Source organism: Mycobacterium sp. FW102-FHT13B02, assembly GCF_058790275.1.
This window is the reverse complement of sequence record NZ_JBYTCM010000013.1, coordinates 57,672-163,177: the sequence shown is the minus strand read 5'-3', so window position 1 is coordinate 163,177 and position 105,506 is coordinate 57,672. Positions and strand designations below refer to the sequence as shown.

At 67.0% G+C, this 105,506-nt stretch carries 95 protein-coding genes, 1 other RNA gene and 1 pseudogene; 59 read left to right on the top strand and 38 right to left on the bottom strand.

All coding sequences use genetic code 11. The annotated features are described in order from the left end of the window. Nucleotides 1-260 precede the first annotated feature (260 nt). From AC3WTE_RS21405 to AC3WTE_RS21350, 12 genes are read left to right on the top strand one after another with little or no spacing between them, the layout of a single operon-like run. Nucleotides 261-1,034 carry an MlaE family ABC transporter permease gene (locus AC3WTE_RS21405; protein ID WP_492440705.1) on the top strand — a complete coding sequence of 258 codons (774 nt, stop codon included), beginning with the start codon at nt 261-263 and terminating at the stop codon, nt 1,032-1,034. 7 nt (nt 1,035-1,041) lie between these two features. Beyond that, nucleotides 1,042-1,896: an ABC transporter permease gene (locus tag AC3WTE_RS21400; RefSeq protein WP_492440703.1), complete on the top strand. Its 855-nt coding sequence runs from the start codon at nt 1,042-1,044 to the stop codon at nt 1,894-1,896. A 3-nt stretch (nt 1,897-1,899) separates the two neighbouring features. Further along, nucleotides 1,900-3,312: an MCE family protein gene (locus AC3WTE_RS21395; RefSeq protein WP_492440701.1), complete on the top strand. Its 1,413-nt coding sequence runs from the start codon at nt 1,900-1,902 to the stop codon at nt 3,310-3,312. A gap of 39 nt (nt 3,313-3,351) precedes the next feature. Next, on the top strand, nt 3,352-4,377 hold the full coding sequence (locus tag AC3WTE_RS21390; protein WP_492440699.1) for an MCE family protein: 1,026 nt from the start codon (nt 3,352-3,354) through the stop codon (nt 4,375-4,377). Next, nucleotides 4,374-5,720 (top strand): MCE family protein, encoded by a 1,347-nt coding sequence (locus tag AC3WTE_RS21385; RefSeq protein WP_492440697.1) that lies wholly within the window; start codon nt 4,374-4,376, stop codon nt 5,718-5,720. Before AC3WTE_RS21390 ends, AC3WTE_RS21385 begins: the two co-directional genes overlap by 4 nt. Continuing rightward, nucleotides 5,717-7,033 carry an MCE family protein gene (locus tag AC3WTE_RS21380; RefSeq protein ID WP_492440696.1) on the top strand — a complete coding sequence of 439 codons (1,317 nt, stop codon included), beginning with the start codon at nt 5,717-5,719 and terminating at the stop codon, nt 7,031-7,033. The genes AC3WTE_RS21385 and AC3WTE_RS21380 overlap by 4 nt, the downstream gene beginning before the upstream one ends. Further along, entirely contained in the window at nt 7,030-8,187 is a 1,158-nt protein-coding gene (locus AC3WTE_RS21375) for an MCE family protein (RefSeq protein ID WP_492440694.1), read from the top strand. Before AC3WTE_RS21380 ends, AC3WTE_RS21375 begins: the two co-directional genes overlap by 4 nt. Further along, entirely contained in the window at nt 8,188-9,639 is a 1,452-nt protein-coding gene (locus AC3WTE_RS21370) for an MCE family protein (protein WP_492440693.1), read from the top strand. It abuts the gene before it with no gap. Further along, on the top strand, nt 9,603-10,259 hold the full coding sequence (locus tag AC3WTE_RS21365) for an Rv1363c family protein (RefSeq protein WP_492440692.1): 657 nt from the start codon (nt 9,603-9,605) through the stop codon (nt 10,257-10,259). The genes AC3WTE_RS21370 and AC3WTE_RS21365 overlap by 37 nt, the downstream gene beginning before the upstream one ends. Beyond that, the gene (locus tag AC3WTE_RS21360) at nt 10,256-10,900 is read left to right on the top strand and encodes a hypothetical protein (protein WP_492440690.1); all 645 of its coding nucleotides are present in this window, start codon (nt 10,256-10,258) and stop codon (nt 10,898-10,900) included. The genes AC3WTE_RS21365 and AC3WTE_RS21360 overlap by 4 nt, the downstream gene beginning before the upstream one ends. Before the next feature lie 5 nt (nt 10,901-10,905). After that, nucleotides 10,906-11,271 carry a DUF732 domain-containing protein gene (locus AC3WTE_RS21355; RefSeq protein WP_492440689.1) on the top strand — a complete coding sequence of 122 codons (366 nt, stop codon included), beginning with the start codon at nt 10,906-10,908 and terminating at the stop codon, nt 11,269-11,271. A gap of 16 nt (nt 11,272-11,287) precedes the next feature. Next, a complete protein-coding gene (locus tag AC3WTE_RS21350) occupies nt 11,288-11,950 on the top strand; it encodes a CAP domain-containing protein (RefSeq protein ID WP_492440688.1) in 663 nt (220 codons plus the stop codon). Between the two features lie 6 nt (nt 11,951-11,956). Here AC3WTE_RS21350 and AC3WTE_RS21345 read toward each other — a convergent pair whose 3' ends face one another. Genes AC3WTE_RS21345 through AC3WTE_RS21335 form a run of 3 tightly spaced genes read right to left on the bottom strand, consistent with a single transcriptional unit; the run spans nt 11,957 to nt 14,892 of the window. Then, nucleotides 11,957-12,772 carry a carbohydrate ABC transporter permease gene (locus tag AC3WTE_RS21345; protein ID WP_492440686.1) on the bottom strand — a complete coding sequence of 272 codons (816 nt, stop codon included), beginning with the start codon at nt 12,770-12,772 and terminating at the stop codon, nt 11,957-11,959. Beyond that, nucleotides 12,769-13,653: a carbohydrate ABC transporter permease gene (locus tag AC3WTE_RS21340; RefSeq protein WP_492440685.1), complete on the bottom strand. Its 885-nt coding sequence runs from the start codon at nt 13,651-13,653 to the stop codon at nt 12,769-12,771. Before AC3WTE_RS21340 ends, AC3WTE_RS21345 begins: the two co-directional genes overlap by 4 nt. Further along, nucleotides 13,654-14,892, bottom strand: a complete 1,239-nt coding sequence (locus tag AC3WTE_RS21335; RefSeq protein WP_492440683.1) for an extracellular solute-binding protein — start codon at nt 14,890-14,892, stop codon at nt 13,654-13,656. It abuts the gene before it with no gap. A 466-nt stretch (nt 14,893-15,358) separates the two neighbouring features. Between AC3WTE_RS21335 and AC3WTE_RS21330 the strand changes: the two genes are divergently transcribed. Then, nucleotides 15,359-16,597 carry an HNH endonuclease gene (locus tag AC3WTE_RS21330; RefSeq protein WP_492440681.1) on the top strand — a complete coding sequence of 413 codons (1,239 nt, stop codon included), beginning with the start codon at nt 15,359-15,361 and terminating at the stop codon, nt 16,595-16,597. A gap of 147 nt (nt 16,598-16,744) precedes the next feature. On the opposite strand, the gene AC3WTE_RS21325 is transcribed toward AC3WTE_RS21330, so the two are convergent. Next, a complete protein-coding gene (locus tag AC3WTE_RS21325; protein WP_492440679.1) occupies nt 16,745-17,323 on the bottom strand; it encodes a helix-turn-helix domain-containing protein in 579 nt (192 codons plus the stop codon). A 47-nt stretch (nt 17,324-17,370) separates the two neighbouring features. Between AC3WTE_RS21325 and AC3WTE_RS21320 the strand changes: the two genes are divergently transcribed. The 4 genes from AC3WTE_RS21320 to rnpB all read left to right on the top strand — a co-directional run bounded on the left by AC3WTE_RS21320 (nt 17,371) and on the right by rnpB (nt 19,748). Next, the gene (locus tag AC3WTE_RS21320; protein ID WP_492440677.1) at nt 17,371-18,336 is read left to right on the top strand and encodes an NAD(P)/FAD-dependent oxidoreductase; all 966 of its coding nucleotides are present in this window, start codon (nt 17,371-17,373) and stop codon (nt 18,334-18,336) included. 1 nt (nt 18,337) lies between these two features. Beyond that, on the top strand, nt 18,338-18,967 hold the full coding sequence (locus tag AC3WTE_RS21315) for a class I SAM-dependent methyltransferase (protein WP_492440675.1): 630 nt from the start codon (nt 18,338-18,340) through the stop codon (nt 18,965-18,967). Nucleotides 18,968-18,984: 17 nt separating this feature from the next. Continuing rightward, entirely contained in the window at nt 18,985-19,332 is a 348-nt protein-coding gene (locus AC3WTE_RS21310; protein ID WP_492440673.1) for a hypothetical protein, read from the top strand. A 26-nt stretch (nt 19,333-19,358) separates the two neighbouring features. Then, nucleotides 19,359-19,748: RNase P RNA component class A (gene rnpB, locus AC3WTE_RS21305), an RNA gene on the top strand. A 5-nt stretch (nt 19,749-19,753) separates the two neighbouring features. Here the strand turns inward: rnpB and AC3WTE_RS21300 are convergent. Then, on the bottom strand, nt 19,754-21,247 hold the full coding sequence (locus tag AC3WTE_RS21300; RefSeq protein WP_492440671.1) for a CYTH and CHAD domain-containing protein: 1,494 nt from the start codon (nt 21,245-21,247) through the stop codon (nt 19,754-19,756). A gap of 97 nt (nt 21,248-21,344) precedes the next feature. Here AC3WTE_RS21300 and AC3WTE_RS21295 point away from each other — a divergent pair, with 97 nt between their 5' ends. Further along, nucleotides 21,345-22,124 (top strand): enoyl-CoA hydratase/isomerase family protein, encoded by a 780-nt coding sequence (locus tag AC3WTE_RS21295; RefSeq protein WP_492440669.1) that lies wholly within the window; start codon nt 21,345-21,347, stop codon nt 22,122-22,124. Between the two features lie 93 nt (nt 22,125-22,217). Here AC3WTE_RS21295 and panB read toward each other — a convergent pair whose 3' ends face one another. Then, nucleotides 22,218-23,063: a 3-methyl-2-oxobutanoate hydroxymethyltransferase gene (panB, locus tag AC3WTE_RS21290; RefSeq protein WP_492440667.1), complete on the bottom strand. Its 846-nt coding sequence runs from the start codon at nt 23,061-23,063 to the stop codon at nt 22,218-22,220. A 161-nt stretch (nt 23,064-23,224) separates the two neighbouring features. Here panB and AC3WTE_RS21285 point away from each other — a divergent pair, with 161 nt between their 5' ends. The 3 genes from AC3WTE_RS21285 (at nt 23,225) to AC3WTE_RS21275 (ending at nt 27,878) form a co-directional block, all read left to right on the top strand. After that, nucleotides 23,225-24,628, top strand: a complete 1,404-nt coding sequence (locus tag AC3WTE_RS21285) for a WS/DGAT/MGAT family O-acyltransferase (protein ID WP_492440665.1) — start codon at nt 23,225-23,227, stop codon at nt 24,626-24,628. 58 nt (nt 24,629-24,686) lie between these two features. After that, nucleotides 24,687-26,213: an alpha/beta hydrolase gene (locus tag AC3WTE_RS21280; protein WP_492440663.1), complete on the top strand. Its 1,527-nt coding sequence runs from the start codon at nt 24,687-24,689 to the stop codon at nt 26,211-26,213. Nucleotides 26,214-26,336: 123 nt separating this feature from the next. Next, nucleotides 26,337-27,878 carry an alpha/beta hydrolase gene (locus AC3WTE_RS21275; RefSeq protein ID WP_492440661.1) on the top strand — a complete coding sequence of 514 codons (1,542 nt, stop codon included), beginning with the start codon at nt 26,337-26,339 and terminating at the stop codon, nt 27,876-27,878. Between the two features lie 19 nt (nt 27,879-27,897). Here AC3WTE_RS21275 and hsaA read toward each other — a convergent pair whose 3' ends face one another. Next, nucleotides 27,898-29,094, bottom strand: coding sequence for a 3-hydroxy-9,10-secoandrosta-1,3,5(10)-triene-9,17-dione monooxygenase oxygenase subunit (gene hsaA / locus AC3WTE_RS21270; RefSeq protein ID WP_492440659.1), 1,197 nt, complete (start codon nt 29,092-29,094; stop codon nt 27,898-27,900). Further along, nucleotides 29,091-30,284, bottom strand: coding sequence for a 3-ketosteroid-9-alpha-monooxygenase, oxygenase component (locus tag AC3WTE_RS21265; RefSeq protein WP_492440657.1), 1,194 nt, complete (start codon nt 30,282-30,284; stop codon nt 29,091-29,093). The genes hsaA and AC3WTE_RS21265 overlap by 4 nt, the downstream gene beginning before the upstream one ends. A gap of 196 nt (nt 30,285-30,480) precedes the next feature. On the opposite strand from AC3WTE_RS21265, the gene AC3WTE_RS21260 reads away from it, so the two are divergent. The 5 genes from AC3WTE_RS21260 to AC3WTE_RS21240 all read left to right on the top strand — a co-directional run bounded on the left by AC3WTE_RS21260 (nt 30,481) and on the right by AC3WTE_RS21240 (nt 37,722). After that, a complete protein-coding gene (locus AC3WTE_RS21260) occupies nt 30,481-31,749 on the top strand; it encodes a cytochrome P450 (protein ID WP_492440723.1) in 1,269 nt (422 codons plus the stop codon). A 127-nt stretch (nt 31,750-31,876) separates the two neighbouring features. Continuing rightward, nucleotides 31,877-33,220, top strand: a complete 1,344-nt coding sequence (gene glnA / locus AC3WTE_RS21255) for a type I glutamate--ammonia ligase (RefSeq protein ID WP_459369318.1) — start codon at nt 31,877-31,879, stop codon at nt 33,218-33,220. A 28-nt stretch (nt 33,221-33,248) separates the two neighbouring features. Continuing rightward, a complete protein-coding gene (locus AC3WTE_RS21250; protein WP_492440655.1) occupies nt 33,249-36,215 on the top strand; it encodes a bifunctional [glutamine synthetase] adenylyltransferase/[glutamine synthetase]-adenylyl-L-tyrosine phosphorylase in 2,967 nt (988 codons plus the stop codon). A 5-nt stretch (nt 36,216-36,220) separates the two neighbouring features. Beyond that, nucleotides 36,221-36,865: a PaaI family thioesterase gene (locus AC3WTE_RS21245; protein ID WP_492440653.1), complete on the top strand. Its 645-nt coding sequence runs from the start codon at nt 36,221-36,223 to the stop codon at nt 36,863-36,865. Continuing rightward, nucleotides 36,862-37,722, top strand: a complete 861-nt coding sequence (locus AC3WTE_RS21240; RefSeq protein WP_492440651.1) for a TIGR03619 family F420-dependent LLM class oxidoreductase — start codon at nt 36,862-36,864, stop codon at nt 37,720-37,722. The genes AC3WTE_RS21245 and AC3WTE_RS21240 overlap by 4 nt, the downstream gene beginning before the upstream one ends. Here the strand turns inward: AC3WTE_RS21240 and AC3WTE_RS21235 are convergent, their stop codons facing one another. Both AC3WTE_RS21235 and AC3WTE_RS21230 read right to left on the bottom strand, forming a co-directional pair. Further along, nucleotides 37,723-38,139 (bottom strand): DoxX family protein, encoded by a 417-nt coding sequence (locus tag AC3WTE_RS21235; RefSeq protein WP_492440649.1) that lies wholly within the window; start codon nt 38,137-38,139, stop codon nt 37,723-37,725. Between the two features lie 528 nt (nt 38,140-38,667). Then, nucleotides 38,668-39,594, bottom strand: coding sequence for a trypsin-like peptidase domain-containing protein (locus AC3WTE_RS21230; RefSeq protein ID WP_492440647.1), 927 nt, complete (start codon nt 39,592-39,594; stop codon nt 38,668-38,670). Between the two features lie 506 nt (nt 39,595-40,100). Here AC3WTE_RS21230 and AC3WTE_RS21225 point away from each other — a divergent pair. The 7 genes from AC3WTE_RS21225 (at nt 40,101) to AC3WTE_RS21195 (ending at nt 49,403) form a co-directional block, all read left to right on the top strand. Then, a complete protein-coding gene (locus AC3WTE_RS21225) occupies nt 40,101-41,558 on the top strand; it encodes a type I restriction-modification system subunit M (protein ID WP_492440645.1) in 1,458 nt (485 codons plus the stop codon). After that, nucleotides 41,555-42,736, top strand: a complete 1,182-nt coding sequence (locus AC3WTE_RS21220; RefSeq protein ID WP_492440643.1) for a restriction endonuclease subunit S — start codon at nt 41,555-41,557, stop codon at nt 42,734-42,736. Before AC3WTE_RS21225 ends, AC3WTE_RS21220 begins: the two co-directional genes overlap by 4 nt. Then, nucleotides 42,736-43,647, top strand: a complete 912-nt coding sequence (locus AC3WTE_RS21215) for a restriction endonuclease (RefSeq protein WP_492440641.1) — start codon at nt 42,736-42,738, stop codon at nt 43,645-43,647. Before AC3WTE_RS21220 ends, AC3WTE_RS21215 begins: the two co-directional genes overlap by 1 nt. A 24-nt stretch (nt 43,648-43,671) precedes the next feature. Next, on the top strand, nt 43,672-47,082 hold the full coding sequence (locus AC3WTE_RS21210) for a DEAD/DEAH box helicase family protein (RefSeq protein WP_492440639.1): 3,411 nt from the start codon (nt 43,672-43,674) through the stop codon (nt 47,080-47,082). A gap of 508 nt (nt 47,083-47,590) precedes the next feature. Then, nucleotides 47,591-48,745: a restriction endonuclease gene (locus AC3WTE_RS21205; protein WP_492440721.1), complete on the top strand. Its 1,155-nt coding sequence runs from the start codon at nt 47,591-47,593 to the stop codon at nt 48,743-48,745. Nucleotides 48,746-48,806: 61 nt separating this feature from the next. Next, nucleotides 48,807-49,043 (top strand): hypothetical protein, encoded by a 237-nt coding sequence (locus AC3WTE_RS21200; RefSeq protein WP_492440637.1) that lies wholly within the window; start codon nt 48,807-48,809, stop codon nt 49,041-49,043. Between the two features lie 21 nt (nt 49,044-49,064). Next, nucleotides 49,065-49,403 carry a tyrosine-type recombinase/integrase gene (locus tag AC3WTE_RS21195; RefSeq protein ID WP_492440635.1) on the top strand — a complete coding sequence of 113 codons (339 nt, stop codon included), beginning with the start codon at nt 49,065-49,067 and terminating at the stop codon, nt 49,401-49,403. Between the two features lie 5 nt (nt 49,404-49,408). Here AC3WTE_RS21195 and glnA (AC3WTE_RS21190) read toward each other — a convergent pair whose 3' ends face one another. Continuing rightward, complete coding sequence (gene glnA / locus AC3WTE_RS21190; RefSeq protein WP_492440633.1) at nt 49,409-50,845, bottom strand: type I glutamate--ammonia ligase; 1,437 nt, start codon at nt 50,843-50,845, stop codon at nt 49,409-49,411. Between the two features lie 168 nt (nt 50,846-51,013). Here glnA (AC3WTE_RS21190) and AC3WTE_RS21185 point away from each other — a divergent pair, with 168 nt between their 5' ends. Further along, nucleotides 51,014-51,505, top strand: coding sequence for an RDD family protein (locus AC3WTE_RS21185; RefSeq protein ID WP_492440631.1), 492 nt, complete (start codon nt 51,014-51,016; stop codon nt 51,503-51,505). Nucleotides 51,506-51,559: 54 nt separating this feature from the next. On the opposite strand, the gene AC3WTE_RS21180 is transcribed toward AC3WTE_RS21185, so the two are convergent. The 5 genes from AC3WTE_RS21180 to sucB are packed head-to-tail and all read right to left on the bottom strand — an operon-like array spanning nt 51,560 to nt 56,693. Continuing rightward, nucleotides 51,560-52,318 (bottom strand): DUF4191 domain-containing protein, encoded by a 759-nt coding sequence (locus AC3WTE_RS21180; RefSeq protein WP_492440629.1) that lies wholly within the window; start codon nt 52,316-52,318, stop codon nt 51,560-51,562. 15 nt (nt 52,319-52,333) lie between these two features. Continuing rightward, a complete protein-coding gene (gene lipA / locus AC3WTE_RS21175; protein ID WP_492440627.1) occupies nt 52,334-53,266 on the bottom strand; it encodes a lipoyl synthase in 933 nt (310 codons plus the stop codon). Next, nucleotides 53,263-53,949, bottom strand: coding sequence for a lipoyl(octanoyl) transferase LipB (gene lipB, locus AC3WTE_RS21170; protein WP_492440625.1), 687 nt, complete (start codon nt 53,947-53,949; stop codon nt 53,263-53,265). Before lipB ends, lipA begins: the two co-directional genes overlap by 4 nt. 25 nt (nt 53,950-53,974) lie before the next feature. After that, complete coding sequence (locus AC3WTE_RS21165; protein WP_492440623.1) at nt 53,975-54,883, bottom strand: TIGR01777 family oxidoreductase; 909 nt, start codon at nt 54,881-54,883, stop codon at nt 53,975-53,977. 4 nt (nt 54,884-54,887) lie between these two features. After that, the gene (gene sucB / locus AC3WTE_RS21160; RefSeq protein ID WP_492440621.1) at nt 54,888-56,693 is read right to left on the bottom strand and encodes a 2-oxoglutarate dehydrogenase, E2 component, dihydrolipoamide succinyltransferase; all 1,806 of its coding nucleotides are present in this window, start codon (nt 56,691-56,693) and stop codon (nt 54,888-54,890) included. A gap of 192 nt (nt 56,694-56,885) precedes the next feature. On the opposite strand from sucB, the gene AC3WTE_RS21155 reads away from it, so the two are divergent. After that, entirely contained in the window at nt 56,886-57,821 is a 936-nt protein-coding gene (locus tag AC3WTE_RS21155; protein WP_492440619.1) for an alpha/beta fold hydrolase, read from the top strand. 67 nt (nt 57,822-57,888) lie between these two features. Here the strand turns inward: AC3WTE_RS21155 and AC3WTE_RS21150 are convergent, their stop codons facing one another. Both AC3WTE_RS21150 and AC3WTE_RS21145 read right to left on the bottom strand, forming a co-directional pair. Next, nucleotides 57,889-59,394: a leucyl aminopeptidase gene (locus AC3WTE_RS21150; RefSeq protein WP_492440617.1), complete on the bottom strand. Its 1,506-nt coding sequence runs from the start codon at nt 59,392-59,394 to the stop codon at nt 57,889-57,891. Between the two features lie 14 nt (nt 59,395-59,408). Beyond that, nucleotides 59,409-60,518 (bottom strand): adenylate/guanylate cyclase domain-containing protein, encoded by a 1,110-nt coding sequence (locus AC3WTE_RS21145; protein ID WP_492440615.1) that lies wholly within the window; start codon nt 60,516-60,518, stop codon nt 59,409-59,411. A 54-nt stretch (nt 60,519-60,572) separates the two neighbouring features. On the opposite strand from AC3WTE_RS21145, the gene gcvT reads away from it, so the two are divergent. Together gcvT and AC3WTE_RS21135 are read left to right on the top strand one after the other, a co-directional pair. Then, the gene (gene gcvT / locus AC3WTE_RS21140; RefSeq protein WP_459369332.1) at nt 60,573-61,667 is read left to right on the top strand and encodes a glycine cleavage system aminomethyltransferase GcvT; all 1,095 of its coding nucleotides are present in this window, start codon (nt 60,573-60,575) and stop codon (nt 61,665-61,667) included. A gap of 85 nt (nt 61,668-61,752) precedes the next feature. Beyond that, the gene (locus tag AC3WTE_RS21135) at nt 61,753-62,883 is read left to right on the top strand and encodes a branched-chain amino acid aminotransferase (RefSeq protein ID WP_492440613.1); all 1,131 of its coding nucleotides are present in this window, start codon (nt 61,753-61,755) and stop codon (nt 62,881-62,883) included. A 67-nt stretch (nt 62,884-62,950) separates the two neighbouring features. Here AC3WTE_RS21135 and AC3WTE_RS21130 read toward each other — a convergent pair whose 3' ends face one another. The 4 genes from AC3WTE_RS21130 to AC3WTE_RS21115 are packed head-to-tail and all read right to left on the bottom strand — an operon-like array spanning nt 62,951 to nt 65,953. Continuing rightward, nucleotides 62,951-63,673, bottom strand: a complete 723-nt coding sequence (locus tag AC3WTE_RS21130) for an adenosylcobinamide-GDP ribazoletransferase (RefSeq protein ID WP_492440611.1) — start codon at nt 63,671-63,673, stop codon at nt 62,951-62,953. Further along, nucleotides 63,670-64,737: a nicotinate-nucleotide--dimethylbenzimidazole phosphoribosyltransferase gene (cobT, locus tag AC3WTE_RS21125; RefSeq protein ID WP_492440609.1), complete on the bottom strand. Its 1,068-nt coding sequence runs from the start codon at nt 64,735-64,737 to the stop codon at nt 63,670-63,672. Before cobT ends, AC3WTE_RS21130 begins: the two co-directional genes overlap by 4 nt. Next, entirely contained in the window at nt 64,734-65,261 is a 528-nt protein-coding gene (locus AC3WTE_RS21120; protein ID WP_492440607.1) for a bifunctional adenosylcobinamide kinase/adenosylcobinamide-phosphate guanylyltransferase, read from the bottom strand. Before AC3WTE_RS21120 ends, cobT begins: the two co-directional genes overlap by 4 nt. Before the next feature lie 5 nt (nt 65,262-65,266). Continuing rightward, nucleotides 65,267-65,953, bottom strand: coding sequence for a DUF3043 domain-containing protein (locus AC3WTE_RS21115; protein ID WP_492440605.1), 687 nt, complete (start codon nt 65,951-65,953; stop codon nt 65,267-65,269). Between the two features lie 71 nt (nt 65,954-66,024). Between AC3WTE_RS21115 and AC3WTE_RS21110 the strand changes: the two genes are divergently transcribed. Together AC3WTE_RS21110 and AC3WTE_RS21105 are read left to right on the top strand one after the other, a co-directional pair. Then, nucleotides 66,025-67,125 (top strand): glycerate kinase family protein, encoded by a 1,101-nt coding sequence (locus AC3WTE_RS21110; RefSeq protein ID WP_492440603.1) that lies wholly within the window; start codon nt 66,025-66,027, stop codon nt 67,123-67,125. 71 nt (nt 67,126-67,196) lie between these two features. Next, on the top strand, nt 67,197-67,565 hold the full coding sequence (locus tag AC3WTE_RS21105) for a HesB/IscA family protein (protein ID WP_492440601.1): 369 nt from the start codon (nt 67,197-67,199) through the stop codon (nt 67,563-67,565). Between the two features lie 21 nt (nt 67,566-67,586). Here the strand turns inward: AC3WTE_RS21105 and AC3WTE_RS21100 are convergent, their stop codons facing one another. After that, complete coding sequence (locus AC3WTE_RS21100) at nt 67,587-68,228, bottom strand: Rv0361 family membrane protein (RefSeq protein WP_492440599.1); 642 nt, start codon at nt 68,226-68,228, stop codon at nt 67,587-67,589. 74 nt (nt 68,229-68,302) lie between these two features. On the opposite strand from AC3WTE_RS21100, the gene AC3WTE_RS21095 reads away from it, so the two are divergent. Beyond that, nucleotides 68,303-69,271: a carbohydrate kinase family protein gene (locus AC3WTE_RS21095; protein ID WP_492440597.1), complete on the top strand. Its 969-nt coding sequence runs from the start codon at nt 68,303-68,305 to the stop codon at nt 69,269-69,271. 73 nt (nt 69,272-69,344) lie between these two features. On the opposite strand, the gene asnB is transcribed toward AC3WTE_RS21095, so the two are convergent. Continuing rightward, nucleotides 69,345-71,318 (bottom strand): asparagine synthase (glutamine-hydrolyzing), encoded by a 1,974-nt coding sequence (gene asnB / locus AC3WTE_RS21090; protein ID WP_492440595.1) that lies wholly within the window; start codon nt 71,316-71,318, stop codon nt 69,345-69,347. A gap of 139 nt (nt 71,319-71,457) precedes the next feature. Here asnB and ctaC point away from each other — a divergent pair, with 139 nt between their 5' ends. The 4 genes from ctaC to AC3WTE_RS21070 all read left to right on the top strand — a co-directional run bounded on the left by ctaC (nt 71,458) and on the right by AC3WTE_RS21070 (nt 74,594). Further along, nucleotides 71,458-72,498 (top strand): aa3-type cytochrome oxidase subunit II, encoded by a 1,041-nt coding sequence (gene ctaC / locus AC3WTE_RS21085; protein ID WP_492440594.1) that lies wholly within the window; start codon nt 71,458-71,460, stop codon nt 72,496-72,498. A 10-nt stretch (nt 72,499-72,508) separates the two neighbouring features. Further along, a complete protein-coding gene (locus AC3WTE_RS21080) occupies nt 72,509-72,928 on the top strand; it encodes a cytochrome c oxidase subunit 4 (protein ID WP_492440592.1) in 420 nt (139 codons plus the stop codon). 170 nt (nt 72,929-73,098) lie between these two features. Beyond that, a complete protein-coding gene (locus tag AC3WTE_RS21075; protein ID WP_492440590.1) occupies nt 73,099-73,923 on the top strand; it encodes a hypothetical protein in 825 nt (274 codons plus the stop codon). Beyond that, nucleotides 73,923-74,594, top strand: a complete 672-nt coding sequence (locus AC3WTE_RS21070) for a DUF2561 family protein (RefSeq protein ID WP_492440588.1) — start codon at nt 73,923-73,925, stop codon at nt 74,592-74,594. The genes AC3WTE_RS21075 and AC3WTE_RS21070 overlap by 1 nt, the downstream gene beginning before the upstream one ends. A 503-nt stretch (nt 74,595-75,097) precedes the next feature. Here the strand turns inward: AC3WTE_RS21070 and qcrB are convergent. The 4 genes from qcrB to ctaE are packed head-to-tail and all read right to left on the bottom strand — an operon-like array spanning nt 75,098 to nt 79,357. Then, the gene (qcrB, locus tag AC3WTE_RS21065) at nt 75,098-76,726 is read right to left on the bottom strand and encodes a cytochrome bc1 complex cytochrome b subunit (protein WP_492440586.1); all 1,629 of its coding nucleotides are present in this window, start codon (nt 76,724-76,726) and stop codon (nt 75,098-75,100) included. Continuing rightward, nucleotides 76,723-77,886 carry a cytochrome bc1 complex Rieske iron-sulfur subunit gene (gene qcrA / locus AC3WTE_RS21060; protein ID WP_492440584.1) on the bottom strand — a complete coding sequence of 388 codons (1,164 nt, stop codon included), beginning with the start codon at nt 77,884-77,886 and terminating at the stop codon, nt 76,723-76,725. The genes qcrB and qcrA overlap by 4 nt, the downstream gene beginning before the upstream one ends. Beyond that, nucleotides 77,883-78,710, bottom strand: a complete 828-nt coding sequence (gene qcrC, locus AC3WTE_RS21055; RefSeq protein ID WP_492440719.1) for a cytochrome bc1 complex diheme cytochrome c subunit — start codon at nt 78,708-78,710, stop codon at nt 77,883-77,885. The genes qcrA and qcrC overlap by 4 nt, the downstream gene beginning before the upstream one ends. Nucleotides 78,711-78,745: 35 nt before the next feature. Then, entirely contained in the window at nt 78,746-79,357 is a 612-nt protein-coding gene (gene ctaE, locus AC3WTE_RS21050; protein ID WP_455983155.1) for an aa3-type cytochrome oxidase subunit III, read from the bottom strand. 51 nt (nt 79,358-79,408) lie between these two features. On the opposite strand from ctaE, the gene trpD reads away from it, so the two are divergent. After that, nucleotides 79,409-80,518 carry an anthranilate phosphoribosyltransferase gene (gene trpD, locus AC3WTE_RS21045; protein ID WP_492440717.1) on the top strand — a complete coding sequence of 370 codons (1,110 nt, stop codon included), beginning with the start codon at nt 79,409-79,411 and terminating at the stop codon, nt 80,516-80,518. Here trpD and AC3WTE_RS21040 read toward each other — a convergent pair. Next, nucleotides 80,456-82,270: pseudogene (locus AC3WTE_RS21040) on the bottom strand (DEDD exonuclease domain-containing protein); the annotation flags it as partial. The gene trpD and the pseudogene AC3WTE_RS21040 sit on opposite strands and share 63 nt — an antisense overlap. A 132-nt stretch (nt 82,271-82,402) precedes the next feature. Between AC3WTE_RS21040 and AC3WTE_RS21035 the strand changes: the two are divergent. The 4 genes from AC3WTE_RS21035 (at nt 82,403) to AC3WTE_RS21020 (ending at nt 86,028) form a co-directional block, all read left to right on the top strand. Further along, nucleotides 82,403-82,654, top strand: coding sequence for a hypothetical protein (locus AC3WTE_RS21035; protein WP_492440582.1), 252 nt, complete (start codon nt 82,403-82,405; stop codon nt 82,652-82,654). A gap of 153 nt (nt 82,655-82,807) precedes the next feature. After that, nucleotides 82,808-83,971 carry a peptidoglycan hydrolase RipC gene (gene ripC, locus AC3WTE_RS21030; RefSeq protein ID WP_492440580.1) on the top strand — a complete coding sequence of 388 codons (1,164 nt, stop codon included), beginning with the start codon at nt 82,808-82,810 and terminating at the stop codon, nt 83,969-83,971. A gap of 71 nt (nt 83,972-84,042) precedes the next feature. Then, a complete protein-coding gene (locus AC3WTE_RS21025; RefSeq protein ID WP_492440578.1) occupies nt 84,043-84,783 on the top strand; it encodes a peptidase in 741 nt (246 codons plus the stop codon). 18 nt (nt 84,784-84,801) lie between these two features. Then, nucleotides 84,802-86,028: a glycosyltransferase family 4 protein gene (locus tag AC3WTE_RS21020; protein WP_492440577.1), complete on the top strand. Its 1,227-nt coding sequence runs from the start codon at nt 84,802-84,804 to the stop codon at nt 86,026-86,028. A 15-nt stretch (nt 86,029-86,043) separates the two neighbouring features. On the opposite strand, the gene AC3WTE_RS21015 is transcribed toward AC3WTE_RS21020, so the two are convergent. Beyond that, nucleotides 86,044-87,834, bottom strand: coding sequence for an AMP-dependent synthetase/ligase (locus AC3WTE_RS21015; protein WP_492440575.1), 1,791 nt, complete (start codon nt 87,832-87,834; stop codon nt 86,044-86,046). 118 nt (nt 87,835-87,952) lie between these two features. Between AC3WTE_RS21015 and AC3WTE_RS21010 the strand changes: the two genes are divergently transcribed. From AC3WTE_RS21010 to AC3WTE_RS20990, 5 genes are all read left to right on the top strand, one after another. Beyond that, nucleotides 87,953-88,342, top strand: coding sequence for a polyketide cyclase / dehydrase and lipid transport (locus tag AC3WTE_RS21010; RefSeq protein ID WP_459370292.1), 390 nt, complete (start codon nt 87,953-87,955; stop codon nt 88,340-88,342). Between the two features lie 105 nt (nt 88,343-88,447). Next, complete coding sequence (locus tag AC3WTE_RS21005; RefSeq protein WP_492440573.1) at nt 88,448-88,885, top strand: SRPBCC family protein; 438 nt, start codon at nt 88,448-88,450, stop codon at nt 88,883-88,885. Further along, nucleotides 88,878-90,131: an ArsA family ATPase gene (locus AC3WTE_RS21000; RefSeq protein ID WP_492440715.1), complete on the top strand. Its 1,254-nt coding sequence runs from the start codon at nt 88,878-88,880 to the stop codon at nt 90,129-90,131. The genes AC3WTE_RS21005 and AC3WTE_RS21000 overlap by 8 nt, the downstream gene beginning before the upstream one ends. Continuing rightward, nucleotides 90,128-90,553 carry a hypothetical protein gene (locus tag AC3WTE_RS20995; protein WP_492440571.1) on the top strand — a complete coding sequence of 142 codons (426 nt, stop codon included), beginning with the start codon at nt 90,128-90,130 and terminating at the stop codon, nt 90,551-90,553. Before AC3WTE_RS21000 ends, AC3WTE_RS20995 begins: the two co-directional genes overlap by 4 nt. An 87-nt stretch (nt 90,554-90,640) precedes the next feature. Continuing rightward, nucleotides 90,641-91,342, top strand: a complete 702-nt coding sequence (locus AC3WTE_RS20990; RefSeq protein ID WP_492440569.1) for a lysophospholipid acyltransferase family protein — start codon at nt 90,641-90,643, stop codon at nt 91,340-91,342. 162 nt (nt 91,343-91,504) lie between these two features. Here the strand turns inward: AC3WTE_RS20990 and AC3WTE_RS20985 are convergent, their stop codons facing one another. After that, nucleotides 91,505-92,776 carry a glycosyltransferase 87 family protein gene (locus AC3WTE_RS20985; protein ID WP_492440567.1) on the bottom strand — a complete coding sequence of 424 codons (1,272 nt, stop codon included), beginning with the start codon at nt 92,774-92,776 and terminating at the stop codon, nt 91,505-91,507. A gap of 60 nt (nt 92,777-92,836) precedes the next feature. On the opposite strand from AC3WTE_RS20985, the gene AC3WTE_RS20980 reads away from it, so the two are divergent. Continuing rightward, on the top strand, nt 92,837-93,739 hold the full coding sequence (locus tag AC3WTE_RS20980; protein ID WP_492440565.1) for a hypothetical protein: 903 nt from the start codon (nt 92,837-92,839) through the stop codon (nt 93,737-93,739). Beyond that, the gene (locus AC3WTE_RS20975; RefSeq protein WP_492440563.1) at nt 93,740-94,234 is read left to right on the top strand and encodes a polyadenylate-specific 3'-exoribonuclease AS; all 495 of its coding nucleotides are present in this window, start codon (nt 93,740-93,742) and stop codon (nt 94,232-94,234) included. Between the two features lie 16 nt (nt 94,235-94,250). Here AC3WTE_RS20975 and AC3WTE_RS20970 read toward each other — a convergent pair whose 3' ends face one another. The 5 genes from AC3WTE_RS20970 to sigC all read right to left on the bottom strand — a co-directional run bounded on the left by AC3WTE_RS20970 (nt 94,251) and on the right by sigC (nt 98,109). Next, nucleotides 94,251-95,702, bottom strand: a complete 1,452-nt coding sequence (locus AC3WTE_RS20970) for a copper resistance CopC/CopD family protein (RefSeq protein WP_492440561.1) — start codon at nt 95,700-95,702, stop codon at nt 94,251-94,253. After that, complete coding sequence (locus tag AC3WTE_RS20965) at nt 95,699-96,415, bottom strand: YcnI family protein (RefSeq protein WP_492440559.1); 717 nt, start codon at nt 96,413-96,415, stop codon at nt 95,699-95,701. Before AC3WTE_RS20965 ends, AC3WTE_RS20970 begins: the two co-directional genes overlap by 4 nt. Before the next feature lie 19 nt (nt 96,416-96,434). Then, nucleotides 96,435-96,992 carry a DUF5134 domain-containing protein gene (locus AC3WTE_RS20960; RefSeq protein ID WP_492440557.1) on the bottom strand — a complete coding sequence of 186 codons (558 nt, stop codon included), beginning with the start codon at nt 96,990-96,992 and terminating at the stop codon, nt 96,435-96,437. A gap of 28 nt (nt 96,993-97,020) precedes the next feature. Further along, a complete protein-coding gene (locus AC3WTE_RS20955; protein ID WP_492440556.1) occupies nt 97,021-97,479 on the bottom strand; it encodes a hypothetical protein in 459 nt (152 codons plus the stop codon). Nucleotides 97,480-97,554: 75 nt separating this feature from the next. Beyond that, nucleotides 97,555-98,109: an RNA polymerase sigma factor SigC gene (sigC, locus tag AC3WTE_RS20950; protein ID WP_492440554.1), complete on the bottom strand. Its 555-nt coding sequence runs from the start codon at nt 98,107-98,109 to the stop codon at nt 97,555-97,557. 95 nt (nt 98,110-98,204) lie between these two features. Between sigC and AC3WTE_RS20945 the strand changes: the two genes are divergently transcribed. Further along, a complete protein-coding gene (locus tag AC3WTE_RS20945) occupies nt 98,205-100,475 on the top strand; it encodes a heavy metal translocating P-type ATPase (RefSeq protein WP_492440553.1) in 2,271 nt (756 codons plus the stop codon). 49 nt (nt 100,476-100,524) lie between these two features. Here the strand turns inward: AC3WTE_RS20945 and AC3WTE_RS20940 are convergent, their stop codons facing one another. Then, nucleotides 100,525-102,429 (bottom strand): cytochrome c oxidase assembly protein, encoded by a 1,905-nt coding sequence (locus AC3WTE_RS20940; RefSeq protein WP_492440551.1) that lies wholly within the window; start codon nt 102,427-102,429, stop codon nt 100,525-100,527. Nucleotides 102,430-102,680: 251 nt separating this feature from the next. On the opposite strand from AC3WTE_RS20940, the gene AC3WTE_RS20935 reads away from it, so the two are divergent. Together AC3WTE_RS20935 and AC3WTE_RS20930 are read left to right on the top strand one after the other, a co-directional pair. Then, the gene (locus AC3WTE_RS20935) at nt 102,681-104,054 is read left to right on the top strand and encodes a PepSY-associated TM helix domain-containing protein (RefSeq protein ID WP_492440550.1); all 1,374 of its coding nucleotides are present in this window, start codon (nt 102,681-102,683) and stop codon (nt 104,052-104,054) included. Further along, nucleotides 104,051-104,704 carry a DUF5134 domain-containing protein gene (locus tag AC3WTE_RS20930; protein WP_492440549.1) on the top strand — a complete coding sequence of 218 codons (654 nt, stop codon included), beginning with the start codon at nt 104,051-104,053 and terminating at the stop codon, nt 104,702-104,704. Before AC3WTE_RS20935 ends, AC3WTE_RS20930 begins: the two co-directional genes overlap by 4 nt. A 9-nt stretch (nt 104,705-104,713) precedes the next feature. Here the strand turns inward: AC3WTE_RS20930 and AC3WTE_RS20925 are convergent, their stop codons facing one another. After that, the gene (locus tag AC3WTE_RS20925) at nt 104,714-105,427 is read right to left on the bottom strand and encodes a zf-HC2 domain-containing protein (protein ID WP_492440548.1); all 714 of its coding nucleotides are present in this window, start codon (nt 105,425-105,427) and stop codon (nt 104,714-104,716) included. Nucleotides 105,428-105,506: the final 79 nt, after the last annotated feature.

Below are 105,506 nucleotides of genomic sequence, written 5' to 3'. Positions count from 1 at the left end.
ACAAGAAACCCGTTGCTTGGCAACAAAAATTCAGGCCAGCACCAAGTCCGAACAACTCTCACGAAAAATCGAGGCTAGGTGTGTGATGGAACACAGATATCCCTCCGATGGGGGGTACATCACAAGTGCAAATCCCTCCATCTGGCGGTGTTCGACAGATGACCTGCATTGATAGCGTCTCCACCCATGTTGGCCACAGCGATCGCTTATCGACCGTATGTAGTGGATTTGGCGCAATGGCTGGGAAGTACGGGCGACAAATGGTAGCGATTACGCGGACTGCAGCTAAGCCGGTTACCTCATTGGGCGGATTTTTCGCCATGACATTCGACACTTTCGTGCAGATGTTTCAGCGACCGTTCGCATGGCATGAATACGTCATGCAGACGTGGTTCGTCGCGCGCGTGTCGGTCCTGCCCGCATTGCTGCTCACGATGCCGTTCGCGGTGCTGCTGACATTCACCTTCAACATTCTGCTGACCGAATTCGGTGCAGCCGACTTCTCCGGCACCGGCGCCGCGATCGGCACGGTGAACCAGATCGGCCCCATCGTGACGGTGCTCGTGGTGTCGGGTGCGGGCGCGACGGCGATGTGCGCAGATCTCGGCGCGCGGACCATCCGCGAAGAACTCGACGCACTGCGCGTGATGGGCATCAACCCCATCCGCTCCCTGGTGGTGCCGCGGGTGCTGGCCGCGACCACGGTGGCGCTGGCCCTGTCTGCCACGGTGATTCTTGTCGGCCTGACGGGCGCGTTCCTCTTCTGCGTCACGGTGCAGCACGTCTCGCCGGGCGCGTTCGTCGGCGGTCTGAACCTGCTGACGGGTCCTGGCGACATCATCGTCGCGCTGATCAAGGCGACGCTGTTCGGCATGGCAGCCGGGCTGATCGCTTGTTACAAGGGCACTTCCGTGCGCGGCGGCCCCGCGGGCGTCGGCAACGCGGTCAACGAGACGGTGGTGTTCACGTTCATGGTGCTGTTCGCCATCAACGTCATCGTGACGGCCGTCGCGATCCAGTACACGGTGTCGTGAGGAAGAGATGACTGTCGATGTTCCGAGCCGCAGGTTCCCGCGGCTCGACAAACTGAGCAAGAGTTCGGTCGCCCGCTGGAACCGCATCGGTGAACAGGGCGCCTTCTACTCGCACACCATCGGGTCGATGCCGGATGCGGTGGTCAACTACCGCGCCGAACTGCTACGGCTCATCGCCGCAACGGGTTTGGGCACCGGAGCGCTCGTCGTGGTCGGCGGCACCGTGGCCATTGTCGGTTTCTTGACGATGACCACCGGTGCCCTGGTGGCGATCCAGGGCTACAACCAGTTCTCGTCCGTCGGCTTCGAGGCCCTGACCGGTTTCGCTTCGGCGTTCCTCAATGTCCGGATGATCGTGCCGGCGACGACCGCGGTGGCGCTGTCGGCCACCATCGGCGCCGGTGCCACCGCGCAGATCGGCGCCATGCGGATCAATGAGGAGATCGATGCTCTCGAGGTGATCGGCATTCGCAGCATCACCTACCTCGCCTCCACTCGGGTGCTGGCGGCGGTGGTCGTGGTGATCCCGCTGTACTGCGTGGCGGTGATGATGGCGTTCTTCGCCGCGCGCCTGGGCACCACGACGGTCTACGGGCAGGGCGCCGGTGTGTACGACCACTACTTCAACACCTTCCTCAACCCGACCGATCTGATCTGGTCGTTCGTGCAGTGCGTGGCCATCACCATCGTGATCATGTTGGTGCACACCTACTTTGGGTTCGCCGCCTCGGGCGGTCCGGCCGGGGTCGGTGAGGCGGTGGGCCGTGCGGTGCGCTTGTCGATGGTGATCGCGGCCGTCGAGATCGTGTTCATTTCGTTGGCTATTTATGGCCAGTCCGGCAACTTCAACATGGCGGGTTAGCCGATGGAGCCGCGTAAGGGGGATCGGCGGATCTCGAACGCATGGTGGGCACTGATCCTGATCACGGCTGTGGTGGTGTTCATGGTGGTGACCACGGTCATCTTCACCGGTGCCGCCAAATCCTATGTGCCCGTGACGGTTATGGCCGACCGTGCGGGCCTGGTGTTGGAGACCAACGCGAAGGTCAAGATGCGGGGCGTGCTGGTGGGCCGGGTCAGCCAGATCGATGTGAGCACATCGGGGGCGGCCCTGCAGCTCAAGCTCGACCCGGATCAGGTGAAGTACATTCCCGCCAATGTGGGTGCGCAGGTGAGTGTTACGACGGCGTTCGGCGCCAAGTTCGTCGACCTGGTGTATCCGCAGGCGCCCAGTAGCGCCCGCGTGGCCGCCGGCACGGTGCTGCATTCCGACCATACAACGACTGAGGTCGACACGGTCTTCGAGAACATCGTGAACCTGCTGGACATGGTGGATCCCGCGAAGCTGAACTCGGTGCTCAGTGCGGTCGCTGAGGGTGTCCGGGGCCAGGGCGAGCGGATGGGCCAGGCCACAACGGATCTCAATGAGGTGTTGACGGCGCTCAACTCGCGCTCGGACAAGATTCGTGACGACTGGCGGTCGTTCAAGGCCTTCAGCGACACCTACGGTGCGGCCGCCGACAACATCGTGAAGATCCTGAACGCGGCCAGTACCACCAGCGGCACGGTGACAAGCAAGGCCACAGCGCTCGACAGCCTGCTGATGAACGTCATCGGATTCTCCGAGGCGGGAACCGATCTGCTGGGGCCGAGCGGGGACAACCTGGTCGACGCCATCAACGGGCTGGAGCCCACGACGAGTCTGCTGCTCAAGTACAGCCCCGGGTACACGTGCTGGCTGGAGGGCACCAAGAAGTTCCTCGACACCGGCGCCTGGGGTGTGTTCGGTGGGGCCGACGGCCGTTCGCTGATCCTTGACGCGACGCTGCTGCCGGGCAAGAACCCGTACGTGTTCCCCGACAACCTGCCGATCGTCGCGGCCAAGGGTGGGCCGGGCGGGCGGCCGGGCTGTGGCTCGCTGCCCGATGTCGCCAAGAACTTCCCGGTGCGGCAACTGATCACCAACACCGGTTGGGGGACCGGGCTGGATATCCGGCCGAACCCGGGCATCGGCAGCCCGTGCTGGGGACAGTGGTTCCAGAGCACCCGCGCGGTGCCGGTGGCACCGAGTATCCGGCAGTGCCTGCCCGGGCCTGCTCCCGGTCCGATCCAGTACCCCGGGGCGCCGCCCTATGGCGCGGCGTTGTACGGGCCCGGCGGGGTGCCGCTGTGGCCGGGTGTGCCGCCCGCGCCGCCGAATCCCGCTGACGCTCAACCGCAATCGGCGCCGGCGCCGGCCGCGGCGCCCGCGTTGCCGGCCGAGGCGGGCGGCAACTGACCGTGATGACCAACCAACGATCGAGACAGGAGGGAAGCCGTGGAGAACCTTAGAGGCACACTGGTGCGCCTGGTTGTCTTCCTTGCGGTCTGTCTGCTGGGCACGGTCGCCCTCTGGGCGGTCTTCGCGGACCTGCGGTTCGACGAGGGCCACACCTACTTCGCCCGCTTCGTCAACGTCTCGAACATGAAGAAGGACAGTCACGTTCGCATCGCGGGTGTCGAGGTTGGCCAGGTGAAGAACGTGTCGATCAACCGCGACTCGACCGTGACGGTCGAATTCACCGCGGACAGTTCGGTCGTGCTGACCGAGGGCAGCCGCGCGGTGATCCGGTACGACAACGTCGTCGGCGATCGGTTCCTGGCGCTGGAGGAAGGCGCCGGCGGCACCAAAAAGCTCAATCCGGGCGGCACCATCCCGGTCGATCGGACGCAGCCCGCGCTGGATCTCGATGCCGTCATCGGCGGCTTCCGACCCTTGTTCTCCGCCCTCAGCCCCGACAAGATCAACGATCTGAGTGGTGAGTTGATCCAGGCGCTGCAGGGGCAGGGGCCCTCGATCGGGTCGTTCCTCGCGCAGGCCGCGGTGGTCACCAACACGCTGGCCGACCGCGATCAATTGATCGGGCAGGTCGTCACCAACCTGAACACGGTGCTGACCTCTTTCGGCGGCAAGAGCGACAAGCTCGACAAGGCGGTGGTGTCGCTGTCTGAGTTGGTTGACCGGCTGGCGCAACGCAAGACCGACATCTCGCAGGTGGTGGCCTACACCGACGCGGCCGCCAACTCGATCGCCGGTCTGCTGACCGAGGCCCGGCCGCGGCTGGCCAAGACGGTGCACGAGGTGGACCGGACCGCGGGATTGGTGCTGGCCGATCACGACTACTTCGACAACTTCCTCAACACGCTGCCCGACAAGTACAAGGCGCTGTCCCGGCAGGGAATCTACGGCGACTTCTTCAGCTTCTACCTCTGCGACGCGGTGCTCAAGCTCAACGGTAAAGGGGGACAACCGGTTTACGTCAAGGTGGCCGGGCAGACCTCAGGACGGTGCACCCCGAGATGAAACCTTTCACCGAACGAAGCCATTTCGCCCTCGGCGCCATCGGCATCAGCGCCGTGGTGATCGTCGCCACCGTGGCGCTGATGTTCCAGAAGATCCCGTTCGTCAGCGGGACGAGCACGTACTCCGGGTACTTCGAAGACGCCAGTGGGCTGCATACCGGTGCGCCCGTGGACATCTCAGGTTTTCCGGCCGGCCGGGTCGCCAGCATCGACCTCGACGGTCCCCGCGTACTGATCAAATTCACCGTCGACGACAACGTACATCTCGGCGAGCGCACCGAGGCCGCGATCAAGACCAAGGGCCTGCTGGGCAGCAAGATGCTCGAAGTCGTGCCGAAGGGTGACGGTGACCTCAAGGGCACCATCCCGCTCGAGCGGACCGTGTCGGCATACCAGCTACCGGACGCCCTCGGCGATGTGACGAACGCGATCAGTGGGCTGGACACCCATCAGCTGTCGGACTCGCTGGCCACGGTCTCGGAGGCTTTCGCGAACACCGCCCCGGATCTGCGGGACGCGGTGAACGGCATCGCGCGGTTCTCCAAGACGCTGGGTGATCGTGACGCGCAGCTGCGCAGCCTGCTGGACAACGCCTCGAAAGCGACGACGGTGCTGGCCAAGCGCAGCGACAAAGTGGTGAGCCTGGTGAAGGACACCAATGCCCTTCTGGTGCAACTGCGTTCGCAGAGCGCCGCGGTGAGCCGGCTGTGGAACAGCTTGTCGGCGGTCTCGCAGCAGCTGAAGGGGCTGATCGCCGAGAACCGGTCGCAGCTGCGGCCGGCGCTGGACAAGCTCAACGGTGTCGTGGCGATGCTCGACAACCGCAAGGAACGGCTGCAGCAGGCCGTCAAGGGGCTCAGCCGGTACGCGATGGCGCTGGGTGATGCGGTGAGTTCGGGTCCGTTCTTCAAGGCGTACATCGTCAATCTGTTGCCCGGTCAGTTCGTGCAGCCGTTCGTCGATGCCGCCTTCTCCGACCTCGGGGTCGATCCGAACACGAAGCTGCCGTCGCAGCTTCAGGATCCGCAGACCGGGCAGCAGGGGACGCCGCCGCTGCCGGTGCCGTTCCCGCGCACCGGCCAGGCCGGTGACCCACGGATGACCATTCCGGATGCGATCACCGGCAAGCCCGGCGATACCGCTTGTGGCCCACCGGGAATCCCGTTGCCCGGTCCCGGTTGCTACCCGGTCCGCGAACCGCAACCGGCGCCGCCACCCGGTGGGCCGCCGCCCGGTCCGCCGGCGCTCGCACCCGGCCAGACTGCCATGCCGGAACCGCCGAAGACCCCGCCACTGCATGTGTCGGACCCCGTTGAAGTACCGACGCCAGGAGGACAGCAATGAGCAAGCTGCCCGCACGCGTGCTCGTCGTGGCAGCCGTACTGGCCCTTGTTGTGGGGGGCGGTTACTTCGCGGTGCAGGCGTACCAGCGCGCGTCGCGCAACGAGGTGGTCGGCTACTTCCAGAACACCAATCAGTTGTTCAGCGGTGACGATGTGCTGATCCAGGGGGTGCCGGTCGGCAAGGTCGAGAAGATCGAACCGGGACCCGAGAAGGTCAAGGTCACCTTCTGGCTCGACGACAAGTACACGGTGCCGGCCGACGCCAAGGCCGTCATCCTGTCGCCACAGTTGGTGACGGGCAGGGCAATTCAGCTGATCCCGCCCTACCGGGGCGGGCCGACACTGAGCGGCGGCGCGGTGATCCCGCTGGATCGCACGGCGGTGCCGGTGGAGTGGGACCAGGTCCGCACGCAGCTGCAGCGGCTGGCGGATCTGCTCAAACCCGACCAGCCGGGCGGGGTCAGCACGCTCGGCGGTTTCATCAACACCGCGGCCGACAACCTGCGTGGACAGGGCGCCAGCATCAGGGAGTCGGTGATCCGGCTGTCGCAGGCGGTGTCGATCCTGGGGGACCACAGCAATGACCTGTTCTCGACGTTCAAGAACCTCTCGATCCTGGTGTCGGCGCTGCAGGACAGCACCGGACTGCTGGAACGGCTCAACACCAACCTGGCCGAGGTGACCGGACTGGTCACCGACGATCCGGGCAAGGTGGGTCAGGCGCTGCAGGACATGAGTGCGGTCGCTGATGACCTGCGCTCGTTCGTAGCGGACAACAAGGAGGCCGTCGGGACGGCGTCGGACAAACTGTCGTCGGTCAGCACCGCGATCGTGGACAGCATGGATGACATCAAACAGGTGCTGCACGTGGCGCCAACGGTGGTGGCCGACCTGAACAACATCTATGAGCCGGCGGTCGGATCGTTGACCGGTGTTCTGGCGGCCAACAACTTCGCCAACCCGGTCAGTTTCATCTGCGGTGCCATCCAGGCTGCGTCGCGCCTCGGTGCGGACCAGTCGTCGAAGCTGTGCGCGCAGTACCTGGCGCCGATCGTGAAGAACCGGCAATACAACTTCCCGCCGCTGGGCGAGAACCTGTTCGTCGGTGCCCAGGCTCGCCCGAATGAGGTGACCTACAGCGAGGATTGGATGCGGCCCGACTACGTGCCACCGTCCCGCCCGGCGGCACCGGCGGCACCGGTGGCGCAGCAGGCGGCCGCGGCGCCCGCGCAGCCGGCTCCTCAGACGGTGACCACGGACGCCAACGCCGGGCTGGCCGGGATGATGACGCCGCCGGCAGGGGGTGGGTCATGAACCGCCGCCTGCGTACGGCTGGGAGTTGCGTGTTCGCGGCGCTGTCGTTGCTGGCGTCGGCGGGCTGTTCGGATTGGCGTGGCGCCAACAGCCTGCCGCTGCCGGGCACCGAGGGCGGGGGGCCGGGGGCGTTCGACATCCAGGCGCAGATGACCGATGTCACCAACCTGCAGGAGAATTCGCGGGTCCGGGTCTCTGATGTCACCGTCGGCACGGTCACCAAGATCGAGCGGCAGGGCTGGCATGCGCTGGTCACCATGCGGCTCAACGGTGATGTGAACGTGCCGGCGAACTCGACGATCAAGCTGGGCCTGACCAGTCTGCTGGGCACCCTGCACATCGAGCTCGGAGCGCCTAAAGATGGCCGGCCACAAGGCAAGCTGCATCAGGGGTCGGTCATTCCGCTGGCCAGCAGTGGCAGTTTCCCGTCGGTCGAGCAGACGCTGTCGGCGGTGTCGATGGTGCTCAACGGTGGTGGTATCGGCAACGTCCAGGACATCACCGAGGCCTTCAGCACGGCGTTCCACGGGCGCGCCGAGGACCTGCGCAGCCTGATCAAGCAGCTCGACACGTTCACCGCGAACGTCAAAGACCAGACCCCCGACATCATCGCAGCGTCGGAGAGCCTGAACACCGTCGTCGGCAAGCTCGCCGCGAGCCAGCCCGTGCTCGACCGCGCCGTCGACACCATCCCGCAAGCGCTGGCCGTGCTCAACGGCGAGCGCGAGAACCTGGTCACGGCCGCCGACAAGCTGAGCAAGTTCGCCGCCCTCGCGACCGACACGGTGGACCGGTCAAAAGACAACGTGGTCAAGGAATTACGCGAACTCGGGCCGACCCTGGAACAGCTCGCCAATGCCGGGCCGGCGATGACGCGGGCGCTCAGTTTCATCCCGACGGTGCCGTTCCCGAGCGACACCATCGAGAAGTGGCAGCGCGGTGACTACGCGAACCTCACCGCGATCGTCGACCTCACCCTCAGCCGTATCGATCAGGCTTTCTTCACCGGCACCCGCTGGGAGTGCGACCTGACGGAGCTGGAGCTGCAGTGGGGCCGCACCATCGGCCAGTTCCCGAGCCCGTGCACCGCGGGCGGCCCGAACAATCCGGGCAATCCGCTGACCATTCCGTACCGCTGGGATCAGGGGCCGTAAATGCATCTGGACAAACGCGTGAGAATCCAGCTCGCGATCTTCGCCGTCATCGCCCTGACCGCGGTGACGATGATGGGCCTGATCTATATGCAGTTGCCCGCCAAGCTGTTCGGCATCGGGCGCTACGTGGTGACGATGGAGCTGCCCGAGACCGGTGGTCTGTACGCCACCGGCAATGTCACCTACCGCGGCACCGTGGTGGGGCGGGTGCAGTCCGTGGGGCTGACGCCGACCGGGGTGCAGGCCGAGTTGTCGCTCAACTCGGGTACCGACATTCCGTCCGATGTGCAGGCCGATGTGCACAGCCAGATGGCGATCGGCGAGCAGTTCGTGTCCCTGACGCCGCGCGGCGCGAATTCGCGGCCGCTCAAGGACGGCGACGTCATCCCGCTGGCGCACACCTCGGTGCCGCCGGACATCAACACCGTGATCGACTCGCTGACCAAGGGCCTGGCGGCAGTCCCCAAGGACAACCTCAAGACGGTGATCGACGAATCGGCCACGGCCGTCGGTGGTTTGGGGCCGGAGCTGTCGCACATCGTCAAGGGCGGCAGCCAGCTGGCCATCGACGCGCGCGCGAACCTCGACCCGCTGCTGAGTCTGATCGATCAGGTCAAGCCCGTCCTCGATTCGCAGTCGGGCACCTCGGGCGCGATTCAGGCGTGGGCGGCCAATCTCGCCACGGTCACCGGTGAACTGCAGGCGCAGGACAAAGCTGTGGGCACCGTCCTCGACAAGGGCGGCCCGGCGTTCGGCGAGATGGGGCAGTTGTTCAGCCGGCTCCGCCCGACCCTGCCGATCCTGCTGCAGAATCTGGTGTCCATCAACAAGGTGGCGATCACCTACCAGCCCAACCTCGAACAGCTCCTGGTGCTGCTGCCACGGACAACCGAAGCGGCACAAGGCGTTACGTTGGCGAACCGGGACACCAAGCAGGCCTACAAGGGTGCGTATCTGAGCTTCAACTTGAACCTCAACCTGCCGCCGCCGTGCACCACCGGCTATCTGCCGGCGCAGCAGATGCGCAACCCCGCGCTCGAGGACTACCCCGAACTCCCGGCGGGCGACCTGTACTGCCGGACCCCGCAGGACGGCATGTTCAACGTGCGGGGCGCCAAGAACCTGCCCTGCGAGACGGTGCCCGGCAAGCGCGCCGCCACCGTCAAACAGTGCGAGAGCAACGAACCATACGTCCCGCTCAACGATGGCTACAACTGGAAGGGCGATCCCAACGCCACCTGGACCGGGCAGGACGTGCCGCAGCTGCGGCCGGGTTCGGCCCCGGCTCCTGGTGCGCCGCCACCGACACCGGTTGCGGTGGCCGAGTACGACCCGGCCTCCGGGACGTATATCGGTCCCGACGGAAAGACCTATACCCAAGCCGATTTGGCGCACACCGCTCCGAAGGAGAAGACATGGCAAACCATGATGACGCCGCAGCCGGGGAGCTGACCGAGAGCGGCGGGGTCGCCGTACTCGACCCCGACGCGAGGGATGTCGAGGACATCGACGAGGCCGACGAGGCCGATGACGCCGATGCCGCCGGTGCCGAGGGCACGGATGCGCCTGTCGACGAGCCCGCGAAGCCGAAGTCGGTGCGCCGGCTTGCGGCGGTGATCGGGCTGATTCTGGTGCTCACGCTCAGCGCCCTGGTCGGCTGGCTCGCCGTGCGGGCGCACCGCGCGACCCAGGTCGACGAGCGGCAGAGCCAGATCGTCCAGGCCGCCCGGCAGGGCGCACTGAACCTGACGACCATCGACTGGCAGCGCGCCGACGCCGACGTCCAGCGGATTCTCGACAGCGCGACGGGGGAGTTCTACGACGACTTCGCCAAGCGCTCAGCACCTTTCATCAAGGTCGTCAAGGAAGCGAAGTCGACGTCCACGGGCTCGATAACCGAGGCCGGGCTGGAATCGGAGGCGGGCGACTCGGCCCAAGTGCTGGTCGCTGTCGCGGTCAAAACCTCGAATGTCGGTGCGCCGGCGCAGGAACCACGCGAGTGGCGGATGCGCATCGCGGTGCAGAAAGTCGGTGATGTGATGAAGGTTTCGAACGTGGAGTTTGTGCCGTGAAAATGATGACGAAGCCCCGCGGCGACCACTCCGCACCCGAAAAGTCCGACGAGACAACGCCTTCGACGGATGAACTCACAGCTGATGAGCTCGACGACGCGGTCGAGATCGACGCCGCACAGACCACCGACGCGGCGCCTGCCCACCCGCGGCGCCGCGTCGCGTGGGCGAGTATCGCCGTTTACGGCCTGCTGCCCACGCTCGTCCTGGCACTCGGCGGCGCCGCCGGATACCTGCAGTGGAAGGACGTATCCCTGAGCCAATCCGACACGGCCAAAACCGAATCCACCAAAGCCGCCACCGACGGCACCATCGCGCTGCTGTCCTACAAGCCCGAGACCGTCGACAAGGATCTGGAAGCCGCCAAGAAGTACATGACCGGCAACTTCCTGAACTCCTACACCTCGCTCACCCGCGACGTGGTGATCCCGGGCTCTAAGCAGAAGAAGATCTCCGCGGTCGCCACCGTGCCCGCAGCCGCGTGGACCACGGCGACCCCCGAGCATGCGGTGGTGATGCTGTTCGTGGACCAGACGATGATCATCGGCGACACCGCCCCGACCAGCACCGCCTCGAGCGTGCGCGTCACCCTCGACAAGGTCGAGGGGCGTTGGCTCATCTCGCAATTCGATCCGATGTGAGCAGCATGACCCGATTGCGGACTTGTGGGTTGCTCGCCGCGGCCGTGGTGGGTATCCCGGCGGTATGCGCGCCAGCGGCCGCCCATGCCGATGCGACGGCGTATCTGATCGGCGTGACCATGCGGCCCGGCTACAACTTTCCCAGTGCCGATGCGGCGCTGGGATATGGCTACGGCATCTGCGGCAAGGTGACGGCCGGCCGACCATTCGCTGACGTGATGGGCGACGTACGAGGCGATTTCAGCACCGACGACGACTACCAGGCGTCGTATCTCATTGCGCAGGCCGTCAACGAACTATGCCCCGCCCAGATCTGGCAGCTGAGAAACTCCGCCGCGCACTACCAGTCGCCGCCGGGCGTTCATCCCTGATGAGAAGGAGTCCAACATGAGATGTCGGCCACGGGTGCTGTCTGTGTTGGCTGTCGTGCCGCTGGGCGCCATCATCTGCGCGCCGGTTACGCACGCGGACAACGGCAACACCCTCATCCCGAACAACAAGCGGCTCAACGATTCTGTCATCTCGAACGTGTACACCGTGCAGCACCAGGGCGGGTGCACCAACGACATCGCCGTCAACCCACAGCTGCAACAGGCCGCCCAACGCCAGGCCAAAGACATGATGGCCAACCGAGACCTGGACGGGGACATCGGATCCGACGGATCCACACCGCAGATGCGCGCCGAGCAGGCGGGCTACCGCGGCGGACCGGTAGCGCAGACGGTCGCCACCAACCCGGCGCTGGCGATCAGCGGAGTCGAACTGATCAACCAGTGGTACTACGACCCCGCCATCAAGGCGATCATGTCCAACTGCGCCAACAACCAGATGGGCGTGTGGTCAGAGAACAGCCCCGACCGCACCGTCGTCGTCGCCGTCTACGGCCAGCTGCCCGAACCGCCGCACCGCGACGAGAAGCAAGGCGGCGGCAACAACGGCTTCGACCCCAGCCCCGACTACGACGGCAGCGACGAGATCGAGCACTTCTTCACCTGGTTCCCATGGATCCTGCGCGGCGTGCACCCGCCGCCGGCGTACCCCGCGAATTAGTTTGCGCTACTTGACCGAGCCCGCAGTCAGTCCGCTGACGACGCGTCCCTCGATCGCCGCGAACAACACGATGACAGGCACCGTCGCGATCACCGATCCGGCGAACAGGTGCCCCCAATCGATCGAGTACACCCCGATGTAGTTGTTGATTCCGACCGTCAACGGCTGCCTGTCCGCCGAAGCGCCGAGGGTCAGGGTCAGCGCCACGATGAACTCGTTCCAGGCGGCGATGAACGTGAAGATCGCGGCGGTGACGATTCCGGGCATCGCCAACCGGAGGCTGATGCGTACGAACGCGCCGAAACGGCTTGTGCCATCGAGCATTGCGGCTTGCTCGAGCTCGAAGGGGATGGTCGAGAAGTACGCGTTGAGGATCCAGATGGCGAACGCCAGGTTGAAGCCGGCATTGACGAGGATCAGTGAGATCAGTGGCGTCGCGAAGTCGAACTCGATGAACTCGCGCTGGATGCCGACGAGCATCGCCGCGGGCTGGAACATCTGGGTGGCGAGCACCAGCAACAGGAATGCCGTGCGACCGCGGAACTTTCGGCGTGCGGTGTAGTACGCCGCGGGCAGGGCGACCGCCAGCACGACGAGCGTTGCGCCGCCGGCGACGATCAGACTTGCCGAGAGGTTCCCACCGAGGCCCGTCGACCAGATGGTCGTGAAATTGTGGAAGTCGAAGCGGGACGGCAGATAGCCCGGCGAGAGGAGTTCGTCCGCCGGTCGTAGTGCGGTGACGACCATCTCGGCGTACGGCAGCAGGAAGAAAATGGCGATGGCGTAGGCCACCAGCGCCGCCGCGAGCCGTCGGGGGCTCACTGGACGTGGTCCTTCCATCGCGTGACGCGCAGGAAGACGAGCACCATGACGACCACCAGCGCGAAGTTCAACACGGACATCGCTGCGGACTCACCGATGTGGGCGGATTTCAGGATGAACATGAACGTCGTCGTCGTGCTGGTCTCGTACCCAGGTCCGCCGCGCGTCATCTCCCAGATGATCGGGAACGAGTTGAAGACGTTGATCACGTTGATCAGCGTCGCGACGATGATGGCCGGACGCAGCAGCGGCAACGTGATCGACAGGTAGCTGCGCCGGCGGGAGGCACCGTCGACCTTGGCCGCGCGGTAGAGGTCGTCCGGGATGGTCTGCAGGCCCGCAAGGATCGTGTACGTCGTGAAGGGGAGCGATACGAAAATCGCGACCAGCATCATGGCCACGAAAGCGGATATCGGCCGGCCCAGCCAGTCGGCTCTGGTCGACCCGAGGTCGACGAGGCCGAGGTCGTGCAGGAAGACGTTGATCACGCCGCTGCCCGCTTCGAGCGCCCAGCGGAAGATGAGGGCGGTCATCATCACTGACGCGGCCCAGGGCGCGATGAGTGCCCACCGCGCGAGCCTGCGGCCCGGGAACTGGGCGTTGAACAGCTGGGCGAGACCGAGCGACACCGCCATCGTGACGGCGACCACCACGACGACCCAGACCACGGTGCGCATGAGCACCCCGCTCAGCGCAGCTTCATCGGCGAGCGCTTGGAAGTTGCGGCCACCGGCAGAACCGAGGACGACGCCACTCGGGCTGACCTTTTGGAACGACGTCTGGACCATGACGACGACGGGCCAGAGCACCGTCAGCCCGATCAGCGCGCAGGCCGGCCCGATCCACGCCAGCGGCGCGAGCCGTCTCAGAGTGCGCCTCACTCAGCCGGCCTTGACCGCCGCCTGCTGCAGCGCTGTCAGAACATCCTTGGGGCTGTCAGTCATCGCCGTGCCGATCTCGTGCTGGATCTTGGACTTGACTTCGGCCCACGTGGTGTTGCTCGGATATTGCACCGCATTGGGAAGCGCTGTCATGAAAGGGCCGAACACCGGGTCGCCTGCCAGTGCTTTGGCGGCGCTCGTCGTGGCCGGAAGCAGGTGGTACATCCTGTCGAAGGCGACCTGGTACTCGTCCTGGTAGGCGAAGTCCAGGAACGCCTTGATCTGCGCCTGGTGACCATTGGCGTTGAACGCGGCGACGTTGTCGCACACACCAAGGGTGCTCGCCGGCGGGCCGGCCTTGCCCGCGATCGGCACCGACGCCCAGTCGGCGTCGGTGAGCTTGCCGCCTTCCTTGATGATCGGGATGAGGGCCGGTGAGCCGTTGATCATGCCGATCTCGCCCTGCGCGAACTGCTTCCACAGATCGGTGCGGTTCTTGGTACCCGGGTTGGGTTCGGTCAGGCCTTGCGCGGCAAGGTCTTTGGCATACGTCAGCGCCCCCACGTTTTGGGGGCTGTCGATCGTCCACTTGCCGTCGGCGTCCTGGTAATTGCCGCCGTTGCCCAGGAACCAGAGAAGAGCCTCTGCTTGCGCTTCCTCAGGCCCGAGCGGCAGACCGAACCCGATCTTGCCCAGCATCTTGATCTTCGCCGCGTCGGCTTTGATGTCGTCCCACGTGCCCGGTGCCGCCGGGATGCCGGCCTCGGCGAACAGCTTCTTGTTGTAGAACAGCGTGCGTGCGCTGGTGGTGAACGGCAGACCGTACTGCTTGCCGTTGTAGGTGCCCTGCTTGGCGAACACCGGCAGCAGATTGCCGGGATTGGTCAGTACCTCGTCGGCGGAGTAGAGCAGACCGTCCTGGGCGTAGTTGGAGAAGTAGTCGCCTTCGGTGATGTCCGGGAACTGGCGGTTCTGGACCATGGTCTGGACCTGGGTATCGAAGTCGTTCCAGCTGATGGCGGTGATGTCCACCGAGACCTTCGGGTTCTTGGCATGGAATGCGTCGACGATGCCCTGCCAGTAGTTCTTGCTGGCGTTCTGGGGCCCGGTGCCATAGTCCGCGACCACGAGCTTGAGCGTGACGTTGCCATCACTGTCCTTGGTGCTGCCGCCACATCCGGAGAGCGCCAGTGCGACGGCCGCCCCGGCTGCCGCCGCACGCAAAATCCTGCTCTTCATGTGGTCTCCCCGTCTTGTGTCAGGCGCCTCTTGGATGCTTTGGCGAATGTTAGCGGCCGGGCTGTGGGATGTATCCGGACATCGTGACAGTTGATTCGGGGTCTTGCTCGCTCGGGCGGCATTGCGAAACCGGCCGAGCGACAGCCAAGCGGCGCGAAAAGTGTTCTGGGCGTCGCATTGTGGCGCGCTCGGTGGCCATCTCAACGGTAGGTGGAGTCCGGCGGCATCGGCTGAATCCGAACGGTCCGATGCTGTCTTGCGTCAAGAATTTGGCAGGTTTTGCGGGTTGGGATGGTGTTGTAGATGGCCTTGAATCGGTGGGTTTTCATGTCGAGGGCGTCGCCGTCGTAGCCGGCCGGGATCCTGAACCTATCCACAGCGCGCGACCCATCCACAAGCGGCGCCTGCCAGAAAGTTTGAAGAAGCAACCCCTTGATGTTCGAAAGTATGTTCGATAAAATGTGGTATGGGAATCGCAGAGGATCTCACGACCAGCCTCGACATTGCCCGAGGTTTGGGCGTTCCGGATGACGTCACCGGAGACGATGCTCTCGAGTCGATGCGGGTGCTGGTGACGCTGCGCAATCTGATTGATCATCTGGCGGCGACGGTGACCGGGGTGCTGGATCGGTGCGCGGTGGCGGCTTCGCAGGGGCGGACGCTGCGGGAGTTGTTGATGTCGTTGGGGTTTGCACCGAGCGTGGCGGAGCGGATGGTGCGTATCGGTGGTGCGCTGCCGTCGTTGCCGACGCTGACCGTGCATGCCGCGGATGGGGCGATCTCGGGTGAGCATGTGGATGCGATCGTCAAGGGCATCAACCATATTCGGGCCCGCTCACCCGGACTGGTGGGCGAAGAAGCCCGATTCGGGCAGGTGACCGACCTGTTGGGGCAGTTCTTTTCCGGGGCCACCCCGGCGGAGATCGGGGACCGGGCCCGGCGGCTCGGCAACCGGGTCGCCGCGGCTGCGGGTGGTCTGCCCGCTGCGGAGGACCGGTCGATCAACACGGTCGATCATCGGGTGACCAGTGACGGGCGCCTGCAGGTGCGCGCGGACCTGGACGCCGAAGTGGGTGCCAAATGGGTGGCCGCCATGGAGGAACTGTCGGCGCCGCGGCCCGAACCCGACGGCACCGCTGATGCCCGTTCGGCGGGACGGCGCCGGGCCGACGCGCTTGAAGCGGTGTTGGATATCGCCGCCCGGGGTGGGGACGTCGCCAGCGCGCCGCGCACCCAGCTGCTGCTGACAGTGCCCGCCGACACCCCGGACCTGGCCCAGCTGGAGTTCATGGGATCGATCAGCATGGCGACGCTGGACCGGCTGACCTGCGACACCACCGTCACCACGGTGATCGTGGACGGCGAACAGGTACCACTGGACATGGGACGGGACAAACGGTTGTTCCCGGCACCGCTACGCAAAGCCTTGTATCTGCGCGATCAATGCTGCATCAAATGCGGCGCCCCGCCCGGACGTACCCATGCCCATCACATCGTGCACTGGACCCACCACGGCGAAACATCACTGAGCAACGGCTGCCTGTTGTGCCCGGGCTGTCATGCCAATGTCCATCACGACGGCTGGGACGTGGTCATGGGCCTGGACAAACACCCCTGGCTCATCCCACCGGCGACCGTCGACCCCCACCGGAACCCGATCCCGGCCTACAACCGCCGCACCATGCGACTGGACATGGCCGCATAGCCGCCCCACGCGCTATCCGAAACCTGCTGCGCACCTTGACAACTCAACAGTGATAGGCGGATCGCGGGCCTGCTGCTTCGGCGGCGGAGCCGAGCCAGCAGGCCCGTACGCCGCGGAGTGCGGACTGTCGCCGTCCTGTTGCTTGGCTCAGTTGCGGATGTGCAGGCGCTCGCCGTGAGGTCCGAAGATGGCGATCGCCTCCACGGGTCCGTCCACCGTGCCGAACCAGTGCGGCGTCCATGTCGAGAACTCAACGGCTTCACCGGGTTTGATGGTGAAGTCGCGGTCGCCGAGCAGCAGTCGGAGATTGCCCGACAGCACGTACAGCCACTCCTGGCCGTCGTGCACGGGAAGCTCGGCGGGTGGCGTTCGGCGCCGGGCACTCACGCGGATTTTGAACGTGTGCAGACCGCCGGCCGGCCCGCCGCGGGTCAACGGCCAGTAGGTGATCCCGTCGCGGCTGTGTGACGCGCCGCGGACCCGCGGGTCCTCGGCCTCGGGGACGCGCATCAGTTCGTCGGTGCTGATGGCCAGCGCGGCGGCGAGCCGGGGCAGGTGGTCGAGCGCGAAGCGGCGCTTGCCCGATTCCAGGCGGCTCAGCGTCGAGATGTCGATATCGGCCGCGCGCGCAACGTCTTCCAGCGTCATGCCGCGTTGCGTGCGCAGCTCGCGCAGCCGGCGTCGGACCCGCGCCTCGATGTCGTCGTTCTCCGAGTTTGCCTGCATGGCAAATTAGCTTGGCATTTTGCGCGCCGCGCGGCAAGGTCGGTGTCATGCAAAACGAATGGGAATGCGCCATCGTCGGTGGCGGGGCGGCGGGACTGAGCGCCGCACTGGTGCTGGGCCGTGCGCGACGACGAACGCTGGTCATCGACGCCGGAGAGCAGAGCAACCGCGCGGCCCACGGCATCGGGGGACTACTGGGGCACGACGGACGCCCACCTGCCGACCTGTACGCCGACGGGCGCCGTGAGCTGATGAAGTATCCGTCGGTGCAGTTCGTCGAGGGACAGGTCACCGGTGCGACGGCGCAGGACGGCCCCACGTTCCGGCTCGAACTCGCCGACGGAAGTGTGCACCGTGCCCAGCGGCTACTGCTGGCCGGCGGCATGGAGTACGAGTACCCCGACATCCCGGGACTGCACGACCACTGGGGCCGGTCCGCGTTCCACTGCCCGTTCTGCCATGGCTGGGAGGCCCGCGATCAGGCGCTGGCAGTCCTCGCCGACGGGGACCGGGCCGTGCACATGGCGCTGTTGCTGCGGGCCTGGACCGACGACATCGTCGTCCTGACCAACGGGCCGACCAGCCTGGACGACGACCAGAACCGCGCCCTGGCCGACGCGGGTGTGCGCGTGGACGAGCGCAAGATCGTCGAATTCGCCTCGCACAACGATGAGTTGGCCGCCGTGGTGTTCGCCGACGGCGACGAACTCAAGCGCGAAGGCGTCTTGATGGCCAGCGCGTTGCGGCAGCGAACCGACCTGGTGGCCCAGCTCGGGGTACGCACCGCAGAACCCGGGCCGGTTGTCGTCGACGCCGTTGTGGTCGACCAGATCAACCGCACCTCGGTGCCCGGCATCTTCGCCGCCGGCGATGTGTGCGCCCAGATGCCCCAGGTCGCCGCGGCGATTGCCAGTGGTTCCGCGGCCGCTGCGGCCATCGTGCAGAGTCTGGTGCACGACCAATTCGGCTTGCCCGTCATGCCCTGGCCCAACTTCGATCAGCAGGAGAACTGACATGTCCACGACTGAGACACCGCAGGAACACTGGGAAGGCCGCTATGCCGAGAAGCCCCAGATGTGGAGCGGTCGGGTCAACGCCCATCTAGCGACGGTTGCCGGCGAACTGACGCCGGGCCGCGCGCTGGATCTCGGTTGCGGCGAGGGAGCCGACGCGATCTGGCTGGCCACCCAGGGCTGGCAGGTGGTCGCGGTCGACATCGCCACCAATGCCCTCGATCGGGCTCGCAGTGCGGCACAGGCCAGGGGAGTGGCGGAGCGGATCGACTTCCAGCACCACGACCTGTCCCAGAGTTTCCCGGCGGGCAGCTTCGATCTGGTGTCGGCGCAGTTCCTGCACTCCACGGTTCATCTGGAGCGCCGGCAAATACTGAAGCAGGCGTCAGCGGCCGTCGCGCCGGGCGGCACGCTGCTGATCGTCGACCACGGTGAGGCGCCGCCCTGGGCCGCCAAGCACGTCCATGACCACCACTTTCAGTCCGCGGACGAGGTTGTCGCCGAGCTCGACCTACCGGAACAAAGCTGGCAGTCGCAGCACGTCGGTACGCTGGAACGCGAGGCAATCGGACCCACCGGCGAATCCGCCATTTTGCGGGACAACCTGATTGTCCTGCGCCGCACGCACTGATCGGAGGTCACCAAGCGGTGAAGCGCCGACTCGACATCCGCCTGGCTGCAGAGTCGCTGCTTCTGGTGACCGCGTGCCTGTGCCTTCTACTGGGTGGCCGCCAGGCGCTCGGTTTCGTGACCGATGCCATGGGCAACTCGTTGGCCACGTCCGGCGACTGGTCGCTGGGGCCGGCGGCCGCGTTGCTGGTGTACGGCCCGCGGCAGGTGTGGTCGTCCTGGACGATCACGGTGCCGGTGATCGTGGTACTCGGCATCGGCCTGGCGGCCGCTCGAACACGCTGGGACGGGCCGCGATGGCTGAAACAGGTGCTGCTGGCCTATGGTGCGGTCGTCGTGCTGGACTCGCTGGTCGCGGCGCTCTGACCAGCTGATATGGTTGTCGGCGCGGACGAGTTGGCCGGGCGGCCGCGGGACCGAGAGGTTTCGAGGAAAGTCCGGACTTCACAGAGCAGGGTGATTGCTAACGGCAATCCGAGGTGACTCGCGGGACAGTGCCACAGAAAACAGACCGCCGTCGCAAGACGGTAAGGGTGAAACGGTGCGGTAAGAGCGCACCAGCATTCCGGGTGACCGGAGTGGCTAGGTAAACCCCACCCGAAGCAAGGCCAAGAAGGCCGCAACCTGGTTGCGGCTGCGCAGGTGCCCGAGGGCTGCTCGCCCGAGCCTGCGGGTAGGCCGCTCGAGGTACCCGGCGACGGTGTGCCCAGATGGATGGTCGCCGCCTCGCCACCAGCGATGGTGGCGGGGAACAGAATCCGGCTTACAGGCCAGCTCGTCCGCCCCGCTACTTCTTCGCTTTCCTCATCGCGCGTGCCAGCGCCTTGAGTGAGGCGTCCAGCTGCATGCGGGCGTACTCGGCCACCTCGGCCTCGTGCTGGTGCAGGATGCCGTAGGTGAAGGTGTCCTCGCCCGCGGCGTGCGCGGCCTCGGCCTGCTGCAGCAGGTGTGCCCGGCTGACGTAGCTGTCCTGGTGATCGCCCAGCAGCGTCTGGATGTCCTTGGCGCAGTCGGCCACTTTCGACTCACCCGTGGCGGCGGCCGTATAGCGAAGACGCTTGGCGCCTTTGCGAATTCGGTGCAGCGCCTCCTCGCTGTCCTCGGCGCCGGCCGCCTCCGCCGCTTCGGCCTTCCGTACCGACTTGCGGACGCGGCGGTAGGCGCCGCCGACCGTCACCGGCTTCGCGTCCTCTTCGGCGGCGGCCGGCTGGGTGTTGTCGACGACGATGGCGTCGAGCGCATCGAGCAGCCGGAAGTAGCGCTCGGATCGCATGGCCGCGAGCGACCGGCGCAGCCCGGACTGGTAGCGCCGCTGCGAACCGTCGACCAGGCGCTCGCGTGCCTGCCCACGAACGAGTTCCGGCGCAAGCCCCTGCAACGCGTCCTCGTATCGCTGTGCGAGCACCTCGGCGTCCCGCGCCGTGCCCAGGACGCCGGCCAGCAACTTCAGCTCGTCGAGCACCCATTCGCGTTCGCCGAGATTGCCCGTCTCCTGCAGCAGGCTGCGGATCTTGCGGATGGTGACCCGCATCTGGTGCACCGCGTCGAAGGTGTCGGCGCGCACCGCGCGGTCCCACTCGATCAATTCGGAGATGTGCGCCGCGATGGCGCGGTGCACCTTGTCGGTGGGCTCGGGAGTGGGCTCCGGGTCGTCGTCCCCTCTGGCGGCCTCGAGCACCTTGGCCAGCTTGGAGCCGTGCCCGGCCGGTTCGGCGCCGGCGTCGAACAGCCGATTGGCCAGTCGGTCGAGCACGTCGGCGCCCCCATCGACGTTGCCCACCAGTTCGAGCTCCCACTCCCGCCAGTTCTGCAGCGATTCGCCTGCCGTGGCGGTCACGCGGTCGTCGCAGAACTCGGCGAGTTCGGTGTCGTCCGGTGCGTACAGCATGGACACGGTGCGCGCTGTCTCGATCCGCGCGACGGGCTGCAGCGGCAGGTCCCGGACGATGGCCAGCACGATGTCGCGCAGCTCGTCGGGCACGCTCTCACGGGCACTGGTGAGCGGCAGCCGGACCTCGGTGCGGGAATCGGCGCCGGCGGGCAGCTTCAGATGCCAGCCCGCATCGGTGCCGCCGGTGCGCCGGCGCAGGGTGATCATGTGCGCCGCCAGGTCGTGGTCCGGGGTGTCGAAGTACACCGCGTCCAGGTGCTCGACCGGCCGTTGCTCCACCCGGCCGACGGCGGACAATCCGTCGAACGACGGGGATACAGTGCTGTCGACCACCGCGAACTTGCGTTCAATCTCGGTGTGGCGGGACGGTTTACGCTTGCCAGCGGCCATGTTCACCTTCATTTGCGACCCGGGACGGGCAGTACCAACGCTGCCATTAGCGTGCCACATCGCGGCGCTGCATCTGCTGCCGATAACGTCTTGAGGCGTGACCGAATTCGAGACGCTGAAGTTCGCCCAGTCCGGTGCCGTCGTGAATATCGTGCTCGACCGGCCTGAGGCGGCCAATGGCATGAACGACGCCCTGACCCGCGACCTGGCGAGGGCCGCTGCGCTGTGCGACACCCCGGCAGTGAAGGTCGTCACCCTGACCGGCGCCGGCCGCTTCTTCTGCGCCGGTGGTGACCTCAAGGCGATGGCCGCCGCCGATGATCCGGGTGCGTTCGTCAAAGGCATCGCCGACGACCTGCACCGCGCCATGTCCACGTTCGCCCGCATGGATGCGGTGCTGATCACCGCCGTCAACGGCGTCGCGGCCGGCGCGGGCTTCCCGCTCGGCGTCTCCGGTGATCTGGTGCTGGCCGCGGAGTCCGCGTCGTTCACCATGGCGTACACCAAGGCCGGGCTGAGCCCCGACGGCGGATCGTCGTACATGCTGCCGCGGCTGATCGGCCTGCGCCGCACCCAGGATCTGATGATCACCAACCGCGTGCTCAAAGCCGCCGAGGCTGCCGACTGGGGCCTGGTCACCCGCGTCGTGCCCGACGCCGAGCTGCCGGGCGCGCTCGACGCCCTGGCTGCTGAGGTCGCCACGCAGGCCGGTGGTTCGAACGCCGCGGTCAAGCAGCTGCTGCTGACCACCTACGGCGCCGAATACGAGACCCAGCTGGAGCGTGAAGGCCGGCTGATCGCCAAGTGTGCGTCGTCGGCCGACGGCAAAGAGGGCGTCGGCGCCTTCGTCGGCAAGCGCAAGCCGGCCTTCGGCTGAGCCGAATATCAGACTTGAGCGCCTAGCGAGGAGGAGTGTGAGGGCTGTGCACGGCAGATAGCGGATGTGCGTGCACAGCCCTCACACTCGTGCTCAGTAGGAGTGCTCCTCTGCGGGGAACACGCTGGACGCCACCTCGGCAGCGTACTGCCGTGCGGCACGGCCCAATTCGGCCCCGACGTCGCCGAAGCGCTTGACGAACTTGGCGGTCTTTCCGGCCGTCATGCCCGCCATGTCCTGCCACACCAGCACCTGCGCGTCGCAGTTGGCGCCGGCGCCGATGCCGACGGTGGGGATGGTCAGCTTGCCGGTGATCTGGGTGGCCAGCTCCGCGGGCACCATCTCGAGCACCACGGCGATGGCGCCGGCCTCGGCCACGGCGATGGCGTCGTGGATGGTCTGGTCGGCGGCGTCACCGCGGCCCTGGACCCGGAAGCCGCCGAGCCCGTTGACACTCTGCGGGGTGAAGCCGATGTGGGCCACGACGGGGATGCCGGCCTGGGTCAGTGCGGCGATCTGCTCGACCATCCGCTCACCGCCCTCCAGCTTGACCGCGTGCGCGCCGGTTTCCTTCATGAAGCGGGTTGCCGTCGCGAGAGCTTGCCGAGGGCTTTCTTCGTAGCTGCCGAACGGCAGATCGGCGACCACCAGCGCGTGCGGGGCACCCTTGACGACTGCGCGGGCCAGTGGGATCAGCTCATCGATGGTGATGGGCAGGGTGGTGTCGTAGCCGTAGACCACGTTGGCGGCGGAATCGCCGACCAGCAGAACGGGAATCTCGGCATCGTCGAAAATGCGGGCCGAAGAGTAGTCGTAGGCCGTGAGCATGGCCCACTTGTGGCCTTCGGCCTTCCATTTTGCGAGGTGGTGGGTACGGATCTTGGTGCGAGGGGTCTTACAGACAGACTCCGGGGCAGCGCCGTAAAGCTGATCAGACATCGTCGTCCTCAAATATGTTGGTCGGTTCGAACCTCGAGGCCCGTATCGGGTCCCCGGGACGTTTGACGGGTCAAGTCTGCCACCACCGGGCACTCCAGGTGAACGACACATGAAGTGGAATGCCTCACATTCGGTAAACCGGGCCGCCTACGATCACGCATATGCCCGGATACCAGCGGCTCAGCGGACTCGACGCCAGCTTCCTCTACCTCGAGACCGCGGTGCAGCCCCTGCACGTGTGCGCGGTGATGGAACTGGATGCCGCCACCATTCCGGGCGGCTACAGCTTCGACAAGATGCGCCAGAAGTTGGTCGAGCGCCTCGCGGCCATGCCGGAGTTCCGCGAGAAGCTGGCGGACTCGCCGCTGAACCTCGACCACCCGGTGCGGGTGGAGGACCCGGATTTCGACATCGACCGGCACCTGCACCGCATCGGGCTGCCATCCCCGGGTGGCCGCGTCGAGCTGTCCGAGATCTGCGGGCACATCGCGGCGCTGCAGCTGGACCGCAGCCGCCCGCTGTGGGAGATGTGGGTGATCGAGAACATCGCCGGCACCGACGCCCACGACGGCGGCCGGCTGGCCGTGATGACCAAGATGCACCACTCCGGGATAGACGGCGTCACCGGCGCCAACCTGATGTCGCAGCTGTGCACCCTCGAACCGGACGCGCCGGCGCCCGAGCCCGTCGCAGGCAGCGGCACCGCCTCGGAACTCGAGATCGCGGTGGGGGGCGCGGTCAAGTACTTCACCCGCCCGCTGAAGCTGGCCAATGTGCTGCCCTCGACGGCGACCACCGTGATCGACACCGTCCGCCGCGCGGCCAAGGGACTGACCATGGCGGCGCCGTTCGCTGCGCCGAAGACCGCGTTCAACGTCAACGTCACCGGGCACCGCAACGTGGCGTTTGCCCAGCTGGACCTGGCGGACATCAAGACCGTCAAGAACCACTTCCATGTGAAGGTCAACGACGTGGTGCTGGCATTGGTGTCGGGTGCGCTGCGGCGCTACCTGCTGGAGCGTGACGCGCTGCCGGATTCCACCCTCGTGGCCATGTGTCCGGTCTCGGTCCGCGGCAAATCCGACCGCCCCGGCCGCAACCAGGTGTCAGGCATGTTCGCCAAGCTGGAGACCACCATCGAGGACCCGGCCGAGCGGCTTCGTGCCATCGCCGACTCGAGCACCGTTGCCAAACAACACAGTTCGGCCATCAGCGCGACGCTGCTGCAGGACTGGTCGCAGTTCGCCGCGCCGTCGGTGTTCGGGACCGCGATGCGGGTTTTTGCCTCGACCGGCCTGGCCGAGGCCAAGCCCGTGCACAACCTCGTCGTCTCGAACGTGCCCGGTCCGCAGGAGCCGCTGTACATGCTCGGCGCCGAGGTCAAGGCGATGTATCCGCTGGGCCCGCTGTTCCACGGTTCCGGCTTGAACATCACAGTGATGTCCCTGAACGGCACGTTGGACGTCGGCCTGATCTCCTGCCCGGAGCTGATTCCGGACCTGTGGGACATGGCTGACGAATTCGCCACCGCGCTGGATGAGCTGGTTGCCGCCGCCACCGTCTGACGGCGCGCGGCAACGCCCTCATCAGGTCAGACCAGCGCTCATGGCACCATGGTCGACCATGAACCTCAGACGGGGGAGTCTCGCCCTCGCATCGGTACTGGCCACGGTCCTTGTGCTTGCGACGGGTTGTAGCCAGGTGATCGACGGACGCGCGACTCGCGCGGTGCCGAAGCCGGGCGCGCCCCTGCAGTGGTCGCCGTGCCAGACCACGTCACCGGACTCGCAGTCGCGCATCCCCAAGGGGGCCGAGTGCGCGATGCTGTCCGTGCCCGTCGACTACAGCAAGCCCGACGGTGACGTCGCACAGCTGGCGCTGCTGCGGATCAAGGCGACCGGCGACAAGATCGGCTCCCTCGTGATCAACCCGGGCGGGCCGGGGGAGTCGGGCGTCAGCGCCGCGGTGTCGTTGCTCAACAACATTCCCGACGCGGTGCGGCAGCGGTTCGACCTCGTCGGCTTCGACCCTCGCGGCGTCGGGTCCTCCAAGCCCGCGGTGTGGTGCAACTCTGACGCCGACAACGACCGGCAGCGCGCCGACCCGCAGGTCGACTACTCGCCGGCTGGTGTCGCACGCATCGAATCCGAGACCAAGGCGTTCGTGCAGCGCTGCGTCGACAAGATGGGCAAGGAGTTCCTGGAGAACGTCGGAACCGCCAACGTCGCCAAGGATCTGGATGCCATCCGCGCCGCTCTGGGCGACGACAAACTGACCTATCTGGGTTACTCCTACGGCACCCGGATCGGTGCGCAGTACGCCGAGGACTACCCGGACAAGGTGCGTTCGATGATCCTCGACGGCGCCGTCGACCCCAACGCTGATCCGATCGAGGCCGACATCAACCAGGCCGCCGCGTTCCAGATGGCGTTCAACAACTACGCCGCCGACTGCGCGAACAGCCCGGACTGCCCGCTGGGCACGGACCCGGCGAAGGTCAACGACGTCTACCACAGCCTGGTCGACCCGTTGGTCCAAAAGCCGGCCCCCACAAAGGATCCGCGTGGTCTGAGCTACAGCGACGCGTTGGTCGGCACCATCCTGCCGCTGTACTCGCCGGCCATGTGGAAGGACCTCACCGCAGGGCTCACCGAGCTCAAGGGCGGCCACGGCGACATCATGCTGCGGCTCGCCGACGCCTACATGGGCCGGGACCCCGACGGCCACTACGACAACTCGACTGACGCCCGCGTGGCGGTCAACTGCGTCGACGAGCCGCCGATCACCGACCGCGTCAAGGTCATCGCGGAGGACAAGCGCACCCGCGAGGTGGCGCCCTTCATGAGCTACGGCCAGTTCACCGGCGATGCCCCGCTGGGCACCTGCGCGTTCTGGCCGGTGCCGCCGACGTCCAAGCCGCACGAGATTTCGGTCAAGGGTCTGGCACCGCCGCTGGTGGTGTCGACGGTCCACGACCCGGCCACGCCGTACCAGGCGGGCGTGGACCTGGCCAAGGAACTCGGTGGCAATCTGCTGACGTTCGACGGCACCCAGCACACCGTGGTGTTCCAGGGCAACAGCTGCGTCGACGACCACGCCGGCAGTTATCTGATCAACGGAACCATGCCCGACGCCGGCGCGAAATGCTGAATCGCGAAGTGCGGTGTCGCGAAAAACGCGGTGCCGCCGCAAGATAACCGTTTGGTCACCGTCTGATTGCCGGGTTGTCTCCCTCCCCGGCCAGGCTTCGGCTCAGCTGCGCGCCGTGCGACCATGTGTGCCATGTTGCGGGCGGGCAGTCGTGGACGACGTGGTGCGGTAGGGGTCGTCGGATTGCTGGTGGCCATCAGCGCCGCGCCGGGATCGGTCGCACATGCGGCCCCCGAATCCCTGCAGTCCTACTACGAACAGGCGCCGGCCTGGACGAGTTGCGAGCCGTTCATCGGTGACACCACGGAGCTGCCGACGGCCCGGTGCGCCAACATCAGCGTCCCCGTCGACTACGCGGATCCGCAAGGGCCGCAAGCCAAGTTGGCTGTGATCCGGGTCCCGGCCTCGGGCCAGCGCCTGGGCGTCCTGCTGGTCAATCCCGGTGGTCCGGGCGCGTCGGCCGTCAACACCGTCGCGGGCATGGGGTCCGTGCTGGCCGATACCGAGATCGGCCGCAGCTTCGATCTGGTCGGCTTCGATCCGCGCGGCGTGGGGCATTCGACGCCGCAACTGCGGTGCCGCAGCGACGCGGAACTCGACGCCGACCGCCGCGACCCGATGGTCGACTACAGTCCGGCCGGGGTCGCGCACATCGAGGCCGTCAGCCGCCGCACGGCGCAGGACTGCCTGCAACAGATGGGCAGCAGCTTCCTGGCCAACGTCGGAACCGCCTCGGCGGCACGGGATATGGACGTGGTGCGGGCCGCGCTCGGGGAGTCGCAGATCAACTATCTGGGCTTCTCCTACGGCACCGAGCTGGGGGCGGCCTACGCCGAACGGTTCCCGGACCGGGTGCGGGCCATGGTGCTCGACGGCGCCGTCGACCCCAATGCCGATCCGGTGACCGAGAACCTGCTCCAACTGGCCGGATTCCAAACGGCTTTCAACGACTATGCGACGGACTGCGCGCAGTCGCCCGGCTGTCCGCTGGGCACCGACCCGACGCAGTTCGTCGCCCGGTACCAGCAGTTGGTCAATCCGCTCGTCGTGCGGCCGGGTGCGACATCCGATCCGCGGGGCCTGAGCTACTCCGATGCGATCACGGGCACCAACAACGCGCTGTACACGAAGAAGTACTGGAAGTTTCTGACCAGCGGGCTGCTCGGGTTGCAGCGTGGTGGGGATGCCGGCGACCTGCTGCTGCTCGCCGACGATTACCAGCATCGTGATCAGAACGGGCGCTACGCACCACTGCAGGACGCGTTCACCGCGATCCGGTGTGTCGATTCGCCGTTCCCGACCGATTCCGCCACGTGGGCGGCCGCGGACCTGAAGGCGCGCCAACTGGCGCCGTTCATGAGCTACGGCCAGTACACCGGCTACGCGCCGCGTGACGTCTGCGCCATGTGGCCGGTGCCCGCGACGTCGCGTCCGCACACGCCGGCATCGCCCGGCCCGGGCAAGGTCGTCGTCGTATCCACAACGCACGACCCGGCCACGCCTTACCAGGCCGGGGTGAACCTGGCGCAGGAACTCGGCGCGTCGCTGATCAGTTTCGAGGGCACCCAACACACCGTGGTGTTCAACGGCGACCGGTGCGTCGACACGGCCGTGGTGGCGTTCCTGACCCAGTCGGTACTGCCACCGGCGGGATTGCGCTGCTGACCTGCGTACGCAGCCCTCATCAGACCATGGTGTCAGCTGGGGGAAGGTTGAATTCGTTGTTGCCGAAGATCAGGTAGGCGCGCTCGGGTTCGTTGGCGGCATGCACGCGACCGGCGTGGGCGTCACGCCAGAACCGCTGCAGCGGAGCATCATTCGACAATGCGCTGGCACCTGCCGCCTCGAAGAGCCGGTCGATCGACGCGATGGCGCGGCCGGTGGCACGCACCTGGTCGCGACGGGCCCGGGCCCTCAGTGCATACGGAATCTCCCTGCCCGCCAGCAACAGCGCATATTCGTCGGCGACGTTGCCGCTCAGCTGACGCCAGGCGGCGTCGATGTCGCTGGCGGCCTCGGCGATGCGGACCTTGGCGAATGGGTCGTCCTTGGTCTTCTCTCCGGCGAACGCCGCGCGCACCCGGTTGCCCTGCCGCTCGACGTGTGCGTCGTACGCGCCGTAGGCCATGCCGACGATCGGTGTCGAGATGGTGCTGGGATGGATTGTGCCCCAGGGCATCTTGTACACCGGGGCGGTGTTGGTCGCATAGCCGCCGGCGGTACCGTCGTTCATCGCCTGATAGGACAGGAAGCGGTGGCTGGGCACGAACACGTCCTTGACCGCGAGGGTATTGCTGCCGGTGCCGCGCAGGCCGACAACGTGCCAGTCATCGACGATGCGGTAGTCGGAGCGCGGAACCAGGAAGCTGCCGAAGTCGACCGGACGGCCATCTTTGAGCACCGGACCGCCGACGAACGCCCACGTGGCATGCGCGGAGCCGGACGACCATTTCCACTCGCCCGACACCAGATAACCCCCGTCGACGACCGTTGCCGCACCCATCGGGGCGTAGGAGGAGGAGATCCGGACCGAGCTGTCTTCGCCCCAGACATCCTCTTGGGCCTGCTGATCGAACAGCGCCAGGTGCCAGTTGTGCACGCCGAGCACGCCCGCCACCCAACCGGTCGAGCCGCACGCGGAGGCCAGCCGGCGCACCGCCTCGAAGTAGGCGACCGGGTCGCACTGCAGGCCGCCCCACTGCTCGGGCTGCAGCAGCGTGAAGAACCCGATGTCTTCGAGTGCCGTCAACGATTCGGCGGGGATCGCGCGGATGTCCTCGGTGAGTTGGGCGCGCTCGCGCAACAGCGGTAACACCGTGTCCACGCCCGCCAGAACGGTTTCGGTGTCACGAACTACCTGGGCTTGCTGAAGAGCGGTCACTGAATTGCCTTCCCGACGCTGGGCTGATTGAGACCGAGGTCGGCGGCGACCGGGGTCGGTGTTTCTTGTTGCCGGAGGTTCTCCGCAACTTCATTGCGCCAATATTCGTTGGCCGCAGTGGTATCGACTTCGTATTCGAAGCGGTCGGTCATGTCGGAGGTGACGTCGGCGGCATCGACATAGAACTGCTCGTACCACCGGCGCAGCTGATAGACCGGGCCGTCCTCCTCGACCAGCAGCGGATTCTCGATACGGGTCTTGTTCTTCCAGATCTCCACGTCCTGGAGAAACCCCTTGCTGACTCCGTCGGTGAATGCGTGCAGCAGCATTCCGGTCGCCTCATCGGTCAGACCTTGCGGCCGGCGCACCATGATGCCCCATTGCAGGACAAAGGAATCCGCGGTGACCGGATAGTGGCAGTTGACCAGAATCGCTTCCACGGCGTATCCGCTGTAGCTGTTGTGCAACCGGTTGATCATGAACGACGGTCCGAAGTAGGACGCCTCGGAATCGAGGATCTGTTCGCCCGCGTAGTGCGATCCACCCAGGTTGACGTCGGGCCTACCGATCGTCCGTAGGTACTGGGATGCGACCTGACCTTCGAACACGTTCTTGAAGTAGGTCGGGAACCCGAAATGGACGTAGTAGAAGTGCGCCATATCGACGATGTTGTCGATGATTTCCCGGCAGTTGGAGCCGATGAGCTCAGTGCGCCAGGACCACCCCGTCCAGCCCTCGTCGTGAAACTCCGGAATGTCCGGGATGTCCAGATGGGGCGACGGCGTAGCGCCCTCGGGGTCGTGCCAGACGAAGAGGAGCCCGGCACGAACAGTTGACAGCCACCTGCGGGTACGTGCGAGCCGGGGCGGACGTTTGGCATAGGGCACCTGTGCGCACCGGCCGTTGCCGGCCCACCTCCAGTCGTGGAACGGACACGCGACGGCATCGCCCTTGACCTCACCTTGAGACAGGTCGCCGCCGAGATGGCGGCAGTACGCGTCGAGCACGTGCACATCGCCGTGACTATCGGCGAAGACCACGAGCTTCGTTCCGAAAGCACTGACCGAATGCGGCTTGCCGTCCGCGAACTCCGACAGCAGTCCCAGGCAGTGCCAGCCGCGCGCAAACCGCGTCGGGGGCGTCCCGACATCGATCTCACGCACTCCGGCGTCAGTCGAATTGCTCGTCAATTCCGTCACCTCCAGGCACTTTGCGGCTCACTAGAACGCGTTCCTTTAATTAACGAGTCGTCACAGTAAGTGCTGGCAGATGACTTGAACTAGGGACTAATGGCTCTATTTGTGGCCCTCGTGCTCGGCCAAAGTGAGGTCGATAAAGGTGAGTCTCATAAGTGCCCGTGCTCGAGAAGACGAGGAGCGTTTCGCCATGGCCTGCCCGAATCTGCCCAAAGGCTTCGATCCCCTCGACGCCGACCTGAACGTGGCGGGCCTGCCCGTCGCCGAACTTGCGGAGTTGCGCAGGACCGAACCCGTGCACTGGGTCGACGTGCCCGGCGGAACCGGTGGATTCGGCGACCAGGGCTACTGGCTGGTCACCCGGCACGAGGACGTCAAGCAAGTCTCGCTGCGCAGCGACGTCTTCTCCAGCTCGATGAACGGCGCGATCCCGGTCTGGCCGCAGGGCATGACCCGCGACGTGGCGGTCGACCTACAGCGAGTGGTCATGCTGAACAAGGACGACCCGGAACACGCGCGCCTGCGCAAGATCATTTCGCGTGGTTTCACCCCGCGCGCGCTCGCGCGGCTCGAGGACGAGCTGAACGCCCGGGCCCAGCAGATCGTCAAGGCCGCAGCGGCCGGCGGCACCGGTGACTTCGTCGAGCAGGTCGCCTGCGAACTACCCCTGCAGGCCATTGCCGAGCTACTCGGCGTACCCCAGGACGACCGCGACAAGATCTTCCGCTGGTCCAACGAGATGACCGCCGGCGACGATCCCGAGTACGCCGGCATCGACCCGGCGGCGTCCTCCCTCGAACTCGTGTCCTACGCCATGAAGATGGCCGAGAAGCGGCGTGAGAACCCGACGGAGGACATCGTCACCAAACTGATCGAGGCCGACATCGACGGCGAGAAGCTCTCCGATGACGAGTTCGGCTTCTTCGTCATCATGCTGGCGGTGGCCGGCAACGAGACCAGCCGCAACTCGATCACTCACGGCATGATTGCGTTCTCGCAGCACCCCGATCAGTGGGAGCTGTTCAAGCGGACTCGGCCGAAGACTGCCGTGGACGAGGTCATCCGCTGGGCCACACCGGTTTCCGCGTTCCAGCGCACCGCCCGGGTGGACACCGAGCTCGCGGGCGTCAAGATCAAGGCGGGTGACCGAGTGGTGATGTCCTACCGTTCGGCCAACTTCGACGAAACGGTCTTCGAGGACCCCTACACCTTCAACATCCTTCGTGACCCGAACCCGCATGTCGGATTCGGCGGGACCGGCGCCCATTACTGCATCGGCGCCAACCTGGCGCGCATGACGATCTACCTGATGTTCAATGCGATCGCCGACCACATGCCTGATCTCACACCGATCGGGCCGCCCGAACGGCTGAAGTCGGGATGGCTCAACGGCATCAAGCACTGGCAGGTTGACTATGGCGGCAAGGGTGTCGCCGAGAGGAACGGCCACAGCGGTTAGGGGGGACCCTCCAGGGGCCGACCCGAAGGACGTCATCCCCGGGAACTTCCCAGGATCACAGTCGATCCATCCCGAACAGAGTCCACTTGGTAACACAGATTTAACAGCTGCTGCCTACGCTGCGGACATGGATCGGCAGAAGGAATTCGTGCTGCGCACGCTGGAAGAACGCGACATTCGCTTTGTCCGGCTGTGGTTCACCGATGTGCTCGGATACCTCAAGTCCGTGGCGATCGCGCCGGCCGAGCTGGAAGGCGCCTTCGAAGAGGGCATCGGCTTCGACGGTTCCGCGATCGAGGGCTTCGCCCGCGTCTCGGAAGCCGACATGGTGGCCCGCCCCGATCCGTCCACCTTCCAGGTACTGCCGTGGACCACGAAGAGCGCCGGCAAGCACTACTCGGCCCGCATGTTCTGCGACATCACCATGCCGGACGGTTCGCCGTCCTGGGCCGACTCACGGCACGTGCTGCGTCGCCAGCTGGCCAAGGCCAGCGATCTGGGCTTCTCCTGCTACGTACACCCGGAGATCGAGTTCTTCCTGCTCGAGCCCGGACCGAACGACGGCTCGGTGCCGGTACCGGCCGACAACAGCGGCTACTTCGACCAGGCTGTGCACGACTCGGCGCCGAACTTCCGCCGGCACGCCATCGAGGCGCTCGAGTCGATGGGCATCTCGGTGGAGTTCAGCCACCATGAGGGCGCACCCGGCCAGCAGGAGATTGACCTGCGCTACGCCGACGCCCTGTCGATGGCCGACAACGTCATGACCTTCCGCTACCTGGTCAAGGAAGTGGCGATCAACGAAGGCGTGCGGGCCACTTTCATGCCCAAGCCGTTCAGCCAGTACCCCGGCTCGGCAATGCACACCCACATGAGCCTGTTCGAAGGCGACACCAACGCCTTCCACAGTGCCGACGACCCGCTGCAGCTCTCGGACGTCGCCAAGTCGTTCATCGCCGGCATCCTGACGCACGCCAGCGAGATCAGCGCCGTCACCAACCAGTGGGTGAACTCCTACAAGCGGCTGGTGCACGGCGGTGAGGCGCCGACCGCCGCCTCGTGGGGGGCGGCCAACCGCTCCGCTCTGGTCCGGGTCCCGATGTACACGCCGCGCAAGGCGTCGTCGCGCCGTATCGAGGTCCGCAGCCCCGACTCGGCGTGCAACCCGTACCTGGCCTTCGCGGTGCTGCTTGCCGCCGGCCTGCGCGGCATCGAGAAGGGCTACGAACTCGGGCCGCAGGCCGAGGACAACGTCTGGAACCTGACGCCCGAGGAACGCATCGCGATGGGCTACAAGGAGCTGCCGTCGAGCCTGGGTGTGGCGCTCGGCGAGATGGAGAAGTCCGAACTCGTGGCCGAGGCCTTGGGAGAGCACGTGTTCGACTACTTCCTGCGCAACAAGCGCACCGAGTGGGAGACCTACCGCAGCCACGTGACACCGTTCGAGCTCAAGGAATACCTCTCGCTGTAACCGCCTGGTGGTGCGCTAACGTCGGGTGATGCCCAACCCCGCGACGCAGCGCCCCACGCAGCCCAGCGTCGGCCGGCTCGGGTTGGTGGCCCCGACGGCCCGGGCGGATCTGGACCGGCTCGGCTGGAACACCGACGCGCACGTCCCGTTGTTGTGGTCGCTGTCGCGCGCTCCTGACGCCGACAGCGCGCTGCGCGCCATGGTGCGGATCGCCGATGCCCTGGAAGGCGACTGGGCGGAGCTCAGTGACCTGCTGGTAACCGATACCTCGTTGCGTGGCCGGCTCTTCGCCGTGCTGGGGTCGTCGCTGGCCCTGGGTGATCACCTGGTGGCACACCCGGTCTCGTGGCGTCTGCTGAAGGGCGACGTCACGTTGCCGTCGCGGGCCGAGCTGCTCGACGACTTCGACCGGCTGGCGGCGGAATTGTGCAGTACGGCCGGTACCGCCTCTGTTTCTCACGTGCTGCAGACCTACTACCGCGACCGCATCCTAGTGCTGGCGGCACTGGATGTGGCGCCGACGGTCGAAAACGAACCGGTGCTGCCGTTCGTCGCCGTGGGGGAGCACCTGTCCGATCTGGCCGACGCCGCACTCGGAGCTGCGCTCGTGGTCGCGACCCGGACGGTGTGCGGCGACGATCCCGGACCGCGACTCGCGGTCATCGCGATGGGTAAATGCGGTGCGCGCGAACTGAATTACGTCAGTGACGTCGACATCATCTTCGTTGCCGAGGCGGCTGATTCCGTCTCTACCCGGGTCGCCGGCGAGATGATGCGGTTCGCGGGCGAAACGTTCTTCGAGGTGGACGCGGCACTGCGGCCCGAAGGCAAGGCCGGTCAGCTGGTCCGCACCCTGGAGTCGCACGTCGCCTACTACCAGCGCTGGGCCAAAACCTGGGAGTTCCAGGCACTGTTGAAGGCTCGGGCCGCGGTGGGCGACCCCGGGCTGGGCGAGCAGTACATCGCCGCGCTGATGCCGATGGTCTGGACCGCTTGTGACCGTGAGGATTTCGTGCCCGACGTGCAGGCCATGCGGCGCCGCGTGGAGGAGCTGGTGCCCGCCGGGGTGAAGTCCCGGGAATTGAAGCTCGGCAAGGGCGGACTGCGGGACGTCGAGTTCGCCGTGCAGTTGCTGCAGCTGGTCCACGGCCGCAACGACGACTCGCTGCACGTGGCCTCGACGGTCGACGCGTTGGCGGCACTCGGATTCCACGGCTACATCGGCCGCGACGACGCGGCGAATCTCACTGCGTCCTACGAGTTTCTGCGGCTGCTCGAGCATCGGCTGCAGCTGCAGCGGCTCAAACGCACGCACTTGCTGCCCGAGGACGGCGACGACGAAACGTGGCGCTGGCTCGCGCGCGCGGCGCATATCCGGCCGGACGGCCAGCATGACGCACTGGGGGTCCTGCGCGAGGACCTGAGGCGGCAGAACACGCGGGTGTCCCGCCTGCACGCCAAGCTCTTCTACCAGCCGTTGCTGGAAGCGGGGTCCCATTTCGGCCCGAGGCTGACCGCCGCCGCGGCCGAAAGGCAGTTGGCCGCATTGGGTTACGAAGGCCCGCAGAGTGCGCTGACCCACCTGGCGGCCCTGACCAGTGCCAGCGGCCGCCGCGGCACCGTACAGCAGGTGCTGTTGCCGACGCTGCTGGACTGGCTGTCGGACACCCCCGACCCGGATGCCGGTCTGCTGGCATACCGGCGGATCAGTGAGGAACTGACCGACCAGCGCTGGTTCCTGTCCACACTGCGGGACGAGAGCGCCGTCGCCAAGCGATTGATGCGGGTACTCGGGACCTCGGCCTACGTGCCGGATCTGCTGATGCGCGCGCCGGAAGTCATCCAGCAGTACGCCGATGGTCCGCAAGGGCCGAAATTGCTTGAGGTGGAACCGGATGCGGTGTTCCGCGCGCTGGTCGCCTCGGCCGGCCGGCAAGCCGACCCGGCCCGGGCCATCGCCGCGGCGCGGACCCTGCGGCGGCGGGAACTGGCGCGGGTCGCCTCGGCCGACCTGCTGGGCCTGCTGCCTGTGATCGACGTCTGCAAGGCCCTGACCTCGGTGTGGGTTGCGGTGCTGCAGGCCGCGCTGGAAGTGGTGATCCGGGCCAACTCGCAGACCAATGGTCCGTTGGCGCGCATCGCCGTCATCGGGATGGGCCGGCTCGGCGGCGGGGAGCTGGGCTACGGGTCGGACGCGGACGTGATGTTCGTATGCGAACCCGTCGAGGGCGCCGCAGTGGACGAGTCGGCGGCCGTGCGCTGGGCAATCGGGGTGGCCGAGCAGGTACGGACGTTGTTGGGCCAGCCCAGTAGCGATCCACCGCTCGAGGTCGACGCCGGGCTGCGTCCCGAAGGCCGAAATGGCTCGCTGGTAAGGACTTTGGCGTCGTACGAGCAGTACTACGCCCAGTGGGCGCAGCCGTGGGAGATTCAGGCTCTGCTGAGAGCCCATCGCGTGGCCGGGGATCTGGAACTCGGTGAGCGTTTCCTGTTGATGATCGACCGCACCCGGTACCCGGCCGATGGCGTGTCGGCGGACACGGTACGCGAAATCCGGCGGATCAAGGCCCGTGTCGATGCCGAACGGCTGCCCCGCGGCGCCGACCCGAACACCCACACCAAGCTGGGCCGCGGTGGCCTGGCCGATGTCGAGTGGACCGTGCAGCTGCTCCAATTGCGTTATGCGCACCAGGTTCCCACGCTGCACAACACCTCGACTCTGGAGGCACTGGATGCCGTCGAAGCGGCTCAGCTGATCGAGGGCGACGAAGCGGACATCCTGCGACAGGCCTGGCTGACGGCCACGAGGGCGCGCAACGCGCTGGTGCTGGTGCGCGGCAAACCCACCGATCAGCTGCCTGGGCCGGGCCGGCAGCTCAATGCCGTGGCCTCGGCCGCGGGCTGGCCGGACGGCGACGGCGGCGCCTTCCTGGACAACTATCTGCGCGTGACCCGTCGCGCCAAAACCGTGGTGCGCAAGGTGTTTGGGGAGTAGGCGACATGACAGAGGCAATTGGTAACTCCTCCTTCGACATGATCACCGACGAGGAGTACCAGCGCCAGTGCGCCGTGTACGAACCGTTCACCGATGCGGTCCGCCGGCTGATCGAGGCCGGGATCCGGACCGGCGTCGACGCGACGGCCCTCGCCGATGCCCAGGCCGAGATCGAAGCGATCGTCGACAAACTTCTCGCGGTGGAAAAGCCGGTGCCCTCGATAGTGCGGCTCGCCGACACCGGTCGTCCGCTGTCGTATGCGAATCCCACTGTGGGGCTGCGCAACGCCATCGCCCCTCCTATGGGGGTCACCCACCACGACGGCCCGGACGGCCGCTGCTGGGCGGAGTTCGACCTGGGGCTGCCCTATGAAGGCCCGCCCGGCCTCGTGCACGGCGGAATCTGTGCCCTGGTACTGGACCAGCTGCTCGGCGAGATCGCGAGCGCCCGACTGACCAAGCCGCATTTCACCGGCACCATCACCGTGCGTTATCTGCGCGGCACCCCGCTGGGGCGGGTTCGGGCCGAGGCCTGGGTGGACCGGACGGACGGCGTCAAGACCTTTGCGCGCGGGACGCTTTCCGATGCCGAGGGCGTCACCGTCGAAGCCGACGGCATCTTCATCCGGCCGTCCTGGGCGCGCGAGTGAAGTTCTACGTCAGCCTGGCCTTTCTGGATATCAGCGAGCTGACCGAGATCGCGCGGGCCGCAGACGAACTCGGCTACGACGGCATCGCGATCCCGGACCACGTGGTGAACCTGGAGACGCTGAGCACGCCGTACCCCTACACGTCCGACGGGCAGCGCCGCTGGCAGCCATTCATCCATTGGCCCGACCCGTGGGTGTTGGTCGGCGCGCTCGCACAGGCGACCAGCCGGGTGAAATTCGTGACCACGGTGTACATCCCCGGTATGCGCGACCCGTTCTCGGTGGCGAAATCGGTCGGGACGGCGGCCTGCCTGTCCGGTGGCCGGGTGGAGTTCGGCGTCGGCGTGGGATGGTGCGCCGACGAATTCGCTTTGATGGGGCAGGCTTTCGAGCGTCGCGGCAAGCGCACCGATGAGATGCTGGAGTTGATCCGGCAGCTGTGGCAGCCGGGGTGGACGTCGTTCGACGGGGAGTTCTACCAGGTGCCGCGGCTCGAGATGGAGCCAACGCCGCCACCAGTGCCCGTCTACGTCGGAGGTCTCAGCGAGATCGCCCTGCGCCGGGCCGCGCGCAACGACGGCTGGATCGGCGACCTGATCACCACCGACCAGGCCATCGCCGCCGCGACGCGGGTGCGCGAGCTGCGTGTCGAAAACGGTTTACCGCTGGAGGGTTTCGAGATCCTGACGCCGCTGGCCGACGCCTATCTGCCGGCGCATTTCGAGCGCGCCGCACAGGCCGGCATCACCGGCAACATCACGATGCCGTGGCTGTTCTACAGCGGTCCGCAGGCCCCGCTGGCCGAGAAGATCAACGGCCTCAAGCGCTTTCGCGTGGACCTGGGACTCGACCGCTAGCTAGCGTTTGCGCAGCGCATCGAGCGAGAGCGCCCCACCGCCGGTGAACACCAGCAGGAACAGCGCAAAGCAGTAGAGGACCGCGGGCTCGCCGCCGTTGGCGATGGGCAGCAGGCCGTGCGGCTGATGCTCCATGAAGTACGCGAAAGCCATTTCGCCGGAACCGATGAAGGCGGCGATGCGGGTGGCCAGACCGGTGAAGATCAGGATGCCGACGATCAGTTCGATGGCACCGGCGTACCACCCCGGGAAACTGCCGAAGGCCGGCGACGCCATACCGGGCGCGGTGTCGACGGGCCACTTGAACAGCGTGGTGACGCCATGCAGCGCGAACAGGAAGCCGAGCACTATCCGGAAGACGGACAGGACGAGGGGGGCGACAGTGTCGAGTCGGGATTCGATGTCCAGCTGAGCCATGGCTCGATCCTAGGGGGCGTCGAGCCATGGCACCGATGTGCGTCAGGCGTTTCGGCGCATCGTGTCCGGCGGCCGCCGGTCACGGTGACGCTGCGTCCCGTCGAGGGCCGCGCCGCGCTCGAGCACGGCCACAACGCGTTCCTGGATTCCATGGGTCGGCTGCTGTAACGGCTGCCTGCTTGAAAGGCCGGCGAGCAGCGGGTGGTGCACCCAAGCGAAAACCCTCTAAACCGTGAGGTTTAGAGGGTTTTCACGTCTGCTCGGGCTAGGACTCAGCAGTCGTAGTAGAGCGAGAACTGTTAGCAGGCGGTTTGCCACGCTTAGCTGCGTTGGTTGCGCGCAAACTAGCTGGTCAGCGACGTTGGCTGTGGCGGTTCGCGAAAGCTGTTTTGGTTCTGCTGCGGACGGGTTGCGGACTGCCTACCCGAACACACGAGGGCTTCGCTTGTGGATACCGCCGCATTTGACGTTGAGGCCCGGCTGAGGGAAACGTCGCGATGACTTCAGTCGAGCGCTAGCTGCCGCGCCTTAGACGGTTCCAGCAGTCCCATTGCGGCAGATGTTCTCGACCTCGGCGATTGGCCACACGTAGCCAAGATCGGACTCGTCGCTGGTTCTGCCCGAGTAGACACCGACGATCTGCGACTGTGGCCGCGCAGTTATCCCGAGGCTGTTTCCGACGGTAGCGACCACCGTCCCTTCGGGAATATGCCGGATCACGACCGAGCCGGACTGGCCAGTTCGTGTCCGCGCGTCAACGAGGACCAGAGGTAGCTGCTTTTCATCAACCATGACACCGAAGTGCGTGTCAGAAGCGATGGTGCCGCGAATCCATAATGGGAACAATGGCCCGGTCGAAAGCGCATACGGGTATCCGACCACAAAAACATCGTGCGCCGGAGCAAGGTTCGACCACTTCGTTGCCCGAGGATCGGTTTCTGGAGTCGGGTAGCGCCACGGGTATATCAGGTCATCGTTATCGAAGGTGATAGCCAGTACCGCGACGTCGACGTCACCACCGTGGACGGGGTGCTGCTTCCAGACAGGTGCCCAATCTTCACCGATGAGCGGGATGAGGAACTCGCGTCCACGAAAGGCCGTAGCCGCTGCGCGCACATCGCTGTCGACTGGATGAAGCGGCCACCCTTCCGCAGGCGGCTTGGTCAGCAACATGATCTGCAAATGAGTTGGGCTGACTTCGTACTCGCCGAGGTAGACGTTGGTTTGCCAATGCCGACCGGTGACGTTGTGCCGTGCAGTGACGAGGTAGGTCTGGCTGTCAGTCTCGTATACGAATGCACTTCCATGTGCGAGCAGCCGGAAGTCTCTATCGTCAGCTTTCGCGTCCGGCCCCGAAGGGCTGAAAAGCAGGCGCACCTGGAATGATCCCGCGTATTCGGTATGGAGTTGGATTTGCCGCTTCGGGGCCGAGACGCTCGGCGGAGTGTCGGTCATGTGCCGGGGAGCCGGACGACTCGGCTTCCGACGGGAACCTGGACGACCACCGGTCGCACCGCTGGCCGCCCCACTTCGGGAGCTAGGAGCACCAATGGCCGACCACCGACAATCTGCTCCTGTCGCACCGACGCGACGTGGAGACGACGGCGACCACCGCCTTCGTGAGGAACGAGCACGACGTCTCCGCCGACTACTTCCTCGGCAAGGATCGGCACCCCGCCGTCACTGCGCGTGCTTATCACTTTCCAGACCTCCGATCTGCGCGGCGTCTGCGCCGCCCCCACCACGCAAACGTAGCGAAAGCCTCCGACAGTCCGTCATTCGTCCGAGTGAGTTGTCGCTCGGCTCGGCGACGCAGTCAAGGCATGGCGCTTAAGTAGACGCGGCTCGGCACAGACCCCTAGGGCTCCTGTCGAACTCGCCGCTCACCTCGGCCAGATGTCGGAGCTCGACTGTATACAGTTCCGTTCAGTTCCACACCAGTCGGATAGGGGTGTCCAACCGTGATTACGGGCGAAATGAAGAGCAAGGTCGACCGCGTGTGGGATGCGTTCTGGTCGGGCGGCATATCCAACCCGATCGAGGTCATCGAGCAGATCACCTACCTGCTGTTCATCCGCCGCCTCGACGACCTCAACACTTTGGCCGAGCGCAAGGCGCGGGTCACGGGCAAGCGCGATGGCATCCTGTTTGGCCCCGATCAGCAGGCCCTGCGATGGAAGAACCTCAAGGACGACGAGCCCGGCGTCATGTTCGACACTATCCGCGACGACGCATTCCCGTTCCTCCGCGATCTCGGAGGCGATGGGTCGACCTACTCCGAACACATGAAAGACGCCCGATTCACCATCCCGAACCCGGCCTTGTTGTCTCGCGTCGTCGACATGCTCGATGACATCCCGATGGAGGACCGCGACACCAACGGCGACCTCTACGAGTACCTGTTGTCGAAGATCGCCAGCGCTGGGGTCAACGGTCAGTTCCGCACGCCGAGGCACATTATCGCCACGATGGTCGAGATGATGGACCCGCAGCCAACTGACGAAATCTGCGACCCCGCCTGCGGCACGGCAGGATTCCTGGTCGCTGCCGCCCACCATGTGCGTGAGCAGCATCCGTCGGTGCTTACTGACGCAGCGCAGCGTAAGCACTTTCACGCGAGCATGTTCCACGGCTACGACTTCGACTCCACCATGCTGCGCATCGGCAGCATGAACATGCTTATGCACGGCATCGAATCCCCGGACATCCGCTACCGCGATTCCCTTTCCGAAGGTGCCAGCGAGGATGCCGAGAAGTACACACTGATCCTCGCAAACCCACCGTTCGCCGGGTCCCTGGACTATGAGTCCACCTCCAAGGACCTGCAGCGGGTGGTCAAGACCAAGAAGACCGAGTTGCTGTTCCTGGCTCTGTTCCTGAAGTTGCTCAAGCCCGGTGGCCGGGCAGCGGTGATTGTCCCAGACGGCGTGCTGTTTGGATCCTCAAAGGCGCACAAGGAACTTCGTCGCATCCTCGTCGAAGACCAAAAACTCGACGGCGTCGTGAAGCTCCCTTCCGGAGTATTCAAGCCCTACGCCGGAGTATCGACGGCCATCCTGTTGTTCACCAAGACAAACTCTGGTGGCACCGATCACGTGTGGTTCTACGACGTCCAGGCCGACGGGTATTCGTTGGACGATAAACGCAATCCGATCGGAGCCAACGACCTACCAGATGCATTGAAGCGCTGGGCCTTACGCACAACATCAGAGCGTGATCGGGCACGCACCGAGCAGTCATTCTGTGTTCCCAAGGCCGATATTGTCACCCACGGTTACGACCTGTCACTGAACCGGTACAAGGAGATTGTTCACGACGACGTCGAGCGCCGCCCGCCCCTGGAGATTATCGCCGCGATCGAGAAGCTGGAAGGCGAAATCGCAAGCGGGCTAACAGAGTTGAAGGCGATGTTGTCGTGAGCGGGCCGACCGTCGCACTCGGCGAAGTTGCCGAGGTCAAACTCGGGAGGCAGCGTTCGCCGCAGAACCATGTCGGTCCGTCGATGCGGAAGTATCTGCGCGCAGCCAATGTTGGTTGGGCTGGCCTGCTCCTCGACGATGTGAAGCAGATGAACTTCTCAGACTCCGAGATGGAGACGTTTCGTCTCGAACCTGGCGACCTTCTGCTCAACGAGGCCTCGGGCTCGCCTGGTGAGGTTGGCAAGCCAGCGTTGTGGAACGGTGAGATCGACGACTGCGCTTTCCAGAACACTTTGTTGCGAGTGCGCGCCACTGACGAGGTTGACTCCCGATACTTGCTGCACTTCTTCAGCCATCAAGCCGCCACGGGTGCATTCGCGCGCGGATCCAGAGGCGTGGGAATCCACCACCTCGGCCGAGAAGCCCTGTCCAAATGGTCAATTCCCCTCCCGCCGCTTGCTGAGCAGCGCCGCATCGCCGCGATCCTCGACCACGCCGACGCCCTCCGTGCCAAACACCGAAAAGTCTTGGCCCAGCTCACTGACCTCTCGTCGTCGATCTTCTATGACATGTTTGGCGACCCCGACACCGCAATAAGCGAGGGTCGGGTTGTGAAATTCCGGGACATTGCTGACCTCCGGGGCGGGCGCAATCTCGTCGCGGACGACGAAGAAAGCGCGTCTCCATTCCGTGTTCTCAAGATCAGCGCCGTTACCTCGGGCCAATTCAAGGTGAGCGAGACGAAGCCACTCCCACTCAATTACCAACCGCCGATTGACCACATTGTCAGAGAAGGTGACCTTCTAATTAGCCGCGCGAACACGTCCGAACTTGTCGGTGCAGTTGCGCTCGTCGGTCCTGTCCCATCGAATCTCGCGCTGCCCGACAAGATCTGGCGATTCGTTTGGCGAGACGACGAGACCGTGCCCGAATACTACTGGGCACTTTTCCGCACTCCATCCGTCAGGCGTCGCATCAGCAAGCTTGCCAGTGGAACCGGCGGGTCCATGAAGAACATCTCGAAAGCCAAACTAGAGCTACTCGACCTTCCGGACGTGGCACCAGTGAGGCAACGGGCATTTGCGCGCCGGTTGGCAGCTGTGCCCAGACCCAGCCAAGTCGAATTTGACGAACTGATCGCTTCCCTCCAGGCCCGCGCATTCTCGGGGGGTCTGTGATGCCGATTCCGACGTGGGACGCGTTTATGGCTCCTGTGTTGCGAGTGATGACCGATGGCGCAGTGCGAAAACGGCGTGAGCTGTACACGATGGTGGCCGATGCCGAATTGTTGGGTGACGAAGATCGCGCTGAGACTCTGCAGTCGGGGCAGTTGAAGTTCGAGAACAGGATCGGTTGGGCAACTTCATATCTCAACCGAGTGGGCGCTCTGGATCGTCCAGCGCGGGGCCAGTACGCGATCACGGAAGTGGGCCGCAAACTCCTGGACGACCACCCGAACGGCTTCACCGAAAGAGACCTTCGCGTGCTTGCCGGTGATCCCGGCATCCCGCACACCTGGTCTGCGCTGAAGGCGATGGAGCAGACGGGGGACACCACCGATACCCCCGACGCTGAGCTGGACCCGACGGAACAGGTCGAACAGGGCATCGCGCGGATACATGCCGACGTCGCAGCTGATCTGCTGTCGCGGATGCACGGCAAGGAGGCGTCCTTCTTTGAAGACGCGGTCGTCAAGTTGTTGGTGGCGATGGGTTACGGCGGCGCTGAGGGGCAGGCGACGGTGACTCGGCAGTCCGGGGACGGCGGCATCGACGGGATCATCGACCAGGACACGTTGGGCATCAACCGGCTTTACGTACAGGCCAAGCGGTACGCGTCAGACGCTACGGTACATCGCCCGGAGCTGCAGGCATTCGTCGGTGCGCTAAGCGGCAAAGCTGGCGGCGGTGTGTTCATCACCACCGGTCGGTTCAGCAAGGGTGCGCGTGAGTACGCCGACGGCGTGCCGATCCGCATCATCCTCATCGACGGCCAACGCCTGACCAGCCTGATGATCCGCTTCGGCGTCGGGGTCCAGGTCAAGCGGACCGTGAGCATCGTCGAGGTCGACGAGGACTTCTTCGAATGACACCGATCTAAAGGAGGGGGAAGGGTGGGCAACTTCGATTTTCTGAAAGCCGTTGTCTGGCAGGAGAGTTACGCCGACTGCGCCAGGGCCGAGAGCTACGCAACCAGCGACTCGCGCTCGGCTTGCTTCTATAGTCGTCGGGCTGCTGAGCAGCTTGTCGACTATCTGTACGACGTCCTGGATCTGCCTGTCCCGTACAAGACGGATCTGGCCGCGAAGATCAACGACACCAAGTTCCAGTCGAAGGTCGGGCTCGGGATTGTCAATAAGCTCAACCTGATTCGCAAGTTGGGCAATTTCGCTGTCCACGACACCAGGCAGATCCCACCACGCGCCGCCATCGACGCACTCAAAGAGCTGCATCACGTGATGTTGTGGGCTGCCTTCCGGTACTCCACCAATCCGAAGGCCGTGCCAATGAAGGCGGCCTTCGACACGACGCTGGCCGCCAAGGCCGCTCCGCTCAGCCGCGAGGAGATCGCCAAGCTCGCGGACAAGTTCCGGCAGCAGGATGAGGCGCACGCCAAAGCGCTAGCTGAGAAGGAGGAGGTGGCGGCCGCCCAGGCTGCCGAGATCGCAGCGCTGCGTGAACAGATCAAGACAGCACAGGCCGCCAACGCCGCCACCGATGACCGCGACTACTCAGAGGCCGAGACCCGCGACCGCTACATCGATGTCCTGCTGGCGGAGGCGGGCTGGCCGCTCACCGAGGCCAGGGACCGAGAGTTTCAGGTCACCGGCATGCCACCCGACGGCGGCATCGGCTATGTGGACTACGTCTTCTGGGGCGCAGACGGTCTGCCGCTGGCGGTGGTGGAAGCCAAGCGCACCACGGTGAATCCACATCAGGGGCAGCAGCAGGCCAAGCTGTATGCCGAGTGCCTGCAGAAGCTGGCGGGTCGTCGTCCAGTGATCTTCTACACGAACGGCTATGAGCATTGGCTGTGGGATGACGCGGCGGGCTATCCACCTCGACAGGTGCAGGGGTTTTTCACCGCTGACGAGTTGGAGTTGATGATCGCCCGGCGCGAGAGCCGTAAGCTGCTGGCCGATGCGCTTATCGATCCAGCAATCGTCGAGCGGCACTACCAGATTCGCGCGATCCGGCGGATCGGCGAGGAATTCACCGGCAAGAAGCGCGAAGCGCTGTTGGTGATGGCCACCGGTTCGGGCAAGACCCGCACGGTGATCGCGTTGGTGAAGCAGTTGATGGAGGCGGGGTGGGTGAAGCGGGTGCTGTTTTTGGCTGACCGCACCGCCCTGGTCGCCCAAGCCGCCAACGCGTTCAAGGCACATCTTCCCAACGCCACCACGGTCAATCTGGTCACCGAAAAGGTCACCGACGGCCGGGTGTACGTCAGCACGTATCCCACGATCCTGAACCTAATCAACACCACAGATGGTGGTCTACGGCCTTTTGGCCCAGGCTATTTCGACCTGGTGGTGATTGATGAGGCGCACCGCTCGGTGTACCAGAAGTACCGGGCCATCTTCGAGTGGTTCGACTCGCTGCTGGTCGGATTGACGGCTACCCCGAAAGACGAGGTGGACCACAATACCTACCGGTTATTCCACCTCGAAGACGGTGTTCCCACCGACGCCTACGACCTGAATGACGCAGTCACCGAAGGATTTCTAGTTCCGGCCGTGGGGGTTTCGGTCGGCACGAAATTCTTACACGAAGGCATCCGCTACGCCGATCTGTCCGAAGACGAGAAGGACACATGGGACACCTTGGACTGGGGCGAGGACGTCGACACCCCCGAGGCCGTGTCCCCTGAAGAGGTCAACCGGTTCCTGTTCAACGCCGACACCGTCGACAAGGTGCTCGCCGAGTTGATGACTCAGGGACACAAGGTCGCCGGAGGCGATCGTCTGGGCAAGACGATCATCTTCGCCAAGAACCGGGACCATGCTCAGTTCATCGCGCAGCGCTTCGACGCGCAATACCCACAGTACGGTGGGCAATTCGCGCGGGTGATCACCGCCGACATGAGCTATGCGCAAAGTCTGATCGACGATTTCTCCACCCCAGATAAAGCCCCACACATCGCGATCTCGGTCGACATGCTCGACACCGGCATCGACGTCCCTGAAGTTGTCAACCTGGTCTTCTTCAAACTCGTGCGGTCCAAAAGCAAGTTCTGGCAGATGATCGGACGCGGAACGCGCCTTTGCCCGGATCTATTCGGGCCCGGCCAGGACAAGCAGAATTTCTACGTCTTCGACTTCTGCGACAACCTCGCCTTCTTCAGCCAGGACCTGCCTGGATCCCAAGGCTCACTGCAGAAGTCACTGAACCAACGAATCTTTGAGGCCCGTCTTGGCCTGGTCACAGCTATCGACGCTGCGGCACCCGGCCCTAACCCACCGGAAGGCCACGGCACCCAAACTGAGCGCGGGCTGCGAGTCGACACCGCCTGGTCCCTGCACAAGGTGGTCATCGGCATGAACCTCGACAACGTCCTGGTCCGCCCGCACCGCCGCCTCATCGAGACCCACGCCCAGTGGGCCGCCTGGTCGACTCTGACCACCGATGCCGCCGCCGAGATCGCCGCCAACCTCGCTGGACTGCCGTCGTCCGAGGTCGACAACGATGAGGCCGCAAAGAGATTCGATCTGCTGATCCTGCGCCGCCAACTTGCCCAACTCGACGGGGATGTGGTCGCCGCTGAGCGGATTCGAGAGAAGGTGCAGACCATCGCCTCCGCCTTGCTGACCAAGACCGCGATCCCGGCGGTGAAAGCCCAGGACGTCCTGCTCGATGAGATCAGCAGCGACCCCTGGTGGGTTGACGTCACTCTGCCGATGCTGGAGCTGGCCCGGCTACGTTTGCGTACCCTCGTGCAATTCCTCGACACCGTCGAGAAAGTCACTGTCTACACCGATTTCGAAGACGAACTGACCAGCTCCACGCTGGTCGACCTGCCAGGTATCACGCCGGGGACCAATTGGGAGCGCTTCCGCGCCAAGGCAACCGCATACCTCAAACGACATGAAGACCACATCAGCCTGCAGCGTCTGCGCCGCAACAAGCCCCTCACACCTGAGGATCTGACGGTACTGGAGCTCATGCTCGTCGATAGCGGCATAGGCGAAGCCGCCGATATCGACCAGGCCAAAGAAAGATCTCACGGCCTCGGCCTCTTCGTCCGTTCCCTCGTCGGCCTAGACCACGAAGCCGCCATTGACGCTTTCAGCACCTACCTCGACGGCACCAAATTCACCGCCGACCAAATTCAGTTCATCAACCTCATCGTCACCGAACTCACCGCCAACGGCATAGTCGAACCGGCAAGACTCTACGAATCGCCCTACATCGACCACGCGCGGACCGGACCCGAGCAGGTGTTCCCTGAAGCCGACGTCGACAACATCGTGCAGATTCTCAACACAGTGAAGGCAAACGCAGCACCGACCGACGGCGCAGCATAAACGGTAAGCCTCGGTCAAGCTGGGTAGCCCGCACGGTCTCAACCGGTGCGCAACGTCCACCGTCGATACGCGACAACTTTTGAGACTGCCGAGCTGCGACGACGCGGCTGACATCGGGGTCCGCTGGCTCGTCTCGGAACTAAAGATTTGAGACGCGGATAACGTGCGGGCGCGGAGCACGGTAGCGGTGCTTACACGAGGGGCTTCAACAACCAGCCTGCTCCAGTTCGTCAAACAGCTGGCCGAGCGCCGTAGCCGACTGTACGAATGTCGCATTCGCCGAGGCCCCCGTCTGGATAATTGCAAGGTGATAGCGCCGGGCGAGGAACAACTACCGGACACTGACCACAGGGCTGGTCGAACTTGGCAAGGGCCTAGGTGATCAAGCAGTTCGCCGAAGTGGGTCACGATACCAATCCGTGGTCGGCTCATTCGAAACTGACCTACTATCACCTCTCGTGAGCGGTCTGCGCAAATGCGCGGGGACGGGAATGTAGCCGTGTTTGAGATGGCCGTCGTAGGGCACATTTTTCGTGCGATTTCCGCGCATTTTTGGCTGATAGTCGCGGCTGTATTGATCTTGATCGTGTGCCGTGTGGCAGCAAGCGCCGCAGCAGCCTCGCGGGAACGCGAGCGGCTACGCCGCCTCTCGCAATCCCCGTTCCCCGTGATCGACCTGATGAACGGACTGGAATTTGAGGAGTATGTGGCGACCCGGTTTCGTGACGCTGGTTTCCCGGTCAACACGACGCCCATGAGCGGCGACTTCGGTGTCGACCTGATCGTCTCCGGCAACGGGCACCGCGTGGCGGTCCAATGCAAACGGCTCAGTCGCCCGGTGGGTGTCGCCGCTGTGCAGCAGGTGGTTGCTGGAGCCCGGCATTACGGTTGCAATACGGCGATGGTCATCAGCAACCAGGAGTTCACCCCTGCGGCGCGGGAGCTTGCGCACACTCACGAATGCAGCCTGGTCGGTCGCGGCGCGCTTGCCGCGTGGGACGCGGTGAGCGCGGTGCGGGACGAACTCACCTACGCCACTGGCCAACCACTGCGCGACCCAGGTCCAATCCCCGGTCAGCCTGCAATATCTGCAAACTACATCCTCTTCCAGGCTGAAGCCCAAGCTATGGAAACGTTGAAGCGCGCGAAAGCCGCTAACCCATCGGGGGGCGTAGACGACATCATCGTCCAGGCTGAAGCTCTGGCCATGACAGCATTGAAGCGGGCGAAATCCCACCTGGACCAGTTCAGCCCTGAAAGCGCGATCAACCAGGGCGACAAAGCGAACATGCTGATCGAAATGCCAAGCGAATTAGACCAAGCGGCAGCCGCTCTGGAGGAGATCGCCAAGATGATGCGCCTTGTCATAGACGAAGCGGGAGTGGCATATGAGCCGCCCAAACGACTCCTTCGCATCCAGGACCTTGCGGACTTAGAGAACGCCAGCGAGTCGATGCGGATCATTGACTTCATCGTCCAGGCCGGGGCAAATGCCAATGTAGCGGCGCGGCGGGCGAAGGCCCACGTGGATCAGTTCATCGCCGGCAAAACCGAACTGGCCGACATGCCAAAGGAATTAGACCAAGCAGCAGAGACCCTATACGAGATCGCCTTCGTGCTGCGTCTCATCCTGAACCAGGCTGGAGTGCCATATGAGCAGTGACGGCGCGCCGAGCCTGACTATTCATCCCACAATTCCAAAGATTTGAGACCAACGAGCCGCGGTGACCGATGGTCTGCTTGGCCGTAACCCGTGCTCCCGCAAGACATCCCCACCGATCGGTAAGCAGAAGCCCTACGTGGCTACCACGGCACAGGTGTGGGCGTTGCACGTTGCCATGCCCGAGCGTCTGCGGGTCGCTGAGGCCGCCGCGCTTCGCGTCTCGGATATTGACTTCATCAGGGGAGTGGTGACTCTGCTCAGCAGTGGCCAGGGGAGGACTTGGTCACCGATGGAGTAGGTGGGAAAGGCTGGGCCGTGGGTGATCGAACGAGCCGTGCGGGACGCCAAGGCTGAACTCGCTGCGCGCAAGGCAGTGGCGCTGCTTGAGAAGTTCAGCTTCCACGATTTGCGGCACTATCTGGCGTCCCTGTTGATCGCCTCGGGTGCCGATATCAAGACGGTGCAGGCCCGTCTGCGTCACTCATCAGCACGCACCACGCTGGACGCTTACGGGCACTTGTGGCCACACGCAGACGAGTCCACCCGGACGGCAATCGGTGTGGTGATCGCCGAGCGGATGGACTCGGGTAAAGCTACTGCGGACGATGTGCGGACGGTGCGACCCTCTGACCCGCTGGAGTGCAGGTCAGAGGGTTAGCCGAATCAGCAGTCGTAGTAGAGCGAGAACTCGTACGGGTGAGGACGGATCTGGACCGGCAAGATCTCGTTCTCCCGCTTGTACGAGATCCAGGTCTCGATCAGGTCCTCGGTGAACACGCCGCCCTCGGTGAGGTAGTCGTGATCCTGCTCGAGGCGGTCGATGACGGCAGCCAGCGAGGTCGGGGCCTGCGGGATGTTGGCGGCCTCGTCCGGCGGCAGCTCGTAGAGGTCCTTGTCGACCGGAGCCAGCGGCTCGATCTTCTTCTTGATGCCGTCGATACCGGCCATGAGCATCGCCGAGAAGGCCAGGTACGGGTTACCCGAGCTGTCCGGGCAACGGAACTCGAGGCGCTTGGCCTTCGGGTTGTTGCCGGTGATCGGGATACGCACACACGCCGAGCGGTTGCGCTGGCTGTACACCAGGTTGATCGGGGCCTCGTAGCCGGGCACCAGACGCTTGTAGGAGTTCACCGTCGGGTTGGTGAAGGCCAGCAGCGACGGGGCGTGGTGCAGGATGCCGCCGATGTAGTGGCGCGCCATGTCGGACAGGCCCGCGTAGCCGGACTCGTCGTGGAACAGCGGCTTGCCGTCCTTCCACAGCGACTGGTGGGCGTGCATGCCCGAGCCGTTGTCGCCGAACAGCGGCTTCGGCATGAAGGTGACGGTCTTGCCGTTCGTCCACGCGGTGTTCTTGATGATGTACTTGAACAGCAGCACATCGTCGGCCGCGGCCAGCAGCGTGTCGAACTTGTAGTTGATCTCGGCCTGGCCGGCGGTGCCGACCTCGTGGTGGCCGCGCTCCAGCGTGAAGCCGGAGTTGATCAGGTTGGTCGACATCTCGTCGCGCAGGTCGACGTAGTGGTCGTACGGCGCGACGGGGAAGTAGCCACCCTTGGGGCGGACCTTGTAGCCGCGGTTGGGGGAGCCGTCGGCCTCGAAGGGCTCGCCGCTGTTCCACCAGCCCGACTCGGAGTCGACCTCGTAGAAGGTGCCGTTCATCTTGGAGTCGAACGCCACCGAGTCGAAGATGTAGAACTCGGCCTCGGCACCGAAGTAGCAGGTGTCGGCAATGCCGGTGCTGGCCAGGTAGTTCTCGGCCTTGCGCGCGACGTTACGCGGGTCGCGGGAGTAGGCCTCACGCGTGAACGGGTCGTGCACGAAGAAGTTCATGTTCAGCGTCTTGGCGGCGCGGAACGGGTCGATGCGCGCGGTGTTGGCATCCGGCAGCAGCATCATGTCGGACTCGTGAATCGACTGGAAGCCGCGCACCGACGAACCGTCGAACGCCAGGCCGTCTTCGAAAACGCTCTCGTCGAAAGCCGAAGCCGGGATCGAGAAGTGCTGGACAACACCAGGCAGATCGCAGAAACGAATGTCGACATACTCGACGTTCTCGTCCTTGATCAGCTTGAAAATGTCGTCAGACGTCTTTTCTGCCACGTAAGTGATCTCCTTTACTGGTGTTACCCGCGGTCGAACCTAGGGACACGATGTTGCACGCCAATCAACCGTATGTTTCGCGGACGTTACGCGATCGGCGGTTTGTGAACCGCAGACCCGCCCACCGCGCCGTTCGGTTGCACGAGCGTGCACGCCTATCCTGACACTATGTCCGGCGCCGATGGATTTCGGCTCGGTTCGTGGCTTTCCGGGCCCGAATCCGAGCGCCCCGTTGATGACTCCACATACCCCGGTAAGGCCCTGGGTCTGCCGGAAACAGGGCCGGGTTCGCTCGCGCGGTTCGGCCGCCGGTTCTCGGCGCTGTTGGTGGATTGGCTGATCTGCTACGGCCTCGGCACCCTGAGTGTGGTGTTCGGCGGGGTCAGCGAATACGAGTATCAATACGTCTGGCATGGCACGCCCGCGGTGATCGCCTGGGTCGTCGTCGGCACGGTGTCGGTGCGGCTCTTCGGCTTTACGCCCGGCCAGTACGCCCTTGGGCTGCGCGTCGTATCGGTGGGACGGAGCCCATACGTCGGACTCGGGCGCGCCTTCGTTCGCATGCTGCTGGTGCTGCTGGCAGTACCCGCGCTCCTGACCGACGCCGACGGCCGCGGCCTGCAGGACCGGCTGACCAACACCGCCGTCCTGCGCCGCTGATCTGAGCGATTTGTGCACGAAAAGGTGCGCTGGCCGAACCTTTTCGGGCACTAATCACTCCTTGCGGCGAGCGGTGCGCTGCATGCCCTTCATCTTGGCGCCGGCAGGCAACGGGCCCTTGGGCAGGCCGCCCGGGCCCAGCTTGGATCCGAGCGCCGCGAGGCGCGACTCCAGCGAGTCCATCTGCTTGGCGGTGATGTTGGCGGGCAGCTTGGCCAGGTGCCGCTCCAGCTTGGCCAGCGGCACCTGGTCTTCTTCGTTGCCGACCACGATGGTGTAGATCGGCACTTCACCGACCAGTCGCGCGGTGCGCTTCTTCTCCTGCGCCAGAAGCGGTTTCAGGCGCTGCGGCGAACCCTCGCCGACGAAGATCACACCCGGCCGGCCGATTACGCGGTGCACGGCATCGAAGCTGCCGGTGGCGGCGACGCCCTGCGTGACGCGCCACTGGCCGCGCATGTTGTCCAGCGCCCAGGCCGCGGCGCCGGTCTGGCCGTCAGCCTTGCTGTAGACCGACTTCTGCGCCCGCCGGCCGAAGATGATGAACGCGACCAGTGCACCGAGCACGACACCCAGGATGGGCAGCGTCACCCACGTGAAGATGCTGTCCGAGTACACCGCCATGCCGACGGCCAGCGCCAGAATCAGCACGAATGCGCCGATCATGTACGGCAGCAGCCGCTTGTCCTCTTTGCGCTGAATCTGGAATGCCTGCCAGAGCTGGGCGCGGCGCTGCTTCGAGGCAGCCTTGCGGGCAGCCTTCGCCTCGGCCTTCGCAGCCTTCACAGCGGCAGGATTGGTGGTCTTCGCCATGCCACCAGGATAGATTCAGGAAACCGGTGGCCGTAACCGGGCAGCTTGGGCGTACAGCTTTCCGGCCCGGTAGGACGAGCGGACCAGCGGTCCGGCCAGCACACCGGCGAAGCCGAGGCCCTCTGCGAACTGCTGATGCTCGACGAATTCCTCGGGCCGCACCCAGCGCTCCACCGGGTGGTGCCGCGGCGACGGGCGCAGGTACTGGGTGATGGTGACGATGTCGCAGCCGGCGTCGTACAGGTCCTGCAGGGCAATGCGGATTTCCTCGGGCGTCTCGCCCATGCCGAGGATCAGGTTGCTCTTGGTGACCAGGCCGTAGTCGCGGGCGGCGGTGATGACGCCGAGGCTGCGCTCATAGCGGAACGCCGGGCGGATGCGCTTGAAGATGCGCGGCACGGTTTCGACGTTGTGCGCGAACACTTCTGGACGCGAGTCGAAGACCTCTTCGAGCAGTGCGGGCACGCCGTTGAAATCGGGGGCCAGCAGCTCGACGCCGGTGTTCGGGTTGAGCGCGTGGATCTGGCGGACGGTCTCGGCGTAGAGCCAGGCGCCGCCGTCGGGCAGGTCGTCGCGGGCCACCCCGGTGATCGTGGAGTAGCGCAGGCCCATGGTCTGCACGCTCTCGGCGACCCGGCGGGGTTCGTCACGGTCGAGGTCGGCGGGCTTGCCGGTGTCGATCTGGCAGAAGTCGCAGCGGCGGGTGCACTGCTCGCCGCCGATCAGGAACGTGGCCTCGCGGTCTTCCCAGCATTCGTAGATGTTGGGGCAGCCGGCCTCTTCGCAGACGGTGTGCAGGCCCTCGCGCTTGACCAGGCTCTTGAGGTCCTTGTACTCCGGGCCCATCTTGAGCTTGGTCTTGATCCACGGCGGCTTGCGCTCGATCGGTGTCTCCGCGTTACGGACCTCCAGGCGGAGCAGCTTGCGGTTACCGGGATCGACACTCATGGTGTCGATGTTAGTGCCGTGTAGGGGGCGCCGACGGCCGCCCCGAGTGCCGAACACACCGCCGCGGCCACCCGGTCGATGACGTCCTCGGGCGTGATGTCGCGGCCGAGTTCCTTCGTCAGCGACGTGACGCCGGCATCGGCGATGCCGCACGGGACGATGCCGCCGAACGCGCCCAGGTCGCAGTTGCAGTTCAGGGAGAAGCCGTGCAGCGTGGTGCCGCGCGCGACGCGGATGCCGATGGCGGCGATCTTGCGCTCGGGCCGCAGCCCGTCGGCGGCGAGCCACACACCGGAGCGACCATCCACGCGGATGGTCTCCAGGCCGAGTTCGGCGCACACCGACATCAACGCATCCTCAAGCAGCCGAACGAATTTCACCACGTCGAGCGGCTGCGCCAGGCCGATGATCGGGTAGCCGACCAGCTGCCCCGGGCCGTGCCAGGTGATCTTGCCGCCGCGGTCGGTGTCGATGACGGGGGTGCCGTCGGTCGGGCGCTCGTGCGGTTCGGTGCGACGGCCGGCGGTGTAGACGGGCAGGTGCTCGAGCAGCAGCAGGGTGTCATTGCCGCGCTCGTCGGCGCGGGCGGTGGCGAGATCACGCTGGAGCTGCCAGGCATCGTTGTAGTCGACGATGCCCAGGCGGCGTACCTCGATCGGGCCGCCGGCAGATCGGATGGTCACCGAACTGACGCTACCCCTGCCGAGCTCAGGCCGCGTTGGGGGCGGTGACGTAGGACAGGGCCTCGCCGATGGTCCGCTGGTGGAACTCGAAGCCGGCGTCCTCCAACGCGGCGGGGATCGCGCGCTGGCCGCCCAGCAGCCCCTCCTCGGCGAACTCGCCGAGTGCCGCCTTCAGTGCGAAGCCCGGCATCAGCAGCGGCGTGGGACGGTGTAGTGCCCGTCCCAGGGCTTCGGTGAACTCACCATTGGTGACGGGCGCCGGACCGGTCAGGTTCAGGGGCCCGGACAGGTCGTCGTGGTTCAGCGCGAACAGCAGGGCCCGCACCTCGTCCTCCAGCGTGATCCACGGCATGTACTGCCGGCCGCTGCCCAGCCGGGCACCGAGGCCGAGCCCGAAGACCGGCCGGAGCCGGGCCAGCATGCCGCCCGCCGGGGCCAGCACCAGGCCGGTGCGCGCGAGCACGACGCGGACACCCGCCTCGGCCGCCGGTCGGGTGGCGGCTTCCCAGTCCACGCAGAGCCGGGCGAGAAAGCCGGTGCCCGCGGGGGTCTGCTCGTCGGCGATCCGGTCGCGGGTATCGCCGTAGAAGCCGACGGCGCTGGCGTTGATGAGCACGGGGACGCCGGCGTCGACGACCGCATCGGTCAGCACCTCGGTCGGGCCGATACGGCTGTCCCGCAGGCTCTGTTTGAACGCCCCCGACCAGCGGCGGGCTCCGACGCTCACCCCGCACAGGTTGACCACGGCATCGACGTCGAGCAGTGCGCGCCAGTCGAAGTCGCCGGTGTCGGGGTTCCAGTAGACCTCGTCGGCGTTGGCCGGTTGACGGCGCACGATGCGCACCACGCGATGGTCGGTGGCACGGAGCGCCGACACCAGCGCGGAACCGATCAGCCCCGACGAGCCCGCGATGGCTATGACCGCGTGCGCCATGGGATTACAGACCTAGGTCGGCCTCGAACGCACCCTCTTCGAGACGACGTTTGATGGTGGTCACGAACCGTCCGGCGTCGGCGCCGTCGATCAGGCGGTGGTCGTAGGTCAGCGGCAGGTAGCAGACCGACCGGACGCCGATGGACTCGTTGCCGCCCTCGTCCACGACGACCCGCGGCCGCTTGACGATGGCACCCGTGCCGAGCATGGCAGCCTGCGGCGGGACCAAGATCGGGGTGTCGAACAGGGCGCCCTGGCTGCCGATGTTGGTGATGGTGAAGGTGCCGCCGGCCAGCTCGTCGGGCCGCAGGTTGCCCGAGCGGGCGCGGTCGGCGATGTCGACGATGGCGCGTGCCAGGCCGCCGAGGGACAGGTCACCGGCGTTGTGCACGACGGGCGACAGCAGGCCCTGCTCGGTGTCCACCGCGAAGCCGAGGTGCTCGGCGTCGTAGTAGGTGATCTCCTTGGTGTCCTCGTTGTAGCTGGCGTTGACGTTCGGATGGATCTTCAACGCGTCGATCACCGCGCGGGCGATGAACGGCAGGTAGGTCAGGTTGACGCCCTCGCGCTCGGCGAACGAGTTCTTGGCGCGGGCCCGCAGCGAGACGATGCGGGTCATGTCGACCTCGTGGGTCTGGGTCAGCTGCGCCGTGGTCTGCAGCGACTCGCGCGTCTTCTTGGCGGTGATCTGGCGGATCCGGGTGGCCTTCTGCGTGGTGCCACGCAGGTGAGCCAGCGCCGGGGCAGGCGCCGCGGCCGGGGCCTTGGTAGCCGGAGCAGCGGGGGCCTTGGCAGCCGGTGCGGTGGGGGCCGATGCGGCCTTGGCGGCCTCCGCGGCAGCGAGCACGTCCTGCTTGCGAATGCGACCGCCGACACCGGTGCCCTGCACCGAGGCGAGGTCAACATTGTTCTCGGCGGCCAACTTTCGCACCAGCGGGGTGACGTAGGGGCTCGCCTCGTCGGACGGCGCGGACGGCGCGGACGACGCCTCGGGGGCTGCCGCGGCGGGTGCCGGGGCAGCAGGAGCCGGAGTGGGCGCTGGGGCCGGCGGCGGGGTGGGCGCGGCCGGAGCCGGGGGAGGCGTCGGTGCGGCAACGGGCTCGGGGGCCGGAGCGGGCGCGGGAGCTGCTGGGGCCGGAGCCGGGGTGGCGGCCGGAGCGGCACCGGCGGCACCGATCTTGGCGAGCTCGCCGCCGATGGACACCACGTCGTCTTCGTCGGCGGTGATGGACAGCAGCACACCGGCGACCGGCGACGGGATTTCGGTGTCGACCTTGTCGGTGGACACCTCGACCAGGGGCTCGTCGACCTCGACGGAGTCGCCGACCTTCTTGAGCCAGCGGGTGACGGTGCCTTCGGTGACCGACTCGCCGAGGGTCGGCATCACGATCGAGGTGGCATCGGCCGCATCGGAGGACGCCGGGGCGGGGGCCGAAGCAGGAGCCGGTGCGGGCGCCTCGGGGGCCGGAGCCGGGGCAGCGGCGGCGGGCTCGGGCGCCGGGGCCGCAGGGGCTTCCGGTTCCGCCGCGGGCGCGGGGGCAGCCGGGGCGGGGGCTTCGGCCGGCTCCGAGCCGGCGTCACCGATGACGGCGAGCTCGCCGCCGATCTCGACGACGTCGTCTTCGCGCGCCACGATCTTCGTCAGGACACCCGCTGCCGGCGATGGGATTTCGGTGTCGACCTTGTCGGTGGACACCTCGAGCAGGGGTTCGTCGACCTCGACGGTGTCGCCCTCCTGCTTGAGCCATCGAGTGACGGTCCCCTCGGTAACGCTCTCACCGAGTGCGGGCATCTGGACGGAGATGGCCATTACGTTGACTCCTCGAAAAGGTCGCTCGTCACTTCGAATGTCTCAGGCCCCATCCTGTCATGCTCGCGCAGTCGAGGAGTGGCGGGCCGGGACTTTGTCCCGGTGCCTTGACACCACCACTGAGCAGGCTACTGTCGCTTCGACACCGGTACCGGCGGTACGGGATATTTTGAGGTCAGGCAAGGTCTGAAGATGCAGTTTGTGAACAGTGCGGACGGGATGCGGATCGCGACCTACGAAGAGGGAAACCCGGACGGCCCGGTGGTGGTGCTGGTGCACGGCTGGCCCGACTCGCACGACATGTGGGACGCCACGGTGCCCTACCTGGCCGACACCTACCGGGTGATCCGCTACGACAACCGCGGCTCGCGCAATTCCGCTGTGCCCAAGAAGGTTTCGTCGTACACCATGGCGCGGTACGCCGACGACTTCGCGGCCGTGACCGAGGCCTTGGCGCCCGGCCAGAAGGTTCACGTGCTGGCCCATGACTGGGGATCGGTCGGCATGTGGGAGTACCTGTCGCGGCCGGAGTCGGTGGACCGCATCGCGTCGTTCACCTCGACGTCAGGGCCGAGTGCCGACCACACCCGCCGCTACATCATGGAGGGTCTCAAGCGCCCCCACCGGCCGGTGCGCTTCCTGCACTCGGTGTCGCAGTTCCTGCGGCTGACCTATCAGGGGTTCTTCTCGATCCCGCTGGTGGCACGAGTGTTCGTCCGGGCCACTGTGCCGACTATCATCCCGCAGCTGCTGAAGCGGCTGGATGGTATGTCGGACAAGCAGATTCGGCATTCGGACACCTTTGCGACCGATGCCGCGAACAGCCTCAAGGTGTACCCCGCCAACTACTGGCGGACACTCTTCACAGGCCGGCGCGACCACTACGTCAACGTGCCGGTTCAGGTGATCGTCAACCGCGGCGACCAGTTCGTCCGCCCGCACCTGTACGACGAGACGCCCCAATGGGTTCCGCAGCTGTGGCGGCGGGACATCAAGTCGGGGCACTGGTCGCCGATGTCGCACCCGGAACTGCTCGCCACCGCGGTCCGTGAGCTGGCCGACCATGTGGCCGGCGCCGAGCCCGCGCGGGATCTGGAACTGGCTCAGGTCGCCGGCAAAGCGAGCTAGGGCAGACCAGAGCCGGCCACCCGAATCGGCCGCTTTCGCGCTCCGGGTGGCCCCTCGCCGACGGCGGCTAACCGTTGGCTGCGATGTCCTCCAGCACCGCGAACATGGTTCGCGTCGGCACACCCGTGCCGCCCTTGCCGGTGTAACCCCACGGGCCGCCGGTGTTGTACGCCGGGCCGGCGACGTCGAGGTGCGCCCACTGCACACCGTCGGCGACGAACTCGCGCAGGTACACCCCGGCCACCAGCATGCCGGCGTTGCGCGCGCCGCTCACGTTCGCGAGGTCGGCGACCGTCGATTTCAGGTCGTCCTTCAATTCTTCGGGCAGCGGCATGGCCCAGGCGTTCTCGCCGACGTCCTGCGAGAGCTTGGCGACCCGGTCGCGGAACTCGTCACTGCCCATGACGCCGGGGGTACGCGCGCCGAGCGCCACGAGCTGCGCACCCGTCAGCGTCGACGTCTCGATCAGGTAGTCGGGGTTGTCCTCGCACGCGCGGACGATGGCGTCGGCCAGGATCAGCCGACCTTCGGCGTCGGTGTTGAGCACCTCGATGGTGGTGCCGCCGTACTGCGTCAGCACGTCACCCGGCCGCTGCGCCGTCGACGACGGCATGTTCTCGGCCATGGGGACCGTCGCGACGACGTCGACCGCCAGCTTCTGGCGCGCGGCGAGCACCACGGTGGCGATGACCGCTGCGGCGCCGCCCATGTCGGAGGTCATCTGATGCATGTTGGCGGCAGGCTTGATCGAGATGCCGCCGGTGTCGAAGGTGATGCCCTTGCCCACCAGCGCCACCTTCTTGGCGTTCTTCTTACCGGAGCGGTAGGTCAGCCGCACCAGGCGCGGCCCGCGAGACGAGCCCTTGCCGACGCCCACGATGCCGCCGAAGCCGGCGTCCTCGAGCTCCTTCTTGCCGAGCACCTCGACCTCGACGCCCGCCGATTTGCCCAGAGCCTTTGCGCGCTTGGCGAATTCGCCCGGGAACAGGTGGCTCGGCGGGGTGTTGACCAGGTCGCGCGCGGTCGCCACGGCGGTGGCCACATCGATGCCACGCGCCGCTGCGGTCTCGGCGTCGTCCGCGGTGGAAAGGACAGTGAGCGACGTCAGGCCCGCTTCCTTCGGTGCGGTCTTCGCGCTGCGGAACTCGCTGAAGCGGTAGGCGCCCAGGATCAGGCCCTCGACGGCGGCCGCCATGTCCAGCTCCGACAGTGTGGTCACCACAGTCTCGGTGCCGTTCAGCGACCGGGCCGCCACACCGGCGGCGCGGCGGACGACGTCGGCCGGCCACTCGTCGCGATCGTTGCCCAGGCCGACGGCCAGCACACTGGCCACCGGCAGCGACGGCACCAGCACGCGCGTCAGCTGCTCGTTGGCGCCCTTCGCGCCCAGGGTCTTGAGCGACACCTCGATCTCGCCGGTGGCTTCGGCGTCCAGGAACGGGTTGGCCAGGACCTTGGCCTCGTCGTTCTCGCCCGAGATGACGGGCACGATCAGTACCGCGGAGTCCAAGCCGGACGGCAGCTCGGAGGCGACGGTGACGGTGGGGGACTGGTAACCGGGTGCGCTGCTCACCGGACCCACCCTAGTCACCGTGTCTGCCGGGCCGCCCGCTCAGCCTCCGCGCATACCTCGAACGCGGTGACGGGGTCGTTGAAACCTTTGAGCACCAACGGCTCCCGGGGAGCGACCGGCCATTTGCCGGGCATGTCGTACCAAGGCGCGGCCACCAGGATCTGCCCGGGTTCGGCCGCCGCGACCAGCCGGGCCGCCAGATTCACCGGATTACCGAAGTAATCGCCACCGGTGGCCACCACCGAGCCGAAGCTCAGGCCGGCCCGCACGCTGATGTGGGCCATCTTCGGCCGTGGATGGTGCACCAGATCGATCGCGACCCGAGCGAGCGACTCGGGTGTGGCGCTGACCCACATGACCGCATCCCCGATGAACTTGATCACCCGGCCACCGTCGGCGCGCACCACGTCGTTGGTGATGGCGTTGAATTCGTTCAGCAAGCTGGTCAGATCGTCCGGCGTGAGCCGCTGCGTGAGCTGCGTGAAATTGGACAGGTCGGCAAACCCGATGCCACACACCACGGTCGACGAGTCCCGATGGACGATGCCATCGAAATACGTTCTGGCGGAGGCGACATGGTGGCGGTGGACGGCGTCGATCATGGCGCCGATGCGCGGAATGAACTGGGCTGCCGCCCGATAGGCGCGCGCGGTGACCAGCTCGTCGTGGCTGCGGGCCAGATCGAGGTCGGGCAGACCGGCGCGGCTCATCGACGCCAGTGCCTCGGCCACTCGTGCCACGTTGGCGCCGATGACCCGCAGGAATCCGCGCGCGGCATCGTCGCCGAGCGCGGCCCGCAGATCCGCCCAGGTGCGCAACGCCTCGAGGTCGGCGTCGCTCAGCGTCGGCGCCGTCGGGTCGGCGACCGTCAGGCCCAGTGCCGCCCACGTCTCTTCGACATCGGCCGGCGGCAGCCCGAGCGCACGGGCGGCGGAAGCCAGGCTGTGGCTGGGCTGTCCGGACCATTGCACGACGTCGCCGGCCAGCCCGAACAACCGGCCGCGTGCTTCGGCCTGGGCCATCTGCTCGGTGGTGAAGCCGAGGCCGTCGAGGTATTCGAGCAGGGGTGCGCGGCGCCGCGCATCGGCGATGCCGGCGGCTTCCAGTGCGTCGAAATCGACCACAATGTGAGTCTGCCAGCTACAACGCGGCCGCGGGGCCGACTACGCTTGCCTGCCGTGAGCGAACTGTTGCAGGGCCCGCTGGAAGACCGTCACCGCGAACTCGGGGCGAGTTTCGCCGAATTCGGGGGCTGGCTGATGCCGGTGTCCTACGCCGGCACCGTGGCCGAGCACAACGCCACCCGCGAGACCGTCGGTCTGTTCGACGTCAGCCACCTCGGCAAGGCCCTGGTCCGCGGCCCCGGCGCGGCCGACTTCGTCAACTCCGCCTTCACCAACGACCTGCGCCGCATCGGGCCGGGCAAGGCGCAATACACGTTGTGCTGCAACGAGTCCGGCGGCGTGATTGATGACCTCATCGCCTACTACGTCTCCGACGACGAGATCTTCCTGGTACCCAACGCCGCCAACACCGCCGCCGTGGTCGCCGAATTGCAGCGGGTGGCACCGCCCGAACTGACCATCACCGACGAGCACAGGTCCTACGCCGTGCTGGCGGTCCAGGGGCCGAAGTCCACCGAGGTGCTCACCGCGCTCGGTCTGCCGACCGACATGGATTACATGGGGTACGCCGACGCGGAGTACGACGGCGTCCCGGTCCGGGTGTGCCGCACCGGCTACACCGGCGAGCACGGCTACGAACTGCTGCCCGAGTGGGACCGCGCCGGCGTGGTGTTCGATGCGCTGGTCGCCGCGGTGAAGGCCGCGGGCGGCGAACTCGCCGGGCTGGGCTCGCGCGACACGCTGCGCACCGAGATGGGTTACCCGCTGCACGGACACGAACTGTCGCTGGACATCTCGCCGCTGCAGGCCCGCTGCGGCTGGGCCATCGGCTGGAAGAAGGACGCCTTCTGGGGGCGCGACGCCCTGCTCGCGGAGAAGGCGGCAGGCCCCAAGCGGACGCTGCGAGGTCTCAAGGCCGTCGGCCGCGGCGTGCTGCGCGCCGGCCTGACAGTGCTCGACGGCGATACGCCGGTGGGCATCACCACCTCGGGCACCTTCTCGCCGAGCCTGAAGGTCGGCATCGCGCTGGCGCTGCTGGACACCGCGGCAGATATCGCCGACGGCGCGCGCGTGACCGTCGACGTCCGGGGCCGGGCGCTGGAATGCGAGGTCGTCGCACCGCCGTTTGTGGCGGCGAAAACCCGGTAGGGGCGAGCGGAGCGACGGGAAAACTTGGTCGGGGGCGAGCGGAGCGACGGGAAATCTCGTTAGCCACGGGCGATACAATCGGCATATGACCGACGGCCCCCTCGAATTCACCGTTTCGCGCGCGAGCAACCCAGTGAGCGATGAGGTAAGGGCTCAGGTTCTGGCCGACCCCGGATTCGGGCGGTTCCACACCGACCACATGGTGTCGATCGACTACACCGTCGACCGCGGCTGGCATGACGCCCGGGTCACCGAGTACGGGCCCATCGAACTGGACCCGTCGGCGATCGTCCTGCACTACGCGCAGGAGGTCTTCGAGGGTCTGAAGGCATACCGCTGGAACGACGGCTCGATCGTGTCGTTCCGCCCGGAGGCCAACGCCGCCCGGCTGCAGATGTCGTGCCGGCGTCTGGCCATTCCGGAACTACCCGAGGACGTCTTCGTCGACTCGCTGCGTCAGCTGATCGCCGTCGACAACGAGTGGGTCCCGGCAGCCGGTGGCGAGGCGTCGCTGTACCTGCGGCCGTTCATCATCGCCACCGAGCCGGGCCTGGGCGTGCGGCCCGCCACCGAGTACCGCTACCTGGTGATCGGCTCGCCGGCCGGCGCGTACTTCAAGGGCGGCATCAAGCCGGTGTCGGTCTACCTGTCCACCGAGTACGTGCGAGCCAGTCCGGGCGGCACCGGTGCGGCCAAGTTCGGTGGCAACTACGCCGCCTCGCTGCTGGCCCAGGCACAGGCCGCCGAGATGGGCTGCGACCAGGTGGTCTGGCTGGACGCCATCGAACGTCGCTACGTCGAGGAAATGGGTGGCATGAACCTGTTCTTCGTGTTCGGCAGCGGTGGTTCGGCCCGGCTGGTCACCCCGGAGCTGTCCGGTTCGCTCCTGCCCGGCATCACGCGGGATTCGTTGCTGCAGTTGGCGGTTGACGCCGGCTTCGCGGTCGAAGAGCGCAAGATCGACATCGACGAGTGGCAGAAGAAGGCCGCCGCGGGGGAGATCACCGAGGTGTTCGCCTGCGGCACCGCGGCCGTCATCACCCCGGTGGCGCACGTGAAGTACGGCAAGGGTGAATTGGCCGGCGAGTCGGCGGGTGAGTTCACCATCGGTGACGGCCAGCCCGGTGAGGTCACCATGGCGCTGCGCGACACCCTGACGGGCATTCAGCGCGGTACCTTCGCCGATACCCACAACTGGATGACCCGGCTCGGTTAGCCCGCTCCAACGCGAAGAAGATCGCGAGATTCGCACGAAACCTCGCGATCGTCTTCACGCTCGGTGACTAGTGGGCGGCGAGCCCCAGCGCGGTGAGCGTGGTCGTGACCTCGACGGCCGCGCCCAGCGCATCGCCGGTGATCCCGCCGAACCGGCGGACGCAGTGCGCCACCAGTAACGCAGTGATGCCCAGTGCGATGAGCACGACAACCGGTCCCTGCCACAGCCGCGGGGTCGCCCAGGCCGATGCGCCGGCGACGGCCACCGTCCACGCCGCGACCACCCACGCCGGCTGACTACCGGCGACCATCGCGCCCAACGTGCTGCCGGGCGCGGCCGGAACCGATGTGCGGCAGGCGGCCAGTGCGGCGACCCGGCCTGCCGCCACCGCGGCGACCACGGCGACGGGGCTGATCACGGTGAACGTCATGCTCTGCGCCCCGATCGCCACCACGATCGCCGCCACGCCGAAGGGGCCCGCGGTACCGCCGCGCATGACGGTCAGCGCCCGCTCGGGCGGTCCGTAACAGCCGAGGCCGTCGACGGTGTCGGACAGCCCGTCGATGTGCAGACCGCGGGTCAGCAGGAGCAGCACCGCCACGGCGATCAACCCAGCCAGCGGCCCGGTCCCGAACACGTGCCCGGCGCCCCAGACGACTGCTGCCGCGATGCCGCCGAGGACAATGCCCACCGCCGGGAGCGCGGTCAGGGTGCCCCGCCCGAACGGCTGGTTGCTGCGCACCGGGAGGACGGTGCTGAACGCGAAAGCCGAAGCGAGGGAACCGATCACGGGGCTTGATCAGCTCTTCCGGCGACGTTCGCCTCACCGAAGGTGGCCATGGCCGCCAGGGTCGCGACCGCGGCCCGCAGGACCGGCAGAGCCACCGCCGCGCCGCTGCCTTCGCCCAGGCGCATGCCGAGGTCCAGAATCGGCGTGATCTGCAGGCGCTGCAGCGCCACCGCGTGAGCGGGTTCGGTCGACAGGTGGCCGGCCTGCCACCAGGCCTTCGCGCCTGGGGCCAACCGGTCGGCGACCAGCGCCGCGGCCGTCACCACCACGCCGTCGAGCAGGACGGGGGTCCGGCGCACCGCGGCCTGGGCCAGAAAGCCGGCCATGGCGGCCAGGTCCGCGCCACCGCAAACGGCAAGCAGCGCAACCGGATCGGCCTTGACGTGTCGCGCGCGGAACAGCGCGTCACGGATGGCCGCGGTCTTGCGGGCCCAGCCCTCGTCGTCGACGCCGGTGCCGCGGCCCACCACGGCGACGGGCTCGGAAGCGGTCAGGGCTGCGACCAGAGTCGTTGCGGGGGTGGTGTTCCCGATGCCCATATCGCCGGCGATGAGCAGATCCGCGCCGGCGTCGACCTCCTGATCGGCAATGGTGCGGCCGGCCGCGATCGCGGCCACGGCTTCCGCCGGCGACAAGGCGTCCTCGACGGCGATGTTGCCGCTGCTGCGTCGCACCTTGTGGGCGCCGATCGTGGGGGAGTGCGCCTCGCCGTCGACCGCAATGTCGGCGACGCGGACGGTGGCACCGGCCACCTCGGCCAGCACGTTGATGGCGGCGCCGCCGGCGTCGAAGTTCGCCACCATCTGCGCGGTGACTTCCGAGGGGAAGGCGGACACCCCCGATGCCGTCACCCCGTGGTCACCGGCGAACACCACGACCCGGGGCCGCTCGAATTGCTTTGGCGGACAGACGCCTTGGCATGCCGACACCCAGACCGCCAGCTCTTCCAGCCGGCCGAGGGAGCCCGGCGGCTTGGTCAGGGTGTCCTGCCGCGCGAGGGCGGCCGCCCGCACATCGGCATCCGGTTTGGTGAGGTCGGGAAACTGGGCGCGGGGATCGCTCATCGAGGCTCCTTGACGGTGAGAGGCTGGCCGGCCACCACCAGCACCACGCGGTCGCAGACCGCGGCCAGGCGCTGGTTGAGCGAGCCCAATTGATCGGCGAACCGGCGGCCCGATTCGGTGGCCGGGACGACGGTCAGGCCCACCTCCGGGCTGACCAGGGCCAGCGGTGCGGTGAATTCGCTGACTGCCGAGGTCAATTCGTCGACCTCGGACTGAATCGATCCGCCGGTCCAAGCGTCGCGGCGGTCCATCGCGGCGACCAGCCAACCGCCGATGTCATCGACCATCGTGGCGGCTGCGGACATCTGCAAAGTGCTTGCCACATCGGCGGATTCGACGGTCGACCAGTGCGCCGGCCGGCGGTTCTGATGAGCGCAAACCCGGGCCGCGAAGTCGGCGTCGCCGCCCACGGAGCCGGTCGCGACGTAATGCACCGGTTCACCAGGGCCGGCCGCGCGGCCGATCCAGTCCTCGGCCCACTGCGACTTTCCCGACCGGATGCCGCCGAGCACCAGGGTGCGCACCGGGCTCAGTCGACCTTGTCCCCGCGGTTGACCTGCGGCTTCGGCACCCGCATGCGGCGCAGCTGCGAGGCCCGGCTGGACGCGTAAAAGCCCAGCTTCCAACCACTTTCGGTGTTGTCCGGGAACTTCGCGTCGACCCGCTTGTTGATGCGCCGGCTCAGCAGGACACCGTCGATCGCCATGATCACCATCAGGGCCAACATCGCAATCGACAGCAGGCCCTGGGTCTGCACCGGCGGCAGCGCCATCATGAAGAACACCAGTACCAGCGCCGACGGCATGAACAGCCCCAGCACATTGCGCCGGGAGTCGACGAGATCGCGGACGTACCGCTTGACCGGGCCCTTGTCGCGGGGTAGCAGGTAGGCCTCGTCGCCGGCCATCATCTTGGCGCGTCGCGAATCCATATCCGCCCGGCGGGCCACCCGCTCGGCTTTGCGCTCTTCCTTGGACTGGGAGTTGCGGAGTTCCTTGCGCCGCTTGCGTGCCTCGGCCGTCGTCATCGGCGCCGGAGCGACCGGGCCGCGCTTGCGGGCCGCGGCGCTCCGCTTGGGTGTCGGGCGGCCCTTGGGCGCAGTGGTGCCCCCGGCGACGTCGACGCCCGAGTCGGTGGCCCCGGTGACGGAGTCAACGCCCTCGTCGCGTCCACCCTCAGAGTCGGGATTGTCCTTCTTGCGGCCCAGCAGATTCACGGTGTCAGGTTACTTCGGTGGCCGCGGTCGGCCGTCATGCACCCACGTCAGAGGGGGCTTAACCTGCTCGGATGGCTGGCGACTCAATTGCTCCTCACGTGCGCGGCGACTCAACTGCTCCTCACGTGCGCAGGGTGTTGGTGGCCCCCGACTGCTACGGCGACAGCCTCACCGCGGTGCAGGCCGCGGCGGCGATCGCCGCGGGCTGGGCCGCCGCGCGCCCGGCCGACACACTCGTGCTCGCTCCGCAGTCCGACGGTGGTCCCGGCTTCGTCGACGTCCTGGCCGAACGGCTGGGCGGTGTGCACACCACCGCGGTGCGCGGCCCGCTGGATCGCGAGGTCACCGCGCAGTGGGTGCTGCACGAGGCCACCGCCTATATCGAGTGCGCGCAGGCCTGCGGATTGGCGCTGCTCGGCGGGCCGCCGACGGCCGCGACCGCGCTGGACGCGACCAGCTTCGGAGTGGGGCAGCTGGTGGATGCGGCGCTGGTGGCGGGCGCGGGGCGCGTGGTCGTGGGCCTCGGCGGCAGTGCTTGTACCGACGGCGGCCGCGGGCTCGTCGAAGCGCTGGGCGGGCTGGCGTCGGCGCACCAGAGGCTGGCGGGCGTCGAACTGATCGTCGCCTCCGATGTCGAGCACCCGCTGTTGGGACCGATGGGTGCCGCGGCGGTGTTCGGTCCGCAGAAAGGGGCCGATCCCGCGACGGTGGCAGTACTGGAGCGGCGGCTGACGGAGTGGGCCCGCGAACTCGAATCCGTGGCCGGCCGAGACGTCGCTGCCGAACCCGGTGCCGGCGCCGCCGGCGGTCTCGGGGCGGCGCTGCTGGCGCTGGGCGGACGGCGCGAATCGGGCGCGACGGTGATCGCCGGCCACACCGGGCTGGCTGCGGACCTGGCCGCTGCCGACCTGGTCATCACCGGTGAGGGCCGGTTCGACGACCAGTCGCTGCATGGCAAGGTGATCAGCGCCCTGGTCGGCCAGGCAGACGGCACGCCCGTGCTGGTGCTGGCCGGGCAGGTGACGCTGGACCCGGCGGCGCTGGCTGCCGCGGGGGTCGCCGCCGCTTATTCGATCACCGACCACGCCGGTTCGGTGGCGCTGGCCATCAGCGACGCGGCCAACCAGCTGACCGGATTAGCTGCGGCCGTCGCCGCAGAAGTCGGGGAATAGCGGCCGGACAAGGTACCGTTGATGTTGCCTGGATAAGTGCCAGGCAATCTAGTGCGCACCAGGGAGATGCAATGACTGTTGAGGACGCGACCAGCACCAGTACCTCGACCGAGACCCACGGCGTGATTCTGTCGGACGCGGCGGCCGCCAAGGCCAAGGCTCTGCTGGATCAGGAAGGCCGTGACGACCTCGCGCTGCGTATCGCCGTGCAACCGGGCGGCTGCGCCGGCCTGCGTTACAACCTGTTCTTCGATGACCGCACGCTGGACGGTGACCTCACGACCAACGTCGGCGGCGTCAACCTCACCGTTGACCGCATGAGTGCCCCGTATGTCCAGGGAGCCACCATCGACTTCGTCGACACCATCGAGAAGCAGGGCTTCACCATCGACAACCCGAACGCCACCGGCTCCTGCGCCTGCGGCGATTCGTTCAACTGACCTAGCTGGTCCGGCGGTCTCCTACAGGGAGTCCGCCGGACGCGGCAGGTATGAGCAGACCAGGGTTTCGCGCGGCTGTACCAGCAGCTGGGCGACGGCCTGGAATTCGTTGTTCTTCGGGCCCGAACCGCGCGGTAGCCGACCTGACGGCGCCACCTTCATGGTGAACAGCACCTGCGCCTGATTCGGTGACAGCATCACGATCTTGTCGATCGACGTGACATCCGCCTGGCCGAACTGCTTACGGAATGCATCACTGGCCAGATTCGCCACGGTGTAGTCCGTGGCGTGGTCCTTGACGCCGTCATACAAGCCACACAGCGCGTGTCGCGCCACGGTCTGCTTGTCCTGATGCAGCAGCGCGTTCAGATAGCCCTGGATCGCGGACTTGGCAGAGGCATCGGTCAGACCCTGATCACTGGTGCTGTGGACCGTGAAGATGATGCCGCCGATGACGGCGACAACCGCAACGACTGCGCCGACCACCAGCAGGATTCGCTTGGTGTTGTTGCCGCCTGACGGATACGACACCGCCGGCGGGAGCGTGGTCGGGTAGGCCGGAGGAGGGCCGGCGGAGGGTGCGCTGTAGGGGGCACCGTAGGTGGGGTTCCCCGGACCCGGCTGCGGGGGGATCGATTCCGGGTACGGATATACGCCGTCCATGTTGACCACAGGCTAGCGCACCCGGGCGGACGTCCCGGTCCGGCTACTCGGGCTGCGCTGGGTAAGCTCGCCGAATGACCATTGCCGTGACCGGATCGATCGCGACCGACCATTTGATGCGCTTCCCCGGCCGATTCGCCGAGCAGTTGCTGGCCGAACACCTGCAGAAGGTATCGCTGAGCTTCCTGGTCGACGACCTGGTGGTGCACCGTGGCGGCGTCGCCGGCAACATCGCCTACGCCATCGGCATCCTGGGCGGCAGCCCGACGCTGGTCGGCGCGGTGGGCAAGGACTTCGACGACTACCGCGGCTGGCTGACGTCGCACGGCGTCGACTGCTCGCAGGTGCTGGTGTCCGACTCCGCCTACACCGCACGTTTTGTTTGCACCACCGACGAGGACATGGCGCAGCTGGCGTCGTTCTATCCCGGTGCCATGTCCGAGGCGCGCAACATCAAGCTGGCTGATCTCGTCGCCGCGCAGGGCGAGCCGGAGCTCGTGATCATCGGCGCCAACGACCCCGAGGCCATGTTCCTGCACACCGAGGAATGCCGGAAGCTGGGTCTGCCGTTTGCCGCCGACCCCAGCCAGCAGCTGGCCCGGTTGTCCGGCGAGGAGATCCGTCGCCTCATCGACGGTGCCGCCTACCTGTTCACCAACGACTACGAGTGGGACCTGCTGCTGCAGAAGTCCGGCTGGTCCGAGGCCGAGGTGATGAGCCAGATCGAGCTGCGCGTCACCACACTGGGGGAGAAGGGCGTCGACATCGTCGGCGACGGTTCATTCGTCCACGTCGACGTGGTGCCCGAGAACGAGAAGGTCGACCCGACCGGTATCGGTGACGCCTTCCGCGCCGGCTTCCTCACCGGCCGCGGCGCCGGCCTGGGCCTGGAGCGGGCCGCTCAGCTGGCCTCGCTCGTCGCCACGCTGGTGCTCGAGGCGCCGGGCCCGCAGGAATGGACCTGGGACAAGGCCACTGCGCTGCCGCGTCTTTCGGCCGCCTTCGGGGCCGACGCAGCCGACGAGATCACCGCCGTGATCTAAGCGCCGACAGTGTGAGACACGACCGAAAACAGCTCCATCTCGCGGTCATTTCCCACACTGCCGGCGTACCCGATCAGAGTTCGACGGGGTAGGCGGGCTCGCTGATCTGCGGGGTGACGCTGCCCTCGATGAAGATGGCGTGCCACAACATGAAGATCAGGACCGTCCACAGCCGGCGGCTGTGATCGCTGACGCCGCCCCGGTGGTCTTCGAGCATCTGGCGCACGGCGTCGAGGTTGATCAGGTCGCCGGTCTGCGACGCGTTGACCGTCGCGTAGGCCCACTCCAGCAGCTCGCCGGAGCGCAGCCAGTGCCGGATCGGCACCGGAAAACCCAGCTTCGCCCGGTGCAGCACATGGGCCGGCACGATGGGTTCGAGGGCGCGGCGGAGTGCGTATTTGGTCGTGGTCCGGGTGATCTTCTGGTCGTACGGCAGCTTGGACGCGACCGCGAACACCTCGGGATCCAGGAACGGCACGCGCAGTTCCAGTGAGTTGGCCATCGTCATCTTGTCGGCCTTGACGAGGATGTCACCGCGCAGCCAGGTGAACAGGTCCAGGTGCTGCATGCGGGCGACCGGATCCCAGCCGGCGGACTCGGCGTAGATAGGCGCGGTCACATCGGTGTGCGTCCACTCCGGATTGAACTGCGCCAGGGTCGCCTGCAACTGCTCGTCGGAGAAGCTGCGGGCGTTGCCGTAGTAGCGCTCCTCGAGCGTCAGCGACCCGCGGTGCAGCAGGCTCTTGCCGCGCATTCCTTCGGGCAGTGACTTGGACGCCTTGCCGAGCCCGCGGCGCAGCCCACGGGGGACGCGATCAAACGCCTTGAGTGACAACGGTTCCCGGTAGATGGTGTAGCCGCCGAACAACTCGTCGGCGCCCTCGCCCGAAAGCACGACCTTGACGTGCTTGCGGGCTTCGCGGGCGATGAAGAACAGCGGCACCAGCGCCGGGTCGGCCACCGGCTCGTCCAGGTACCAGACGATCTCCGGCAGCGCCGCGACGAACTCGGCCTGGCTGACCACCTTGGTCACGTGCCGCGCCCCGATGGCCTCGGCGGAGGCGACGGCCACGTCGACCTCGGAGAAGCCCTCGCGCTCGAAGCCGGTGGTGAACGTGATCAGTTTGGGGTTGTGGCGCATGGCCAGCGCGGCGATGGCGGTGGAATCGATGCCGCCGGACAGGAACGCGCCGACGGTGACGTCGGCCCGCATGTGCTTGGCGACCGAGTCCTCGAGCACCGCGGTGATCTCGTCGTACCGGGCCTGCTCCTGCCCGGTGACAAACGGCACGGCGGCGAACTTCGGCTTGAAGTACCGCGTTACCTCCGGCTGCTGGCCCGGCCGGATGCGGGCGTAGCTGCCCGACTCCAGTCGGCGGATGCCGACCTGCAGCGTCTCGGGTTCGGGCACGTACTGCAGCACTGTGTAGTGCTGGACGGCACGTTCGTCGATGCTCAGATCGATGCCGGCGCGGGCCGCCAGGTCGAGAAGGCACTTCTTCTCGCTGCCCACGATGGTGCCGCCGGGTCCCGTCGCCAGATACAGCGGTTTGATGCCGAACGGGTCACGTGCGCAAAACAGCTCCCGGGTCTCGGTATCCCACAACGCGAAGGCGAACATCCCGCGCAAGCGGGCCAGGGCAGCGGTGCCCCAGTAGTGGTACGCGGCGACGATCGCCTCACTGTCGCCCTCGGTGGCGAACTCGGCGCCGAACTCGCTGCGCAGTTCCTCACGCAGTTCGAGGTAGTTGTAGATCTCGCCGTTGAACACCAGCGCGTAGCGGTCCGGCGCCTCGGGCGGACCCCAGCGCAGCGGCTGATGGCTGTGCGCGATGTCGATGATGGAGAGCCGGTTGAAACCGAAGACGACAGCAGCCGAGCCGCCATGACTGGCCTCGGTGTGGTTTCCGCTGGTGTCGTCGGCCCAGGCACCCGACTCGTCCGGGCCTCGGTGACGCATCGGATGCGTGGCATCCGAAACCGCGTTCACGAGGTCGGTGGAATGGTCGGCAACAGGGTCGGCCAGGTAGGCCAGCAGTCCGCACACGGGCGCCAGTATGCCTGTTCAGGCAGGTGAACTCAGAACTGGCGCTACCGATTGGCCGGTCGCTTCGCTCGGCACCGTGGGCGTGGTCTACGCTGCGTAGTATTCGACCGGCTTGACCGACCTCTAGGAGGGCCTCAACGTGACCGCTCGCGGGCTCCGTTTGGTGGCGTTGTCCGCCATTCTCGGCGCGTCGACGCTGCTGCTCAGCGGATGCAGCTGGCAGGAAGTCTTCGGCCTGGGTTGGCCGACCGGCATCACCCCAGAAGCACACGCAAACCGTGACCTCTGGGTGTGGTCGGTCATCGCCTCGTTCGTGGTCGGCGCCATCGTGTGGGCGCTGATCTTCTGGGCGATGGCGTTCCACCGCAAGAAGAAGACCGACACCGAGCTGCCCCGCCAGTTCGGCTACAACATGCCGCTGGAACTCGTGCTGACCGTGGTGCCGTTCCTCATCATCTCGGTGCTCTTCTACTTCACCGTCGTGGTGCAGGAGAAGATGATGGACCACAGCAAGCCTGCTGAGGTCACCATCGATGTCACCGCGTTCCAGTGGAACTGGAAGTTCGGATACCAGAAGGTCGCCTTCAAGGACAACACCTTCTCCTACGACGGCGCCGACGCCGCTCGCAAGGAAGCCATGACGTCCAAGCCCGAGGGCAAGAACGAGCACGGCGAGGAGAAGGTCGGCGCGATCCGCGGCATCAACCCCGAGGACCGCAGCTACCTGAACTTCGACAAGGTCGAGACCATCGGCTCCAGCACCGAGATTCCGGTCCTGGTTCTGCCGAAGGGCAAGCGCATCGAGTTCCAGATCGCCTCGGCCGACGTCATTCACGGCTTCTGGGTGCCGGAGTTCCTGTTCAAGCGGGACGTCATCCCGAACCCCGAGGCCAACCACTCGGACAACATCTTCCAGGTCAGTGAGATCGAGAAGACCGGTCCGTTCGTCGGCCGCTGCACCGAGATGTGCGGTACGTACCACTCGATGATGAACTTCGAGGTGCGCGTGGTGGAGCCCGACCAGTTCAAGGCTTACCTGCAGTACCGCATCGATCACCCGAAGGCGACCAACGCCGACGCGCTGGTGTCGATCGGTCTGCCCCCGGTGGCCCAGACGACCCGTCCGTTCGACACTCGCCGCGGCGAGCAGGCCGGCTCGCCGGTTCAGGCGAGCAAGTAGGGGATACGAAATGCATATCGAAGCCCGGCTTTTCGAGATTCTGACTGCCTTCTTCGCCCTGGCGACCATCGCCTACGGCGCGCTGACCGCGCTGTACGCCAAAGGTGGCATCGAGTGGGCCGGCACCACCGCGCTGGTGCTGACCACGGGTCTGTCGCTGATCATCGGCACGTTCTTCCGATTCGTGGCACGCCGCCTCGACACCCGGCCTGAGGACTACGAAGACGCCGAGGTCTCCGACGGCGCCGGCGAACTGGGCTTCTTCAGCCCGCACAGCTGGTGGCCGCTGCTGATCGCGCTGTCGGCTTCGACCACCGCGGTCGGTATCGGCCTGTGGCTGCCCTGGCTGATCGTCGCCGGCGTGTGCTTCGTGCTGGCCACCGTCGCCGGCCTGGTGTTCGAGTACTACATCGGCCCCGAGAAGCACTGACACCTACGGCCCCTGTGACCTGATCGCTCTGCGGTCAGGTCACAACCGTATGTCAGATGGTCCTCTGGCGCCGTCCGGAACGGCCATGCCAGGCCCATGTTGGGTAATGTCTGCCGAAGCGCGGTATTCCGTAGCTGTGGCGACATAGTGGTCGAGAGGGATAGGCGTACGTGAGCGGGTCACATTCCCCGGGCTCGGATGATGATGCGGCCCGGGAGCCATCGGGCGTCGGTGAAGGCACGGGCGAAACCGAGATCTATTCGCAGGCCTACTCTGCGCCCGAATCCGAGCACTTCACCATTGCGCCGTATGTGCCGCCGGAGCCGGCGCTCTACGACTACGACAGCTACGAAGCCAAGCCAGAGGCCAGCGACGCCCCGCCGCCGCGGTGGCCGTGGGTTGTCGGTGTCGTGGCGATCATCGCCGCGATCTCGCTGGTGGCGTCCGTTGCCATCCTGGTGACCCGCAACACCAGCTCGGAGAACGTGGCAACGCCCTCGACAAGCACCACCTCGGCGCCTCCGTTCCAGGACGAGTTCACCACCACGACGCCGCCTCCGCCGACGACGACCGAGGCGCCGCCTCCGCCACCACCACCCCCGCCGCCTCCGTCGACGGTGACGGTGACCCAGCCGCCGCCGACGTCGGAAGAACCGCCGCCGCCCCCGCCGCCCAGCACCCCTGCGGCCGCACCGCCGGCGACGACGTCCGCGCCGCCGACCGGGCCGCGGTATGTCACGTATCGGATTTGGGGCACGAAGGCGCCGCTGGACCGCATTTCGGTGACATACACCGACGCTGCCGGACGCCAGCGCACCCAGCAGAACGTCTACATCCCCTGGATGATCACGCTGACACCCATCTCGATGTCCGACGTGGGTTCGGTCCAAGCCTCCAGCCTGCTGCGGCTGAGCCACCTGAACTGTTCGATTGTGACCAGTGACGGCCAGACCCTGGCCTCCCAGACAAACGATGATTGGCAGACGAGCTGTTAATGCCGTACAACGCTGAGACTTCAACCCGGTCGCGAGTGACGGGCGGCAGCCCGGAGCAGTTGGACCGTCTTCTGCTCGGTGGCTGTGTGGCCCTGTGGCTGGCTGCCCTGGGCGCCGGGGTGGCGGCTGCCGTCGCGTTGGTGGATCTCGGTACCCGGCACCCGTCGGGTACTTCGTCGTCGCCCACGCCGTGGCTGCTGTACTCAGTCATCGGGGTGTCCGCCGCGGTGATCATCGGTGCCATCCCGCTGTTGTTGCGGGCTCGTCGCGGTGGGGCCGCGCCGCTGCCGCTGCTCGGCGGCGGGCCGTCGGAGACCGAGGACCGTCGTCCCGCCGGTGACGCCCCGCAGAGCGCGCTCCGGTCCTTCGACGATCCGGTGGTGCGGCGGTATTCGGTGTCGCCGGCGACCAGCATGGTGGGCTTTCCGATAGCGGCGGTGGACCAGCTGTGGTTGCGCTGCACGGTCGGTATCGCCGCCGCCATGGGCGGTGCGACGCTGTTCGTCTTCCTGGGCGCGTACATGCTGGCCGACCGCCACGATGAGCTGGCCTGGATGCTGTACGGCCTGGCCGTCGTCATCACCGCTGCCATGGTCGCCATTCCCTGGTACTGCTTGCGGGGTCTGCACGCGGTGCTGGAGGCCGCGGCGGAGGACGCCCGCGCCGCTTAGCCGGCGAAGGACTCCTGCGCCGGCTGACGTCAGCCGGGGTCTGGGTAGGGGCAGTGCTGCAGTGCTGCCTCGGTAGTCGTCTCGTTGTCCGTTGAGCCGGTATGTGCGGCGCAGTTGTGCGAGTGTCCGGTGCCACCGTGTGAGGGTCGATGCTGATTTGGCACTGCTGCGGCGTTGAGCCGGTATTCGTGGCGCAGTTGTGGAGGGCGTGTTGGCCGCGGCATTGCGGTGCATGAGGCTGGCCGCCACACCGATTTGAGCCTGGGGCCACGGCAGAACAGATCGTCATCCGATGTCTGCAGTGATTCATTGGCCCCCCGGCGCAATCCGTGCCGTTGTGCGCGTGGGGTAGGGGAGTGGCGCATGTCCGAACGTGCAGTAGATGCCGCGTCAGAGGCCTGGAACCCGCTATGGAGTTCACGCTCGGGCCGGTTTCGGTTATCCCACAAACGAATTCGGCCCGGTCTGGTGGAAACCAGACCGGGCCGAAACCGTAGATCGAACTAGTGATGCCCGTTGGAGCCGTTGGTGGGCGAAATCTCGTCCTGGTACTCCTTGAGCGCGGTCAGCGCCTTGTGCTCGGCCGCATGTTCGGCGTCGGCGAGGGCGGCCTGCTCGACGGCGGAGTCGGCGAACAGGAAGCTGCCGGTGCCGGGCGAGCCGGCCGAGCCGAGCTTGTTCATGCGCTTGGGCAGGGCGCCACCCTGGTACTCCAGCGGCAGCGGGTGGCCGTGGTCGTCGACCGGGCCGAGCGGCTGGTGCAGCTCGACGTAGGCACCGTGCGGCAGGCGCTTGATGATGCCGGTCTCGATGCCGTGTTCGAGCACCGCGCGGTCGCTGCGCTGCAGGCCCACACACCAGCGGTAGGTGAGGTAGTAGACGACTGCGGGCAGGACCACCATGCCGATACGACCGATCCAGGTGGTCGCGTTCAGGGAGATGTCGAACTTGAGCGCGATGATGTCGTTCATCGCGGCCAGGGTCAGCACCATGTAGAACGCGATGGCCATGGCACCGATGGCGGTGCGCACCGGCACGTCACGCGGACGCTGCAGCAGGTTGTGGTGCGCGTCGTCGCCGGTGAACTTCTTCTCCAGGAACGGCCACGCGATCAGCAGACCGAACACCAGGCCCATGATCACCGCAACACCCATGACGGCCGGGATGGTGTGGCCGAACGGGTAGAACTCCCAGGCCGGCCAGATACGGGCGAGGCCTTCGGTCCACATCATGTAGAAGTCGGGCTGGCTGCCGGCGGACACCTGCGAGGGCTTGTAGGGGCCCAGCTCCCAGATCGGGTTGATCTGCAGCAGACCGCCCATGATGCCCAGGATGCCGGTCACCATGGCGAAGAATGCGCCGGACTTGACGGCGAACACCGGCATGACGCGCACGCCGACGACGTTCTTCTCGGTACGGCCGGCACCCGGGAACTGCGTGTGCTTCTGGAACCAGACCAGCGCCATGTGCGCACCGATCAGGGCCAGGATGACGCCCGGGATCAGCAGGATGTGCAGGGCGTACATGCGCGGGATGATGATGTGGCCGGGGAAGTCCCCGCCGAACAGCGCCCAGTGCATCCAGGTGCCGATGACCGGGATACCCAGGGTGATCGAGGACAGCGCGGCGCGCAGACCGATGCCGGACAGCAGGTCGTCGGGCAGCGAGTAGCCGAAGTAGCCCTCGAACATGGCCAGGATCAGCAGCAGCGAGCCGATCATCCAGTTGGCCTCACGCGGGCGGCGGAACGCGCCGGTGAAGAAGATGCGCGCCAGGTGGACCATGATCGCCGCGGCGAACATCAGGGCGGCCCAGTGGTGAATCTGGCGGACGAACAGGCCACCGCGGACCTCGAACGAGATATCGAGAGCCGATTCGTAGGCCCGGGACATCTGCACGCCGCGCAGCGGCTGGTAGACGCCGTGGTAGACGACCTCGGTCATCGACGGGTCGAAGAACAGGGTCAGGTACACACCGGTGAGCAGCAGCACGATGAAGCTGTAGAGCGCGATCTCACCGAGCAGGAAGGACCAGTGCGTCGGGAAGACCTTGTTCAGCTGGCGGCGTACCGCGGCCGACGGGTGGTACCGCGAGTCGATCGCATTGCCTTGTTCAGCGAGCTTGGGACTCATGATTTGCGCTCCCAGAATGCCGGTCCGACGGGTTCGATGAAGTCGCCGTTGGCGACCAGGTAGCCCTCTTTGTCAATCGTGATCGGCAGCTGCGCCAGGGCGCGCGCGGCCGGCCCGAAGATCGGCCGCGCGAAGTGCAGCGCGTCGAACTGCGACTGATGGCAGGGGCACAGAATGCGGTAGGTCTGCTGCTCGTACAGCGACGAGGGGCAGCCCAGGTGCGAGCACACCTTGGTGTACGCGAAGAAGTCACCGAAGTTGAAGCTCTCCTGGCCCTGGCGCTTGACCACGCGGGACAGGTCTTCGGGCTTGATGCGGATGAGCATCACCGGGTTACGCACGCCGAGAGCGATCTCGGACAGCTTCTCGTGCGACTCGAGGGTGGTGCCGTCACCGTCGGACTCGCGCCACGGGAACACGGTCTCCATGCCGCCCGCGTCGAGGTCCTCGGGACGCATCTTCACGAAGGGGGACTCACCCGGCAGGCCGGTCGCCCGGGCCAGGTAGATGGTCTCGCCGTGGAAACGCGGGGTCCAGCCGGACGTCCACAGGACGGCCTTCTTGCCCTCGGCGGTCGGAACCACCGGCTTCCACGGGTTCTTGATCAGACCGCCGATGAAGGCGACCGCGGTGCCCAGGCCGAACGCGCCCAGGCCGACGCCGAGCGACAAGCCGATCAGCTTGCGGCGCTTGAGGGTCGAGGCCTCGAGTGCATCGGTCAGGTTGGCCGCGATGGTGGCCCGGTGGATCTCGGGGGAGGCGCCGTCGTGGCGGTCCTGGATCGAGATCTCCTCGGGGATGAACTTCTTCTGGAAGAGCACCGCACCGATGCCGATCGCGAGGATCGACAGGCCGAAGGTCAGGCCGTACAGCGGGGTGGCCAGCGAGTAGATGAACTCACCGTCGGACTCGAACGGCTTGTACTCCCACGGCCAGAACAGGAAGACCAGCAGCAGGGCCAGGCCCGAGAGGCCACCGAGCAACAGCCAGGCCGCGACCTGACGCTCGGCGCGCTTCTCCGCCTTGGTGCCCTCGACGGGCCAGCGGGGCTCCTTGAAGACGGTGGTGACGCCGTCGATCTTTCCGCCCAGTTCGACGAGTTCCTCGCGCGACATGTCGCGCAGTTCCGCGTCACTGGGAGTGTTCACGTTGTCGCTCATGCTCGCGATCCGATCCACATAGCCACGCCGATCACGGCGACCATCCCGATAATCCACATCGCCATACCCTCGGGCGCGGGGCCGAAGCCGCCGAGGCCGTAGCCGCCCTGGCTGCGGGCGTTAGCCGACTCATGGACGTAGGCGACGATGTCGCGCTTCTCTTCCGGGGTCAGCTGACGGTCCGAGAACTTGGGCATGTTCTGCGGGCCGGTGAGCATGGCGGTGTACACCTGCGCCGGAACTTCGGCAGCCTTGCCGAGGTCAGGCGCGTACTTGCCCGACGACAGTGCGCCACCCTTGCCGGTGAAGTTGTGGCAGGAAGCGCAGTTCAGGCGGAACAGGTCGCCACCACGGGCGACGTTCTCACCGAGGAACGAATGCTGGTTGATCTGGCCGTTGGCGTCACGGGGGACCTCGGGGCCGCCGCCGTTGGCCTGGATGTAGGCACCGAGGGCGTCGATCTGGTGCTCGTCGAACGCCGGGTCCTTACGGGGCGCCTGAGCCTCACCGCGCATGGCAGGCATGCGGCCGGTGGACACCTGGAAGTAGACCGCCGCGTCGCCGACGCCGATGAGGCTCGGGCCGCGGTCGGGCACACCCTGCAGGTTGGCGCCGTGGCAGGAGACGCACGACGTTTCGAACAACTGCTTGCCAGTGCGCAGCAGAGCCAGCTGCGAGTCGTCGGCGACCGCGACCTGGGGCCGCGGCGTCAGGGTGGCCGCCAGGCCACCAGCGACTAGAAGTCCGAGCAGCAGCAGCATCGCTGCTGAGAGGCGCCGGTGTAACCGACGACGGGACTTGCTGGTCATCGAACCCCTTCTCATCGACTGGCTGGTCTTGGGACGCATCGGCGAACCGATCATCGAACGAAGTAGATGGTGGCGAACAGGGCGATCCACACGATGTCGACGAAGTGCCAGTAGTAGGACACGACGATGGCAGCGGTGGCCTGTGCCGGCGTGAACTTGCTCATCTTGGTGCGGGCCAGCAGATAGATGAACGCCACGAGACCGCCGATGACGTGCAGACCGTGGAAACCGGTGGCCAGGTAGAACACCGAACCGTAGGCGCTGCTCGGGATCGTGGTGCCTTCGCTGACGAGCATGTAGTACTCGAACGCCTGGCCGCCGACGAAGAACGTGCCCATGATCAGCGTGATGACGTACCACCGGCGCAGGCCGAAGACGTCACCGCGCTCGGCGGCGAAAACGCCCATCTGGCAGGTGAACGACGACGCGATCAGCACCAACGTCACCGGAACGGCCTCGGCCAGGTTCAGGTGCGTGGGGGGCGGCGGCCATACGCCGCCGGCCTGAGCACGCGCGGTGAAATACATTGCGAACAGCCCAGCAAAGAACATCAACTCACTGGAAAGCCACACAATGGTGCCGACACTGACCATATTCGGCCGGTTCAGCGAATGCACCCGCGACGTGATCGCGGTTCCAGAGGTACCTACAGCGCTCGTCACAGCGGTAAGTATGACGCTTTGTAGTTGTTGAACTCCACCCGGGTGCCGACATTGGTCATAATCGGGTCCGTGCCAACCACCGATCCTCATCAGGAACCGACCGCCGACGGGCCGCTGTGGCCTCAGATCCTGGGCCGGCTGACCACCGGCCAGAACCTTGCCGCGGGTCAGGCGGGGTGGGCAATGGACCAGGTCATGACCGGTACCGCGACCCCGGCGCAGATCGCTGCTTTCGCCATTGCGATGAAGATGAAGCGACCGACCTCCGCAGAGGTCTCCGAACTCGCCGATGTGATGCTGCGACACGCCCGAAAGGTGCCCGCCGACGCGCTCGCGGCGATCGGCACCGATGTGGTCGACATCGTGGGCACCGGGGGGGACGGCTCCAACACCGTGAATCTGTCCACGATGGCCTCGATCGTCGTCGCCGCGTGCGGGGTGCCCGTCATCAAGCACGGGAACCGCGCGGCGTCGTCGTTGTCCGGCGGCGCCGACACCTTGGAGGCCCTGGGTGTCCGGATCGATCTGTCGCCCGGCGACGTCGCCCGCTCGGTTGCCGAGGTCGGCATCGGCTTCGCGTTCGCTCCGCAGTTCCATCAGTCCTACCGGCACGCCTCTGCCGTGCGGCGTGAGATCGGGGTGCCGACGGTCTTCAATCTTCTTGGGCCGCTGACAAATCCCGCGATGCCGAGGGCCGGCCTGATCGGCTGCGCCTGGGCGGAATTGGCCGAGGTGATGGCCGGTGTGTTCGCCGCGCGCGGTTCCAGCGTCCTGGTGGTCCATGGCGACGACGGGCTCGACGAGCTGACCACCACGACGACGAGCACCATCTGGCGGGTGCAGGCCGGCACCGTGGACCGGTTGAAACTGGACCCCGCGGCGTTCGGCTTCGCCCGTGCCGACCTGAGCGAGCTGATCGGAGGCGACGCCGCCGCCAATGCCGAGTCGGTCCGTGCCGTACTGGCGGGCCAGGCCGGCCCGGTCCGGGATGCCGTGGTGCTCAACGCCGCTGGGGCGATGGTGGCTCATGCCGGGCTATCCAGCGACGCCCAGTGGGTGCCGGCGTGGGAGCGCGGTCTGGCCCGTGCCACCGAAGCGATCGATTCGGGTGCGGCCGAGAAGCTGCTCGCGCGGTGGGCTCGGTTCACCCAGAAGGTCTGACCGCGCGGCCTGCTGCGCCGCCGCCCGGGCGGACCGGGCGGCGCCAGCCCACTCGGCCCACCGGCCGGCCGCGGTGATGGGCAGGCAGTAGCCGGCCCCCGGTCCGGTGCCGGAATCGGTGCGGACGATCCGCACACCGGGGGCGGCCAGCCAACGCACGATCAGTGCCACCTCCTCGACGGGTGCACCGCCCAGTGGCCGGTCGGAGGTCAGGATCACCTGTGCCGCAGCGGATATCGCGTCGACGACGGGCATCGGCGGCACCCGCCGCGGTGCGTTGCCGGCGGCCGCCAACTGGCCGTACCGGACCACGACGAGGTGCCAGCCACCGGCGCCGTCGGGCCGGGCGGCCACCAGTTCCGGTAGCGCGGTCAGGGCCCGCAGGCGTTGCCCGCGCCACAGCCCGTCGATGACGGTTGCGGCGTGGTCCCGCAGCCGGGCCGCGGTCTCGAAACGTCCTTCGGCGGCCAGATCGTCGATGTGGTTGAGCGCCGTGGAGAGTGCGGAATCAGCAACGCCGGCAACGTTTCTCGCGGCCGTCGCGGCAAATTCGGCATAGGCGTCCGCGCTGATACCGCGGGGCGCTGGGCACGGCGAGAGCTCGCGCTCAGGGCACTGCGGCCCATGCTGGGCCGCTCGCGCCAGCCGCGTCGTGCACGTCCGCACGCCGGTGAAGCGGGCCAGCAGCAGGGCGGCGTCGACGGCGTCGGCGTGGACCCGGAACGGGCCGGCGGCGCGATCGTGCCGCGGTGCTCGCACCACCGAAAACCGGGGGAACGCCTCGTCGGTGAGTACCACCCACCACCATTTGTGCGGAGCTTTCGAGCGCCGGTTGTAGGGCGGCGCGTGCGCGGCGAGCAGCCGCAGTTCGCGGACCCCGGCTTCGAGCTCGTGGGCGCACTCGACGTGATCGACCCGGATGGCCAGGGACGCCATCTCTTTCATGCGGGCGCGCGGGTCGGCGCCGGTGAAGTACTGCCGGACCCGGCGGCGCAGATCGACCGCGGTGCCGACGTAGAGCACCTCCTCGGACGGCCCGCGGAACAGATACACGCCGGGGGAGTGCGGCAGGGCGTCGGCGAGCTTGCGGTTGCGGCGCTGCGCGCGGGTCACGTCGGGGAGATAGCCGCGTAGTTCGGCCAGCGTGTGCACGCCCTGATTGCCGATGCGCTCCAGCAGCCCGTGCAGCACGTCGACGGTGGCACGGGCGTCGTCGAGGGCCCGGTGCGTGGGCGTGGTGGCGGCACGGAACAGCCGGGCCAGCTCCGAGAGCCGGACGCTGGGCGCCTCCTCGCGCGTCAGTACCCGGCGGGCCAGCTTCACCGTGCACAGCACCGGCGGATTGGGCCAGGGCAGCTGTGCCCGCTCGGCCGCGGCCCGCAGAAAACCGATGTCGAAACCCGCGTTGTGGGCGACCAGGACGGCGCCGCGACAGAACTCCAGAAACGCCGGCAGCACCGATTCGATGCGCGGGGCGTCGCACACCATGGCCGTGGTGATCCCGGTCAGCTGAACGATTTGGGGCGGGATGGCGCGACCTGGGTCGATCAGGGTGGCCAGTTCGCCGATGATCTCGCCGCCGCGCACCTTGACCGCACCGATCTCGGTGATGGCGTCCCAGCCGCCGCCGGTGTCGTCCGCCCGGGCCCGGCCGCCGGTGGTCTCCAGGTCGACCACCACGAACGTGGTGTCACGCAGCAACGCCTCGTCAAGATCGAAAGCCAGCTGATCGGTGGTGCTGCCGGATCCCATGACGTGACAGTAGGGGCCGGGACCGACAAGAAATCCCATCGATGTCATTCCGTTATCGGGTTGCTGATCACCCGCGCTTTTTTGTCGGTGGACGTCGCTAGCGTGCGCCTCAACCGATGAGAGGAACCAGAGATGAAGTTCGACAACGGGCCGGTGAAGATCGACTGCGACGACTGCGCGGTGCGTGGTCCCGGCTGCGGTGACTGCGTGGTCAGTGTTTTGCTGGGTGTGCCCGAAACATTGATGGACGACGAGCGTCGCGCGCTGGAGGTGCTCGCCGACGCCGGCCTGGCACCCCGGCTTCGGCTGGTCCCGATCGGGCGGCCGAAGGGCGGGATCGGCACTGAAGACGAGCCAAAGTCAAGCGCCGCGGGCGTAGCGTGACGACCCTCACATTGTGATGCTGGTTAACGGGATCGGGAGGCGGGCTGATAGATTGGCCATTCCCGTTGGACAACGCCGATGCCGTTTCGTAACCTATTCGAGACCTCACTGAGTTCGAAGCGGCTCGAACCCGCAGTTGAAGGACGCGAAATCTTGAGTCTCCACCGCACATACCGCACCAAATGCGGTCTTAAACGACCAGTAGCCGGTGCCATCGCGGGGCTCACCATACTCGGCAGCGTATTTGCGAGCAACGTCCAGGCCGATCCGGCGGACGACGCCGTAGCAAAGCTCAACGAGCTCTCGCGCCAGGCGGAGCAGACCACTGAGGCCATGCACGGCGCGCAGCTGGATCTGGACAAGAAGCTGGCTGCCGCTAAGTCCGCCGACGCCAAGCACGCGGCCGCCGAGGCGGCTGCGGAAGCGGCCAAGAACGACCTGGCTACCTATCAGACGTCTGTCGACAAGATTGCTGCAGCGCAGTACATGGGCGGCCGGACCGACGGCATCGACGCAATCCTGACCGCGGATTCTCCGCAGGGACTGATCGACCAGCTCTCGGTCCAGCGCGTGATGGCCAGTGAGATCTCCGCGCAGATGGCCAACTTCCACAGCGCCTCCGATTCGGCCACCAAGGCCGAGGCCGACTCCGCGAAGTCGGCGTCCGAAGCCAAGACCGCCGCCGAGCAGGCCGCCGCGGTGCGTGCCGATCTGCAGTCCAAGCAAAGCAAGCTGCAAGTGCAGATCGCCATCGTCAAGTCCCGTTACACCGCGCTGACGCCGAGTCAGCGCGAGGCCTTGGCGGCCTTGCCCCCGGCTCCCGCCGCCGCCCCGCCGGCCCCGCTGCCGGACGGCGTGCCGCCGGCTCCTGACGCTGTGCCTCCGGCGCCCGGGCAGGATCCGTCCATCAACGCCGCGGGCCCCAACCCGCCGGTCGAGGGGCTGCCCGTGCCCTCGGACAACGGCGCTACCGCTGCCGGTCAGATCGCGGTCCAGGCCGCTCTCACCCGCATCGGCGACCCGTATGTGTGGGGTGCCGCCGGCCCAGGCCAGTTCGACTGCTCGGGCCTGGTGATGTGGGCGTTCCAGCAGGCCGGCATCTCGCTGCCGCACTCGAGCTACGCGCAGGCGGCCGGCGGACAGCCGGTGTCGCGCGATCAGATGCAGCCCGGTGACGTCGTGAGCTACTACTCCGATGCCTCGCACGTGGGCATCTACATCGGCGACGGCATGATGGTTCACGCCTCCACGTTCGGTGTGCCTGTGCGAGTGGCGCCGGTCGACAACGCGCCGATCTACAACGTGCGTCGCTACTGAGCCTCTCCCGACACCTCCCACGACGGGCCGTCCTCGGTCTGCTGGCCGCTGAGGCGGCTGCCGCGACCGCGGTGCTGAGCCGCGGCCACCCGGACAAGGTCGCGTCATCGGCGCCCGCGCCGTCAGCATCACCCGCGCCGTCAGTGCCGACCACCATGCGGCTCGCCGATGGCCGGGCGGTCGAACTCCTGATTCTGGATCCCGGCTCGACGCTGCCGGGCCGCATCACCGGTGAGCTCGACGGTGCGGTCGCCGCGGTCAGCAACTTCTGGGGCGACGACTGGCGTCGGCAGATCACCATCGTGACCACCGGCACCGACGACGAATTCCGGGCACTGGCCGGTGGCCGTCAGGAGTTCGCCGCGGCCACCACCGTCGACCGCATCGTGTTCGCGCCAGGCGCTGCTGCGATGGGACCCGGCGCTTTGCGAATCGTGTTGCGCCACGAGCTTTTCCACTACGCCTCGCGGCCCGTCACGGCCGCCGACGCGCCCTGGTGCCTCACCGAGGGCGTCGCCGACTACGTCAGCCGCCCGCGTACGCCGCGTCCCGCGCCCGCCGATATGGCAGTACTGCCCACCAACGCCGATTTTCAGGTCACCGGACCGGCGCTGTCGCTGGCCTATGACCGCGCCTGGTGGTTCGCCCGGTTCGTCGGCGCGCAATTCGGCGATCCGGCCCTGCGCCGGCTGTATCTGGCGGCGTGCGGTGTCGGGCACCCCGACCTGGACACCGCGCTGCATGCCACCCTCGGCCTGGACCGTGACGCGTTGACCGCTGCGTGGCAGCGATGGCTCGCGGCCCGGGGCTGACGCGATAGCCTGACCGCGATGTCATCCCCGTCGCACCGCTCGCCCCAGACGTCATCCCCGTCGCTCCGCTCGCCCCAGACGTCATCCCCGTCGCCTCGCTCGCCCAGGACGACCCGGGTTCTGCTGCTGACCAATGATTTTCCGCCCCGCCGTGGCGGCATCCAGTCGTATCTGGAGAACCTGGTCGGCGAGCTGCTCGGCCGCGGGTCACACGAGCTGACGGTCTACGCGCCGAAATGGAAGGGCGCCCCGGAGTACGACCGCGCCGCGGCAGCCGCCGGATACGAAGTGGTCCGTCACCCGACGACGCTGATGGTGCCGGAACCGACAGTCGCGCTGCGGATGCGCCGAATCATCGCCGAGCATGGCATCGACACCGTGTGGTTCGGCGCGGCGGCGCCACTGGCCCTGCTGGCCCCGCTGGCGCGCGACGCCGGAGCAAGTCGGGTGGTGGCCAGTACGCACGGCCACGAGGTGGGTTGGTCGATGCTGCCCGTCGCGCGAAACGCGTTGCGCCACATCGGGAACAACACCGACGTGGTGACGTTCGTCAGCCACTACACCCGCAACCGGTTCGCCGCGGCATTCGGGCCGGACGCGGCACTGGAATACCTGTCGCCCGGGGTGGATGTGAACCGCTTCGTCCCCGACGAGGTGGCCCGGGCCGAACTGCGGGCTCGCTACGGGCTGGGCCGGCGGCCGGTGATCGTCTGCCTGTCGCGTCTGGTGCCGCGCAAGGGGCAGGACATGCTGATCCGGGCACTGCCCGCGATTCGGCAGCGGATCGACGGTGCCGCGCTGGTGATCGTCGGCAACGGGCCCTACCGCGACGATCTGCAGAAGCTGGCACAGCGCTACAACGTCTCCGACCATGTGGTGTTCACCGGCGGCGTGCCCGGCGACGAACTACCGGCACACCACGCGATGGCCGATGTCTTCGCCATGCCGTGCCGCACGCGGGGGAACGGGCTCGACGTCGAGGGACTGGGCATCGTCTTCCTCGAGGCCTCGGCCTGCGGGGTGCCGGTGGTCGCCGGTGACTCCGGTGGCGCGCCGGAAACCGTCGTGGCAGGCAAGACCGGTCACGTGGTCGACGGCCGGGATGTCGCCGCGATCGCCGCGGCAATCGGCGACATTCTGGCCGATCCCGACCGGGGCGCCGCGATGGGCGCCGCCGGCCGTCAGTTCGTCGTCGACAACTGGCAGTGGAAGCTCAAGGGCGAACGGCTCTCGGAGCTGTTGTAGCGCTCCTTCGTCGCGTCAGCTGTAGAGCGCCGCGATCTCGGCGGCGAACTTCTGGGCGACCACGTTGCGCTTGACCTTGAGCGTCGGCGTCAGCTCGCCGGTGTCTTCGGTGAAATCGACCGGAAGGATTTGGAACTTCCGGATCGCCTCGGCCTTGGACACCGTCTGGTTGGCGTCGTCGACGGCTTTCTGGACCTCGGCAACCAGCTCGGGGTCGTCGGCGAGGTCTCCGACGGATGCGCCGGCGTCCTTGCCATTGCGCTGCTTCCAGCCCTCGAAGGCCTCGGGATCGATGGTGATGAGCGCGGCGATGAACGGCTCCTGATCGCCGACGCACATGGCCTGACTGATCAGCGGGTGCGCGCGCATGACGTCTTCCAGTGGCGCCGGGGCGACGTTCTTGCCGCCGGCGGTCACGATGATCTCTTTCTTGCGCCCGACGATCGACAGGTAACCGTCGTCGTCGATGGCGCCGAGATCACCGGTATGGAACCACCCGTCGGTGAAGGCGTCGTCGGTGGCCGTCGGGTTGTTCCAGTAGCCGCTGAACACCACGCCGCCGGACACCATCAACTCGCCGTCCTCGGCGATCCGCATGCTGTTGCCGGGCACCAGCTTGCCCACGGTGCCGACCTTCAACTCGCCGATCCGGTTGACGGTGATGGCGGCGCTGCTCTCGGTGAGGCCATAGCCCTCGTAGATGGTGACGCCGACGCCGCGGTAGAAGTGGCCGAGGCGGGCGCCGAGCGGGGCGCCGCCGGAGATGGCGCCGACGCAGTTGCCGCCCAGGGCGGCCTTGAGCTTGCCGTACACGAGCTTGTCGAACACCGCGTGCTTGAGGCCCAGGAGCAGACCGGCACCGCCGGGGGTGTCCTGCGCCTTGCTCCACTCGATGGCCGTGTCGGCCGCGATCTGGAAAATCTTGCCCTTGCCGTCGTTGCGGGCGTTCTGCTCGGCGGTGTTGTACACCTTCTCGAACACGCGCGGCACCGACACCACCAGCGTCGGCTTGAACACCCCGAGGATCGGGACCAGGTTCTTGATGTCGCTGGTGAAGCCGAGCGTCACCTGGTTGCTGAAGCCGGCCACCGCGACCGCGCGGGCCAGCACATGCGCCAGCGGCAGGAACACCAGCAGCTTCTGGCCCTTGGCCAGCAGGTCGGGGAAGCAGGCCTTGACGCCGCGCAGTTCGGACAGCAGGTTGGCGTGGGTCAGCTGGCAGCCCTTGGGGCGGCCGGTCGTGCCCGAGGTGTAGATGAGGGTGGCCGGGTCGCTCGACTTGATCCCGGCCAGGCGGGCGTCCAGTTCGGCGCGGTCCACACCGGCGCCGGCGGCGGCCAGCTGTTCGAGGGCGCCGCCGTCGATCACCAGCACCTCGCCGAGCGCGGGCACCTCGGACCGGACGGACTCGATCTTGGCGGCATGGGCGTCGGTCTCGGCGAACGCCAGGACAGTGCCGGAGTCGGCGAGCACGTGCCGGATCTGGTCGGCGGCGGAGGTCTCATAGATGGGCACCGTCACCGCACCGATCGACAGGATCGCGAAGTCGATGATGGGCCACTCGTAACGGGTGGCCGACAGCAGCACCACGCGGTCGCCGGCCTTGACGCCCTTGGCGATCAGACCGAGTGCGGTGGCCCGGACCTGGGCAGCAACGTCGGCGCTGGTCACGTCGGTCCAGGTGCCGTCAACCAAGCGCTGGATGGCTACGTGGTTGGGATCATCGCGCTCGAGGGAGTACACCGGGGCGGCGACGTTGTCGTATTCGCCGACGGTGAACGATGCGGGAACGCTGAACTCACGCACGGTGTGGGGCCTTTCAGGTCAGAGCAAAGCAGTACTGGCAGCGCCGTGACAGCAATGCCGTGCTCAGCGTAGTCGGGTGCTTCCTCGCAGAGTTGAGCCGTATGTGAAGCTGGTGGGGATGAACAGCATCCAGATCGCGGACGAGACCTTCGTGTGCGCCGACCCTGCCGCTGTCGGTGCCGCCGTGGCGAACCAGAGCAGCTGGCGGCGATGGTGGCCGGACCTGTCGCTGACGGTCGTCGAAGACCGTGGCCCGGCGGGGCAGCGATGGACCGTCACCGGCGCGCTGACCGGGACCATGGAGGTCTGGTTGGAAGGCGTCATGGACGGTGTCGTGTTGCACTACTTCCTGCACGCCGAGCCGACGGGTGTGACGGGCGCGGCGCTGGCGGAGCTGAACTTGGCAGAGCTCAACCATCGGCGCCGGGTGGCCGGTAAGGACATGGCTTTCGAGATCAAGAACGACCTCGAGCGGACCCGCCCGGTGGGCGTGTCCCGGTTGGCCTGAGGCCCGCATCGCCCGGCCAGGGCTGGGCGCTGGCGGTACATTGAGAGCTCGGCAGACGGGCGTCCGACGCCTGTGCCGGCATCGTTAACTCGGGGAAGTGGAAACGTGGCGGACAAGACTGCGCAGACCATCTACATCGACGCCGACCCGGCGACCGTGATGGACGTCATCGCCGACATCGGGTCATATCCCGACTGGGTTGCCGAGTATCCGGAGACCGAGGTCCTGGACGTCTACCCCGACGGCAACCCCAGGACGGCCCGCATGGTCCTCGACGCCACCGTCCTCAAGGACACCATGGTGTTCGCCTACCAGTGGCCCGCCGACCGCGAGTCGGTGAGCTGGTCCCTGGTGTCGAGCACTCTGCTGAAGGCCCTCGAAGGCACATACCGATTGTCGCCCAAGGGTTCTGGCACCGAGGTGACATATGAACTGTCGGTCGATCTGATGATTCCGATGATCGGATTGCTCAAGCGCAAGGCCGAGCGGCGGCTGACCGACACCGCGCTCAAGGATCTGAAGAAGCGAGTCGAGTCTGAGTGAGGCGGACCCTGCTGGGCGTGCCAGGATCAGTCTGTTCGTCGGTAAGGGTGGAGTAGGAAAATCGACGGTGGCCACGGCCACCGCGGTACGTGATGCTCGGGCCGGGCAGCGCGTGTTGATCGTCTCGACGGACCAGGCACATTCCACCGGCGACGTGCTCGGCGCGGACATCCCGCCGACCGGCTTGCGGGCGCCCACGCAGGTGCCCGTCGACGATGGCGCCGGCGTCGTCGTCGACGCCCTGGCGCTGGACACCCTGGCGCTGCTGGAAGCCCGGTGGCGTGAGGTGGCCGCGGTGCTGGTTGCCCGTTTCCCGGAATCCGATGTGGGAGATGTTGCACCGGAAGAGCTTTCGGCGCTGCCGGGAATTCAGGAAGTGCTGGGACTGCACGAGGTTGCCGAGCTGGCGGCGTCGGGCAACTGGGATCACGTGATCGTGGATTGCGCCTCGACGGCCGACGCGATGCGGATGTTGACGCTGCCCGGGGCATTCGCGCTGTACCTGGAGAAGGCCTGGCCGCGGCACCGGCGGCTGTCGGTCGGTCTGGCCGACGCGAAGACGATCGCCATGGTCGCGCTGGTCGAGCGGCTGGCGGCCGCCACCGAGGCGCTGGGCGAGCTGCTGGACCAGCCGCACGTCACCGCGCATCTGGTGCTCACCCCGGAACGGGTGGTGGTGGCCGAGGCGGTGCGGACACTGGCGTCGCTCACCTTGATGGGCGTGCACGTGTCCGAGCTGATCGTGAATCAGGTTCTGATCCAAGATGATTCGTACGAGTACGTGAACCTGCCGGCGCACCCGGCCTTCGACTGGTACGCCGAGCGCATCGCCGAGCAGCGCAGCATGCTCAGCGACCTGGATGCCGCCGTCGGTGATGTGCGGCTGGTGCTGGTGCCGCATCTGGCGGGTGAGCCCATCGGGCCGAAGGCGCTGGGGGAGCTGCTGGAGGCGTCACGGCTGCGCCACGGTGCCCCGCCGCCCGCGCCGCCGCGCCCCATCGTCGACCGCGAATCGGGCTCAGGATTGGCCGCCGTCTACCGGCTGCGGATAGAATTGCCGCAAATCGACCCGGAGTCCCTGACTCTGGGGCGCGTCGACGATGACCTGATCATCGGCTCGGGCGGCACCCGGCGCCGGGTCCCGTTGGCATCTGTCCTACGCCGTTGCATCGTGACCGGCGCTTCGTTGCGTGGCTGCGAACTGACTGTCCGTTTTCGCCCTGACCCGGAGGTGTGGCCCAAGTGACGCACACCAATTTCGGGGCGGGGGCATTCGGGGCCGAATTCCTCGGCGACCTACCGGTGGACCTGCGGCTGCTGGCCCAGGCCCTGATCGACAAGATCGACCCCGTGGTGCGACTGTCCGTGGCCATGCTCGCCGACGGCGAGAATCCGAGTGACTGCAACCAGGTGTGGTGCCCGGTGTGCGCGCTGGTCGCGTTGGCCAACGATGAGCAGCATCCGATGCTGACGGCCATCGCCGAACACAGCGCCACCTTTCTGGACGCGGTGCGTGCCGCGCTCGCCGACCAGGGGCCCCTGGGCCCGGATCCGGAACCTCCGACGGACCCGTCCGGTCCTGGTGGCAGACACCGCCAGTCCGACGATCCCGAGACTTCACCAGGTCCGGGCCGGTATCAGTCCATTCCGGTATCTGTGGAGGAATGACCAGTCCGCTGCGGGCTGTGGTCGGGCCGACAGTCGGTGGGTAAAGTTGTCGAGGGCACCGTCCGGGGGCCCGCAGCGGGAGGTTCGATGTTCTTCTGGTTCTACAAGTACATCTTGATGGGCCCGTTGCTGCGCCTTCTGGGCCGTCCGAAAGTCACGGGGCTCGAATATGTTCCGGACAGTGGCGCCGTCATTTTGGCCAGCAATCACCTGGCCGTCGCGGACAGCTTCTATCTGCCGCTGGTGCTGCGCCGGCGGATCTACTTCCTGGCCAAAGCCGAGTACTTCAACGGCACCGGCATCAAGGGCAAGTTGACCAAGTTCTTCTACTCGTCGACCGGCCAGGTGCCCATCGACCGCACCAATGCGGACTCTGCGGCCGATGCGCTGACCGCCGCGGCCAAGATCCTGGATCAGGGCACGTTGCTGGGCATGTACCCCGAGGGCACCCGGTCGCCGGACGGAAAGCTCTACAAGGGCAAGACCGGCCTGGCCCGTATCGCGCTGGAGACCGGCATCCCCGTCATCCCGGTCGCGATGATCGGCACCGATGTGGTGAACCCGCCCGGAAGCAAGATGTGGCACTTCGGCCGCGTCGAGGTCAAGTTCGGCAAGCCGATGGACTTCCGCCGCTTCGAGGGCCTGGCCGGTAACCGGTTCATCGAGCGCGCCGTCATCGACGAGGTCATGTACGAGCTCATGCGACTGTCCGGCCAGGAGTACGTCGACCTCTACGCGGCCGACGTCAAAGAGGGCAAGACGCCGCCGGCCGCGATCAAAGCGGGCTGAGCGCGCCAGCACGATACGCCGAGAATTGGTGTCACCGTCTGACCGCAATCCTCGGCTTGGGTGATTCCCTGAGCCCGCTCCGCCAACGTAACGTGGCGGCGGAAAATCGGCTCTCGGACCGCCGTGCGGTTACCGTCGCGCCGGCTGGGACGCGACCCGTGGTCAGTTCGTCGCCGAGACCGGCGCGATGTGCTCCGTCATGTCGGTTGCGGGCGTTCCGCGGCCGGTGATGGTGCCCGCTGCGGCGATGACGGCCAGTCCCCACCACACGTACGAGCTGCCGAGCACCTGGCGCCACAGCGTGGCGTCGACCTCGTGGTGCTCGGGCAGCAGCCGGATCGGGGTGAAGATCAGCAGGAAGGCGCCGATCGCGCTCACCGCTGCGAGCGTGGCGCTGCGCTCCCGGTAGGCGACCACGGTGATGGTCACCATGGTCGGCAGGGCCCACACCCAGTGGTGCGACCACGACACCGGCGACACGACCAGCCCGAACATCGCCACGCACATGAGGGCCAGCACCGGTTGTCCCGCGCGGAGCACCCGATGCGCCGCCCACACCGTGAGCGCCAGCACCGCGAAGCACAGCAGCACCCAGAGCACGAATCGCGGTGTCGCCGACATCCCGAACCGGGCCAGCGTGCCGGAGATGTTCTGGTTGGTGTTCAGCGTCGCGGTGCCGATGCGGTCGGTGTTGCGGACCGTCTTGGTCCAGTACTCCCACGAGTCGCCCCAGGCCAGGGCGAACGCGAACAGCGTGACCACGACCGACGACGCCACCGTCGTCAGCAGCGCGCGGAAATCGCGACGCAGCAGGAAGTACAGAAGGAACACCGCCGGGGTCAGCTTGAGGGCGATGGCCACCCCGAGCAGGACACCGCGCGGCCACGGCATGCGGCGCGGGACGCAGTCGGCGATCACCAGCGTCATCAGGACGACGTTGATCTGACCGAAGTTGAAATTGGATCGCACCGGTTCGAGGAACAGCATGGCCGGTCCGACGATGGCGGCGGCCAGCCAGCAGCGGCGGGCCAGGGCCGAGCCGCCGAGTTCCGACTGCGGCCACACGTCCAGCCGGGTCAGCACGATCACGACGGACACCAGCAACAACGCGAACGTCGTCACGGTGATGGCCACGCTGGCCCCTGGCAGCGGGAGCCAGGCGAACGGCGCGAACATGATCGCGGCCAGCGGCGGGTAGGTGAACGGCAGGTCGATGCCCGCCTCGGTACGGAAGATCGTGCTCTCGCTGTACAGCGGGGTGTTGTTCAGCCAGGCGCGGCCGCCCATCCGGTACACGTCGATGTCGATCCGGTACGGCGTATGACCCAGCAGCCGCCAGGCGCCCCATACCAGCGCCAACGTGGCCAGCAACTGCAACAGCCGCCAGGCCAGCCGTCCGGCGGAGGTAGGCCACAACCCGGGTCTGATACGCATCTCGCCGGACAGCCTATCGGGGGGACCGGCGCGTCGGCGCCCTGCGGGGCGGTGACACGCATGCACGGGCGTAAGTTTCTGGCCGTGCGGCTGCCGTTACCTACCGAGTTCGTCTCCGATGGACGGCTGCCGTTGTTGTGGTGCCTGATTGCGTTCATCCTGACGTTTTTCGTGACCCGCACCGTGGTGCGCTACATCAGGGCGCATGCCGACAATCCGGCGCCGCGCAAATGGTGGCAACCGCGCAACATCTCCGTTTCGCAGGCCCGTGGTGGCATGCACATTCACCACGTCGTGATCGGTGTGGTGCTGGTGATGGTGTCCGGGGTGACGATGGTGACCCTCGCGGTCGACGGCGGCGTCCCGGAATTCACCGTGGCGGCAATCTTTTTCGGCATCGGTGCGGCGCTGGTTCTGGACGAGTTCGCGCTGATCCTGCATCTGTCGGACGTGTACTGGGCCGAGGACGGCCGCACCTCGGTGGACGCGGTGTTCGTCGCGATCGCCGTGGCGGGGCTGCTGGTCCTCGGGTTCAACCCGCTGTCGTTCTTCGACATCACGGTCTGGCGCGCCGACCAAGATGTGGCGGCCCGCGTCATGGTCGTGGCACTGGCCCTCGTCACCCTGGCGATGGCGGTCATCGTGCTGCTCAAGGGCAAGGTGTGGACCGGCCTGATTGGGATGTTCATCACACCGCTGCTGGTCGTCGGTGCCATCCGGTTGTCGCGGCCGCACGCGCCCTGGGCCCGTTGGCGGTATACGAGCCGGCCCCGGAAGATGCACAAAGCGCTGGAACGCGAGCGGTGGCTGCGCCGGCCGGTGGTGCGGGCGAAGCTGTGGTTACAGGATGCGATCGCCGGTATGCCAAAGTTTCCCGACGACGCGGCCGTGGACCAACAGCTCGACCGCGAGATCCATGCGGCACCCGCGCCGCCGGACCGAATCCCGACCGAGGTTGCCTGAATGAAGTACTTCTACGACACCGAGTTCATCGACGACGGTCGCACCATCGAGCTGATCTCGATCGGCGTGGCCGCGGAAGACGGCCGCGAGTACTACGCCGTCTCCTCGGAGTTCGATCCGGACCGGGCGGGCTCGTGGGTGCGCAAGAACGTGCTGCCGAAGCTGCCGTCGCCGTCGTCGAAGGTGTGGCGTTCGCGCCGGGAGATCCGGTCGGAGCTCGAGGACTTCTTCGGCATCGACGGCGACGAACCGATCGAGCTGTGGGCCTGGATCGGCGCCTACGACCACGTGGTGCTGTGCCAGTTGTGGGGACCGATGGCCGACCTGCCGCCGACGATGCCGCGCTTCACCCGCGAGCTGCGGCAGTTCTGGGAGGACTGCGGCAGCCCGCGGATGCCACCGCGGCCGCGCGACTCCCACGATGCGCTGGTCGACGCGCGGCACAACCTGGACCGCTATCGGCTGATCGCCGAGATGATGACGGCGCCCCGGTAGATCAGCTGGAGTAGCCTCACCAGACTCGGAACGGCACGCTGGAGACGGCTGCGTCGTTCGGGCCGAACTGGACCGTCAGCTGCAGGGTCCATAGTCCGGGGCGTGGTGCGCTCGCGTACGTGCTGTGCCAGCGGCCGTCGGTGCCCGCGGTGAAACGCACGGGCAGAGAGGCGATCTCGGCGCTCGCCAAGGTGGCCCGCAGCCCGGTGGCGCCGGGCGCGGTGATGTCGATGGGGATGGCGCCGTGCCGTGTGGTGTCGAGATGCACCTGTGCGTGCCGGCCCTGATCCAGCGGGGCGGTGGCGGTGAAGCCGGGGCCATATGTGGTGCGGGCCGGCGGCTCTCCGGTCAGCACCGTGGTCATCAGCAGCACCAACACCGCGAGTGCGGTTTCCACCGGCACGGTGCGACGCAGCCGCTCCTGGGTGAGTGTGCGCCGGCCCAGATACGCCAGGGCAGCCATCAGCGTCACCAGGAAAACCTTGGCGCACAAGGCCATTCCATAGCCCGTCGACCACAGTGACTCGATGGGCGACACCTGCCGCCACGCCTGATACTCGCCGCTGAGTAGGACTGCAGCCACGCAGCCGAACGCCACCCGCGACCAGCGCTGCAGCTCGTCGGTCCGGCGCGCCGGCAGCACGACCAGCGTCAGGACACCCAGTCCGCCCACCCACAGCGCCATGGCCAGCAGGTGCACGGTGGTGACGGTCGTCGCCAACCACGGGTCGGGCCCGGCCGCGGCGTGTCCGGAGGCGGCGATGCTGACCGCCAGTGCCGTCGCAACTACGAGGAACGCAGGGGTACCGGCGCGGATGGTCGCCGCAAGTACGACGAGCAGGGCTGCCTGCACGTAGAGCCGCACATCAGCTCCGGTGGCGACGACGTCGGTGGTGGTCGCCGCGGCCAGCAGCACCCAACCGATGCCGGCCAGGATGCGGGTTCTGCGCAGCGCGAGTGCCCAACCCCACACCAGCCGGGCCGCCGCGAGTACGCCGACGCATAACGCCAGACCGGTGTACCGGAGGCCGCGGGCGACGTCCGAGGCGGCCGAGGACGAGGGGACCGAATGGGCCTCCGGCGGTGCTTCCGGAGCTTGCTGCACCCCGAAACTCACCGATCCGGACACCTCGTGGCCGTCGGCCGACATCAGCCGCCACGTGGCGGTGTAGCTGCCGCGAGGCAGGTTCGGCGGCAGGTCGAGTACGACGGTGGTGTTGCCCGACTGCTGCCGGACGCCCTGGTCAATCCGGCCCCCGGTTGCCGAAATCACCTGTACCGCACCAGAGATCAGGCGAACCGGTTCATCGAACGTCAGGATCACCCGGTTCGGCGCGGCCGGCAGGAAGGCGCCGTCGAGCGGATCGCTGGAGACCAGGACGGCGTGCGCCTGCGCGAGGGGAGCGGGCAGCACGAGCGCGAGCAGGGCCGCCAACAGGACGACCGGCAGCGCTGCGACCGATCTCAATTCTCTGGTCGTGACGTCGTCTTCCGCCGGGATGATGCCAGGTTGGCGATGCCCAGCAGCAGCGCGACCACCGACACGGCCAGCGCCGTCAGGCCCGGCCAGGCGGGTGTCGCGGGCGCCGGGGCAGCGGCTGTGGCCCGGTCATGGTCGCCGCCACCGGCGGACTTCAGGTGCAGGGTCGGGGCCGGGTGCTCAGGCTCGGGCTGGCCCGGGGTGACCTTTTCGTTCCAGTTCACGGTCTTGCCGTCGCTGTAGGTCTGCACGGTCGGGAGTGCCAGCATGTTCACCTTGGGCAGCGGGCCGGCCGAGATGGCGAACACGTTGAACTGATGCGGCGGGATGGGGGCGTCTGCAGCGGTGGCCTTCCACTCGACGGACGATACGTACTCCGTGACCTCGACACCGTCGTCGTCCTTCTGCGGGGTGGGCAGCTTCTTCTTGGTGATGGTGGCGGTCCAGCCGGCCTTCTGCTGGGTGCTGACCGAGATGATCGGCTGGTCGTCGGGCAGGACGACCAACAAGGCGGTGGTGGAGGCGGTGTCCGACTCGGTCGGCACGCGGAAGTTCAGCACGCCCCAACCACCCTGGGTGGCGTCGCCGGTCACGTTGACGTGGGCGGCGGCCGGCGCGGCCAGGGCGACGGCGCAGGCCGCCGTCGCGGTGACGGCGGCAAGGGTCTGACGAGGTTTAGCGGCCTGAAACAGCTTGGGCATGTTGTCCTTTCGGGAGGGGTCAGACGGCCATGACAGCGAAGGCGGTGCTCATTCCGAGCGCCATGAGCAGGTCGGCATACGGGCGCTTCGGCCCGCGCACCAGCAGGTAGAACCACCACAGCGCGGCGGCACAGAATCCGATTGCGAGCACGACGCACACCGCGGTGAACCAGCCCGGGAGCGTCACGGCGACGGCGCCGTGACCGAGGTGCGCGCTGTGGTGGCCGGAGGCTTGCGCGGTTGCTACCGGGACGCCGGCATTCGGCGCCATCAGCAGGCCCATCAGGGCCATCGCGGCCATCATGGTGCAGTGGTAGACGGGGTGCGGCAGCTCGAAGCCGAACAGCGCGAGGTAGGCGAAGTACAACGCGCCGGCGGTGAACACCAGGACGTACAGCAGCGGTGACACCCGCATGCCGGCCGGCCAGAGCATCGCGATCATGCCGGCCGACGCCAGTGCGTGCAGTACCCCGACGCCGCGCTGCCCGGGGACCCGCCGCCCGGCGCCCGCGAACAGCAGCGCCGCCACCGCGAACACGACAGTCAGCGCCCAGCGCAGGGCGGAGTCGGCGATCACGCTGTTATTAGTCGGATGACAGAGGTTTTCAGTTCCCGGAAGTCTTGGCCCGCATGTCCGGTTGCGATCGGTCCAGCGGTGTCAGCGCCACACCCAGCCAGCAGACGGCCAAGACTGCCGCTGACAAGAGGCCGGCCAGCGGCCACCACACCGCGACCCGGGCCGGCGACGTCTGGCACCACCACACCGCGCCGAACCCCGCCACGGTGGCCACGCCCGACAGGTACAGCGCCGCGCAACATACGCGAAACCGCTTGCGCCACAAGGCTGTTGCCGACGCCACCGTGGCCAGGGCGAACAGTACGGCGACGACCTTCAGTACCCAGCGATGGGTTTCGGACCAGCAGACGCCGGCGGACACCGCGAGTACGACGACAGCGGCGGCGGTGGGGTAGCGGCGCGCGGGGCCGATCCAGACTTCATCGAACACCCGGCGCCCGATGGCGCTGAGGGTGTGTTCGAGGTCGATCGCGTGGCGGGTGGACAAGCCGAGCTCCGTTCAGTCTGCAGAACAGTTTCGCAGAGTTGGTCGGATGCGCGCCCCCGCGGGTTCCGCGACGGGTCAGCCCGCGCTCTGGTCCTGGTTCCCGGCGCGCAGGAGGTCGTCGCGGGCCCGGGCGACCCGGGAGCGGATGGTGCCGACGGGGCAACCGCAGATTTCGGCGGCCTCGGCGTACGACAGGCCCAACACCTGGGTCAGCAGCAGCGCTTCCCGGCGGTCGGAGTCCACCGCGTCGAGCAGCATCCGGATCTCGACGATGTCCTCGAACCGCGCCGTCGGCTGGTGCATGTCGATGACGGTCTCGGGCTCGATGGCGGCGCTGCTGCGCGGGCGGCACTGCTTGCGCCGGATGTGGTCGACGACGACGCGGCGCGCGATGGACAACAGCCAGGTGCGGGCGGTCGACCGGCCGCGGAACCGGGACAGCGAGCCGAGCGCCCGCAGGTAGGTCTCCTGCGTCAGATCGTCGGCGCTGCCGGGCTCGTCGAGATAGGCGACAGTGCGCCAGACATCGCGCTGGGTAGCCTTGATGAACTGCTCCAACGCGGCGCGATCACCCCGACCGGCGGCCAGCGCCAGGCGCGTCACTTCGTCGTCGTCGCCGCGGCTGTTCACAGCCCGACCATATGTGAAGAGTGCCGGGAACTCACAGCCGGGCACATCCGACCAATATTTTTGGGTAGGCCCGCTCCCGCGGGGACAATAGGAGGATGATGACGGCCTCGGTCAGCACAGTGGGTGGCAGCGCGGTCGGCGCTGCCGCAGCCGCCGACGACAGTGCGGCCGCCCGCCGGGTGCAACTCGACGTGACCGGCATGTCGTGTGGTGCGTGCGCCGCGCGGGTCGAGCGCACGCTCAACAAGATGCCGGGTGTCCGCGCCTCCGTGAACTTCGGCACCCGCGTGGCGACGGTCGACGCGCTCCCCGCCGTCGCCGATACCGATCTGTGCGACGTGATCCGCAAGGCCGGCTATGAGGCCGAGCCCCGCTCCGGTGTGACCAACGCGGACCGCGACGACGAAGATCTGTCGCACGCCCGGTACCTGCTGCGCCGCCTGCTGGTGGCCGCCGTGTTGTTCGTCCCGCTCGCCGACCTGTCGGTGATGTTCGCCGTCGTCCCGAGCACCCGGATCACCGGGTGGCAGTGGATCCTGACCGCCCTGGCTCTGCCGGTCGTGACGTGGGCCGCCTGGCCGTTCCACCGCGTGGCGCTGCGCAATGCCCGCAACCGGGCGGCGTCCATGGAGACGCTGATCTCGGTCGGCGTGACCGCTGCCACGGTGTGGTCGCTCTACACGATGTTCGTTGGGCATCACGCCACCAACAGCACCGGCATCTGGCAAGCCCTGGCCGGCAGCGACGCGATCTACTTCGAGGTCGCCGCGGGTGTCACGGTGTTCGTGCTGGCCGGCCGCTACTTCGAAGCCCGCGCAAAGTCCAAGGCGGGCAGCGCGCTGCGGGCGCTCGCGGCGCTGAGCGCGAAGAACGTCTCGATCCTGCTGGGCGACGGCACCGAGATGGTCATCCCGGCCGAGGAGCTCGCCGAACAGCAGAAATTCGTGGTGCGCCCCGGCCAGACCATCGCGGCCGACGGACTCGTGGTCGAGGGCTCGGCCGCTGTCGACACCAGCGTCATGACCGGTGAGGCCAAGCCGGTCCGGGCCACGCCGGGCAGCAGCGTCATCGGCGGCACGATCGTTCTCGACGGCCGGCTCATCGTGGAAGCCGCCGCGGTCGGCGCGGACACCCAGTTCGCCGGCATGGTGCGGCTGGTCGAGGAAGCGCAGGCCCAGAAGGCCGAGACGCAGCGCCTCGCCGACCGCATCTCCTCGGTGTTCGTGCCCTGCGTTTTCGGCATCGCCGCGCTGACCGCGCTGGGCTGGGCCCTGGCCGGCGCGGGCCCGGACAAGGTGTTCGCCGCGGCGCTCGCGGTGCTGGTCATCGCCTGCCCGTGTGCGCTGGGCCTCGCCACGCCGACGGCGATGATGGTGGCGTCCGGACGCGGCGCCCAACTCGGCATCTTCCTGAAAGGGCACCGGTCACTCGAAGCGATCCGGGCCGTCGACACCGTCGTCTTCGACAAGACCGGCACCCTGACCACCGGCCATTTGGCCGTCACCGCGGTCACCGCGGTCGACGGTTGGAAAGACGAGGACGTGCTGGCCCTGGCCGCGGCGGTGGAGTCGGCCTCCGAGCATGCGGTCGCGGTCGCCATCACCACGGCCGCGCCGGAGCACGAGCCCGTCACCGATTTCCAGGCCGTTCCCGGCCGCGGCGTCGTCGGCATCGTGGGGGAGCGGGACGTGCGGATCGGCAAGCCGTCCTGGGTGGCCGGTGGTACCGCGGTGCCCGCGGCCCTCACCGAGGCGCGACGCGGCGCGGAATCCCGCGGGGAGACGGTGGTTTTCGTGGCCGTCGACGGTGAGCTGTGCGGTGCCGTTGCGGTGGCTGACGCGGTCCGGGAATCGGCGGCGGGTGCCATTGCGGCGCTGCACGAGCGCGGCCTGAAGACCATCCTGCTGACCGGCGACAACCCGGCGGCCGCCGCCGCGGTCGGTGCCGCGGTGGGCATCGAGGACGTCATCGCCGACGTGCTCCCGGACGGCAAGGTCGACGTCATCCAGCAGCTGCGCGACCGCGGCCGCATGGTCGCGATGGTGGGTGACGGCATCAACGACGGCCCCGCGCTGGCCTGCTCGGACCTGGGTCTGGCCATCGGCCGCGGCACGGACGTCGCGATCGGCGCGGCGGACATCATCCTGGTTCGCGACAGCCTGGATTCGGTGCCGCAGGCCCTGGATCTGGCCAAGGCGACCATGCGCACCATCCAGATGAACCTGGTGTGGGCGTTCGGCTACAACATCGCCGCCATCCCGGTGGCGGCGGCCGGCCTGCTCAACCCGCTGATCGCGGGCGGGGCCATGGCCTTCTCGTCGTTCTTCGTCGTGTCGAACAGCCTGCGGCTGCGCAACTTCCGGTGATTTGTGCACGATTCAGTGCGCTGAGCGGACCTGATCGTGCACAAATCCCTTACTGCTGGCCGCGCTGGCGGGCCAGTTCGCGCAGCATCGCGTTGTACGCATCCAGGTCGTCGTCGCCGTAGTTACCGTCAGAGTGCCGGTCCGAGCGTGATGCGGCGCGGCGATCCTGCTTGGCCCACTGCGCCACCAGGGCGATGACCACCAGGATCACCGGCAGTTCGCTCGAGCCCCAGGCGATGGCGCCACCGAGGTGCTGGTCGGCGCCGATGCTGGAGAGCCACGGCAGGCCGACGAACTTGTAGAACGGCCCGCCGATGGTGGCGGTCATGGTCATGGTGGCGATGCCGAAGAAGGCGTGAAAAGGCATGACTGCGAACAACAATCCGAGCCGGCCCAGGAACGGCAGGCGCTTCGGGCCCGGGTCGATACCGATGATGCCCCAGTAGAAGAGGTAGCCGACCAGAAGGAAGTGCACGCTCATCAACTCGTGGCCCCAGTGGTAGCGCACCAGGGTGTTGAAGATCGAGGTGAAGTACACCGCGTACAGCGACGCGACGAACAGTACGAAAGCCACGATCGGATTCGACAGTGCGGCGGTGACTTTCGAGTGCACCAGCCACAGGATCCATTCGCGCGGCCCCGGCGGTGCGTCGGGACCCGCGGGTGGCAGGGCGCGCAGCGCCAGGGTCACCGGACCGCCCAGCACCAGCAGCACCGGGACGAACATGTTGAGGGTCATGTGCTCGCCCATGTGCACGCTGAACATCGCCGACCCGTAGGCGCGCACACCCGAGCTGGTGGTGAACAGCAGTACGGCGCAGCCGATCAGCCACGAGAGCAACCGGCCGACGGGCCACTCGTCGCCGCGGCGGCGCAGCTTCAGATAGGCGTACACGTACGCGCCGGCGAGCACGATCGCACCGATGCCTATGAAGGTGTCGAACCGCCAAACCGTCAGCAGCCGAACCACATTCGGCGGGTCCGGCAGTTCGTAGCCGAGGAAGATGTCCCACGTCGTGAATTGGTGATGCAGTAGACGCGGCGCCGTCTGCACGGCCATGGCGGACACGGCGGCGAGTGCGGTGATCGCGGGCAGGCAGGTGGCCGGCGGTGACGGCTTGGCGCCGCGCAGTGCCGCGGCATCGGTGATCCAGGACGCGGCCAGCGCTATCGCGGCGACGATGGCCCACCGCCCGTAGCCGCTGCCCGTCAGCCCGGTGGGGCCGAGCTGTTCGGCCAGCAGCAGGACGCCGTAGATCAGGGCCGCGGTTCCGCAGGCGACCTGGATGAGCAGCACCCGCCGGTAGAGGCCGGCGGCCGGCGGGCTGACGACGGCGGCGATCTTCGTGCCGGCCAGCACCGCCAGCGCCACCGCGAACACGATCACGGCGCTGGTGGTGTAGTCGTGGTCGGGGCCTTCGCTCGCGTTGCCGGTGACCGGCAGTGCCAGCACGCCGATGACGCTGGGCACCAGCAGCACGACCATCGCGATCCAGCGCACGCTGAACCGCAGCGTCAGCGCTACCACCGCGGCACACACGGTTGCGGCGATCCAGCCGCGGGACATCTCCGAGGCGCCGATGGCCTCGCCCAGCCGGCCACTTTCCACGAGCCGCAGCGCCGGGGCGCCGGCGTCGGTCGCCGCCTGCACCACCACCATGAGCGCGGAGGCGACCAGCCACACCAGTGAAACCCGTTCCAGCACAAGGTGGATCTGGAAGGCCGGCGGGTCGATGACGCCTTTGGCGTCCGGTCGCGCGGTGGTGACGATGTAGAACAGCCCGCCGAGGCAGATCGCGGCGGCGAGGACGGCCGTGAAGTACCCCACAGGTTCAGCGCACGAGGTGAGCGTTCCGGGGTAGCTGTCGCCCGTGGCGACAAAACGCTGGTCGCCCGAGACGAGTGCGTAGGCGACCAGCGCCACCAGCGCGGCCAGATACCCCAGCAACGGCACGAGCTGATCCCGTCGCTTCGCTGGCCCCGGTGACTGACCCCGTCGCTTCGCTCGCCCTGGTGACTGATCCCGTCGCTTCGCTCGCCCTGCTGCGAATCTGCTGGCCTGGCGCGGCGACGGCGCCTCGTCCGTGCCCATCGAAATACCGGCCTTCCACCTGAAGAACTGATCACGCCCAGTCTACGACCAGGTGTCGTAGAAATTTTCCGGCCGCAGGAACTCCTGGCGGCGCGGGCCGACCAATACAAATTGTGAGCCACACCCAACTGCCTGGATCGGACGTCCCCGCAACGTCCGATCCATCGCTGTGGAAGCGCTTTCGCCCGGCCTTGCTGCGGTTGCACTTCTACGCCGGTCTGTTCGTCGCGCCGTTCATCCTGATCGCAGCGGTCACCGGGCTGCTGTACGCGCTGATCCCGCAGATCGACAGCGCGGTGTACCGGCACGAACTCACCGTCGACCATGTCGGGGACCGCCAGTTGCCGTTGGCGGCCCAACTGGCGTCGGTCCGCGCAGCGCACCCGGAGGGCACCGTCACCAGCATCCGGCCGCCCGCCGCACCGGACGAGACGACGCAGGTGACGCTCGCGGTGGACGACGTCCCGGCCGACTACGCGCGCACGGTGTTCGTCGACCCGTACACCGGCGCGGTCCGTGGCGCCCTGACCACGTACGGCCAGTGGCTGCCGGTGCGCGCCTGGTTCGACGAACTGCACCGCAACCTGCACCTCGGGGCCTTCGGACGCAACTACAGCGAGCTGGCGGCCAGCTGGTCGTGGGTGATCGCCGGTGTCGGCCTGCTGCTGTGGATCGGACACAACAAGGGACAGCCGCGCCGGCTGGTCGTCCCGGATGTGCGGGCGGCGGGGCGGCGCCGGTTGCTGTCGTGGCACGGCACCCTCGGGGTCTGGATCCTCGCGGCGGTCGCGCTGCTGGCGGTGTCGGGCATGACATGGTCCCGGTTCGCGGGGGAGAACGTCGCCCAGCTGCGGACACAGCTGAGCTGGACCAGCCCGTCGGTCGACACCGCGCTACCGGGGCAGACGGCCGGCGCGACGCTGGACGAGGCCACCGCGCTACGTGGAGCGGACGCTACGCGGCAGGTCGCACGCGATGCGCACCTGCGGACCCCGATGTGGATGTATCCGCCGGCGACCAGCGGACAGGGCTGGCAGGTGGCCGAACGCAAACGCGACTGGCCGACGCAGTACGACGCGATCGTCGTCGACCCCGCCACGAACAAGGTGACGTCGCGGCTCGACTTCGCCGACTGGCCGCCCATGGCCAAGATGACCGACTGGGTCATCGATCTGCACATGGGCATCCTGTTCGGCCTGGTCAACCAGCTGGCGTTGATCGCGGTGGCCATCGCGATGATCGCGGCGATCCTGCTGGGCTACCGCATGTGGTGGCGACGGCGGCCGACCCGCGGTGCCGGGTTCGCGCTGCCCACCGGCCGGCGGCGCGGCGCGCTGTCGGCGCTACGGCCCTACGAGGCGGTGCTGCTCGTGCTGGTGCTCGCCGGCGTGGGTACCTTCGCCCCGCTGTTCGGCCTCACCCTTGCCCTGTTCGTGGCGGTCGACGTCGCACTGGGTTGGCGTCAGCGCCGGCAGGTGCTCCAGTGATCGCCGACATCTGGCTCCGGTTGTTCGTGACCGGGCTGTTCCTCCTGAGTGCGGCGCAATGCGTGTATGCCCTGGTCACGGCCCGCGAGAACCGGACCTGGATCGACCAGACCAGCCGCGTGCTGCATCTGCTGATGGCGGTGGCGATGCTGGTCATGGCATGGCCGGCGGGGATGGCGGTGCCGAACCGGCCGCCCATGGTGCTCTTCCTGGTGGCGGCCGGATGGTTCGTCGTGGTCCTGCTGGCCCGCACCGGACACCGGGTCGCCGACGGCTATCACGCGGTGATGATGCTGGCGATGGCGTGGATGTATGCGGTGATGGATGGGCGGGTGCTGCCTGCGCAGTGCACCGGGACGGTTGCCGACGCACCGGAGCCGTCGTCGATGCCGTCCATGCCGGGCATGGACATGTCCGGCATGGCGACGCATTCCGGCTCGATGGGTGGCTGCGGGCACCCGCCGGAGTGGGTCGGCGTCGTGAACTGGGCGGTTACCGCGGTGTTCGGCGTCGCGGCGGTGTGGTGGGCCATCCGCTACTTCACGGTGCGGCAGCAGCGCCCCGACGCTCCGGCGCACCTGTGGTTCGCCATCGCCTGCCAGGCGATGGCGGCGGCCGGGATGGCGATCATGTTCGCCGTGATGGTCTGAAGCAGTGGCTCAGGCCGCGTTGCCGTCGGTGGGCCACAGATGGCCCCGGCGGCGCCCGCGCGAGGCGTTGTCCGGCAGCGTGATGTCGTCGAGCGTGGGCGCCGCGTCGCGATCCGGCCGGGGCGGCTCGCTGGTATGGCGACGCCACACCAGCACGGTCAGCACCACACCGGCCAGCGCCGGCAGATGGCTCAGCATGCGTACCGCACCGACCGCGCCGGTCAGTCCGTCGACGACGACGTAGCCGGCGAGCACCGACGTGAACACCCCGCCGACGATGGCCAGGCCCATGGCCGCGGCGGGCCGGGCGGCGGCGACCAGCATGGCGATGCCGAGCGCGACAGACCAGGCCGTCGATTCGTTGACCACGTGGCCGCCCATCGAATGGCCGACATGCACGCCGATGCTGACGCCCGCCGCCTGGAGTACGGCGAGCACGATCTGGATGGCGCCCACCGCCGCGAGGCTGCCGCGCACCCAGTCGATGCCGGCGCCGTTGTCGGGCAGGGCAGGATGGGAGACGGTGTCGGCCACTGCGGTGACGCGCGTGCGGTCAGAGGCGATGAGTCCGCGCAAGAGCTCCATCTGGCTGTTCAGCTCGTCGTGCCACTGCCGGCAGTCCGGGCAGGACGCCAGATGCTCGTCGACGCGGCGCGCGGGCACGGGTTCGTGCTCGCCGTCCATCCGCGCGGACAGCGCCTCCCGAGCAATCTCGCACTCCACATCGTCAATAGTCGCGCACGGGGCCCGGTTTTCTCCCGGTGGTCCCGAATCCGTCGATCCAGGGGCGTCTTGGTGGGTA

Bases quoted from the DNA above. Each gene is read 5' to 3' on its own strand.
- AC3WTE_RS21405 (WP_492440705.1), top strand. From the start codon at position 261: ATGGTAGCGATTACGCGGACTGCAGCTAAGCCGGTTACCTCATTGGGC.
- AC3WTE_RS21400 (WP_492440703.1), top strand. From the start codon at position 1,042: ATGACTGTCGATGTTCCGAGCCGCAGGTTCCCGCGGCTCGACAAACTG.
- AC3WTE_RS21395 (WP_492440701.1), top strand. From the start codon at position 1,900: ATGGAGCCGCGTAAGGGGGATCGGCGGATCTCGAACGCATGGTGGGCA.
- AC3WTE_RS21385 (WP_492440697.1), top strand. From the start codon at position 4,374: ATGAAACCTTTCACCGAACGAAGCCATTTCGCCCTCGGCGCCATCGGC.
- AC3WTE_RS21380 (WP_492440696.1), top strand. From the start codon at position 5,717: ATGAGCAAGCTGCCCGCACGCGTGCTCGTCGTGGCAGCCGTACTGGCC.
- AC3WTE_RS21375 (WP_492440694.1), top strand. From the start codon at position 7,030: ATGAACCGCCGCCTGCGTACGGCTGGGAGTTGCGTGTTCGCGGCGCTG.
- AC3WTE_RS21370 (WP_492440693.1), top strand. From the start codon at position 8,188: ATGCATCTGGACAAACGCGTGAGAATCCAGCTCGCGATCTTCGCCGTC.
- AC3WTE_RS21365 (WP_492440692.1), top strand. From the start codon at position 9,603: ATGGCAAACCATGATGACGCCGCAGCCGGGGAGCTGACCGAGAGCGGC.
- AC3WTE_RS21355 (WP_492440689.1), top strand. From the start codon at position 10,906: ATGACCCGATTGCGGACTTGTGGGTTGCTCGCCGCGGCCGTGGTGGGT.
- AC3WTE_RS21350 (WP_492440688.1), top strand. From the start codon at position 11,288: ATGAGATGTCGGCCACGGGTGCTGTCTGTGTTGGCTGTCGTGCCGCTG.
- AC3WTE_RS21335 (WP_492440683.1), bottom strand. From the start codon at position 14,892: ATGAAGAGCAGGATTTTGCGTGCGGCGGCAGCCGGGGCGGCCGTCGCA.
- AC3WTE_RS21330 (WP_492440681.1), top strand. From the start codon at position 15,359: ATGGGAATCGCAGAGGATCTCACGACCAGCCTCGACATTGCCCGAGGT.
- AC3WTE_RS21325 (WP_492440679.1), bottom strand. From the start codon at position 17,323: ATGCAGGCAAACTCGGAGAACGACGACATCGAGGCGCGGGTCCGACGC.
- AC3WTE_RS21320 (WP_492440677.1), top strand. From the start codon at position 17,371: ATGCAAAACGAATGGGAATGCGCCATCGTCGGTGGCGGGGCGGCGGGA.
- AC3WTE_RS21315 (WP_492440675.1), top strand. From the start codon at position 18,338: ATGTCCACGACTGAGACACCGCAGGAACACTGGGAAGGCCGCTATGCC.
- AC3WTE_RS21300 (WP_492440671.1), bottom strand. From the start codon at position 21,247: ATGGCCGCTGGCAAGCGTAAACCGTCCCGCCACACCGAGATTGAACGC.
- panB (WP_492440667.1), bottom strand. From the start codon at position 23,063: ATGTCTGATCAGCTTTACGGCGCTGCCCCGGAGTCTGTCTGTAAGACC.
- AC3WTE_RS21285 (WP_492440665.1), top strand. From the start codon at position 23,225: ATGCCCGGATACCAGCGGCTCAGCGGACTCGACGCCAGCTTCCTCTAC.
- AC3WTE_RS21280 (WP_492440663.1), top strand. From the start codon at position 24,687: ATGAACCTCAGACGGGGGAGTCTCGCCCTCGCATCGGTACTGGCCACG.
- AC3WTE_RS21275 (WP_492440661.1), top strand. From the start codon at position 26,337: ATGTGTGCCATGTTGCGGGCGGGCAGTCGTGGACGACGTGGTGCGGTA.
- AC3WTE_RS21260 (WP_492440723.1), top strand. From the start codon at position 30,481: ATGGCCTGCCCGAATCTGCCCAAAGGCTTCGATCCCCTCGACGCCGAC.
- glnA (WP_459369318.1), top strand. From the start codon at position 31,877: ATGGATCGGCAGAAGGAATTCGTGCTGCGCACGCTGGAAGAACGCGAC.
- AC3WTE_RS21250 (WP_492440655.1), top strand. From the start codon at position 33,249: ATGCCCAACCCCGCGACGCAGCGCCCCACGCAGCCCAGCGTCGGCCGG.
- AC3WTE_RS21245 (WP_492440653.1), top strand. From the start codon at position 36,221: ATGACAGAGGCAATTGGTAACTCCTCCTTCGACATGATCACCGACGAG.
- AC3WTE_RS21235 (WP_492440649.1), bottom strand. From the start codon at position 38,139: ATGGCTCAGCTGGACATCGAATCCCGACTCGACACTGTCGCCCCCCTC.
- AC3WTE_RS21230 (WP_492440647.1), bottom strand. From the start codon at position 39,594: ATGACCGACACTCCGCCGAGCGTCTCGGCCCCGAAGCGGCAAATCCAA.
- AC3WTE_RS21215 (WP_492440641.1), top strand. From the start codon at position 42,736: ATGCCGATTCCGACGTGGGACGCGTTTATGGCTCCTGTGTTGCGAGTG.
- AC3WTE_RS21205 (WP_492440721.1), top strand. From the start codon at position 47,591: ATGGCCGTCGTAGGGCACATTTTTCGTGCGATTTCCGCGCATTTTTGG.
- AC3WTE_RS21185 (WP_492440631.1), top strand. From the start codon at position 51,014: ATGTCCGGCGCCGATGGATTTCGGCTCGGTTCGTGGCTTTCCGGGCCC.
- AC3WTE_RS21180 (WP_492440629.1), bottom strand. From the start codon at position 52,318: ATGGCGAAGACCACCAATCCTGCCGCTGTGAAGGCTGCGAAGGCCGAG.
- lipA (WP_492440627.1), bottom strand. From the start codon at position 53,266: ATGAGTGTCGATCCCGGTAACCGCAAGCTGCTCCGCCTGGAGGTCCGT.
- AC3WTE_RS21165 (WP_492440623.1), bottom strand. From the start codon at position 54,883: ATGGCGCACGCGGTCATAGCCATCGCGGGCTCGTCGGGGCTGATCGGT.
- sucB (WP_492440621.1), bottom strand. From the start codon at position 56,693: ATGGCCATCTCCGTCCAGATGCCCGCACTCGGTGAGAGCGTTACCGAG.
- AC3WTE_RS21155 (WP_492440619.1), top strand. From the start codon at position 56,886: ATGCAGTTTGTGAACAGTGCGGACGGGATGCGGATCGCGACCTACGAA.
- AC3WTE_RS21135 (WP_492440613.1), top strand. From the start codon at position 61,753: ATGACCGACGGCCCCCTCGAATTCACCGTTTCGCGCGCGAGCAACCCA.
- cobT (WP_492440609.1), bottom strand. From the start codon at position 64,737: ATGAGCGATCCCCGCGCCCAGTTTCCCGACCTCACCAAACCGGATGCC.
- AC3WTE_RS21110 (WP_492440603.1), top strand. From the start codon at position 66,025: ATGGCTGGCGACTCAATTGCTCCTCACGTGCGCGGCGACTCAACTGCT.
- AC3WTE_RS21105 (WP_492440601.1), top strand. From the start codon at position 67,197: ATGACTGTTGAGGACGCGACCAGCACCAGTACCTCGACCGAGACCCAC.
- AC3WTE_RS21100 (WP_492440599.1), bottom strand. From the start codon at position 68,228: ATGGACGGCGTATATCCGTACCCGGAATCGATCCCCCCGCAGCCGGGT.
- AC3WTE_RS21095 (WP_492440597.1), top strand. From the start codon at position 68,303: ATGACCATTGCCGTGACCGGATCGATCGCGACCGACCATTTGATGCGC.
- AC3WTE_RS21080 (WP_492440592.1), top strand. From the start codon at position 72,509: ATGCATATCGAAGCCCGGCTTTTCGAGATTCTGACTGCCTTCTTCGCC.
- AC3WTE_RS21070 (WP_492440588.1), top strand. From the start codon at position 73,923: ATGCCGTACAACGCTGAGACTTCAACCCGGTCGCGAGTGACGGGCGGC.
- qcrB (WP_492440586.1), bottom strand. From the start codon at position 76,726: ATGAGTCCCAAGCTCGCTGAACAAGGCAATGCGATCGACTCGCGGTAC.
- qcrA (WP_492440584.1), bottom strand. From the start codon at position 77,886: ATGAGCGACAACGTGAACACTCCCAGTGACGCGGAACTGCGCGACATG.
- qcrC (WP_492440719.1), bottom strand. From the start codon at position 78,710: ATGAGAAGGGGTTCGATGACCAGCAAGTCCCGTCGTCGGTTACACCGG.
- AC3WTE_RS21035 (WP_492440582.1), top strand. From the start codon at position 82,403: ATGAAGTTCGACAACGGGCCGGTGAAGATCGACTGCGACGACTGCGCG.
- AC3WTE_RS21020 (WP_492440577.1), top strand. From the start codon at position 84,802: ATGTCATCCCCGTCGCACCGCTCGCCCCAGACGTCATCCCCGTCGCTC.
- AC3WTE_RS21010 (WP_459370292.1), top strand. From the start codon at position 87,953: ATGAACAGCATCCAGATCGCGGACGAGACCTTCGTGTGCGCCGACCCT.
- AC3WTE_RS20990 (WP_492440569.1), top strand. From the start codon at position 90,641: ATGTTCTTCTGGTTCTACAAGTACATCTTGATGGGCCCGTTGCTGCGC.
- AC3WTE_RS20985 (WP_492440567.1), bottom strand. From the start codon at position 92,776: ATGCGTATCAGACCCGGGTTGTGGCCTACCTCCGCCGGACGGCTGGCC.
- AC3WTE_RS20980 (WP_492440565.1), top strand. From the start codon at position 92,837: ATGCACGGGCGTAAGTTTCTGGCCGTGCGGCTGCCGTTACCTACCGAG.
- AC3WTE_RS20975 (WP_492440563.1), top strand. From the start codon at position 93,740: ATGAAGTACTTCTACGACACCGAGTTCATCGACGACGGTCGCACCATC.
- AC3WTE_RS20965 (WP_492440559.1), bottom strand. From the start codon at position 96,415: ATGCCCAAGCTGTTTCAGGCCGCTAAACCTCGTCAGACCCTTGCCGCC.
- AC3WTE_RS20945 (WP_492440553.1), top strand. From the start codon at position 98,205: ATGATGACGGCCTCGGTCAGCACAGTGGGTGGCAGCGCGGTCGGCGCT.